We start from the raw sequence: 115,343 nt of genomic DNA on the forward strand, positions 1-115,343 counted from the left end.
GAAGCGGGCCAAAATGTATTAGTTTTCTATAAAAAGTGACTGTCTCCTTTTGGGAGGGACGATACGAGCCTTGAATGTCTGCTTTCTGTGATCTTGCTTTTTAACACCAATAAGTCACAACGACTGCAACTTGTCTGAAGGAGATCCTCGCCTGCGCGAGGATGACTGAAAAGAAGTTATCTTTCTGACCACTAGTTAAATTAAAAACCGCATTGTTCGACAGAAAAAAAAGGGCCTTTCGGCCCTTGTTATTCTACGGTGACAGACTTCGCCAGATTCCGTGGCTGGTCAACGTCAGTACCTTTGATTAGTGCCACATAATAGGACAATAATTGTAGAGGTACAGTGTAGATAATCGGTGCAATTGGTGCTTCACAGTGCGGTACATTGATTACGCGCATGGTGTCGTCACCTTGGAAGCGTGCATCTTTGTCAGCAAACACATACATGATGCCGCCACGAGCGCGCACTTCTTCAACATTCGACTTGAGTTTTTCTAGTAGCTCGTTGTTTGGCGCAACGACAATGACTGGCATTTCATCATCAATAAGCGCAAGTGGGCCGTGCTTGAGCTCACCTGATGCATAGGCTTCGGCATGGATGTAGGAGATTTCCTTCAACTTAAGCGCGCCTTCCATCGCAATTGGATATTGGTCACCACGGCCTAAGAATAAACTGTGATGTTTGTCGGCAAACTCTTCGGCCAGGTTTTCGATACCGCCCGTGAGCGCAAGGGTTTCCTCTAGTTTGCTTGGCAAACTATGCAAGCCTTTAAGGATGGACTGTCGCGCCGTTTCATCTAACCCGTTGTGCTCACCCAGGGCTAGGGTGAGTAACAAGAATGCTGTTAATTGGGTGGTAAATGCTTTGGTTGAGGCTACACCAATTTCTGCGCCAGCTTTGGTCATGTATGCAAGGTCAGATTCGCGCACCAATGAAGACCCCGGCACGTTACAAATAGTCAAAGTTGACATGTAACCGAGCTCTTTAGCTAAACGTAACGCTGCCAGAGTATCTGCCGTTTCACCGGATTGAGAAATAGTCACTAACAGGCTATTTGGGTGTACGACCGACTTGCGGTACCTAAATTCTGACGCTATCTCAACGTTACATGAGACATTCGCATATTGCTCTAACCAATAGCGCGCCGTCATACCCGCATGATAACTGGTACCGCATGCGATAATTTGAACATGCTTTACGTCTTTTAGGATCTCGTCAGCATTGTGACCAAACAAGTTGTCGGCAATGCCGGTTTCGGTTAAACGACCTTGCAGTGCATTACGCACCACGGTGGGTTGCTCATGGATCTCTTTCAACATGTAATGGCGATAGCCGCCTTTGTCGCCAGCGTCATGCTCAACGTTAGATTCAATGATCTCGCGCTCAACCGGCTCGCCATTCACATCATAAATTTTCACATCACGGCGCGTGACTTCCGCAACATCACCTTCTTCTAAGAAGATAAAACGACGCGTTACTGGGAGTAATGCTAGTTGGTCTGAAGCGATAAAGTTTTCGCCTAAACCTAAGCCAATCACTAACGGACTACCAGAGCGGGCGACCACAACTCGACTTGGATCTTGGGTGTCCATTATCACGGTGCCGTAAGCGCCGTGGAACTTCTTCACTGATTGCTGAACGGCTTCCAATAAGCTTGAAGATGATTTGAGAACTTCATTCACCGTATGCGCGATGGTCTCAGTGTCTGTATCACTGGAGAACGTGTAGCCTAGGTTGGTGAGCTCTTGGCGTAGATCGAGGTAATTCTCGATAATACCGTTATGCACAACTGCAATACGCTCAGTTGAGGTATGCGGGTGGGCGTTGTCTTCGGTTACACCACCGTGCGTTGCCCAGCGCGTGTGGGCGATACCGGTACTGCCGATACTATTGTCGGGTGTAACTGCATCAGCAAGCTCTTGCACTTTGCCAACGCGTCGAATACGGCTTAGGTCACCTGCTGAATTAAGCAATGCGACACCGGCAGAGTCATAACCTCGGTACTCCAGCCGTTTCAAACCCTCTAACAGGATCTCAACGACATTACGTTCCGCAACTGCTCCTACAATCCCACACATATTAATAGTCCTCGTTTGTTGCGCAGATGACTTCTACGCCATGTTCGTTAATTTGTGAAACCGATGCCTCATCAATGGTGTCATCGGTGATAAAAGTGGTAATACTCGACCAAGGCAATTCGACATTCGGGATCCGTCGATGCAACTTACTGGCTTCAGCCATAATCACTACCCGCGCTGAATTGGCCGCCATTACTTGACTTAAATTGGTTAATTCGTTGAATGTTGTCGTACCGCGTTCGCCGTCGACCCCAGCCGCACCGATAAATGCCACATCAAAATCATAGGCCGAGAGCATCTTTTCTGCCATTTGTCCTTGAAAAGATTGTGATTGAATGTCCCACGAGCCACCGCAACATAGTAATTTAGGTGGGGTCTCTGATTGGGAAAGGGTATTAGCAACGACCAGTGAATTTGTCATTACCACCAAATCGCTACGATCGATGAGATGGGGCAGCAAAGCCATAACAGTAGAGCCAGAGTCTAAAACGATACGGTCGCCTGATTGAATAAGTTTGGCGGCTTGCTCGGCGATACTTTTCTTTCGATTCGAAACATTATTGCTGATTTTAGTTTCGTTTTTGATTTTCACCGCACCACCAAATTGGCGCACGAGTTTATTAGCAGCTTCGAGTGTGCGTAGATCCTTTCGAATCGTAACCTCAGACGTGGCAAAGGTTTTAGAAAGGTCGTCAACCGAAACTCGGCCCACGCGATCAAGCTGATCGAGGATCGATTGTTGTCGTTGAAGGGTACTCACTCGGGCCAAAACAAACACCTTTAATTACGAAGTGAAAGCAATATACCTTTCAAAACGAAATAAACAAGTATTAAATCGAAACTAATGGTATTGTTTTTGATAACTTTGTTGAAGGCAAAGAAAAAGGCGCCTCAGCGCCTTTAATTAATCTCCAAAATGAATTTACTTTTTCGTTGGGCGTTGCCAGCCTTCGATATTGCGCTGTTTGGCGCGTGCGATGGTCAACTGGTTGTCTGTGACATCTTTAGTAACAACAGAGCCTGCGCCCACCGTTGCGGTAGCACCAATGTTCACAGGTGCGACTAACGATGAGTTCGATCCGATGAAGGCATTATCGCCAATGGTGGTTTTGGATTTATTTACGCCATCATAATTACAAGTAATGGTGCCAGCACCGATATTGGCGTTTTCTCCCACTATCGTATCGCCAAGGTAAGTTAAGTGATTGGCTTTCGAACCTTTGCCTAAGATGGTCTTTTTCATTTCAACAAAGTTACCGACTTTGGCTCCTTGATGCATCACTGCACCTGGACGCAAGCGGGCAAATGGCCCAATAGCGCAGGCTTCTCCCACTTTTGCATCTTCGATAATAGAGTTGGCTTCGATGACGGTGTTATCTCCAACTTCACAGTCGATTAATACACAGTTGGCGCCAATCTTTACATTATTGCCAAGCACTACGCGACCTTGTGCAACAAAATTGATGTCTATCTGTACATCATTACCAACGATTAGCTCGCCGCGCACGTCAAAGCGTGCAGGATCAGCCAATGACGCACCGGACAACATGGCTGTCTCCGCCTGCTCTAATTGATAGGCCCGCTCTAACGCGGCCAATTGAACGCGGTTGTTTACGCCTTCAACTTCAAACACTTTTTCCGGGTGAGCAGCGCGAATTTGTTTGCCTTCATTCGCGGCCATCGCAATAACATCAGTAAGATAATACTCGCCTTGTGCATTGTTATTACTGAGTTGTCCTAACCAGCGTTTTAGATCAGTGGCAGGAATAACCATCATGCCAGTATTGATTTCTTTAATTTGACGTTGCTCGTCTGTGGCGTCTTTATGTTCGACGATGGCGGTGACATTATCACCATCACGGATGATACGGCCCATACCTGTGGCGTCGTCTAATTCTACAGTGAGAAGTGCAAGGTCAGCTTCGGCTTTCGCGGCTAGTAAGCGCTGCAACGTGGTTGGCTTGATCAGTGGTGCATCACCCACCAAAATTAGCACGTCATCGCCGTCGACGAGCTGGTCGGCGGCTTGCTGCACGGCGTGACCGGTACCCAATTGCTTGGCTTGTAGGCACCAATTCATGTTCTTACCGGTAACCGTTTGTTTGAGCATGTCAGCACCATGCCCATAGACCAAGTTGACACTGTCGGCGCCGATCTGCTCTACGGTATTGATAATCCGTTGCACCATAGGGACTCCCGCAATTGGGTGGAGTACTTTGGGAAGTGCCGACTTCATCCGTGTGCCTTTACCTGCTGCAAGAATTACTACTGATAACGCCATAACAAAATTCCTTTAATTCATTGCCGCGAAGTTTAGCGAACATTGGCTAAATTGTCAGCGCTGAATTGCGCGAAACCTTAAGCATGCTATTATCGAAGAGAGTTCTAAGTGGTGGCTACGTTGTCAACGTCATTCTAAGGAGCAGTTGGTAAGTGAGTATTTTTAGAACACTTCATCGCAGTATTTTAGTGCTATTTGCGGTTGTTATTTTTGCAATAGTGACCTTGGTGCATTTTAGCATTAGCAAGATTGTCGCTGAGCAAAGCCGCGCTCAACAAGCATCCATGTCTCCCGCGATTGACTTGGTTGTTGATCAACTCATTAAACCCCTACACATTGCAGAAACCCTGAGTAAGTCCAGAGAGCTCATCGAGTTAATGGATATAGCAGAGGGAGAAAGTATCGATAAGACTAAAGCGTTGGCGATGTTAAAACGTTTAGAGTCTGAGTTTGATATGATTTTCTTTATTGCCAGTGAGCCGCAGCGTAAACAAATTAACTCCGATGGTTCTGAGTTGGCACTTATCGAAGGGGAAGTTAGCTGGTATTTCAAGTATAAAGATGGGCCACGCGATGCAGTTGCCGACATTGGTAAGTGGGAAGATACCCATTTTTATATTGACCTTAAAATTTTTAATGACGACGGCAAATTTCTCGGTTTTTTTGGCGTCGGTAAAGCATTGAATAGTTTCATTAGCGTGTTTGATAATTATAAGCGCGAACACGGTTATGATTTTATCTTCGTCGATACCAATGATGACATCATGTTGTCCTCAGATCCCTCTTTGCTGGCGGAGAACTCCCAGTTCAAAAACTTAACGCAATTACCTTGGTACGTGAGTTTGGACGATGAAGTTAAAGCCAATAAAAAACTCAATAATTTGTTAGTGACGGTAGCCGAAAAGGACCACTTGATTGCGGAGATCGAGTTAGGGCAGTTTGATTGGACGCTTTATCTGCTGAGCCCACTCAATGCAAGACAAACCGAAATATCGAGAGGTTTTGTTGCCAGTGTGGTTACTTTGTTGGTGGTTATTTTTGCGCTCTTCTTGGTTATTTATAATATTTTGTATTATTTCCGCAAAGATATGCACGGTAGTCGTTTACAAATTACGCCAGCACGATTACCTGATCGTTTGGCAATTGAAGAGAAATACAACGAACTGATTGATAAGAAGCATGCGGTTGCTGTGATCATTATCGATATCGATAATTTTACCAGTATTAATGATACGTTTGGTCGCAATGTCGGCGACGAAATTCTCGAAAGCTTTACCGGATTTATTGTCAGCCGTGTGCGCGAGAGAGACATCGTTGGCCGCTGGAGCAGTGAAGAATTTATTATTTTATTGCCAGATACAGGGCCGCATGAGGCATTTGATATCGCTCAATCGCTGCGCCAGGGCGTTGGGGATATACAACCGCCCAATAGCCATAAAGGTTTAGTCCTGTCTGCCTCTTTTGGGGTTTCTTATACGGCGGTTCCGCGGCCGATGAATGAGATTACAGCGAATGCCGATGATGCGCTATATCAAGCCAAACGTGATGGTAATAATGTGGTGCGTATGCAACTTGCTGAATAGCGAGTAAAACAGCATAACGTTATCAATACGTTGTTTTCGAGTGGTGCCGCAATCGGTCCCATAGCCCATTGGTTAGGGCAACCCCAATCAGAATGCAAAGCCCACCCACGTAGACTGAGAAAGATAACCGCTCGGTTAAAAAGATAGCGCCCCAGATAACCCCGAATAAGGGTACAAGATAGGCCACGGTAATTGCCTTGGAAGGGCCTATCGTCGCAATCAAATCGAAATATAGAATATACGCAACACCAGTACACAATAATGCCAAGGCTAATGCCTGCGACCAGGCGTTGACGCTAATTGATGTTTCAGGCCAAGTGAAAATAGCGATTGGCAGTAAGAATAATGACGCGAACAACTGGCTCCCTGCCGCCACAGCTAACGGTTTTACGCCTTGCATACGGCGTTTCATATAACTTGCTGACAAGCCGTAGCAAAAGGTCGCAGCCAGTGCTGTTGCGATGGGTAAAAGACCTACGTCACCAAAGGTTAACTTAGCCCAGCTGATCTGAATAACGCCAGAAAATCCTATGCACAGGCCTATAAAAGCTGAGCGTGATAGCCGTTCTGACAACCACGCAAATGCGATTAACGCCCCAAACATTGGTGCTGTGGCATTTAAAATTGAGTTGTACCCGGCCTCCAAATGCAGCGAGCTATAATTAAATAAGCAAAAAGGGATGGCAGTATTCACCAAGCCTACAAAGGCAATATCTCGCCAGTGTTGAATGGCATCTCGCCATTGTTTTGCCAAAACCACAAAAGGGAGAAGAAAAAGCGTAGCTAATACAGTTCTAACCTCAACCAATGCGTAAACGCCAAACTCAGGGGTTGCAGTGCGCATAAACAGAAACGATGAGCCCCAAATGGCGCCAAGGAGAAAAAGTTTAATGGTACTGAGTGTGTGCACTGAACTATGCCTTTATGGTTTAACTAGGTTATCAACTGATTCATTTGCTGCGCTTCTAACTGTAATAGCCAGGCTTTGCGCTCAAGTCCGCCAGCATAGCCAACCAAGCGTTTATTCTGTCCGATCACGCGATGGCAGGGAACGATTATACTAATCGGGTTTTTGCCGTTAGCCGCCCCTACCGCTCTGCACGCTTGAGGATTACCTATTGCAAGCGCGATATTACTATAACTGACTGATTCACCATAAGGGATTTGTTGCAATGCCCGCCATACTTTGTGCTGAAACTGCGTCCCGGTAGGCGCTAATGGTAACTGGAAATGTTGACGTTGGGCGGCAAAGTATTCCTTTAACTGATTGATTCCGAGCGCAGTAATTGAATTGGGATGTGCTGTACGCGTGCTTTCAACAAAGAGTACTGAAGTAATTGCTGCGGTATTCGCGCAGATCTCAAGAGTGCCGATAGGGGTGGTAAGGTAATCGTGAGCAAGCATTGGATTAATCCTGTTTTCCAGCATTGGCACGTTGCCAAAGTTGTAGGGTTAAGTAACTGCGCCAAGGGGCGCTTAGGTTCGGTTCGAGATCCAACTCTTTGAGCTGGCGCGCTATGATTAAATCGGTGTCCAGCAATACATCAGGCTCGGAATTACCACGCATGCGAATGTAATTATGCGTCCACTGCCCGACTCCTTTAACGGCTATAATTGCATCGGGCGAGGGAGGAGAAGAGTTATCAAACAGCGTAGCCAATTGTTTCAGTGTTTGTTTACGTGCATTCGGCATGCGCAAAATATTATCATCTAAGGCGCAAATCTGTGCAGGTGAAGGAAATGATGAATGAGCTTCCAGGGCATCAGAATTTTGTAGCGCATTCACGATGCTCTGAAGCTGCTTAATTGCCGCGCTTACGCTAATTTGTTGCCCTACAACAGCGCGACATGCTGCTTCAAAAGGACTCCACACGCCCGGTAACCGTATACCTTGCGTAATATCATCTTCACTGAGTCCACTGGCGCGCAAACTTGCGTGAATGACTAGTGGGTTTGCATCCAAATCTAACACCCGGCGCAAATTACTGATCACTCCGACTAGGTGATTTAAATTAGTCAAACGTAGCGTGACCGAAAAGCTATTTTTATGCCCTTGATGTGTCGCGGTGACACGCGATATGCCAGTTTCCCCAGGACTTTGAAAGTAACGTGAATAACTGTCTTCAGTGACTTGCTCAAGCGGAGCAATTGCGCGCAATGAGAGAAAATCGCGCATCCCTTTCCAGTCATAGGGTGGGCGATAACTCAGTTCAACCTGAATCTCCTCACTGGCCTGAATGGTGCGATTCCGGCGAATTTGCGAAGGGCTGATAGCGAGTTTATTCCGCATATGGGTTTGTAAGCTACGACTGCTATTGAAGCCGACGGCTTGAGCAATATCTTCGACGGACAATTGGGTTTGATGTAGCAATTGTTTGGCATTTAATAATTGCGAGTGCAATTTGAATTGTTTTGGACTGAGCTGCATGTGACGGCGCAAAAGCTGGTGAAAATAGCGTTCCGTGATCCCCAGCTTTTCAGCAATATCTGAAATGCTCAAATGGGGCTCGTGCTGGAGTAACCTAAGCCCTCGCTCTACAGTTGTATCCTTACCTTTCCATGCGTTCGAGCCGGGCGCACTATCTGGTCGGCAGCGTAAACACGGGCGGTATCCCGCTTGAATTGCCTGCTGGCGAATTGGGAAATACTCTACATTTTCTTCTAAAGGCAGATTGGCCGGGCAGATTGGACGACAAAATATACCCGTTGATTTAACCGCAACATAGAACAGCCCATCAAAGCGCGGGTCGCGTGACAGGCGGGCTGATTGATATTGCAGATGTTGTGTATGCGTTATCATGAGGCTTTTGATATCAACGTGAATGGCGAGAGTGTAGCGCAAAAATTACCGTTTAATGCGAAGAAATCGGAATTCAATGCTGACGCGTTTTGAAACAAATTTCCGTCGCGAAAATTTGCTTTCATTACCCAGCGACAACATAATCTACCTCCGCAGATTTTCGCGTAAGGTTGTAGTTAAAAACCATGTTGAAAAGGGTTTTGCCAGATTGGCCGCAATACAATGTGCTTACATCACTGACTCTACGTCGCTTGAGTGCGTTGGTGTGGGTAGGTACAAGCCTGTTATTGTGCCTGAACTCAGCGTATGGTCAGCCCGCGCCAAGCTGGCTTTCAGCGTATACCGCAGATGTGCAGTCGCGCGCAAGTACCCTCAATATTCCCGGTTACGCGCTGGTTTACTATCAACAAGGTGAACAACCTGTCATTGTAACTCAAGGTAAAACGCATCGACGTGGGCAAGCGATTGATAAAGACACGGTGTTCAGATTGGCATCGGTGTCTAAAACTTTCACTGGGGTGCTGATGGCTAAATTGGTCGAGCAAAAGCAGCTTAACTGGAATACGCAATTAACCCAATTAGTGAGTCAACAGAATTTCAATACCCCTAATACAGCGTCTATCCAGCTTGAACACTTGCTGGGTCAATCCAGCGGTTTTATGCCCAATGCCTATGATAATTTAATTGAGGCTGATTACCCACTCAAGCGGGTATTAGGACAATTGGCTGACTTGGAGCCATTGTGCGCGCCCGGTGATTGTTATACCTATCAAAATGCATTGTTTGGTACTTTAGAACATTACTTCTCGAGTCAAAATACCTCCTATCATCGACAACTACAGACACACCTTTTCACCCCGCTGGATATGCAAAATGCCAGTGCAGGAAAGGGGGCGTTAATGGGAGCGACGCGTTGGGCGCGCCCGCACATTGCGATTGCTAAGGATCGCTGGCGCGAGGGTGTCGTGGAAAATAATTATTATCGTTTTGCGCCTGCGGCAGGTGTTAACGCCAGTATTCAGGATTTGTTGATTTATCTACAAGCTATGTTGGCTGAATACCCAGATGTTGTGTCTGATAACATGATAACTGAAGTGGCAACACCGCGAGTCCGCACCACGCGTGAACTTTATCGACGTGGTTGGCGCGAACATCTCAAAGATGCACATTATGGCTTGGGTTGGCGGATCTATGATTTTGCCGGGCATCGCTTGGTCTATCATGGCGGGTGGGTGAAGGGGTATCGTGCCGATATCAGTTTTTCCCCCGATACCGGCGCTGCCTACGCAATGTTAATGAATGCTGAAAGCAATCTGATTAATTACACCACGGCCGAGTTTTGGGCGGCCTACTTTAAACACTATAAGCAGCCCACGGTTGCGGCAACAACCTCGCCCTAACTACTAGCTGGTTTTTAAATAGGTATAACCAGCTAAGCAACTTTCATAAAAGTCAGTCCAGCGTACACCTTCGCGTGGTTTCATCCCGCCATTAGCGACATGCTTATCGATCAGCCGCTTAACGTCAGTAGCCATGGCTTGCGGGTTATATTGCATCACACTGAGCACATCGTTGACGGATGAACCTTTGACCACTTCCTCAATGTAGAAATCTTGCGGATCATCGTCATAACTAAATATGTGAACTTCGTTTAGGCGTCCAAATAGATTATGCATATCACCCATCACATCCTGGTAGGCCCCAGTCAAAAATAATCCGACGTGATAGGGTTCGCCCTTCTTCAGTGGGTGCACGGGCAATACGTCAGCGATGCCACGCTCGATAGTGAACTGATCCAATTTACCGTCGCTGTCACAGGTAATGTCAACCAACGAGCAGTTCACGGTAGGCTCTTCGTCCATACGGGTCAGCGGAACAACCGGAAGCAGCTGGTCGATGGCCCAGGTATCTGCTGCGGACTGAAACACTGAGAAATTACACAGGTATTGTGAGGAGAGGTTGTAATCAAGCTCTTGTAACTCTTCTGGCACAAAATCAACGGAGCGGAAGCGGCGCTGCAACTCTTCCATGATCAGCCAATACAATGTCTCAATTTTACCCAATTCCTCTAATGAAACGACCCGCAACTTAAATGCATCGACGGCCTTTTCTTTATATTCAGAGGCATCGTTAAATACTTCTTGTAAATTGGGGTGGTTATCCAACGATTCATATAAGTCGCGGATGTTGCTGACCAATATATGCTCGCCTTCGACGCTGGTAGTATCGATTTGAGCACTGTTTGAGCGGATTTCGCCAACAATCTCGGTGATCACACAGCTGTGATGAGCCGTGATCGCGCGACCACTTTCACTAACCAATGTAGGGTGCGGAACGCCCTCAAGATCACAAACCTCTTTCATTCCGTAAACGACGTCAGCGACATATTCATGCATGGTATAGTTGCGTGAGGAGTCGTTGGTCGATTTACTGCCATCATAGTCAATACCAAGACCGCCGCCAACATCGACATATTCTAAGGCAAACCCCATTTTATGCAGTTCAGCATAGATCCGGGCGCCTTCGCTGATGGCTTCTTTAACCGAACGGATATCGGTTAATTGACTACCGATATGGAAGTGAAGAAGTTTAAGGCAATGCCCTAATCCCTGCTCTTCTAGGTAGCGTGCAGTTTTAATGATTTCTGTGATGGTAAGGCCGAATTTGGCTCTGTCACCACCTGAGCCCTCCCACTTGCCGCGGCCTTTTACCGTCATTTTTGAGCGGACACCAATATTGGGTTCAATATCGAGTTCTTTGGCAATTTTTACCAGCAGCAAAAGCTCACTGTATTTTTCTACTACAACCATGACCTTGCGGCCTAGCTTAGTACCGAGCAAAGCAAGGCGCATAAATTCTTCGTCTTTATAACCGTTTAATATCGTCAACGAATCTTGATTAGTGTTGTACGCTAAAACAGTAATAAGCTCTGCTTTTGAGCCAGCTTCGAGGCCATAGTTGAAAGGGGTGCCAGCATCAACAATCTCTTCAACGACTTCGCGCATTTGATTAACTTTGACCGGGTACACACCATTGTACTGGCCTTGATAATTAGCCTCTGCAATGGTGCTGTTAAAGGCTTTATTTAATGCTTCAACTTGAGTCCGTAACACGTCATGAAAACGCACAACCACTGGGAATTGCACACCTTCCTGTTTAATTTCTTCGATAACGGCTTGGAAGTCGATGCGCATCTCTGGGTTTTCAGGATCAGGTGTTACTTGCACATTGCCATTTTCACCAATATGAAAGTAGCCACCACCCCAGCGAGATACGCCGTAGATACGTTCGGCGTCTTCAATAGACCATTTGCGTTTCGCGTTTGACACTCGAGTTCCTTTATTAATCCGCGCAGTGGATTCTAGCTGCGCATAAAAACCGTAATTATAACGAGGAATCTGGCGTATACCAAAACACTTCGTCGATCTGCTTGGCAAATACCAAGGCAATCTTGAAAGCAACCTCTAACGATGGGGAATATCGCCCTTTTTCGATCGCCATGATCGTTTGACGCGTTACCCCTACAGCCTCAGCTAATTGCGACTGGGTCATCTCATCAGCAAAAAATCGACATTCACGTACCTTGTTGTGCAAGGGCATTGCTAAACCCCCAAACGATATTCTTTAAGCATAAACCCAAAGCGAAACACTTCCGCCAATAATGCGCTGAAAAGCAATATGTTTACTTCAATAAAGGGTATGTTAAAACTACTTGAATATGTGGCTCGACCGAAATGTTCAACCCACAATAGATGACCGATAGTCATAATGACTCCAGTAAATAAAATGGTGTACGCAACATTGGTTGCTTGCAAAGCAATTGCTCTATCGCGCTCATCGCCCTGCTGTTCAGTCTTTTTCGGATGAGCCATGGCCAACACTGCATGAAAAACTGATTCAACGATAATCACCGCAATTACTGCTGTCGTTATCATCTGTAATATCAATTCTTGTTTATCTACCAATGGTGCGCTGCTGGTGTGCAAACTATAAAGTCCAATGGCGTAGTCGCCCCAAATATAGACAACCACAGCTAAGGATATCCACGCGCTTTTTTCTGAAAATGACATGTTCATAACGATCCCTAAAAAGCTTAGTTGACGCAGATTGTTTGTTTTTTCTAACTACATGTCAATAATATTTAACATTGTGTTACACTTTGTATTCATTAAGTACGAAAATTCACTTACTACGCGATTAGCTGCGCGCATTTGCTATAAACATCATTGCACCGTGGTCATACTGCCGTTATGGTTGGATAACTTTCTTTAATTCAGTGAGTTAGTATGCAACGTATAATTGTTTGTTTAATCGCATTTTGGGTAGTGTTGATTGTTAGCGCACCCACAGCGAATGCTTCTCTATTAATGAAGCCTGCCCCCAACCCTGCTCTCAACTATGCGGGAAAAATTCTCGAAGGGGATTATCGACAGGACATCACTCACCCTGATGAGGTTTTAGGCTTTGCGGTGGGACAACGGGTAGCAACACCCGATCAGATCATGCAAGCAATCGATATATGGGCTAAGCAGTCTGATCGCTTGCGCGTCATTGAATACGCGCGCAGTCATGAGGGACGTCCATTGTATGCGGTCCTTATCTCCTCACCAAAGTTGCTAGCACAGGAAACAGACATCTTACAAAAAGTAGATGCGCTGGCAGATCCACGAAAGACCTCCGATACCGAGGCTGAAAAACTGATCCGTGAATTACCAGCAATAGCATGGATGGCATATTCCATTCACGGTAATGAAACTTCGGGAGCAGATGCTGCACTAGCCGCCATCTATCACCTTATTGCAGCCCAAGATCAAGCCACCGCAGATATGCTTGAGGACATGGTTGTAGTCATCGACCCTATTATGAACCCTGATGGTCGAGCCCGATTTGCTAAGTCGCTTGAGCAATATCGTGGGACTGCACCAAACATCGATGATCAGTCGTTGTTGCATCAGGGAGATTGGCCTTACGGTAGAACCAATCATTACTTTTTTGATTTGAACCGCGACTTCTTCTATTTAACTCAACCTGAAACGCAAGGTCGAGTAAAGCTAATCAATCGTTGGCGTCCACAATTAATGATCGACGGGCATGAAATGGGCGCACAGGATACCTATCTAATGGGCCCGCCAAGACAACCTTTAAATACTAATATTAGCGCTAGCTTGCAAGAATGGGCGAAGGTATTTGCCCGTGATCAAGGCGCAGCGTTTGATCAGCGGAGCTGGCGTTACTATACCGGTGAATGGTTTGAAAACTGGTATCCAGGCTATTCAAATTACGCAGAATACCGCGGTAGCATGCATATCTTATACGAACAGTCGCGAATGGCTGAGGATGGGGTAAAGCGACCAGAAGGTACGGTGCAAACCTACATGGAGTCAGTACACCATCAATTTGTGAGTACGATCGTGAATTTACAAACCCTCGCGCAGCATTCAGACGCTATGTATGCAGACTACTGGCAGGCACGCAAAGAGAATGTTGCCAAGAAGGGTCCATACGCTAACAAGACTTACATTATCCAAGCGACTGACAACCAGAGTCGGTTAAGCGCATTTGTTGACAAGTTACAGGCGCAAGATATCGAAGTATACGTGGCAACGAAATTGTTTACGGCAGAAGATGCTGTTGATCAGCTCGGTCAGGTCAATGACGTCGAGATCCAAAAGGGCAGCCTGATCATTCGCAATCGTCAGCCTGAAGCTCGCTTATTGGCTGCGATCATGGAGTTTGACGCGCAAGTAAGTGCGGAAGTATTGCGCGAGGAGCGGCAAAAATTGCTGCGCAGTGGTCAGTCGATCATGTATGACACCACTGCCTGGAATTTAAGCATGATGTATGGGCTTGAGGCATATGAGGTGCCTGAGCATATTGATGGCAATATTGTGCAATATACTGCGCCGGGCATTACCCATAGTCTCGCTGATAATGCTATCGCTTGGTCAGTCAATGGCGCCGATGATAACGCCCTGGGTTTTGCTGCGCAGTTGATGGAGCAGGGAATTCAGGTTCGCGTTGCTGATAAACAAACAACGTTTAATCAACGCAGTATTGCGCGTGGCTCGGTGTTTGTAACGCGTATGGATAATTTAACCCAAACCGATCTCGAAGCTACATTACTCTCTATGGCAGATAAGTTTTCCTTGGGGTTAAGCGCGCATACCAGCGGTTTTGGCGAGGGTGATTTGCCTGACTGGGGAGGTCGCCACTTTAAACTGTTGCAGCAGCCGAGAATTGGTTTACTAAGCCACGGTAATGTGAGCAGCTATGATGTAGGTGCTACTTGGTGGGGAATAGACAGCTACTTAGGCCTGAGTCATAGTCAGGTTAACATTAATATGCTCACGCGCATCGATTTGCGCCGTTATAACGTTTTGATCCTGCCGGTCACGTTTGGCAAATTGGAAGACAGTCATATTAGTGCTTTGAATGAGTGGATTAAACAAGGCGGTACACTGATTGCGCATGGCGCAAGTGCAGGAAAATTAGCTAAGAATGAGGGGGCTAGTCGGGTACGTCAGATCCACGAAACCTTTGATAAAGCCAGTGAGTACAATATTGCTTTGCAACGGGAGTGGTTAGCCAGTTACGGCGATATCGATCTATCAGCCACACAATCACATACGTTACCTGCGGATGTCAGCTATCCGTGGACGGGAGCAGAAAAATCCCCTAGCAAAGACTTACTCAAACAGCATGATGATTGGCAGAAGCTCTTTATGCCTCGCGGCGCAATGGTCGCCGGACGCACTGACCAAGAGCATTGGCTAACCTTTGGTGTCAACTCGGTATTGCCTTTGCTGTACGGCAGACAACCTGTTCTTATGGCCGCTGATGGCGTCGACAGCGTGGTGCGGGTCGGAGTTTACGTTGATGCTAAGACTAGCGAAGAGTCGCTTACCAGCTGGTATACCCAACCGAATGATACAACAACGGTTGTACGCATGAGCGGTTTGCTATGGCCCGAAGCAGCGCAGCGTATTGCACACTCGGCCTATGTTACGCGTGAGAAAGCGGGTAAAGGGCAGGTTATTTTGTTTTCAGGACAACCTAATTTCCGCGGTGCAACGCGCGGCGTGAATCGTATCTTATTGAATGCTATCGTTTTTGGTCCGGGATTTGGAACAAGCCCTTACGTTGAATTATAACGTTTAATTTTGGGAGACTTATCCTGATACAGAATTAAATAGCTATTTTTATATGTTTTGTTGTCGACAGAAGGGCCTGAAAAAGGCCCTTTTTTTATGCAAAAAGCATTATTTTCACGCTTTATTAAAAATAGTTTTGTCGTGATGATCGCCCGCATTACGACAGGTTGAGTCATTTCTATACTTAAAATATATTCATATAAAACAGTAACCTAAGTTTATTTTCAGGAGGGTTTTTAGCGCCAAATTTAGTTGGTTAAAATTTAACCGGTATTAAAAAGTATACCTATGTATAAGCCTGTTTATTTTGTGAACAGTAGGCTTAGTGTTTAATGCGCTCGTTTTCAAACATTACCAAACAATTTAGAGGAAAATATCATGTTGAAAAGTGTAATTTCTGTAGCAATAGTAGCAGCATCTTTAGGTTTCACTAACACTGCATCTGCAAGCGTTGAAAATGAGTTACAAAACATCTGCACAATTGTACAAGCGGATGACAAAGGCCAGCTACGCAAGAAAATGTCTAGCGTTGAAAAGAACTTCAGCTTGAAGCTGCAAGATTACTACAACGGTATCTCATGTGGTGGTAACAGCTTGATCCGCACTGCGTTTTTATCAGGTGCAGTAGAATCAGGTTCGCTACTTGTGAAAAAAATGCCGAAGAGCCAATTGAATGCACCAGAGGCTGATGGTTTAACCTTGCGCGCTTGGGTGTCAGAAAATGGTCTTATGGACTCTCCTATCGCTAGCGTACTAAACGAGCGTATCTAAGCTGATAGTCGCAACATAATCTGTAATAAGAGCCCGCTTTATGCGGGCTTTTTTATTACGGTTTCCGGAAGGTTAAATTTGGTAGTGCAGAGAATAAAAGTGTTGCCCTTCGCGGATATCAATTTCCATGTAACCGGAAATACCGGTTAACTCCCCAGTACCTGAATCAGCAATAATGGTTATCGACAAGTGTTGTTCACCGGCAGCCATCGAACCTGAGTGCTGCATTACAAAAGTACCTTTTTGCCCATTTAGCTCACCATCAATGGTTTCTATTGCAACATATCCGGCAGAACCTTCGACGTGTGTGCGGTGGCTTAACATTTGGCCAGTCCCGCTGGCAGAGAAGTCGCCGGTATAACTCTTATCGATAAGCAATCGACCTGCATTATTGGTTAGATCTTTTTGTGGTTGAAGCTGGACGTTGAATTGTCCTTTCGCTGTTTGCATAGGTGAGCCTTTTTCGTAAGTGGCGGCGTCGATATTTTGCGTTAATCCAAATAATCCAATAATTAACAGGGTCGCCAAACATTTCGCTAGAGAACGTCGCATTTATTGCACCGGTTTCAAATTGATAAAACAACTGTATAAATAAACAGCTTTATTTGCAATATTTTTGTTTGACCTTAGAGTATGCTCTAAGGTCTATAATCAACTAGCAAACTAGTAGCGTTATAATATTTATAGATAGGCCGCTGGTTTGGAATAAACAGTGATTGATATTGAGCAGATTATGAAGATCAGTGAATTGGCAGCAAAGAGTGGATTAACCGCTCACACATTGCGGTATTATGACAAGCGCGCCTTGTTACAGCCGCGAAAATCGAGCGAAAACAACTATCGCGATTACACCGAGGACGACCTTGCGACGGCATTATTTATTCGTCGTTGCAAAGAGAGTGGCTTTAGTTTGGAAGACACCGCAGATCTACTGACCATTAAAGATGCGAAAGACAGTCATGTGTGTGCAGAAGCAAAAGCCATTACATTAGCCAAATTGACTGAACTTGAAGAGAAGATTGCGCAATTACAGCGTATGGCAAATACCTTAAACACCCTGGCAAATAAGTGCTGTGGAGGTGCGGAAAGCGCAGAATTTTGTTCTATTATCCGTCAATTAGAGGCAACCCCTGGATCTGGAGACGCGCATGCTTGTCGTTGAGAATTTTATTGCACTATTTATCGAAACAGCGCCCTATTTACTCTTAGGAATGTTGCTGGCCGGGGTTATTCACCACTCTATACCACGTCAATGGATTGATAAAACCCTGGGTAAACGCAGTTCAGTGTTGACTGCTGCGGTTATCGGCGCTCCTTTACCTTTGTGCTCATGCTCAGTGATCCCCGTTGCGATGGGGATCCGCCGCAGCGGTGCCAGCAAGGCAAGTACGGCGAGCTTTTTAGTTGCAACCCCCGAGACAGGTGTTGATTCAATCGGTATAACATACGCACTAATGGGGCCTGTAATGGCAATTGCGCGGCCTATTGCTGCGATCAGTTCTGCGGTCGTTACCGGTATCGCTATCGCAATTTGGGGGCGAGAGTCCACGATTGAGGTAGAACAGCCAGCGACCAAGTCCTGCTGTCATAAGTCCGCGGCACCTAATCCGCAACAAACCTCATTGTGGAATAAAAGCAAAGCTATTTTGCATTACGGCTTTGATAAATTGCTAGCGGATTTCATGAAATGGTTGCTTATCGGTCTCTTTTTTGCCGCCCTCATCGTTACCTATGTGCCGGCTAACTGGATGGCAGAGTACGGGTCAGGCCCTATGGCAATGCTGTTGATGGTCATGGTTTCGATCCCAATGTACATCTGTGCGACTGCATCAACGCCTATTGCTGTAGGACTGATGATGGCGGGTGTATCGCCGGGAGCTGCTTTGGTGTTTATGCTCACCGGACCGGCGACAAACATTGCAACATTGATGGTAATTAAACAGGAATTGGGCAAGCGTGAGTTGCTGGTGTATTTAGTGGCGCTGATTAGCAGTGCTTTAATTGCTGGCTGGGCGCTGGATGGGGTTATTGCGCAGTTCGATTTGAGTATTAACCTGGCCCATGGCGTACACTCAGACATGCAGTCTTTAATTTATTCATTAAGCGCTATTGTGCTTGCAGTATTAATGATTTGGCAGATCATCAAGCGCTTTATACCGAGTCAAAAAGCGCACGAGGCGCATAATCACTAATTCAGCTGGCTTCTGCGTAGGCGGCAATGATTAACTGCAATAAATCATCATCGACCTGCGCAAGTTCAGTTATTTGCACTCGGTGAGAACACATAGTGCCAAAGGGGCCGGATGATTCAAGCCGACCCTCACAAGCTCTGTCGTTGAACTTCAAGCCCAGATCGATACGCGTTTTTGTACTGGGTTGAATGAGTGCGAACTGGCGTTTGCGTTTACACGAAACAGATTTGTTCTTGGGGACGATCTCCACATCACTGCCGATTGTTTGAATTTGCGTTATCAATGCAGTGTAAATCGGTTTGAGATTCTCTTTACCTTTATATTGCGAATTAACCAATTCTTCTGGGTCTTTGCTGGCCGCATCACTTTCGCGAAATTTATGGGCAATAAAATTGGCATAGCCATGGCTGATCCCACATTCGCCTTTTAGAAAGGCCATGATCTCTCCATGCTTGCTAAAGTTTTTAGGTGCTAGTGTTGTTTTCCATTGCGCTAGTGTTTTACCGGTTTTTTCGAGTAAATTCTCTTCCATCTGGTGTCTCAGGTTAACTCGCCTGTCATCAGTGTAGCTTACTCAGGGCAATAGTTTTATTCTACCCCAATAAAAAACCCACGCATTTTGAAATGCGTGGGTTTGTCTAAAGCTAGAGCGCGAGGCTGGCTTACATCATGCCGCCCATGCCGCCCATTCCGCCCATGCCACCCATATCTGGCATTGGCGCTTCTTCCTTCGGTACTTCAGTAACCATTGCTTCAGTTGTGATCATCAAGCTCGCGATTGATGCTGCAAACTGGAGCGCAGAACGAGTCACTTTAGTTGGGTCCAAGATGCCCATTTCGATCATATCACCGTAGGTATCGTTACCAGCATTGTAACCGTAGTTACCTTCACCGTTTTTAACGCTGTTGGTTACTACAGAAGCTTCAGCACCAGCGTTTGAAGCGATTTGACGCAATGGCGCTTCCATTGCACGTAGTGCTAATTTGATACCGTGAGTTTGATCTTCATTATCACCTTGAAGTTCAGTGATTGCTGATGCTGCGCGTACTAGAGCAACACCACCACCGGCAACAACGCCTTCTTCTACCGCGGCACGCGTTGCATGCAAGGCATCTTCAACACGCGCTTTCTTCTCTTTCATTTCGACTTCAGTTGCTGCGCCAACTTTGATTACCGCAACACCGCCAGCAAGTTTCGCTAAACGCTCTTGAAGCTTCTCTTTGTCGTAGTCAGATGTTGACTCTTCGATTTGAGCACGAATTTGTGCGCAACGACCTTGGATCGCATCTTCTTCACCAGCACCGTCAACGACAGTCGTGTTGTCTTTGCTGATCACGACACGCTTGGCAGTACCCAGATCTTCAAGTTGAACTTTTTCAAGCTCTAAACCAATCTCTTCAGAGATAACCGTTCCGCCAGTCAAGATAGCGATATCTTGTAGCATGGCTTTACGACGGTCACCAAATCCTGGTGCTTTCACAGCTGCAACTTTTACGATGCCGCGCATGTTGTTAACCACTAGCGTTGCTAGAGCTTCACCTTCTACATCTTCAGCAATGATCATTAACGGCTTAGATGATTTTGCTACCGCTTCAAGAGTCGGTAACAATTCACGGATGTTGGAGATTTTCTTGTCTACCAACAGGATGTATGGGCTGTCTAGTTCAACAACGCCGTTTTCTTGGTTGTTGATGAAATAAGGTGACAAATAACCGCGGTCAAATTGCATACCTTCAACAACGTCTAACTCGTTTTGCAGGGCTTGGCCTTCTTCAACGGTAATAACACCTTCTTTGCCCACTTTGTCCATCGCTTCAGCAATGATTTCACCGACTTCTGAGTCAGAGTTTGCTGAAATAGTACCAACCTGCGCAATGGCTTTGCTGTCGGCACAAGGAACAGAGTTTGCTTTCAATTGCTCAACCGCTGCAGTGACCGCTTTATCGATACCGCGCTTCAGATCCATTGGGTTCATGCCCGCTGCAACTGACTTCAGACCTTCAGTTACGATAGCTTGCGCTAGAACTGTTGCAGTGGTTGTTCCGTCACCCGCTTCGTCGTTGGCTTTCGATGCAACTTCTTTAACCATCTGTGCGCCCATATTCTCGAACTTATCTTCTAGTTCGATTTCCTTCGCCACAGATACACCGTCTTTAGTGATTGTTGGCGCACCGAATGATTTGTCTAGAACAACGTTACGGCCTTTTGGACCCAAAGTTACTTTTACTGCGTTGGCTAGAATGTTTACACCTGCCAACATCTTCGTGCGGGCGTCGTTACCAAAACGGACTTCTTTTGCTGCCATTTTTTTCTTCCTCTAAATTCTGTGTGGGTTAAAAGTCTTACTCAACGATAGCTAGGATGTCGCTTTCGCTCATGATGAGAACTTCCTCACCATCTAACTTCTCGGTTTTCACACCGTAACCGTCATTGAAAATAACGGTGTCGCCAACTTTAACGTCAAGCGCTTTAACATCGCCATTTTCAAGTACGCGACCATTTCCCACAGCGATGATTTTGCCACGAGTTGACTTTTCTGCCGCAGAACCGGTTAATACGATGCCGCCCGCAGACTTACTTTCTTGGTCTTCGCGCTGAACGATAACGCGGTCATGTAAAGGACGAATTGCCATTTTCAAATCTCCTGAAAATTCCAAATTTACTGGGTTTTTATCTAACGTCCGTTTTAACGGACTGACTAAAAGTTTTTTCTGCGGGGTTAAATGGGTATGCCCCTGATAAACTCAAGGGCTTTCGATGAAAAATTTTAAAAATTTTTACTCTTGGTAGTCGACAAGACTTGTTTAGGGTTTTTCAGAGTTGTCGATTTGCTGATTCGGGTCGGTCTTACGTTCTTGGTATTCACCTTCGATAATATCGCTTTGCTCGGCATTGGAGCGGCGGGTATAGCCATCCTGACCGGATGAATGAAATCCGGTTTGGGTGAATACATGGGTGTGTACCCGCTGACTGTTTGCCATTCTGTGTAATAAGGCTCGCGCAAATAATTTACGGGTCGGAGGTAAGGTAAAAAGCAGTCCGATTATGTCGGTGACAAAACCGGGGGTGACAAGCAACACACCAGCAATCACAAGTAACAAACCCTGTGCAAGTTCGTCGCCGGGCAAGGTCCCCTGTTGCATTTTAGTTTGTGCTTGTTGCAGCGTTGAAAGACCCTCACGCTTCACCAAATACGCGCCAACAAAAGCGGTGACAATAACAATGGCGACCGTATTCCAACCACCAATTACCTCACCGACTTGGATTAACAAGGCGATTTCGACAATTGGCATAATCGCAAACAATAAAAATAAGATGCCCAAAAATAATATCCTCTGCTGTGCTTACCCTATTGCAATTGGGCTGTTCGGATTGAAATCAAGCCTGCAATGGAGGTAGTTAGTGTAAGAAAATATGAGTCAAAACGCGATGCTAGCGTACAGCGAACGCAAAATATTTACGCGTGGTCGATCAACAATTCCGACACTTACGTATGTAACTTACCATAGTCGTTGACATAGGGACTTGTTACTATGCCGACAATTTTGAAATGCTTTGAGCAATTATCAGGTCAATGCTATGAACTCATCGAACAAGTTGGCGTTGGTACTGTGCACAGTGCCAAATAGGGCTACCGGAATTGACCTTGCTCGTGCGTTGGTCGCGGCAAAGCTAGCGGCGTGTGTCAATGTTATTGAGGGACTTACATCGGTTTATCAATGGCAAGCAGATGTAGTTGAAGAACAAGAATATCAATTACTGATAAAAACCTTGCCGGACCAACTTGAGGCTGCATATAAGCTGGTGGTAAGCATGCATCCCTATGATTTACCAGAATGGGTTGTACTGGATGCTCACGCGAGCAAAGATTATTTGAATTGGATGAAACAAGCGTTGTCATGAAGTATAGAAATATCATTTTATTGGTTATCACCTTGGCGTTGGCCTTTCCATGGGCATGTCAGGCACAGGGACTGAATGGTGGTGATCCACTGGCAGATATATTTGCTGAAGAACCACAGTTTCTTAAAGAAGAGCAAGCCTTTCAGTTTGACTTCAGCCAGCGCGGCAATGAATTGCTGGTTACTTTCGATATTGCCGACGGTTATTACCTCTATAAGAAGCAATTTAAAACGGTCACTAAAGATGTCACTTTAGGGCAACCCACGTTTCCAGTCGGGACTGAAATTGAAGACGAGTTTTTTGGTGTATCTGAGGTCTTTTTCAACCAGCTATCGTTAACGTTTCCTATCGAGGAAGCCAAGCAAGACGGCTCGGTAAAACTGCGGTATCAAGGTTGCGCTGAGGCTGGATTATGTTACCCACCGACTACACGGGTGATTTATTTAGATGCAGTAGGCAGTGACAATACAGATAGTGAATTAACCGCTAACGCTATCGAAGAAAGCGATGGAACCGGTGAATCTGGTGTTTCTCAACAGTTTGACTTAGCTGAACGCCTAGCGTCTGACGAAGGTTTGCTGATTACTCTGTTGCTATTTTTGGCGTTAGGCATCGGTTTAGCGTTTACGCCTTGTGTATTCCCGATGTACCCGATTTTATCCGGTATTGTCATTGGACAGGGTAAACAAATCAAAACCTCAAAAGCCTTCACCCTGTCATTTGTATATGTGCAGGGTATGGCGATCACATACTCTTTACTGGGGTTGATTGTCGCTTCTGCCGGCGTTAAGTTCCAGGCCGCACTGCAACATCCAGCAATATTGATTGTACTGATCGTCATCTTTGTATTGTTGGCGCTGGTGATGTTTGGTGCCTACGAATTACAACTGCCCAGTCGTTGGCAAGAAAAGCTCAATAATCTAAGTAACCAGCAGAAAGGTGGTAGTTGGATTGGGGTATTTTTTATGGGCATGATTTCGGGCTTGGTCGCATCACCCTGCACCACAGCACCATTAACCGGGATCTTGTTATTTATCGCTCAATCCGGTGATTTAACCTTAGGTTTTATTTCTTTGTATGCGCTGAGTATTGGTATGGGTATACCGCTTATTCTGTTTGGCATGACCGGGGGTAAGTTGTTGCCTAAAGCGGGCAATTGGATGAACGTGGTTAAGGTCACTTTTGGCTTTATGATGTTAGCGGTTGCGATATTGTTTATTGAGCGCTTATGGATCAGCATGTGGACAGATGTAATGTATGCCGTTCTGGGTTTTGCCACATTTAGCTATTTCTACGTGATGAATCAAGAAACGTCACTTAGCTTTGCCAAAGGCGTACGTTCCTTTGTCATTTTTGCAGGCCTTATTGCGTCAGCGTTCTATGGCTACAATACGCTGCAATTCAACCAAGGGGGGCAACACTCAACAGGTGAAACAGTAAAGGTTGAGTCAACGCATCCGGAGTTTGTGGTAGTTAGAGATTTAGCCGATTTTGAAGCTAAATTGGGCCGTGCAGTGGGTGACGGTAAAAGTGTAATGCTCGATTTGTATGCTGATTGGTGTGTTGCATGTAAAGAATTTGAAAAGTACACCTTTCCCGACCCGGCTGTGGTTGACGCACTGAGCGAAACCGTTTGGATGCAAATTGATTTGACGGATAACACACCGTCGAACCTTGAGTTCCAAGAAACCTTTGCTGTGCTCGGCTTACCCACCATCTTATTTTTTGATAAAACTGGGCGGGAGTTGAGCAAGGCGCGAGTCACCGGCTTTATGCGTGCGGAACCTTTTGTTGCACATGTTCGTCGCAACCTTCCTAAGTAGCGCTACTCGGCCTGTCGCTGCAACGCGATTGCAGCGACACTCATTGTTGCTCGCCCTGTTTTATTGGTTATTCTCAAGCGCTAGTCTGGCAGCTGACTGTTTTGATGGTTGGTTCTGTGTTGACCGAGAAAGTCGTTCGGGCCGGTTGCAACTGTATAATCAAACCCAGTATCCCGTGGTCGTTACCATCAATGCATCTTGGCGCACCAGCAACGGCGTACAAGAGCTAGAAAAAACCGTCAATTTGTTATCTACAAAGCCAGTTACCATAGTGCAATTTGAGTCAGGTGATGCAAAATCTCTGGCTCGATTGCGATACTCAGTGCAATGGGCTGGTGGTCGCCTAAACGCCAAGCATGACCCAAATACAGTTTATTATTACCCCTTTGCCGCGAAACAAGCATTTACTAAAGTGCAAGGCTTTGGTGGGGCATTTAGTCATACCGGAGCATCGCGTTATGCGGTTGACTTTGCTGTTCCGGTAGGCACACCCATCCATGCAGCAAGGGACGGTATTGTTATTGATACTGAAGCGTCGCACACCCGCGGTGGAAGCTCACGTCGCTATGCGCGTTATGCCAACTATATTGTTATTTTACATAATGATGGTACGACCGGTGAGTACCACCATCTGCAGCATCGTGGGGTAGAAGTAAACCGCGGCGATCGCGTTTCTGCAGGTCAGTTGATTGGTTATTCCGGTAACACAGGCTTTTCGTCATTGCCACATTTGCATTTTGCAGTCTATCGGCCGTTATCTCACGGCAATTATGAATCCCTTCCTTTTCGATTTATTGACGACCAACCTCGCTAAAATGTCGGCAAAAAAGCAAGATAAACCTCATTAGACCAGTATTTTGCTGAGATCTTGCAGGTTTTGTCTATAATTCCTGTCTGAGTGTAAATTGAGTCAAATAACAGGTTAAATATTCAGCAATCTGTTAAATGACGGAGTTAATGTGTTAGTTTAGCTGCACGTTCATTGCAAATGGCTGCGAAATTTTGAAGTTACTGTTACTTAATGGCCCCAACTTAAACATGTTGGGTACCCGTGAACCAGAAAAATACGGTTCAGAAAGTCTACAAAACATCGTTACGCGTCTGACTAAAGAAGCCGACGCGTTAGGTATTCAGATGGCACACGTGCAATCCAATGCTGAGCACGAACTGATTGATGCAATACATGCTGCTGCAGGCGAGTATCAAGGGATTTTAATTAATCCAGCGGCATTTACGCATACCAGTGTCGCACTGCGAGATGCACTGCTGAGCGTTGCTCTGCCTTTTGTTGAGGTGCATTTATCCAATGTACATGCGCGTGAGCCATTTCGTCAGCACTCATATTTATCTGATATTGCCATAGGTGTTATCTGTGGCTTCGGTGCAAACAGCTATAGCCTGGGACTGAATGCACTTGTAACTTACTTAAAACAACAATCTTAAAAGACAGAGACAAATTATGGACATTAGAAAGATCAAGAAACTCATAGAGTTAGTGGAAGAGTCGGGAATTGCAGAGCTTGAGATCACTGAAGGTGAAGAGTCGGTGCGTATCCATCGCGGCTCTAGCCAAGCGGTTATGCAGCAACCCATGCAATATGCTGCACCCGTAGCAGCACCTGCGGCTCCTGCTGCACCAGCCGCACCTGCAGCTGCTCCAGTGGCTGAAATTAGCGGTCACGTGGTTAAGTCACCTATGGTCGGTACTTTCTATCGTGCGTCATCACCAGAAGCGAAACCTTTTGTTGAGGTTGGCCAAACAGTCAATGTTGGTGACACATTGTGTATCGTTGAGGCGATGAAAATGATGAACCAAATCGAAGCCGACAAAGCCGGAGTTGTGCGTGAGATTTTGGTAGAAAACCAAGACGCTGTTGAATTCGACCAACCGATGTTCATTATTGAATAAGCGAGTATCCCACTATGCTTGATAAAGTATTGATAGCAAACCGTGGAGAGATCGCTTTACGGATCTTACGCGCTTGCAAAGAACTTGGGATTAAGACTGTCGCAGTGCATTCCACTGCTGACCAGAATCTCAAGCACGTGCTGTTGGCCGACGAGTCCATATGTATTGGTAAGCCATCAGCCACTGAAAGTTATTTGAACATTCCTCGGATCATTGCGGCCGCAGAAGTAACTAACTCCATTGCTATTCATCCGGGTTATGGATTTCTAGCCGAAAATGCCGATTTTGCAGAGGCGGTCGAACGTTCTGGCTTTATTTTTGTTGGGCCAACCGCGGATACCATCAATCTTATGGGCGATAAAGTCTCTGCCATCAGTGCGATGAAGAAAGCGGGGGTGCCTTGTGTGCCTGGCTCCGATGGACCATTGACCAACGATACTGAAAAGAACAAAAGTATTGCCAAGCGTATTGGCTATCCAATAATCGTTAAAGCCGCGGGTGGCGGTGGTGGTCGTGGTATGCGTGTGGTGCGCAGCGAGGCTGAATTGATCAATGCCATCAGCACCACACAGGCGGAAGCCGGTGCCGCGTTTGGCAACAGCATGGTTTACATGGAGAAGTTTCTTGAGAATCCACGCCATGTTGAGATCCAAGTATTGGCCGACGGTCAGGGCAATGCCATCCACTTAGCGGAACGTGATTGCTCTATGCAGCGACGCCATCAGAAGGTTGTAGAAGAAGCGCCTGCACCTGGAATTTCTGAGCAAATGCGTAACAAGATAGGTGAACGCTGCCGCCGTGCGTGTATAGAAATTGGCTATCGTGGTGCTGGAACATTTGAGTTCTTGTACGAAAATGGCGAATTCTATTTCATCGAAATGAATACGCGTATTCAGGTTGAACATCCAGTGTCTGAAATGATCACTGGGGTTGATTTGATCAAAGAGCAATTGCGCATTGCAGCAGGTCAACCCTTGTCTATCGATCAGTCGCAAATCAAAGTGCGTGGACATGCTATCGAGTGCCGCATCAACGCTGAAGATCCAGATACATTCATTCCTAGCCCCGGCAATATCAATATGTTTCATTCGCCGGGCGGATTGGGCGTGCGCTGGGATTCGCATATCTATGCTGGCTATAGCGTTCCCCCTTACTATGATTCAATGATTGGTAAATTGATCACATACGGTGAAAGCCGTGATGAAGCCATCGCGCGCATGCGTCATGCGCTAGATGAGCTGGTGATCGAAGGGATTAAGACAAATATTCCGTTGCAACGTAAGATCATGGCTGACGAGAACTTCTCCGCTGGTGGTACGAACATCCACTATTTAGAAAAGAAGCTTGGTATGGCATAAGCTATAGCTGTTGAGCACGGTCGCTAATGCGAATGCTGGATTTTTAAGAAGGCCCCTCTACTAGAGGGGTTTCTTATTCTTGCTTGCGCAAACGTGTGCAAAAATCATTTATAAGTGAGTTTTGGTTCAGTTAGGTCGCAAGGTTTTGTATCAACTGGGTGTAAATGAATGTGAGCAAACTTAATTCGAGTCAGCTAATATTGACTAGCAGTGCTCAATGATGCTGGTTCTATTTTAATCAAGGAGTCTATATTTGTTGACCCGATTTGGTGTTCTTGCGGTTGGATTTGCGCTTTTCTATGGTACTTGGGTTGCGCCCGTAAACGCTAGTTTCAGTCAAAAACTGGATTTACAGAGTCGAGTCGATAAGCGCTCTGATCGAGCGGTGCGGTATCAATATCGTGCGCGTTATTACCCCCAATTTACTTTTGATAATAGCTGGAGTGCCCATGCCTTTGCGGTAACCGGTGATGACTTTGCTTCCAGCCATAACACCGTCGACGATGGTGCAGCAGATTATTTTTATTTGCGTCGCTTGTATCTGCGTCATCAGGCCAGCTACGGCAAGACCGAATTGGGCATTATTCCAACCTATAAAGGAAGAGTGTCGTCCTCCGGTCTATCCAAGGACGGCTGGATTGCTGGGGTACGTCATGTGCGACAACTGGACAATAGCAGCCAATTTGAAGTGGTTGTTGGACAACTCAATGAGTTAGATCCGGCGCGTGCGTTCAATGCTCCCGACAAGCTAGATTATGTTGAACTGGAATATTCAGCGCGCATGGACAAACGCAGTAGTTACGAATTTAGCTTAGAGCGAATGACGGAAGCAAACTTTATCCGTAGTGAGTTTCGTTACAAGTTCGCTCAAGAACATACCGTCTTTGCTGAATGGGTCAAACGCGCTGAAAACAGTCAATCTAAACTAGTGCTGGGGCTAGAAGGAAATATTGTACTTGGGCAACAGCCGATCGAATACTTTGCGCACTACAGTTACGTTAGCCCAGAGTTTGGTTTACGGGCGGAATTAACTGAAGATTTTCTTGGTGATGGTCACGGGATGTCAGCTGAACTCAGTGCTGATATTGGCGCTACAGATTTTGCTTGGTTTGTAAGGGTGGACTTAGTCGAGGGCAGGTCACGTTTGCTCGCAGGCATGAGCTGGTCATTTCGTTCATAAAAAAGGCCCACACAAGGTGGGCCAAACAGCAAGAACGCGTACACACTTCAACAGTGCGTTTAATTTTACGCATGATGATTGGCATTGGATCTAAAATTTTTCGGATTTTTATACGCCGAAAAGCGAGTGAGATATTTATTTTTAAATAATTAAGTAGTTGAGCTGACGTCTTACTCATCGAACTATTAGCGGAGTATTTATGTGGTGGATTAGCCGTATTTTGATAGCGACTGCAGGGATTTTTCATGTAGGTTTTTTTGCTCTTGAAAGCGTTTTCTTTATGTCTGAGTCGATATACAAGCTATTTGGCGCAGAAAGCTTAGAGCAAGCAAAAACGATGCAAAATTTTGCCTTCAACCAGGGGTTTTATAATTTATTTCTTGCCGTTGGAGTTTTAGGGGGTCTGCTGTTTGAAAGTAAATGGAAGGAAAACGTCGGATTGTCAATCGCTGTCTTTTCGAGCTTATCCATGATTGCAGCAGGACTCGTTTTATACTTCAGCACGGGGAAGATAGTGGGAGCAAGTGTTCAAGCTGGAATACCAATGCTTGGATTACTTTTTCTATATTTTAGTAGAAGTAAGTAAGGAAACCTCGCGGTGTTAGGCACATTTTAGTGGGCTCAAGGTGTGGCTAGTTGGATTAAACCCTTTCTCACGCAGCCAATTTAGTGCGTCTGCAGAGTATTCAAAATGTTGATACACGTCCGGATTTTTGCTGGTCGCCATTGCTGCTGACAGAACAAAGTCTTTGATCCCACTGGCGCGATACACCAACGCATCACAGGCCAATCGATTGCTTTTACACCAATTCTCAAGTTGAGCAATCAATTGAATACAATCTGGCGTGGCAAGGTCCCATTCATCCAGATAGGTGATATGACCCCATGGAGCGTTTATAAGGGGTGCGGCGATTGTCTTAAAATTTCTGCAGTAGGCTTGGGTGGCAATGAAATCATACTGGCCTTTGACGACAGCCACGAGTACATCGTTTTCACGCCACAGGTGATAATGCTTTGTTTTAATCTCGTCCATCGCAATTGCGCCTCATTACTGGTTATCTATAAACTTAGTCAAACCGCAGGAACTTGCAAAATCATCGGCCTACTTTTGCGATAAATGGAAAAAGAACAGAGTTATCTGATCCGGGCACGTGGCATTTAACGTATCGTTTGAGGTTAGTCACAATCGGTAAACGTTTATGTTTGGTTTCTTAAGAACAAATCCCACCAAAAAACTACGCAAGCAGTACGATAGAAAGCTAGAGCAAGCCATGTTAGCCCAACGCAACGGTGATATCAGAACGTACTCAAGGCTCACTGAAGAAGCGGAAACGCTGTGGCAAAGTATTCAAGCCATTGAGGCCAGTGATGGTGGTCGCTGAAGCAGATAAATCCCGGATCATCGAGATGGCTTGGGAAGATCGCACACCGTTTGAGGCCATAGAGCAGCTTTACGGAATGTCTGAGCCGCAAGTGATTAAGTTAATGCGCAGTGAGCTAAACTCCAAATCCTTTAAAAACTGGCGTGCGCGTGTGAGCGGGCGCAACACTAAACATTTGAAACTCCGGCCTGCAGGTATAGAACGTGGATACTGCCCCACTCAATACAAGATGGGACGCGGACGCTAACTCAACTGCGCTTGGTCGCGTAACTCATGAATAATAGCGAGCAATTCTGCAGCGGCTTCAGCATCAGACATGGCGCGGTGATGGCGCTGCATTTTAATCTCAAAATGCGAGGTTAAACTTGCCAGTGAGTAGGACTTTAATCCCGGGTGTACTTTGCGCATTTCAGCACAGGTGCAAAATTTAGGACGTCGGTAAGTCGCTCCTAGTCGCTCGTACTCCTGTCGAATAAAGCCATAATCAAAGTTGACATTATGTGCGACAAAAATACAGCCGTCGGTAAATGCTGCAAAATCTTCAGCAATTTCCGCAAATGCAGGTGCTTCAGCAACCATATCATCATCAATCCCGGTTAATGCAGTGATGTTAGTAGGAATACGTCGTTGTGGATTGATTAAGGATTGCCATGTTGCGACCGTCTCACCATTAATTCGCTTTACCGCGCCAATCTCGGTGATCCGATGCAAGCGAGACTGTCCTCCGGTAGTCTCAATGTCAACAACGACGTAGGGTTGCATTGGGTCTCGACACCACTCAACTTTGGTAATGCGAACCTCAAATCCACATTCACTCAAACGATTAATGGATACCAGTTGATTCCGTCGTAAACTATCGCCAGGGGCTTTGACCTCTTCAAAACGCAGTTGTTCATCGGTTATGACCATAAGGTCAGGAAAACCATCTTTGAGGCTTGAATAATCTTTAGCCATGGACCGCAATAACGAGAGATATTGCGCCGGTTTAGCGTGCTCCAGCAAAAGTTTTAATGGCTCTAGCAAGCGTGCGTGCCATTGAAACAACGAATTGACTTTGCCGTAATTGCGCGCGCTGGTAGCTACTAGGTGCTGGTGAAATGTTGCAGGCTCTTGCCAGTCGTTTAGGAGTTTTTCGATTTTTTCTGCGTGGTCTTGGTACAACCGGTTTTCAACCAGTACTTTAGGGCGAATATCAAACTCGTTGCTTAGGGACTGTGGGTCATCGGCATATATTATGTCCCAAAAACTCAAACCAAAAAGGGTCAACCACAAGCGGTTTTCCGTGCGCAGCGCGAGTTCTCCATGACGTTGATAATAATCAACGACTCCACGCTCTACATGACCCATATAGATCTCATCTATGGGTAATACTGAGGTTGTTTGCTGTAACAGGTCGGTTAAACGACTGGTGCGCTTTTGCTTAAATTTAAGCGCCAGAAAGTCTTTAGCAAACACCAGTAATTCATCACTCGGTGGGTCATTAAGCATTTGCTCCAGCTGTTGTTGCACTTGAGCTTTGTCACCGTCTTTATAGGTTTCGCGGATCCATTTCTCTTGCGCGGTATCGAGTTGCGAGGCGCGTAACAAATTCATTGCATAAGGTCTGTCAGTTGCAAGGAACGCTTTGCCCAACAACCAAAGTACCTCGTCTCTATAGCGCTGGGCCAAGTGACCAAAGGCTTCAGGTAATGCCGCTAATTCGATGCGTAGTGCCATAGATGAAATACTATTTTTCACTTCGTCACGCAACTGTGCATAGTAAAAGGCCGATTGTGCTTCAGCATGATTAGCAAAATGTGATTGCGTGTTGCGGCTATCTTTGCGGGTGCGCATGATGCCAAGGTCACGCATTGAAAATTGCGTCATAGTCCCATGAGTGTGGCCAAAAAATAGAAACATGAAGTAAGCCAACGTGACATCAAAATTACGCAACCAATAGCGTTTTGTTATATTCGATTGGGTTGCACGTTGCGGCGATAGTTGCTGCTCTGCTAACTCAAGTAGTTGTTGTTTGGAGTAAGCAGAAGGGCATCGGATCCCTTGTTCACGAAGCATCCCGACCAAGTCTGCTTTGGTTAAAAGCGGTAAAATCGAGCTGATGTCACTCGCTTCGATGCTGCGCAGCCAGTTCAGCTCGGCTACATGGCTTATGGCTTCATCGTTGTTTGCTATTTCAGGATAGTACAAACTATCGCGCGTAATCAGCGGGTGTTTACGATTTGCTAAACGTGCGACCACACATTGGCTGTTATTGGGCAGGTCGTCAAAGTAAGCTAACCACTGCTCTTGTTCAGGGGCGAGCAGATGTTTGCATGGTCCTGCAATGTAGGCTAAACACTCCTTAAAGTTATCTAAGTAGTAAAAAGTCGGTAGCTGCTTCACATTATCCCATTCGCAATAATACCATTCACAATATAACTGTATTTATATACAGCTTTAGTGTGAATGTAAATGCTACTGTATCACCGAGGCGTTTTGACGCGTTGTTTACTGAGCCATGAAAAATGCGCAGCTAATTGGCTATCCGCTTTTATGTCAGCCAGCGTATTGAATCGCTTGGCCAACTCCATTTCTGAGTGAAAACGGTGCAACGCCTTATGGCAAGGCTCGCAAATCATAATGCCGTTATTCAATTCGTGCTTAGTATAGTTTTTCTTAAAAAAGCTACGACGATGCATCTTCCGCGGTATCAAGTGATGGAATGTTAAGTGCATGGCGCGTAAACACAATGGGCACTGGCCATGTTTTGGGGTTCGGCTGTTTTGCGTAGTAAGACAATCCATTTACGTTGTAAACCCGTAATGATTTATAAGTTTAATTTGAGCACCTCGCTAGAAATGGGTATTGGCGCTAATAGCTTATACTTTTTGCTATAAAAACAGGATCGTCATTGCTTATGAGTTTAACTGACGCGGCACAGTTTGAGTGCCCTTATTGTATGGCTTACAACGATTTAGAAATAGATCAACAGAACGATATTGGTCAGCAACAAGTGGTTGATTGTCAGATTTGTTGCCAGCCGATTGAACTAATGCTCAACCCGACTGAATTTGGGATTGAAATCATAGCGAAACGTGACGATGAGTGAATATCGAGTCAATGCCAGTGACATTGCACAGATGGAACAGCGGTATCGCGCAGAGTTTATCAACAGCTTGTCTGGCTTCAAAAGTGCTAATTTAGTTGCCACGCGAAGTAAACAGGGAATAGATAATTTAGCGATTGTAAGCAGTGTTGTACATATTGGTGCAAACCCGCCTTTGTTAGGCATGATAATGCGGCCTCATACTGTGCAACGCGATACCTTACAGAATATTAAAGAGACCGGCGTTTACACGCTTAATTCCGTGACCGAGAATATGCTAAAGCGGGCGCATCAAACATCCGCACGCTACGCTTATCAAACCAGTGAATTTGATGCAGTGGGATTTATGCGTCAGTCAACAACCGCGGTGGCTGCGAGTTATGTCGCTGAATCGCCACTAAAAATTAGCCTTGAAGTGCAAGACATTCAATACTTAGCGATTAATCAAACGGAGTTGGTGATTGGTCAAATTGTTGAGGTGGTTTTAGCTGATGATTGTATCGATAAAACTGGTTATTTAGATATTGAGCAATTAGGTAGTATCACCATTAGTGGGTTGGTTAGTTATCATAAAACTAAACGTCTGGGGGCGTTTGCGTACGCTAAACCTGACACGCCAATCCAGCCTTTAGAACTTATGCAGAGAGACTTAGAATGATCCCAAATCTTGATCAGTTATTGGTTGTGTGTGGCGTGGTTACTGTGGTGGTATTCGGTGTTGTGTATGTGATGGTTAATATCCTCGGCAGTAGTCAACAATCAGAATTGGATGAAGAGTAAGTGTTTGCGTTAGGGGGTGACATAGATCAATTCCCACTTAAGTTTTGATTGGCATTGAACCTGATTGAACATATCCTCGTATCACTTGTACAAAGGCTCACCGAATGGTGGGCCTTTGCCGTATTAGCAATGTGTAATTAAGAATGATTCGTGTTTTCAATCATTTGTAATAGTGAATTTTTTAATTGAAACGCTTAAGGAGCGCTCAATGAGTAAAGTAAATCGTCGCGATTTTTTAAAACTCTCTGGCTCGGGTTTGATTGGATTGACCTTAGGGGGTGTGTCTCTTCGCACACAGGCGCAGGAGCAATTGAGTCTTGATGACCCTACTGCCAAGGCTTTGCAATACACGCATGAATCGACCGTTGACGGTGCTAACTGTGAAAATTGTATGTATGTGCAGGGTGATGCAGGTGCAGAGTGGCGCCCATGTGCGATATTCCCTGGTAAGCAAGTGAATGCCAAGGGTTGGTGTTCTGCTTGGGTTAAGAAACCCGGTTAGTTTTTTATTGAAGGTGCACTTACATTCATAGCGTGCACCTTTTTTCTTGGTTTAATCAGTTTTTATCGCGGTTTCGTTTCTATCGGAAGCCAAACTGATTGTTCCTTCTGCCATCCATCACTGGATATTGCAGCAGGCATTAATTCAACTCTTATTTGTTGTTGCAGAGCTGCAGCTGCGTTTAACACAGCGACATCCTCCCATTGACCGCTTATTATGCTGATGCCCAGCGGCAAATGCTTGTACACACCCATCGGAATACTAACATGAGGATAGCCCGCTATTGCTGCTGCCCAGCCAAAACCTAACCAGCCCCATGGGCCATGATCACCATAAATGCCATCAATCATAAAGGCTGGGTTATTGCTGGGCGCAACTAGCAGAGAAACATTGTAGTCGGCGAGTAACTGGTCAATACCCTCGGCGCGAGTGGCTTGTTGAACCAAGTTGACGGCGTTTCTATAGTCTTGGCTCTCAAGCGAGGGGGCTTTGCTGGCTTTCTCAAAAATAGATTGATCAAACAGCATCAGTTCACGTTCAGAGGACGCATTAAACTCGATTAAGTCTGCTAACGAGCGTGGCTGTTCTTGATTGGGAGTGGACGATAGATATGCATTGAGACTGGGTTCAAATTCGCTGAGAAGAACTTGATATGAGGCATCCCAAAAATCTTCTGGGGGATTATATTCGGTAATATCTACTAACTCCGCACCCGCGGCTGACAGTGCCGTGAGCGCTGAATTAAACACGTCAATAATTACTGCATTACGCCCTTGTTCGGTGCGCATGACTCCAATCCGCACCCCTTTTAGCGAAGGACTCAGTGCTTGCTGGAGTTCTTCTACCAAGGTTTCAGTACCTTTGCTCAATTCATCTTGGCTATCTGGCCCCGCCATTATGGCTGCCAACAGCGCAGCATCATGCACTGATTTTGTCATAGGACCTGCGGTATCCTGACTCGGAGATATGGGCACTATGTGGGTCCGTGGTAATAGGCCAACCGTGGGCTTATAGCCAACAATCCCATTCATGCTCGCTGGGCAAATAATAGAACCATTAGTTTCAGTGCCAATTGCGACTGGTGCAAAGCCGGCGGCAACCGCCGCACCGGACCCTGAGGACGATCCGCAGGGAGAGCGCGAGAGATCGTGCGGGTTTCTGGTTTGTCCGCCAACACCGCTCCAGCCGCTAATGGAATCTTCCGAGCGGAAGTTAGCCCATTCCGATAAGTTGGTTTTGCCGAGAATTATTAAGCCCGCGGATTTGAGCCGCTGAATGATCGGTGCGTCGCGTTGAGTATCGTTGTTAATGAGTGCTAACGAACCTGCAGTAGTTGGTAAGTTCTTGGTGTCGATATTATCTTTCACTAAAATGGGAATACCATGCAACGGACTCAGTACTTGCCCTTGACTACGCAGTTCATCCAGTCGTTGTGCTTCCTTAAGTGCGTTAGGGTTAAGCGTTAAGACACTTTGAATGCGCGGACCATCCCAATCGAATCGCTCGATACGTTGGTTGTAATGTTGTACAAGCTCAACGCTGGTGACATTGCCCTGCTCCAGCTGCGTGACTAACTCAACGGCGTTGAGTTGCCACCACTGCGTATAACTACCCTTTGTTTGTGGCGTGTTCACACAACTACTCAAGGATAGCGCAAAACTCAATACTAGTAGGTATTTCATTGACTTACCTCGTTAATCAGGACGGTTGAGCAGGTCGATTAAGTTGAACTGCTGCAACAACTGAGAATAAGTACCGTCGGCCAACGCTAATGCTAGCTCTCGATTAAATGCGAAGCGGAGATCATCGTCAACGATTCCGGCAGCATAGAGGCTTTTGGGAAATAGGCGGTGAATTCGAACGGCTTTTTCGCGTAAGTCTGGTGTGACTGTTTGGCGGAAATGACGAAATATATTTTCATCCATGATGGCCACATCAACGCTACCGCGCAGTAATAATGAGACCTGATTTTGTTGGTCTGGTAATTCAAGATAGTCGGGGCGGTTTGATACAGCATTTGCATAGCGTTCGCCCAACACGGTTTTCGCGGTTTGAAAGGCAACGACAGAATGATAGCGCAAGGCATCAACCGTGGTTAAGACAATATCATTTGAGACCAGTGAAATAGCTACATTTTGATATGCTACGTAGGGTTTTGATAACCAGTCGGGGTTAATATCGTGATGAGTATTCATGGTTAACCCGATGTCGACTTGGCCATTCTTTAATAGGCTAGGCGTGCGACCGAATGGGATGTAGATCACCGTCATTTTGTGGTTAAGTTGGGAGAGTATATAGCGGGTCAATTCAAGCTCAAAACCACTGTCTGTATCGTGCACGACATAGGGCGGCTTATTCCACCCAATCGCAACGGTAACCTCCTTGGCTGACACTTGAGTGGCAAGAAAGCTTGTGGGCAGTATGACTAAACCAACCAATAATAACCATACATGACGGGTCATAGGATAAATGAGGCCTTGTCGCTGATGAGTAAAAGTCGCTATTAATTTGTTACTATACGCCAAACAACGAAAAAGAGAATCTTTATGGCTTGGTTGCAATTGATCATTGATACCCATCCAACCCGCGCGGATGCGATCAGTGAGTGGCTTAACTTTCACGATGCTCAAGCAGTTACCATGGTGGATGGCAAAGACACCCCAATGTATGAGCCCAAACCGGGTGAAGTGTTATTGTGGCCAGACACTCGAGTAATTGGATTATTTGCAAGTGATGCGGATATTCAGGCGCTGGCGGCAAAATTACAGCAATCGGGACTTTTAAATAGCGACGATAAGCTTAAAACAGAGCAACTTGAAGATAAGGATTGGGTGCGGGAATGGATGGACAGCTTTCATCCCATGCAGTTTGGTCAGCGTTTATGGATTTGCCCTAGTTGGCGTGAAATCCCTGAGCCAAGCGCCGTCAATGTGTTGCTCGATCCGGGGCTGGCATTTGGCACGGGTACGCATCCCACCACAGCACTGTGTTTAGAATGGCTAGATGGTATTGATGTGACGAATTGTCAGGTGGTGGATTTTGGTTGTGGCTCAGGCATATTAGGCGTCGCGGCGTTAAAGTTAGGGGCTGCTCATTGTATTGGCATAGATATCGACCCACAGGCATTGCTGGCCACTAAAGAAAATGCCAAACGCAATCAGGTTGACCGCCAATTTGATGTCTTTATGCCAGAGCAGCAACCGCAACTTGAAGCCGATGTTGTGGTTGCCAATATCCTGTCTGGTCCTCTATTAGAGTTACGTTCGATCATCACTGCTTATTGTCGCATCGGTGGGCAACTCGTATTATCGGGGATCCTCGCTGAACAAGTGGCTGAAATTGAAAAGCATTATGCAGAGAACTTCGATTTGGCGCCGTCGAAAGTCAGTGGCGAATGGGCAAGAGTTAGTGGTACACGACGTGTTTGAACTCAACAAACTTGGTCAGACCACCATTTGAATGTCAATACCCAAAGATAAAAAATTGTGCAAAAAATAGCCTTTTCATTTGCGTAAAAATCCGTAAAATGCGTCCCTCTTTGTAAGGCAGGTCATTTTTTGAACAATCCATTGCTGAAACAGCTTACTATTGGTCACTATCAACTCGACAATAATGTCTTGTTGGCGCCTATGGCGGGAGTTACAGATAGACCGTTTCGGCAAATGTGCAAAAAAATGGGTGCGGGTTTGGTTGTCTCCGAAATGCTATCGAGCAATCCAGATGTTTGGCGCACCACCAAATCTTTGAAGCGCATGGATCATACGGGTGAAGTGGGTATTCGCTCAGTTCAGATCGCCGGTTCGGAGCCAGCCTTAATGGCACAAGCTGCACAATTCAATGTTGAAAACGGTGCTCAAATCATCGATATAAACATGGGTTGCCCAGCTAAAAAGGTGAACAAAAAATTGGCTGGTTCTGCTTTATTACAAGACCCAGAGCTAGTTGAACGTATTGTTGATGCAGTGGTACAAGCCGTCGATGTTCCCGTTACATTAAAAATACGCACCGGTTGGAATCGCGACAATCGCAATGGCGTTGAAATTGCGCGCATTGCAGAAGATAAAGGGATTTGCTCTTTGGCCGTGCATGGGCGCACGCGCGAATGCATGTATAAAGGTCAGGCTGAATATGACACGATTGCAGCTATCAAGGCTGCGGTGACTATTCCTGTGATTGCTAATGGGGATATTACCAGTCCGGAAAAAGCGGCAGAAGTGATGCGTAAAACAGACGCCGACGGCGTTATGATTGGGCGCGGCGCGCAAGGAAATCCTTGGATTTTCAAGCAAATTATTGAGCATTTTCAAACCGGAAGAAAGGCTCAGTTGCCATCACTTGATGAGCAACACCAAGTACTGCGAGAGCACGTAATCAACGTGCAGCGATTTTATTCAGGGATCAGTGGCGTGCGCATCGCACGCAAGCATGTGGGATGGTATCTCGCAGAGCGTGACACTGATCGCAAGTTTCGCAGTTTTTTCAATGCGGTCGAAACGGACGTCGAACAATTGGAAGCAATCGATAATTTTTTCCAGCAGCTACGCGAATTAGACGTTTCAAGTGCTGCATAATTTAAAATTTTTACAACTGATTAGGTAGTATATGTTCGATCAAAATATAACTTCACCATTTACCACAACAGTAACGACACCTTCACAAACGTTAGCTGAGAAGCCTTTGCGTGATTCTGTGAAGCAGGCCGTTGCTAAGTATTTGAAGGAGTTAAACAACAACGATATTGATAACTTGTATGAGTTAGTGCTGGCAGAATTAGAAGCACCGTTGTTAGAGGAAGTTATGAAGTATACTCGTGGCAACCAAACTCGAGCTTCTGTATTAATGGGTATCAACCGCGGTACCCTGCGCAAGAAGCTAAAGCAGTACGGCATGAACTAAGTCGTATGCAACGAAAAAGCACCCTCGGGTGCTTTTTTTGTTTTGAATCTTTCCTCGTTCAAATTTTAGTGTAGAAGATATTCATCATGGCAAACCCAATTCAACGCGCTTTACTCAGTGTTTCCGACAAAACCGGCATTCTCGAATTTGCTCAGCAACTCCATAAGGCTGGCGTTCAGCTTTTATCCACCGGCGGTACCGCTAAATTACTCGCAGACAATAATCTACCCGTTATCGAGGTGTCGGAACACACCGGTCACCCAGAAATCATGGATGGTCGCGTTAAAACGCTACATCCTAAAATCCATGGCGGAATTTTAGCGCGTCGCGGTCAGGACGAAGCAGTTATGGCTGAAAATGGGATATTGCCCATTGATTTAGTTGTGGTGAATTTATACCCGTTTGCGCAGACAGTGGCAGATCCGAATTGTGCTTTAGAAGATGCGATTGAAAACATTGATATTGGTGGGCCAACCATGGTGCGTGCGGCGGCTAAAAACCACCGCGATGTTACCATTGTCGTTAATGCTGCTGACTATTCAGCCGTGCTTGCTGATATGCAACAAAACGCAGGAGCGGTGAGTGCTGCATTGCGCTTTGATTTAGCCGTTAAAGCCTTTGAACATACGGCAGAATACGACGGCATGATTGCCAATTATTTCGGTGCTCGCCTCGATCAGGACGAGCAACACGAGCATACTGAAGATTGTCACCACAGCGAATTCCCACGAACATTCAATATTCAGCTAAGCAAAAAGCAAGATTTACGCTACGGTGAAAACTCGCATCAGCAAGCTGCGTTTTATGTTGAGAATGCGGTGCAAGAAAATTCGGTGGCAACCGCACGTCAGTTGCAAGGTAAAGCACTCTCATTCAATAACATCGCAGATACCGATGCTGCTTTAGAGTGCGTTAAAGAGTTTGATGAGCCAGCGTGTGTCATCGTTAAACACGCCAACCCATGCGGTGTTGCTTTAGGTGAGTCAATATTAGCTGCCTATGAACGTGCTTACCAAACTGATCCAACATCGGCGTTTGGGGGCATTATTGCGTTTAATCGCACGCTCGATGCAGCTACCGCTGAAGCCATTATCTCGCGACAGTTTGTTGAGGTTATCATTGCACCAGAAATCGATGACGAAGCCTTAACCATCTGCAATGCGAAGCAGAATGTGCGCGTTTTAGCTTGTGGTGATTGGCACGGCCAGTTGACCGAAGGTTACGATTTTAAAAGGGTCAATGGTGGTTTACTCGTGCAGGAGCGTGATTTTGGCATGGTCGAGCAGGAAGACCTTGAGGTTGTCACTAAAGTACAGCCAACAGCTGAGCAGCTAAAGGACCTGATGTTTACCTGGAAAGTGGCTAAATACGTTAAATCGAACGCTATTGTTTACTGCAAAGACGGTATGACGATTGGTGTCGGCGCAGGCCAAATGAGCCGCGTTTATTCTGCCAAAATTGCCGGTATCAAAGCCGCGGATGAGAATTTACAAGTCGAAGGCTGTGTAATGGCGTCAGATGCATTTTTTCCATTCAGAGATGGTATTGATGCAGCCGCGGCAGCAGGTGTGAAAGCGGTTATTCAACCCGGTGGTTCAATGCGCGATGAAGAAGTTATTGCAGCCGCTGATGAGCACGGCATTGCGATGGTCTTTACCGGCATGCGTCATTTCCGTCATTAATTGCAGTGATAGGTAGGAACAAACAATGAAAGTATTAATCATCGGTAGTGGTGGGCGCGAGCACGCGTTAGCGTGGAAAGCGGCACAATCTAAAGGTGTTACTCAGGTATATGTTGCGCCCGGAAACGCTGGAACAGCACTCGAAGCGAATATTGAGAATATTGATATAGGCGTGGAAGATATTGACGGACTATTATCGTTTGCGCAAAACAATGCCATTGATTTAACCATTGTAGGACCAGAAGCCCCGCTTGTGATCGGTGTAGTTGACGCGTTTCGCGCCGCAGGTCTGAAAATCTTCGGCCCTACACAGGCCGCTGCCCAATTAGAGGGGTCGAAAGCCTTTACTAAGGACTTTTTGGCCCGTCACAATATTCCCACTGCTTTTTATGCCGTATTTACCGAGGTAGAGCCTGCCTTAGCGTATGTAAAAGAAAACGGTGCACCGATAGTTGTAAAGGCCGATGGCCTCGCCGCTGGTAAAGGCGTTATCGTTGCAATGACAGAAGCTGAAGCTGAAACAGCTATTCGCGATATGCTATCTGGGAATGCGTTTGGAGACGCGGGTAGTCGAGTCGTTATTGAAGAATTCTTAGACGGTGAAGAAGCTTCATTTATCGTTATGGTTGATGGTGAAAACGTATTACCTTTCGCAACCAGTCAGGACCACAAGCGCGCGTACGATGGTGACACTGGGCCAAACACCGGCGGCATGGGTGCATACTCGCCTGCACCGGTGGTAACTCCCGATATTCATCAGCGTATTATGGCCGAGGTTATCGAACCTACGGTAAAAGGCATGCGTGAGGAAGGCAACGAATACACGGGCTTTTTGTATGCTGGTTTGATGATCATGGCGGATGGAACACCAAAAGTGATTGAATATAATTGTCGCTTTGGTGATCCTGAGACGCAGCCAATTATGATGCGTTTGCAATCTGATTTGGTTGAGCTATGTGCTGCAGCGTGTGATAAGCAATTGGCCACACAATCGATTTCTTTTACCTCACAAGCCGCTGTTGGTGTTGTGCTTGCTGCTGGCGGCTATCCAGGGAGTTACGCCAAAGGCGCAGTGATCCAAGGGCTAGATAAAGCGAGTGACGTGGCAGGCAAAGTGTTTCATGCCGGCACCGCTATACAAGGGCAGCAGGTGGTTACTAATGGTGGTCGCGTGTTATGTGCCACTGCTCTTGGTGATACAGTCACGCAAGCGCAACAAAATGCTTATGCACTATTAGCCAATATTAGTTGGCAAAATATGGAATATCGCAATGATATTGCCTATCGAGCAATCAAGCGCGAACAAGGCTAGTTTGAAATAAATGTGCGCCCGCCACTGTGGGCGCTTCTTGCTTCGCTGATTTCTAGACATTCTCACGATCCTTGATTAGTGTTGTGTAATGCACCACACGCACAAGCATACTTTTGAAAAATTGTTTTGAATTTACCCTGCTTATTCTCATTTGCGTATTGAGTCCTTTCGCATGGGCTGACGAAGATGTGTCAGTTATTAATTGGCAAACCTTTCATGCGCCACCGTTGTACATGAAATTAGGGGATGACCAGGGTGAGGGTTTTATTGATTTGATCTTGGCCAATCTGTTCGCCAAGCTGCCACACTATGAACATAGACAACCATTAACCACCCAAGCCAGAGCGATATATGACATTCAGTTGGGTAAGCAGGTCTGTCATCCGGCCCTGTTCAAAACCTCAGAGCGAGAAAAATACGCGTACTTCTCTACTCCGTCTCTTTTTACACCTTCAAATCGGCTATTAGTCAGCGCTGAAGCAGTCAAGCGCCACGCATTGACCTCGCCTGTTGATATAAAGCGATTGTTAGAGGATGAGTCGGTCACGTTGGGCTTAATATCGGCCCGTTCTTACGGGCCCGATTTGGATAAGGTGCTGAAGCAGGTTGAGTCACAACGGATCCTTAGAATGCCGGTCGAAAAGAATGAAGTGATGTTTACTTTGATTGCACGCAACCGCATCGATGCCACTATTGCTTATCCGTTTGAACTTGCGTATTTCAATCGCACTGGACAAAAGCGCAGCGATATAACCGCGCTGGATATCAAGGGAATACCAGCGTATGCCATCGGGTATGTGGCCTGCCCTAGGAATTCTTGGGGGCGACAAGTGATTGAGCATGTGAATACGGCGCTTGCTGAACTGGTTCACACACCTGAGTATGTGGCAGCAATGACTCGCTGGTGGGAAGAAGAGGTAGAACGCGCCGAATTTAAAAGCTTTTACGCTAATGAGTTCCTTAACGCTCATGTGAAAGGGAAAACAGCGGAGCCAATGCCATGAGCCTACAGCAATTTCGTCAGTCATTATTTTATACTCTGCAACCCTATAATAGTAACAATCGACAAGGCCGATGGTTTGACTGGCTGCTGATCGTACTGATCATTGCTAATGTCGTTGCGGTGATGTTAGAAACGCTGCCAGAGTGGGATGCGTACACTGCCTATTTCACCACGTTTGAGGCGTTCTCGGTGGCCATTTTTACGCTGGAGTATTTGGCGCGGATATGGACTTGTACATTAGAGGACGACTATACCCACAAGGCCGCAGCAACCTCATCCATTGTTTATCGGCTTAAATATGCCTTGCGGCCGATGTCGCTCATCGATTTGCTGGCTATTTTACCGTTTTACCTCAGTATGTTGATGCCTATCGATCTGCGCGTTTTACGCTTGTTCCGTTTGATCCGCATGATAAAGTTGGGGCGCTATTCAATTGCTATGCAAACACTCCAATTGGTGCTTGCACGCGAATACCGTGTAATCGTTGCAGCATTAGGAATGCTCATGATTGTGATGGTCATTGCAGCAACGAGCATGTATCACCTCGAGCGCTTCGCCCAGCCGGAGCACTTTGGTAGTATCCCGGAAGCCCTGTGGTGGTCAGTTGTAACGCTGAGCACGGTGGGATATGGCGATGTAGCACCAGTAACCGCAATGGGTAAATTTGTCGCCGGACTTTTTATTTTGCTAGGTGTAGCCTTATTTGCCTTGCCAGCTGGTATCCTTGCATCGAGTTTCACAGAGCAGATGTCATTACGCCGCGACAAATTTCGTTCGCAGGTCATCAATATGCTGCACAACGGTCACCTACAATTAACCGATGTGGATCGTCTTGAGCATTTGCGTCGCTCACTGCAATTGGATAAAGAAGAGGCACAGGCATTGTTTGCTTCGATTAGAGCACAAGCTAAGATTGCGAATGCTCGTGCGTTAACTCATTGTCCTCATTGTAAAAAGCTTCTAATGAGTGGTGAAAAACATGATCACTCTAATGAATAAAGCAGGTAAACCGCTTGATTATTGTTGTGGCCTTGCTTATAACTAATCCCCCCAAAGCAGGCACTAGAGTACTATGTCAGTAAAGCATCCGATCATCGCAATCACCGGTTCGTCAGGCGCAGGCACGACAACCACTACGAATGCAATACGGCATATTTTCCGCAATTTATCGGTTAATTCAGCATCCGTTGCCGGCGATAGTTTTCACCGCTTTACCCGACCAGAAATGGAAGTAGAAATCCGCAAGGCGCAAGAGCAGGGCCGGCACATCAGCTATTTCGGGCCTAAGGCAAATGACTTTGTTATGCTCGAAAACCTGTTTAAAGAATACGCGGAAACGGGCCGAGGTAAATTTCGTCAGTATTTGCATACCTTTGATGAGGCCGTGCCTTTTAATCAGATGCCGGGAACGTTTACGCCTTGGCAGGATTTACCCGAAAATACGGACTTACTTTTTTATGAAGGGTTACATGGTGGTGTAGCGACCGATGAAGCAGATGTCGCGCAACACGTAGACCTGCTGGTTGGTATGGTGCCGATAGTCAATCTAGAATGGATCCAAAAGATTGTGCGCGATACTACCGACAGAGGTCATTCACGCGAAGCTGTCATGAGCAGTATTGTGCGCAGTTTGGATGACTACTTTCACTATATAACGCCACAGTTTTCGCGTACCCATGTAAATTTCCAACGCGTGCCCACCGTTGATACTTCAAATCCGTTCAGTGCGCGTGAAATTCCAAGTCAGGACGAGAGCTTTGTTGTTGTGCGTTTTCGTAGAGAAATGCGGAATGTCGATTTTCCTTACTTACTACAGATGATCGATGGCGCGTTTATGTCACGCATCAATACGCTGGTCGTTCCGGGTGGAAAAATGGGCTTAGCCATGGAGCTTATTCTTACGCCGCTAATCGAAGAATTGTTAGAGAAAAAACGCAGGGCTGGCTTTCAGGTTGACTGGTTACAAGACCGCTAGCCGCGTTAAATTGCCACCATTAGCAACGCATTACTCCTAGTCAGAAATTGTACCTGACGACGGTAATGTCCATCTTTACTCTATCGTTTTTAAATGCAGAACTTTGAGCAGCTGGGTTGCCAGTTGTTGACTCCAGGTTTGATATCCTTGAGTACTCGGATGAAAGCCGTCATGCGCCATCATGTCAGGTGTTTGGTTAACCTTGATTGCACAGTAATGATGCTTCGAATGCGCGCCGGTAAGGCGTTTAAGGGCAGTATCAAATGCGATTGCGCGGGCGCCTAAACACCATCTAAGCGGTTGTGGTAAAGCCGGGAAACAATGCATTGGTGGTAACCCACACGAGAATACTTCAGGTTCATCAAACAAACGCTGAAGTTCGGTAAATAATGCGCTTTGTTCCCGTAGCCAGCGCTGTTGAGTATGGTTAGCGACGACATGATTAACCCCAAATACCGTGATAACAGCGGCAAAGTATTTGGTTGATACATCTTGCAACCAGTGCAAAGCATCGGCACTAGTCGCGCCTGTTCGTGCAACAAGCGTGATCGACACATCATAGGGTTTTAATCGACGGGCTAATTGACCTAATAATGCATCAGCTTGGGTAGAGGCGCCTACGCCAGCTGCCGACGAGTCGCCTATTAATAGGATTGGAAATTTCGCTTCGCGACTACCCCACTTGCGTGCACCATGTGGTTCGGGCAATACCGGTGTAATTTTGCGCACCTGTTTGCCCTGATAGAACAAAAGTGGTGCCAGTAAGCCTATTCGCAGGTAATGCAGCATGCGCTTTAAACCTTATGTTTGACACAGGTTGTAACACTCCAGCGAAAGATTGTCGATAGCACTGACTTTTTTGTTGCTCCGTGATGCTTTATAGTCTGATTAAGCATCTACATGGATACCACTATGGGGCAAGAAACTTCCAAGATTTTAGTCGTTGACGATGATATGCGTTTACGCGCATTGCTTGAGCGTTATTTGGTAGAGCAGGGCTATCAAGTTAGGTCGGCTGCCAATGCTGAACAAATGGATCGTTTGCTAGAGCGCGAGAACTTTCATCTCATCGTGTTAGATCTGATGTTACCTGGCGAAGACGGGCTCTCAATTTGTCGTCGTTTGCGCCAGAAAGAAAACGATATACCTATTATCATGTTGACCGCTAAAGGCGATGAAGTTGACCGTATTATTGGGTTGGAAATGGGGGCCGATGATTATCTTCCTAAGCCCTTTAATCCCAGAGAATTGCTAGCTCGCGCCAAAGCGGTACTGCGGCGCAAGGCCTCAGAAGCGCCAGGAGCGCCAAGTCAGTCAGAGCAGATTGTTGAATTTGGGAGTTATAAACTCAACTTGGCTACTCGAGAGATGAGCGATGATGGTAAGCCATTGAGTTTAACGAGTGGCGAGTTTGCGGTGCTTAAGTCTTTGGTTACTCATCCGCGTGAACCTTTGTCACGCGATAAATTGATGAACCTTGCCCGTGGGCGTGATTATAGTGCACTAGAACGCAGTATTGATGTTCAGGTGTCGCGGTTGCGTCGTATGCTAGAAGTAGACCCAGCGAATCCTCGTTACATTCAAACCGTATGGGGTTTGGGGTATGTCTTTGTACCTGACGGTTCGGTACCTGGAGAATAACTAGCTTTATTCATGCGAATATTCCCTAAAAGTGCGTTCGGGCAAACCGTCTTTTTGATCGGCGCACTATTATTGATCAACCAGGTCGTATCCTATCTGGGCGTGGCGTATTATTTCGTGCGGCCTAGTTATCAGCAAATCAGTGGCTTGATCGCTGACCAAGTAAACGTGATTTTGAATGAAGAGATCCATTTGCGCAGCCCCGCAGAGAAGCAAGCTTTCTCAGATCTGACGGATATTCATTTCTTTTCCGAGTCCGAAGCCAATCTTCAGGGTTTAGCTGATGCGACTTATTATTCATTTATTTCTAATGCGGTATCACGACGTCTGGAAACCAACGCGACGGTTATGATTGGCGTGCTTGAGGCCAATGCGAGAGCGGAAAATTGGGTTGTTTGGGTGAATACACCGCGTGCTCCAGATACCTGGTTTGTATTACCGATGCAAGGTGTATCCAGTGGTGATTTGCCTCCCATAACCATTGTCTTAATGGTCATAGGTGTGCTTAGCGTATTAGGCGGGTGGCTCTTTGTCAGACGCTTAAATCGACCTTTGCAGGCGTTAGAGGCCGCGGCCATGGACGTAGGGCGAGGACACTTTCCCAAGCCCCTAGCGGAAGAGGGAACCAGTGAATTAATGGCCGTGACTAAAGCCTTTAATCGGATGTCAAAAGGGATCAAGCAATTAGAGGATGATCGTACGCTGATGACGGCGGGCATTTCGCATGATTTGCGTACACCATTGACGCGCATTCGTCTTGCCACCGAAATGCTGCCCGAAGAACAGGATTGGGTCAAAGATGGTATCGTGCATGATATAGAGGACATGAACGACATTATCGACCAATTTATCGATTACGCGCGTCTGGATCACAGTGAACAACGTGAGCTCGAGGACCTAAACGCAATTATTAATGAACTCGTGAACGTTCGTCATTTGGATGACGATCATCATATTGAATTGCACTTAACCGATGTACCCCAAACTTTCATGCGTAAAATTGCGCTCAAACGCGTGTTGGATAACCTGATCGAAAATGCATTTAAATATGGCAGTGCAGACATCACTATTAGCACCACATTAGATACCCGAGGCGCTATGATCATCTGTTGTGTACGCGACTTTGGGGCAGGGATTGAAGACGCTGACATCGAATCCTTGTTTTCACCTTTTGTGCGTGGCGATAAAGCGCGCGGTGCAGCTCATGGAAGCACTGGCTCTGGATTAGGGCTGGCAATCACCAAGCGTATTATTGATATGCATGGCGGTGAAATCAACATTGAAAATCACAGTGGTGGTGGACTCAATGTGTGTTTTACATTGCCAGTTGTTACTCATCATCAACAGTAGCTGAGACAGACACTAGTAATTCTGGCTTGTTTGGTCATACTGGTATTTGGAATTTATCTCCAATACAAGGAAACCTTATGCAAATTGCCAAATTTCTCGGCGCCTCACTGATTTTTAGTTTTGCGCTTGCGGGTTGCGGTCAAGCTCCCCAAACGGAATCTCCAGCGATAACAGACACCTCACTACCCGAGCAACCAGCTTTTAAACAGTATTCGGCAGAGGAATTTTTTGCTACGACTACTCTGTATGGTAGTTCTATCAGTCACGATGGCAGTGCGGTTTTGGTCAACAGTGATGCCAGTGGCGTGTTTAATGCTTATCGTTATCCCCTGGATGGTGCAGAACCAACTCAGTTAACCTTTTCAACCGGCGATGCAGTAAGTGGCTACAGTTGGTTTCCAAATGATGATCGTATTTTGTACTCATCGGATCAAGGGGGTAATGAACTGAGTCACATCTATGTGCTAAATGCGGATGGTAGCACGCAAGATCTTACACCCGGCGAGTCTCATCGCGCGACATTTTATGGTTGGCATGACAATGATGAACAATTCTTTGTTGCCACCAATGAGCGTGATAACAAAGCCATGGATCTGTACGTTTATAATATCGCGGATTTTTCGCGTGAACTGATCTTCGAAAATACCGCAGCGGAGGGGCTGCAGTCTATCAGCGGTGATGGCCGCTGGGTAATCATCTCAACCGTTCATAGCAACGCTAATGATGATTTATACGCAATTGACTTGGCCTCTGAAGGCATGGTTAGAACTCACATTACTCCGCATGAGGGCAATGCAACTCATAGCGCATTTACCTTTACCCCAGACAATCAATTTTTGGTATTCGGCAGCGACCAAAATAGTGAGTTTACTAAGGCTTACCGTTACAACTTGGCGTCGGGAGAGGTAATGCCTGAATACTCAGCTGATTGGGACGTGGTGTTCTACTATTTCTCAGAGAATGGAAAATATCGAGTAGCAGGTGTCAATGCTGATGCTCAAACACAATTAGATATCATTGAAGTAGAAACGGGTGTGCCGTTGACCTTACCAACGCTACCGCAGGGAGATTTGCGCGGTGTTAACTTTTCCAAGGACGAAAAGCAGCTAGTTTTCTATATTAATTCGGACGTTTCTCCCTCGAATTTATATACCCATGAAATTGGTTCGACTGAAGTTGTGCGGCTAACCAATAGTCTTTCACCTGCGATGGATGAAGCGCATCTGGTAAGTAGTCAGATTGTACGTTATCCGAGTTTCGATGAACTCGATATTCCAGCCTTACTGTTTAAACCCAAACAAGCTAGTGCAGATAATAAAGTACCAGCGATTATCTTTATTCATGGTGGCCCAGGCGGCCAAACTCGCAAAGGATATTCAGCCTTATTGCAGCACTTGGTAAATCACGGTTACGCAATGCTAGGAGTGAATAACCGAGGATCTAGTGGCTACGGAAAGACCTTTTTCCATTTAGACGACAAGCGTCATGGTGAAGATGATTTGCAAGATATCGTTTACGGTAAGAAATACCTACAGTCATTAGATTGGGTTGACGGTAGCAAAATTGTTGTTATGGGGGGGAGCTATGGTGGTTACTTGACCATGGCAGCAATGACATTTACCGACGAATTCCAGTTAGGGATTAATATTTTTGGTGTAACTAACTGGGTGCGTACATTAGAAAGTATCCCACCATGGTGGGAGTCGTTTAGACAGTATTTGTATGATGAGCTGGGTGATCCTGCTACTGATAAAGATCGGTTATATCGAATTTCACCTTTGTTTCACGCACAAAATGTGAAAAAACCAGTATTGATTGTGCAAGGAGCAAATGATCCGCGCGTATTGCAGGTTGAAAGTGATGAAATGGTTGCGGCCATTCGAGCCAATAACATCCCAGTGGAATATATATTGTTTGAAGATGAAGGGCATGGATTCCGGAAAAAAGCGAATCGAATTACTGCACAAGAGGCCTACTTGTCATTTCTTCAAAACAATCTTTAATTTGTTAATATGTTAGCGTGCATAGTTGTTATGAGCACGCTAGCAAAATCACTGTAGTAAGAGTTGAAAGCTTAAGTTATTAGACCGTTTTAATAACCTTTTACCAGCCCGTGATCCCGGCGAAGGCCGGGATCTCCTATAGACAAGGAGCTGTTACAACAAATTTCCGTCATTGTGACGATAGTCACAATCATCTTGGTCATAATAGGATTGACTTAAATCCCTCCTGTTGATCAGGATAAGTAGTAACTCAATTGAATTATCATCGAAAGAAATCGTAGCAACAGAATTCGATGATGAAACAACCTTGCGTATACATTATCACTAATACATACAATACAACCGTTTACATTGGCGTAACGGGCAATCTGATACAGCGTATATATCAGCATAAAACCAAACAAATTAATGGATTTAGCAAAAATTATAACCTTCAAAAATTAGTTTACTTTGAACAATTCACGTCAATGGAAAATGCAATTCAAAGAGAGAAACGATTAAAAAATTGGCGCAGAGCTTGGAAAGATGAATTAATTGCTTCTATAAATCCGGGTTGGGAAGACTTGTACGAAATTTTGCTTGGGTAAAACTGTCTAAAGTTAGTTTATAAGAGGTCGTGACTTTCGTCACGATGACGGTTCTTTGATGCTCCATACGTCCGAAAAACGTACACTGCAGATAATTGAATTAGCATTCATGGCCCAACAACTTCAACGGTCAGGCCGAGGGTTAAAAAATAAATGATTAATGTGGTTACACAAACGTTATCGAATTGACGCGGCGCAACGGCTACCTTAATCACAACTCATTAATTTTGCGATTCAGCTCATAGCTGGGTTCAGTAACAATTCTTTCTAGTACTTCAATCCTTTCGCGCAGTGCAGCAAGCTCATCTTTAGAGTGCGAGGAAGCTGTAGATTGAACCGTATTGTTGGTAGCAATAAAAGGATTGTTAACACGCCCGTTGAGCCAGTCGACTATGCGCCAATGATTGACTTTATCAAGCCAGCACAACCAAAGGCTAAAACTACAAACCGCTACAAATAGTGTGATAACAAGTAACGTTGACATGATATTCTCCTTGCGTCAGTGTGGAACAGTCGGTTTATCGATATAGTCCGTTGTGCGCGCAAATTATTACAAGTATTCAGAAAAAATATTTATATGCGGATGAATTTTCCTGCAACATACTGTTTTTATTGTTTTATTTTCTCTGAAGTGGGAAGGTTTTTGAGATTGATCAGGTTTCATCAGCAGGTTCACTGCAAGACTCTAACTTTCGCAGTAGTGACCGCGGGACTAGTCGATGCCGTTTGAAGAATTGCTGGCTGAGTATGGCCCAATGTTATCCAGGGTTGCGGCTACCTATGAGTCGGATCCGGAATTACAACGTGAGCTTACCCAAGAGATATGTCTTGCCGTATGGCAAGCAATGGGGGCTTTTTCGCATAAAAGCAGCTTGAAAACCTACCTTCTGCGCATCGCCCACAATCGTGCAGTTACTCATGTGAATAAGCAAGTTCGAGAGCCCAGCAATAATGCCATGGAATTCACCGAACTAGAGTTACCTGACAACGCGCATCAAAGTGCCGAAGCGGTTCTGGCGGAACAACAAGCAATTAATCAATTAGTCACTTTGGTGCGCAGTTTACCCATTAATGCCAGACAAGTAATGACCTTAGCCATGGAAGGTGTTAATTATAATGATATTGCAGAGATCCTAGGGCTTTCTCCTTCCAACGTTGGTGTGTTGTTAAATCGCGCAAAACAGCAGTTAAAGAGTAAATTCCATGCACAATGACCCTTTTGAAAAACAGCTCTCTGATTTGTGGCTTAAACAATCGGTGCCAGAAGTTGATGCGCAAGCCGTCAAACAGTCGCTCAGAAAAATGCGGCGCAAACAGCGCCTTTATGCTGCGTTGGATGTTGCGTCTGTCGTGGTCAGCCTGATCTTGCTCCTAGTATTTCGTGAGCGCTTTTCCTTGTTGGTTTTCTTAGCGTTACTTGCAGTTGTGCTTTTTAGCGGGATTTTCGCTGGGTACTTGTTGTATCTTCGACGCTTTGTAGTATTTGATTCGAATGAAACTAGTGATGTTAAAACTCATTTGTCTTCATTGCTGCGACAAACTCAAAGCAATATTAAAATTGCCCGCGTGACCCAGCACAGTTGTTGGGTTAGTTGGCTTGTGGTTTTAGCGATTTGGGGAATGATAGGTTTATCCGGAGAGCTGGCAAATGACGTGTGGGCGAGAAAGGCAGGAATAAGCAGTAGCGTGACATTTTTGCTGTTACTACCTATGTGGTTTTGGGCGCGTCAACGGGCACAAAAATTTACTCAACTGTATGCACAACTAAAAGCCCAACAACAAGGATTGGAAGATGCCAGAGATTAAACGTTTACTTGAAAACAATGAAGCTTGGGCGACCCGCACGCAGGCTGCTGATCCGACATTTTTTGACTTACTTTCGCGTCAGCAGAAGCCGGTTTATCTGTGGATCGGTTGTTCCGATAGTCGGGTGCCGGCCAACCAGATTGTTGATCTATTGCCGGGCGAAATTTTTGTGCATCGGAATGTAGCGAACATGGTTGTTCATACTGACTTTAATTGTTTATCGGTTCTGCAGTACGCGGTGGACGTACTTAAAGTTAAGCATATTATTGTTTGTGGACATTACGGATGTGGTGGTGTTGAAGCGGCCTTAACTCAACAAAACTTAGGATTGATTGATAATTGGCTTGCGCACATCAAGGACATTTACCGCCAACATGAAAGCGAGCTAACCGCTTTAGACACTCACGAGAGAGCCAATCGCTTGTGCGAGTTGAATGTGATTGCTCAGGCTGAAAATGTTCGACAAACTACGATCGTGCAAGATGCAATTGCGCGTCAACAATCGTTAAAAATTCATAGCTGGATCTACAGCTTACGCAACGGGCGAATAAAAGATTTGGGTTAGGAGCCGGGATCACTATTGGCTTCCTCGGCGGCCTTAGTGGTTCTCCTTACCACCTCTCCACGGCTGAACCGATAATACACAAATATCGACTCATACAGGCTACTGACAGCCTCTAAATAGAGCCTCGGCAACAACTGATAGCGCAACGTAACCTCGCTGACTGAATCCAGATTTACGCCATATTCAACGGTTAGATCTTCGTTGAGTTTGCCACTCACAGAGAATTGGGTATTTTTATCACTGCCCTTACTTTGCAGCCGAAGATCATCGATGCCGAGCGCATTTCCCAAACGGTTGGTTAACGATTCACTGTTTGATACACCCAGACCAAATAGCAGGCTGGCGTAATTAGCATTATTTGAGTCGCCACTGCCTATATTTCCACGCCCAGACAATAGATAAGCGAGTGTTTGACTTTGGTCGAGTGTAGGTTCTGAAAATAGTTGGATATTCGGTTGGTTAGCCAACCCATCAATCCGGATCCCTGCGATCACGCCATCCTCAGTTAGGTCTGGGTCGCGTATTGCTTCGATGTAAAGTAGCGGCTGACTAAATGCACCATTAAACTGCAAGTCACCGGTGCGGATCAGCAGTTCCTGCCCGTATGCGCGGTACTCACCGTCAACAATTTGCAGGTCTCCAAAGGCACTCAATGAGGGCTGGTTGGTCACGCGCAAGTCGCCTGTGAGAAAAGCCTCTAAACCGAACGCATCAAGCTCTACCTGCTTATTGTTATCAGGGTCAATATTGATTTGCAGGTCGACAAAAGCTGTTTCTACTGTCGATGTTGGTGCTGGTTCACCCCGTAAATGCACGTCTGCAGATTCACTAATTGTGCCTTGTGGTAAGGTATCCACTTTAATTTTCGCTTTGGGAATATTCAGTTCACCAACCAAACGCAAGCCTGCTGGTGAATAATTCACAGACAAATCCGGTGACAACGTTAAGGCAATATCTTGATGGGAAAAATTAAGCTTATTGCCTTGAATTGTCGCTTGCAAAGCAACGCCGTCTTGCCAATTGAGTTCGCCTAAGAGAGCACCATTTCCATTACCTAGAATAAACGTGCTATCCACTGCGGCTGACTGGCCATTAAACTCAATGCTAGCTTCCCAAGCTTTAAGTATCGCAGGTGCCTTGCTAATATCGATGAGTCCATCTGTAAGTACTAGCTGACCATTTATAGAAGGCTGGGTTATCTCGCCCGTAACCGAAACATCAGCATCGAACATCCCGTTCAACTCATTAATTTCCTGACTCAAAAAGGCGAACGGCGATACGTCGAATCGCGTGGCGACAAGATTCATATCAACTTGTGGCTGTTCAGCACTGACATCAAGCCAACTTTGGAGTGCTAATTTACCGATTACAGGACCTACTACAGAGGCCTCAAGCTGAAGTTTTTGCTCTGCAAATTTTGCGCTCAGCGGGATCGTCTCTGCTGCAATAGTGATTGAATTACCACTGTCGCCAAGTGTCCATTGACCGGCACTAACTTCGGCCAAGGCTGTTGCTTGTAATCCGTTTTCTGGTGAGTATCCGCCATTAATTTGTGCGGAAATGATACTCGCGGGGTTTTCAATTGGCACGGTAGTTCGCGACCAAGTCAGAGCCTCCATTGCGGCGAGATTATCAAGGCCAAGAGAGAATTTGAGTATTTCGTCGGTAAAACCAAACTCATTGATACAAAGCTCGGCCTTCTGCTGACTGTGCAAACACATGGAAGCACTTAAAGCGACGCTTTGTTGCGTTAAATCTAAGGTAAAATCTGCTGGTTGTTGCAAAGAAAATAGACTGCTGGCAAAGGCAATCTCGAGCTCACTCGGCGTTGCCTTAATTGCAGTATCAGTGACGTTCAAATCGATCTTACTGGTAATAGAACCTTCTGGGTGTTCTGCAAGTAAGGCGACTGTTGGTGCGTCGCTGCGCCCTTGAACTTGCAATACGATGCGCTGTAAGAGGGTTGCCCACTGCCCGTCAGTGAGTGTGGCAATGTTGTTAGCGACTAAGTTGGCCGAGACTTCCGGGCGCATGATTTCACCTGCAACCATCACGTTGCCGCGAATATCCCCTGACAGTGAACTTACACTATCGGTTAACTTAGGGATTGAGACAATTACATCCGCGTCTATTCGGCGGTCGAGTAGCAGTCTTGCAAAGCCCTGCACATGATTATCGAGATGAGAAAGGGTAAAGCTACTAACCGCAACCCCTGCATTACCTGCATATGCGCCACTGGCTTTTACTGCCAGCGGATAATTTAATTGTGTTCCGGTTAGGTCGAGCTGGGTAACATTAATATTGGGTAAACCGTCTGTGAACTGTCCGCTGCCAGCGACAGTGCCTGTAATTTCGCTGGGGAAGTCTTCATTCAAGTGCTGTAAATCGAGTTTTTGAATATCGGCGGATAGTAACCATGACAGTTGTTCCGATAATTGTATATCGCCAGCTAAATCAATGCTGCCATCGAGTAACTCGGCATTGACACTGTTCAATTGCAAACGAGTTTCATTTAATCCTGCGTCAATGTTCAGATGTAGCGGAGTCGGCAACTCTGCTAGTGATACAGCAGTCGCAGCAAGTAGGTGATAGTTCGTACGATCGCCTTGCAACGAGAGCTCTCCACTTGCGACTTCAAACCCATTGGCGAGCGCCAAGTCCTTATGTGTAAATGGCTGCCAGGTTATGCTGATATCGGCTGCATTGCTTTCAGTTAACAGTTGGATTGTGCCTTGTGTTGCACTTACCAGTGGCTTTTGCGTTTGTAGCTTTAGCTTAAGGTTGGCCAGAGAGTTGGCTAACTCTAATTGTCCTGCAAACGGCAAGTTCTGGTATTTTCCATTCGAGTTAATTTCGAGAGATATCGGGTAATCGCTACGTGTTTGCAATTTACCTTTTGCGCTCATATTCAACAATGAGCTCCTTAGCTGCATGGCTTGTATATCGATGTCGTAGCCAGCAAGCCTAGTAGTAAGGTCAAGCTGTTCAAGGCTAAATAGTTTTTCACCTTGTTTGATCTCTGCATCGGTTAATTTAAGCTGGTGAATGTTTGCATCTAACGGTAACCAGACGTCGGGCAGAGTAATTAGTGTTGCGGACTCATCGGGTGCCGCTTGTGCTGAGTTTGTGGGTAACGCGATCTTAAGCCCTGCTAGGACAGGTGATAAGGCCCTGAACCGTCGATATAAACGCAGTTCAGTGTCTAACTGAGACAGAGAGATTTGAGTACCGTCGGCTAAATTAATCGTGGTGTCGGCGGCTACCAGCTTGTCGAGAGCGACCAAAAATGGCAAGCGGATGATGCTGGGGTCGGTGGTCGATTGATCTTCACTCGCTTCTTCTGAGTCAGCGAGGGTAAGCTGCACACCGCTGGTTGATACCTGTTCGGCACAGACCGAAAATTGCAAAAAGCAGCGCCAAGTTAAAGTGACGCTTACCTTGTCGGCACGGAGGTTTAAGTTATCGCTTACATAAACTACATCAGAAAATTCTATGGTCGAACTGAGTCCACCATTAATCGCTCCAACACTTAATCCATCGACATAATCTATGGCATAGTCTAATAACATCGCCGATCCCAATCGACTAACTGCAAGCCAGGCGGTTAGCAATAAAGCCGCTACGAAAAGCACTAATCCGAGTAAAATACGCTTCAGCCAGATCATAATTCAGGCCCCAAAGCGAAGTGCAGTTGGTATTTGGTTTCATCATTGAATTTACCGCGCGCCAAATACAGTCTGATGGGGCCAATCACAGATAAATAGTGCACGCCAAATCCAGTCCCCCATGCAAGATCGTCTTCGAAATCATTGGTAGCTGTGCCTGCATCAACAAAGGTCGCTAGGCGCCATTGCTCTGCGATGGGGTAGGCATATTCAATGCTTCCCACCGCTAAATATCGAGCGCCTAAAAATTTTCCGGCGTCATCTTTGGGTGAGACCGTGCGGTAGTTGAAACCGCGAATACTTTGGTCACCGCCAGCGAAAAAGCGCATGCTGGCCGGAACTTGAGTAAAATCTGAGGTTGCAATCGCACCAACTTCTGCACGAGCTACCCAGCGGTGTCGCTCGAACGTCCGGATCCATTTAGTGCGAGCGCTGACTCGCGCCACATCAATATCAGATAGCAATGTATCATCACCTGCTTCCACTGTTAGTACAGTGCGATTGCCCCACTCAATATCCAAGCCGCCGCGTGAGCGAAAAAGGCTTATCGAATACCCAGGCAAGACAAGCTGAGTGGTTTGTTTATCTTCTGAAGCTTGGGCAAATCGTTCATTCTGATAGCGAATGAAAACGCTTTGTTGCCAATCCGTTCCCTTGGGCTTCCAGAAACGCTGCGCGGCAAAGGTTATACTCTCACTGCGTGTATCATTTTCATCGGTACTTTCAAATCCCGCTTGTAATGACAGATAATCATTGTTGACGTCGCCCATGGGAATGCGATAACTACTGGTTAATGACTGTTCAGGTTCTGATAAGAAAACATCAGCTTGTACGCTATGACCCCTTGAGTTTACCCAAGGACGCTGCCACTTAGCGCTAAACTGAGCACCAATATCACTGGAAAAACCAACACCCAAGTCGAACAGGTCCCTGGGTTTGTGAGCCAGCGTCACTTCGATTGGGACAAGACCGTCGATTGCTTCGCTCACCAGCGGGCGAGCTACTGCACGATTAAAGTAACCTGTGTTATTGATGACGCGATTAAGCTCACTGATTTCTTCGGCTAGGTAAGGAGCGCCTTGTTCGAGTGGATTAATTCGAGCGATAATAGTTTGCGCAATATCATCGCCTTTAATGCGTAATTCACCATACTTGTAGCGGGGTCCAGATTGCGCAACAAGGAGAATATTTGCCTCGCGCGTTTCACGTACTAAATCCAGTCGTGCCGCCTGCCATTTAAAATCAAAATAGCCACGGGAAATCGCTGTCGCGAGCATATCGGCTTTAAATTGATCGTATAAGTGTTGCTGCAATGGTTGGCCAAGTTGCAAAGGGAACTGTTTGAAACGTTGTGAAAACCATGAATCTGAGCGCCCTGCACCGATCACTTCTAAAGTAATATTGGCAATCGTTAAAGGATCACCGAGTGAAATATTAACGCTGACCTTGCCATCTTCTTGAAAAATACGCATATCGGCAGCGTAGTAGCCAAACGGTTTTACCGCTTTGTTGATGGCTTGCTCAATTGGCTCTTGCCACAAACGCTCGGGGCTTAAAGATGTATCGATCTCTACATTCGCTAGATGCAGGTGAATATTATCCAAGATAGCGTTTTGCTGGACGCCATTGATTGTTACCTGAGCGTGCGCAGCGTGCTGAAAAATCAGTACTAAGCTGAGGCAAAGAAGGCCCAAAAAACGCATTGTCATAAACGAGCAGCGATAAATGCGAAACAAAAAAAATCCTTAGGTTAATTCGCTTAGAGCGAACTCACGATTATACATGGTGGCATGCCAATAATGTATGCGTTCACGGGATAAATCGTGTCGGTGGTGGCAAACATAGGGATATGTTTGTGTGACTTGAATGCTAAACGTTGGTTCCATTTCTGATCTGTATCAATTCAATGGCGATCAATTTTCCCAAGTCCAGCCGTTCAATTTACACTTAGGGTGAGGAGTCAATATGCAAAAAATCAACAATCACTCACCAACATCAACTAACGGTGCCGCGTCATTGAGTTTAAGCGAGCGTCGCCGAAATGAGGACTTTATCCAAGAGTCTTTTCGCTCTGGCACATACCCATACAGCCATAAAATCACGCGCGCATTTTATGAGTCGCATAAACGTGGACTGCAAGTCGAATTGCTTAAGTTGCAAAAGTGGGTCAAAGAAACGGGGCAGCGCGTGGTTATGTTGTTTGAAGGCAGAGATGCTGCAGGAAAAGGGGGCACAATCAAGCGTTTCATGGAGCACATGAATCCGCGGGGTGCGCGTGTTGTAGCCTTGGAGAAACCCAGCGAGGATGAAGCAGGGCAGTGGTATTTCCAACGCTATATAAAACACTTGCCAACAGCCGGTGAGATTGTGCTGTTCGATCGCAGTTGGTACAACCGCGCTGGTGTTGAGCGTGTTATGGGATTTTGTGAACCCAATGAATACTTAGAGTTTATGCGTCAAGCGCCAGAATTGGAGCGCATGCTTACGCGCAGTGGTATCCGTCTGTTCAAGTTTTGGTTTTCCGTGTCACAAGAGGAACAGACGCGTCGTTTTCTTAAGCGCGAGACCGACCCGTTAAAGCAGTGGAAATTGAGTCCAATTGATAAACTTGCGCAGGCAAAATGGGATGATTACACCGAGGCTAAAGAGGCCATGTTTTTTTATACTGACACCGCTGATGCTCCGTGGATAGTTATTAAGTCAGATGATAAGAAGCGGGCGCGACTCAACTGCATGCAACATTTTTTGCATCATATGCCTTATCCAAACAAAGATCCTCGAGTCGCGAAGAAGCCTGACCCACTGATTGTTGGCAGAGCTTCCAAAGTAATTGCAACCGATGAGCATATTTTGGGTAAAAGTTTGCACCCAGAGCACAAACGCGAAGTAAAAATTAATTCTGAAAGCTAAACATCTGTCTCGCGGTCATCTAAACTGATAGATAGCAGTAGCTGAGGCAGTATTTATGATTGGTAGTGTAAATGGTAAATTTAACAACACGCTCGAAGGGCATATTGTTATTAGCGAATATACAGGCTCATTTGACCAAACCGGTATAAAAGCAATTGTCGCTGATGTACTTGCCCACGCCAGTCATTTAGAACTTTGGTGTTGGCACCAAAAGCCGCACTCTGAAGCTGGCATTTCACCTGCAGGTATGGCCGAACTTACTGCACGTTATCAGTCATTGCATTTGCATGGTTGTTGCGCCATTGGCGTAAGTTATACGAATGTTTTGATTAATGCAGTTGACTTACCGCACGATGGCTCGATCCAAGTACCAATCAAAGTTGCAAAAGATGAACACATACTCATGCAATTTTTTAATGAGGCGATGAATGTAGCCGGACGAGCAGATAAAACCAACGCGATGGGTGCCATGGCCTCGCAGGCTAAGCATTTCGATATAATTAACGATTTTCTGGCTGCTGCACAATTGGTTTCCATGTCAGATGCTGAAATCCGGCGTATCACCGGCTCACACCCCTCTTCTTTGCATGCTCATGCGCAAATGTATAATACTGAGAAATGCACGCATATACAGGGTGTTACAGCACTAATTAATGCAATGTCATTCAAGCTGAATGCAGAGAAAGGTCCTCTTGAGCAGTGGTTTAGAACTGAGTTGTCAGATCTTTCACAATCACCTGTAAGCCTGTGTACAAGTAAAGTTGGCTTAGAACAATTACTCCAACGCTTGCCATAAATGGCGTTAAAAACTGCGCTATATCCAACATTAATTAGCTGATATCCTCTTCGCCTATTTCATAACGGCATCAACAATGCAGCATACCGCCCCAAAAGATAACATCACAAGTGTTAAACCTCCTCAGCTCGGATTGTTCGAATTTATTTGTTTGATGGCATTGATGACATCTTTGGTGGCTTTGAGTATCGACGCGATGCTGCCTGCAATGAATCAAATTGGTGCTGATCTTGGCAGCTCTTCTCAACAGCAAGTTCATCTAATTGTTTCGCTGTTTTTTATTGGTATGGCGGTGGGACAATTGTTCTTCGGCCCTTTTGCCGATGCAAAGGGAAGACGCTTGTGTATTTTAGTTGGATTAGTCATTTTTGCCATTGGCAGTTGTATTTGCATGTACGCAAGCAACATGAATGAAATGTTACTAGGGCGTCTCATTCAGGCAATTGGTGTTTCAGGGCCTCGTATTGCCGCTATGGCGGTGATCCGTGACCAATTTAGCGGTGATGCGATGGCACGAGTTATGTCGTTTATCATGGTCGTATTTATCTTTGTGCCCATGATTGCCCCTTTGATCGGACAAACCGTTCTCTATTGGTACTCGTGGCAACATATCTTTGGCTTATTCTTAATTGTGGCGTTGATTTCTGGGATCTGGTTTTTTAGTCGTCAAGCTGAAACACTGCCAGCATCTATGCGCAAACCCTTTTCATGGGGGGCTTTCTGGCAATCGTTAAAATTTATTTTCACGCATCGTGAGGTGATGGGATTCAGCTTAGCGTTGGGGTTTATCTTCGGGGCCTTTTTAGCCTACTTGAGCGCGTCACAAACCATTTTTCAGACCTTCTACCTGACCGGTGAATTGTTTCCATTAATCTTCGCGCTTTTAGCCGGCTCTATTGGGCTTGCATCGTTTTTTAACGGGACATTAGTCATGCGGCTAGGAATGCATCGACTATGTCGGATAGCTCTTATCGGTACCGTAGCTTGTAGCGCTGTATTATTGATAACAGTGATGGGTTACAAAGGAATGCCACCGTTGGCGGTGTTCATTGCGTTATTGTTCGTCAATTTCTTTTTTATTGGTATTTTGTTCGGTAATTTGAATGCAATGGCCATGCAGCCGCTGGGTGAAATGGCAGGTCTGGGCGCCGCGATTATCGGCTCATTAACTAGCCTGCTATCCGTACCCATCGCTATGCTAATAGACCTTTTTATTACCGCTAACGTGCTGCCGATAGCGCTTGGCTTTGTGGTGTTTTGCACTCTGGCTTTCGTCAGTGTTTACTGGGCTGAAAAGGCGTCTCATCCATGAGCCAGAAAATAATGACTATACCATTAGAAACTAACGCTCATTTTACCAGCCGAACTATCGGCTGAGGCTGTTGATTCTCTACGATATCTAACGTTCTGGAGATCCGCTCGCCGTTTTTGATTTTGTCATAGCTTATTGTTTTCATCTCTAGCGCCTGACAAAACTTGTAGAAGGTTTTGAAGTCTTTACGGCTGAAGTCTTCACCGATGCGCGACATATGGGTGTCGATATACATATCGTCGCCATTGCTGGTAAGATTAGCGACCGCATTATACGGCTCACCATAATTATCGACTTTCAGTGCGCGAACCATTTTAATCTCAAATATCCAATCATCGACTTGCATAAATCGAGATACTGTTTGTTTCATTTCACGTTCCTTTAAACGACGGCGCTTTCAACACGGCTATTGTTAGGGGGACTCGCAAGATCTTTTGCAAAACGTTCTTTTTGCAATTGTTTTGCCACTTATTTTTATTATACAAAACATATAGTTAGAAAAATCTCGGGCGTTACGTGTTGCAAAAAAGCAACGCGCATTCGAATCAGTTTGAATACATTTCCACTCATTCGACGCTGGAAGAATAAAAAACTATATTAATCAGTCGTTTAAAATTTATTGGCAGTTGACACTGTGGTGTAGTCATCAACAGACATACTTAAGTCTGCTGCATGTTTACCCGACGCATTTTCAACTCGTTTTATTATACACAGCTCTGTCGGTCTCGAAAGCCTAAATTAAACAAAAAAGCCCGGCAAAAATGCCGGGCAAAAGGGCTTTTTAAGCACCTAACGACAGAACTGTTTAACCAGTAACTATGGCTTTCATATCTTGCATGTATGCGCGCAGTTGCTGACCGATAATCTCAACACCGTGATTGCGGATCGCATGATTAACTTCAACTAAGCGCATGTTATCAACTTTGTTATCACTACTTTCTCTACCTTTACCCAAATCTGCAGATGTTAGCGTTGGCATTAGTTCGGAGTGCAATAAAGGGATAGCTGCATTGGCAAATAAGTAATTGCCGTATTCAGCAGTATCAGAAATAACCACGTTCATTTCATACAACCGTTTACGTGCGATTGTATTTGAGATCAATGGTGTTTCATGGAGAGACTCATAGTAAGCAGATTCGGGCAAAATCCCCGCTTCTACCATCACATCAAAAGCGAGCTCTACGCCAGCCTTGATCATCGCAACGATTACAATGCCTTTATCGAAGAAGGTTTGATCATCAATTTTTTGGGCATAGCTCGGGGCGTTTTCAAATTTAGACTGCCCGGTTTCTTCTCGCCATTTCAATAGGTTCGCGTCACCGTTTGCCCAATCCTGCATCATAGTCGCTGAAAACTCGCCAGATATGATGTCGTCTTGATGCTTTTCAAACAGCGGACGTAGAATAGTTTTAAGTCGCTCAGAAAGATCATGCGCGCGGATTTTATCTGGATTACTCAAGCGGTCCATCATGTTAGTGACGCCACCAATCTTTAATGCTTCGGTAATTGCTTCAAGACCATATTGCACCAATGCACCTGCATAGGCGGGTTCAATGCCATCTTGTAACATAAACTCGTAGCCTAAAATCGCCGCAGTTTGCTGCATACCGCACAAGATGGTCTGCTCACCCATTAGATCTGACTTCACTTCAGCGACAAAAGAAGAGGCAAGTACGCCTGCACGATCGCCGCCAGTCGCACTCGCAAGCGCTTTTGCAATATCCCAACCTTTTCCTTCAGGGTCATTTTCAGGGTGCACTGCAATAAGAGTGGGTACCCCAAAACCGCGCTTATACTCCTCACGGACTTCAGTACCCGGACACTTCGGGGCACACATTACAACGGTAATGTCAGAGCGGATCTGCTGACCTTCTTCGACAATATTAAAGCCATGTGAATAGCCTAGCGTCGCACCTTGTTGCATCAGTGGCATAACGGCCTCAACCACTGCAGCATGCTGCTTGTCTGGTGTGAGGTTGTAAACCAAATCCGCTGTCGGGATAAGTTCTTGATACGTACCTACAGTAAAGCCGTTACTATTGGCACGAACAAAAGAATCACGTTTCTCATCAATAGCCGCCTGGCGCAGCGCATAGCTAACGTCAAGTCCAGAATCACGCATGTTCAAGCCTTGGTTAAGGCCTTGTGCGCCACAGCCAACGATGACGATTTTTTTACCTTTTAAGTAATCGCATCCTTGCGAGAATTCTTCTCGCTGCATAAAGCGACACTGACCTAACTGCTTAAGCTGTTCACGCAAAGAGAGAGAATTGAAGTAATTTGCCATGTTTACCTTGTCCAATATGTTCAGGCTCTTAATGCCTGAGCGTAGAATAGGCTAATCGCTTAATTGTTAAAAGTGATATATTATCAATACAGTATTGCAATAAATGAAATTACGCTATGGAACTCCGCGATCTTCAGCTATTTTGTCACCTCGCTGGAAGTTTAAACTTCAGCCAAACCGCAGCTGCGATGTTTGTCTCTCCCTCAACGTTAACTAGGGTAATTCAACGGGTTGAGCACGCGTGTGGCGCTCAGTTATTTGTGCGTAATAATCGCCATGTCGCTTTGACTCACGCAGGTCAACAAGTGTTAGAGTTTGCAGAACCCATGTTGGCAGATTGGCGCAAGTTAAGGCAAAGCTTGAATGAAGACATCAATCAATTAACTGGGCAATTACGCTTTTATTGCTCAGTTACCGCGAGCCAGAGTCATTTACCACGAATGCTCGAGCGCTTTAGACAATTGCACCCAATGGTAGACTTTAAACTGGAAACGGGTGATCCAGGTTTATCAGTGCAGCGGGTTATTGACGACAAATGTGATGTGGCGATAGCCATAAATTCGCCTGACCTCCCGACTGAATTATTTTTTCAGCCAATTGCCAAAGTGCCATTGGTGCTAGTGGTGCCAAAACGATTTGGCGTGACTGATATTAATCAAATAGATTGGCGTAAAACCCCGGTCATCATGCCCGACAGTGGACCGACGCGGCGCACTGTTCATCATTGGTTCGCAGAAGCAGGTATTCGACCCCATGTATATGCTTCTGTAGGGGGCAATGAGGCGATTGTGAGCATGGTCGCTCTTGATTGCGGTGTTGGTTTTGTGCCGCGTGTTGTGTTGGCCCATTCTGCACTACAAAGCCAAGTCGACATACTCGAGGTCAACAATATCGAACCCTACGAGTTAGGCTTGTGCTGCTTGCAACAACGCAAAGACGAGCGATTACTGCACGCGATGTTTGCTCAATTATAGAAACTGCGTAGCAACGCATCCATGGCACGATAACTAAGCGCTTCAGCTATATGCTTGCGCTCAATCATTTTAGTTGCGCTTAGGTCGGCAATAGTCCTCGCGACTTTGAGGTGCCTATGCATGGCTCGATGTGACGCACCAAGTTTATACAGAGCATCAAGCATAAATTGTTCTACAGAGTTAGTAAGTGCACACTCACTTTGTATTTGCGTAACGCTTAGGGCGCTATTTAGACAACCTTGGCGATCGAGTTGAAGCTGCTGCGCAGTATGCACTTGTTGCCGTAACTGTGCACTTGTCGTGCTGGAACCAGCTCCTTTTGTAGAAGATTGGCTTGTACTGAGATCCTGCTTGTCTATGTGCAGTTGAATATCAATCCGATCAAGCAGGGGGCCAGAAAGACGGTTTAAATAACGCAAGGTCTGCTCAGGTGAAGAGCGGTTATTGTGTATATCTCCCGTAGGACTCGGATTCATCGCCGCGACTAGTTGAAATTGTGCAGGAAACGTGGTTTTCGCTGCCGCCCGAGAGAGGTTGATATCGCCAGTTTCTAGCGGTTCGCGCAATGCATCCAATGTGCACCTACCAAACTCTGGTAATTCATCCAAGAAGAGAATGCCATGATGAGCAAGCGACACTTCACCCGGTTTTGGGTTGGCTCCCCCGCCGAGCAAAGCTGCTCGTGAACTGGAATGATGGGGGGCCCTAAATGGTCTATCAAAGTTCGGTTTGTGGCTATCAAATTCGCCAGCGATGGAGCGCACACATGCGCTCTCTAACGCCTGCTGTCGCGCTAAAGGTGGCAGTAGTGTCAATAATCGTCGAGCTAACATACTTTTCCCAGTGCCCGGTGGCCCAACTAAAAGAAGGTTGTGTAGACCGGCAGCAGCGATAAGCAGTCCACGCTTGGCTTGCGGATGGCCGACGACATCTGCGATATCAATTGTACTTTCAGTACTTTGGTTATCTATTGGAACGCTAATCAGTGGAAGGTTTTGTTTACCAGCAAGATGGTTTATGACACTGATCAAATCTTTAGCCGCCAGGTGTGTATTTGCCGTTACCCAGCCTACTTCGTGCTGATTTTGTTGCGCGACGATTAGGGTGCGATTGGAACGTCCTACTGCGATAGCAGCAGGTAAAGTCGCGGTGATCGGGCGCAAATGGCCTGATAGTGACAATTCCCCGAGAAATTCAAAATCAGCAAGCGCAGGGCATTCGACCTGTCCACTGGCTGCCAATATGGCGACTGCAATGGCAAGGTCGAAGCGACCGCCATATTTGGGTAAATCGGCAGGCGCTAGATTAACCACCCTTGATTTGACTATTTACAGGAAATATTATTCAAATATGTAAAGCATGATTTTTCGGAATATCTTATGCAAAAATTGTTGTATCCATACGCCAGATTTTCCAGCGAACAGCAGGGAAAAGGTGCAAGTCTCAAACGTCAGGTTTATCGTGCCAGAAAATACGCCATTGAAAACGGCTACGAGGTCGTTGACCTTGATTTGAATGATAAAGGTCTATCTGCATTCACGGGCAAGAACGTCTCACAGGGAGCGTTAGGCGCGTTTTTAGAAGCTATTGATAAAAACATAGTGCCAAGAGATGGATCGGCTTATCTTTGCATTGAACAAATAGATCGACTAAGCCGTCAAGATATTGATTCAGCTTCAACCCTTTTTAAATCCATTCTTCGTAAAAACGTAAATATTATTACTTTAATGGATAATAAAATATATACAAAACAGAGTCTTAATAGCTTTATTGATATCATGTACTCTCTTTTCCTTATGGAACAAGCCAACCTCGAAAGTCAAAAAAAATCAGAAAGAATATTAGACTCTTTTGATCAGAGGTTTTTAAAAGTTGTAAATTCTGAAAAAGTGCAATTTTCTGGCATGCTTCCTGGCTGGATTGACAATGAAGGAACAAAACAAGAAACAAAGTTCGTTTTTAATGACAAAGTAGAGATTGTCAAAAAAGTCTTTGAAATGTATGGAAATGAAGGTAAATCATTAAGAGATATAACCAATTGGTTAGATACTAACAACATTGAGCAAATAGCGCGAAAACGGCATAAAAACTATACGAATAGGTGGAGTTCTGCCAAAGTTTCACACTTATTAAAAAATAGGTGTGTTTTAGGTGAGTTACATATCAAGAGAGAAGGGGAAACAATAGAGAATTATTATCCCGCAGCAATAGAGAAAGAGCTATTTGATCGTGTTCAAGCAATAGCTAAAAGAAAAGTAAAAATAAAAGCAGCTGGTAGAAAATCGATTAATATTTTTACAGGGAAGACTTTTTGCGGAAAGTGTGGACAGAAAGTATATTTTGAAACTGATGATAAAGTTGTTAAAGGCAAAAAATACCTTTATTACTCGTTGAAATGCTCCGCAAGACGTTATGGTGGTTGTGATAGTAAAACAGTCACGTATGATCATTTTTTGAGTTCGCACCCCAACGAATTTAATATTTTCGGAGTTTCTTTTGCATATCCAAAACATTTATTGGAGCAAAAAAGAAAAGCTATTCTTGAAAAAGAACAGCAACTTAAAAAGCAAAACAATAAATTATCCGAGCTTGAAAAGTATTTTTTTGACAATGAAGAGATCGACACTGAATTCTATTTAAAATCTGGCACAAAAATAAAAACTAATATTAGGAATTTAAAAAGAGAAATTGACGATTTAAAGTATGAATATAATACGTACTCAAATGAATATAACTATGAAGAAGTAGAAACAAGATCAAAAAATTTTTATTTAGAAAAAGATCCAAATGAAATTGAGAAAGCACGAAAAATCATAGACCGAAACTACTCAGCAATAATAATCTTTTCAGATCAAAAACAAGCTGTATGTCTCAGATATAACGGTCTATATGAGTTTATAAATTGGGGAGAAAATACAGATACTTCATTGTTGATTGATAATTTTTCAAGATATACCGAGAGTCTTTTCGAAGAGTATCTAAAAGGGAAAATAGACGGAAAATTCACAGAGATATTAAACTCTATGTTTAATTGGGGTGAGGAAAAACTTTATAAAAAAGAACTAACAGCATCTCAACTTTACGAAATTGAACAAGACCCCACAAACTTTGCAAAATATGACTTTGGCTTTTTCATTCTGCAAAATTGGAAGAAAGAAACATTACAAAAATATCTTCAAAAACATAATCTTGTATCAAGTGATTTTGACTATAAGAATTATGGAAAATTTCTATTTGAAAATGTTTTCAGAATGAAGAGTAAAAGATTTGAGATCACTACAAAAAATCAGCATTTTGATTAATCGACCTAAATAATATATGTGAATTTCTATCGTTTTGGTCGATTGACATTAAGACCTTTTGGCATTTCGATATCTGGTTCAACATCAATATTCATTTGTTTCATTTCAAGTTCTTTTTCCTTAGCTTCAAGATCTGATTTTTTTTCAATGATATTTTTTTGAATATAATTTGATATCTCTTCAATACATTCAAGTTGGAAATATTGTTTGATCAAAGAAATACAATTTTCATACTCTTCAAGCTTTTTTCTGAACCGTGCATCACGTTTTTTTAAGTCAAAAAGTCGTTTAGTTAGATCAACATTTCTTGATTTAACAAGGTTGTATTTTGCTTCTGTTTGTTTGTTTTTTAAATCGAGGTTGTACCTTTCCAATTCCATTTGGCTAATCACAAATTTGAGCTGCTTTATCTTTTTAAGTGCTTTGTTTCTTATTTCATAAATTTCTTCTTCATTGTTCATAACGTCCTTTTTTGTTCATATTTACACCGTACCACATATTTTAAAAAATCAAATTTTATTGAATTTTAGTTTAATCTCGCTTTTTGATTTTTTTACGTCATTTATAAGATCTTTATCATTATTAAACAGCTCCTTGTTAATTTCTTCTTGTGCTCTTTCTGCTTCAATCTTGTCAAATTGTTCATAATCAACAACAACTTGCGAATAATTATCAATGTCTCGTTTATATTCTTGTTTGTTGTGTGTATAAAAATTTGAAAGGTATTTTTTTGCAATTATCAAAGCCTTTTTAAAAATCGAATTAGTTAGAAGCTTAATCTTTTTAAGTCTATTTTCTGCCTCTTTTACTTCTTCTTTTAGGCTCTCGCTGTATTCCTCTAAAAGTTCTTTTTCTACTTCTAAATCACGTATTTTTTGCTGCTTTTCCCTACCCCTCTTGTTAATGGACTTTATTTTTATCTCTAAATCTTGGATCTTTTCTTCTTTTTCTTGCAATTTTTTTTCTACAAACTCAATTTTTTCTAAATGTTTCTTTTTTGATTTTTGTTTTTCAACTCCTCTTGTAAAACCAATACTTCTAAAACAATCACCAGCAAGATCCTGCATTTTCATAAAATGCTCATTTGGATATTTCCTTTTAGAATTAAACTTTTGTTGAATTTCTCTAAATCTTGCTTTGTTAGTTTTAAAGTCAAAATTGATAAAACTTAGGTGAGCATGAACATTTAATTTTTTTTCACCAGTTTTTTCACAAGTCGATCCTTCGTCAAAATGCAAAGAATAACCGAGCGGTTCAAAATGATATTTTTGAGCAATTTCATTCATATATTTTTCTATAAGTTTTGGTGCTTTATTTCTAAAATTTTCAGGATCTTCAATGTATTTTTCAAACGAAAAAGCAAGAACACCTTCAAGATAATGATTTGCATTTTTTTGGATTTTTTTGCCTTTTATACTTTCAATTTTTTTAGTAACTTCTTGATACTTTTTAAGTATTCCTTGGCTCGAAACATTCAAATGTGAATTTTCAGGAAATAAAATGTTATCCGATTTTTTACGAGCATTTTGATTTTCTAAATGCAAAATCATTGGATCAGCATCGCTTTTTTTCTTCGCTTTAATATTGAAACTTACAAAATTTTTCATAGTTAATTTAGGTTGTTAATACCTTCAATTAATCATAAAAAGAAATAAATACAATATAGGTGTGTATAAGCCCACTTATACACTACAAGTAGTGTGTGGGCTTTTAACAAGTTAAAAGAGATTAAACCTAACGGTTTAATTGAAAGCTCTTTCAGAGCTTTTAGCGCTCGCGCATAGCGAGTAAGAAGAGGGGCATAGCCCCTTTATATACCAGATACGAGCCGATAGGCGAGCAACAAGGCAACTCGTTGCCGTTCAAAGAGTTACTGACCGAAGGGAAGGCAACTTAATGAAATTTAATAAATGATCGTCATAAAATAAAAGAAGACAAATAAAAAAAATAATCCAAAGAACTCCCCAAAATATCAGATATTTTAATTATTTTTTTTGAAAAACTTTATCACTGTTAGAGTGACAAAATATCATTGATAGAGTGACAAATTATCACTTAACGAGTGATAAAAGAACATAAGCAAAAATTAATGCATCTTAAAATATATCTAAAACTCACTCTCACAGTGACAATTAAAATCAAACAAAAAAATATAAAACATCTTTTTTAATTACCTATTGACATAAAAAAAACTGAATATACAACATAATTATACGAACAATAAAAAAGGTGATTATATGGAAAATTTTCAGGAATATCATGGCGATAACCTAAAGAGTAGAAAGTTTTTAAAACTTAAAACTGAAACATTAGAAACTAAAAAAGACACGTATGGAAATATAGAAGAAGCAAAGAAAACACAAATTTATACAGGCAAAAGACAAGAACCAAATTATGTAAAAGTCTATTTTGACGACATAGAGCTACTTTATAAATTGCCTAAAAATACAAGTGGTTTCTTATACGAGCTTTTACCCTACATGAATTATCAAGGTGAGATTTTTATAAATTCAGTAATGAAAAAAAGAATAACCTTGAAGTTAGGGTTAAAAAATGAAAAGCAGTTAAACAACTATATAACGGTATTGATTAAAAATGACATTGTTAAACGAGTAGGTAGGGGTGTGTATATTATCAACCCTTACCTTCTGGCAAAAGGTAAATGGGAAGATATAGAAGGTTTAAGAGTTATTTATAAAGAAAATGGCGAGAAAGAAATAAAACCAATAGTTAAAGGTGAAAACGAAAATGATTAAAGAATTATCAGAGAAGAAACAAAAAGAATTTAAAGAAATTCAAAAACACATTCAGAAAAACTTTAAAAAACAAGGTAGGCATAAATGAAAAAACTAATATTAATTTTAACTTTATTGACGGGAGAAGTGACAGCTCAAGAAAATCTAAGTTTTACGTGTATCCAGGACAACAACAACTTTATTGTTCTTTATCCATTCATGAATAAGTGGGCAATTATCACCGATAAGCCCATACAAGCCGCAAGACGTGCCGAAGGCGCGGAAGCAATGAACACCAAAAGAGTTACACCTACGGCAGTAACACAAGCGCCAGCAGGAACAAAAAAACGCATTTGGGCACAGGGCGCAGTTGAAAACAACCTTGTAGCTTATATTGAACCACTATGTTTTGCGTTGTGAGGTGGTTCTATGGAAATTATGTATTCGGCAGTTAACCAAAGTACAACATTTAAATATAATTACGACAATTTACATGAAACGATACTTTCCTTTTATAGCGAGCTTACTGCTTTACAGAAAGAATTAATAGGATATTTGGAATGTGAATTAAATGATAATGAAAAAAAGGAAATGGAAGATCTAAAACAATTCATTCAAGAATATGAATGTGCAATTTTTGAATTAGAAGATATAAATTTCATAAATAATTTGCATGATCAAAAAACAGATTGGTTCTTTCTTGTTGATATTGAAAATCAAAATGAAGAAATAGAAAAAATAAGAATACTGTTAAAGCTAAAAGATTTTTAACGGCATGACTGAAAAAGTCGTTCCAATATGTAGAAAGTCAGATAAAATTAACAAAAACCAACTGGTCGGATGTGTTTAATCTTTTATTTGTGAGACTATCACGAATGTGTGCATAAAAAATGCCTTGCATTTCCTCTTTTACCTCAATAGAATAGAATCTATCCAATCAATTGGCGATTGGCTTCATGGGGTAATCTTATCAGAAGAGTATAATTGCCGTGTGGAGACTTGCCAGCGTAGCATTTGCTACGCTGATAAGGTGATACATATTTCTGCGGCAAATATGTTTGTCTAGAACTACATATCAATGGGGATTGAAATTATAGTTCTATTCTAGCCTTTTGCAAGTCTTGTAGATTTAAAAACCCTAATTTTAAATTTTCTTATGAGGACAATTGCAATGGCAATTCTCAAATCAGGTACAAAAGCAAAAGTTTCAGGTCAATATGAGTTAGTGGGTAAGCGTGGTGGTAAAACAGGTAAAGAAAGGACTGTTACACGCGGAGAACCACTACCCCCAACCCCTCAAAAAGGTCAGGGTTACGTCCTCGTTGATCGAACCAAGCACTAATTTATTAGCCCCCAAATGGGGGCTTTTTTATTTCTGATTTATTAGGGGCTTTGCCCCTTTCTTGGTCGAACCTTCGGCTTTTTTCGCGACAGCTTTGCTACGTAAGTTAGAGAGTTGCACAGTCTTCTGGTGTAACTGAATAAGCGACAATGTATTTTTTATCTTTGTCGAAATAACTATAATTTACGCTGTATCCTTCATTGAAAAATACTTTTAATTTTTCGTTTGTGCAGGATTGCGGCTTGGTTAGGTTGAAAAAGTTGTCATTCATTGCAGATATATCTATATCACTTGCATATAGATCCACAATAGAAATGAAATATGTATATTTTTTTCCTTTCTGGTCAATAGCTACTCTATCCAATCGTGTCGAGTCGTCAATCATGATCGGTAGACCTGCATTACTTTCTTGAACTGCGGTATCTATGGCTCTAATCTCAGCATTTTTATAACCAACAGCAACACCCAAAAGGAAGTTGACAGAAAAGCCAATAATTGCACCTGTCAAAAATCCGACAATTCTCTTCTTGCCTTTCCAAGACATAATGACCATGAAAAATAAGCCGTACCAAAGAATAAAACCAAACATTCTTGTTGAAACTGGGCTTGAAGGTTCTTGTCCTGCAATAATGGGGAGTAAAGTGGCACTTGTATGACCGAGGGCAGCAAGGAACAGTAATGCCGCGAATACTTTGCTCATAGTACTAATTTTCTTTTTATCTTCCATAACTACCTTCTCAGTAAGCAATATTTTATTAAAATTTATCCCACTTTTTAGCTTGAATCAGTCTATCAATAACTTTTTGATCATGTTCATTTTCAACAAAATCCTCATAATCTTCAACGACTGAATATTGAATATTCACTGTTCCACCGTCTCTTATTATATGTTTTTTAAGTATTAATATATTTTTATACACCCAATAAAAATAGCAATTTCCATTCTCTTGATAAATATCTTCTTCTTCATCTATTAGATCTGCTTCAATATCCTCGTAGTCTTTAACAAGTTTTGCACCTTGAACCCCAAAGGTAGTAGTTGATTTATCTTTTTCTATAAACTCTTCTAAAATCTTGTAACTCATTGATTTGTCTGATCTATCGGTACGTTGTGCCTTTCAGTCTTGGTCGGGTTCTTCGCCCTTATTTTGCGACCGCTGGAACTAAAAAATATTATCACAAAACAATAGGTTATTTTCAAAAGCATAATTTCCTGTAATTATCCAATGTATTACAATTCGTTTGGCCGGAAACTCAAAACCACTTTGCAAGATAGCGCTGCGAACTCTTTCTTTCGCTTCACGCACGGTGGTCTCTGCGAGCCCGACTAATGAGAAACTGGGAATACCATTAGCTAAATGAACTTCTATCGTGACGGTAGCAGCTTCAATACCGATACTCGAGCGAGAAAAAACTGTCGCAAAACCCACGGCCAATCCCAGAAATGAAAATTAGCACTCTATCGTAAGTAATGAAGAAAACGACTGGCCGTATGACTAGTTCATTGCGGAGGAATATAGCTCTTGCCATTGTTTTACCACAATGGACTTAGCCATATCAGCGGTCACGGGTTTAGAGAAGTAGTAACCTTGCAGGCGGAAACAGCCGTGTTCTGCGAGGAAACTAACTTGCTCCTCGGTTTCTATTCCTTCTGCTATGCAGTCCATATGCAGGTTCTTGGCCATGCCTATGGTGGTTATTATCAAGCTGTCTCCGCTGCTACCCGTGCCGATATCATCAGTGAAACTCTTATCTATCTTAATTACATCGAGTGGGAATATTTTCAAATAACTGAGTGATGAATAACCTGTACCAAAGTCATCCAATGCCAGCAAATAGCCTTCTGCATTAAGTGCCTTGAATTGCTCTAACGCCATTTCCTTGTCACCCATCAGAACCCCTTCAGTTACTTCAAACCTCAAAGCACTGCGGGGTAGCTGATAGCGATCCAGCAATTCGGCTAAGATCTCTAAATCAAAGGTTGCAGTGAAGTGCAAAGCTGACAAATTAACTGACAGATAACCGCGATAGCCTTCTTCATACCAAGTTGCTAGCTCTTTAATTCCGGCAATAATTGATAGTCGAGTGACTTCAACAATCAATCGCATTTCCTCAAGGATAGGTACAAACTCGGCAGGTGAGATCGGTTGCTCACTGATGGCGCAGCGCATGAGCAGTTCCATACCCTCGGTTTGATGCGTATTGATATTTACGATGGGTTGATAAACGTTAAAGAATAGTTCCTGTTGGTAAGCACGCTTGACTAAGTTCTCTAAGGACAGTCTATATTTGGCGCGCACGTTCATCGATTCAGTAAAGAAACGGAAACTATTCACCGCATCACCTTTAGCACTGTACATGGCTACGTCAGCGTAACGCAAAAGGTCTGAAGGTTCGGTACCATCATTTGGATAAACTGACACACCGATACTGCATGAGACGCGCAAGGTTTCTTTGCGTACTTGGATGGGCTCTTCTATCAGTTCGATAAGGTTTGAGATAAACGAGCTGACGTCTTCGAAATCTTTGACATCTTCTAAAACAATAACAAATTCATCGCCACCAATACGTCCTACGGTATCATTTTGGTTAGTGATGTTTTGCATACGCTTGGCCACAACGCGAAGTATGTTGTCGCCATATTCGTGGCCAAGACTGTCATTGATCCCTTTGAAACGGTCAAGATCGACAAACAATACTGCAACCAGTGAATTATGGCGCTTAGCATTGTCGATAGCGTGCTCTAAGCGGTCCAATAACAAGTTGCGATTAACCAACCCAGTAAGACCATCGTATGTGGCCATTTTGAGTAATTTGCGTTCGGCTTGTTTTTGTTCCGAGATATCAGAAAAAACCATCAAATAGTGATCAATTTGACTAGCGTCATCGCCGTTTTTGACGGCATTTAGGTTAATTAAAACATCATGTTGGCGCCCGTCGGCCAGTTGTAACTTTTGCTCGCTGCGCCAAAACCCATCAATATTTAATTGTTGTAACGCCGACTGGGTATAACTCATCAATTCGGGGTACTTAGCTTGCAGTGTTTTAAACTGTTGCGCCACATCTTCGTCGGGGTCCAGAGCAAAAGCATTTTCAAAGGCTGGATTGACCGCTATCGGCTGGTAGTCCTGACTAAAAATAACGACCCAGTCGCGAGTTTGCTTGAACGCATCACCAAACAGACGGACTTGATTGCGCGCTTGTTCTAAATGAAACTTCTGGCCTTTTCGGATCCACCAAACAAGCAACAAGACTAGCCCAATGGCCAGTGCATAGAGTACTTTTGCGGCAAGTGTATTCCAGGGGGCTGGAGCAACACTGATTTGCAAACTAGCAGGCTGCATATTACTTAGCGTGCTATTGTCACTGGGGGCTACCGTAAAGGTATAGTCGCCTTCTTCGAGCAAAGGTAGTGACACAAACGGCTCATTAGTTGAAGCTGTACTAATGGATTTGCCGTTTTTAATCAAGGTGTAAGTGTATCTGCCAAGCCCGCTTTGACTGAATTGCAGACTACTAAAACGTATTGTCAGGCCATTATCGTCATAGTTCAGTTTGATTGTTTCTCCGGCGATATTATTCAGCGGCATGTCGAGTTCGCGCGTTGCCAAGGACACTTCGCTGATCACCATTTTATCTTGCTGGGCAGCCGCGGCATAGGCTGTCTCGGAATAACTGGCTTCAATTAGACTCGCAGGGTCAAAACTAACCACGCCACTAGGCGAACCGAACGCAAGGCTGCCGTCGCGCAATTTAGTATGGGCATGGTCATTAAACTCAGCCACATTAAGTTCTTGTCCATAGCGAAAATCTTCCAAACCTTGACGATCAGCGGATAAGCGATGCAATCCGGAGTGGCTGCTAAACCACAAATTATCTTCTGCGTCGGTCATTAAGGAATAAACCAAGTTGGTTGGTAGAAGATTGTCTTCGTTGAAAAAATACCGCTGCTCGAACGTGTTTTTGTCTACACCATAGAGACCATGACCCGGGTAACCAATCCAAATAATACCGCTTTGGTCGACCGTAACACTGCTGGGGTAAATGCGCGCGTTATTTGCTGCGGGAGGTATTTTGTGCACCGTGGTGCGAGCGTAAGTCTGGGGATGAATTAACGACAATTCCCCGGTGGTGGCTAACCACATCTGATTATCAAATTCTTCTGCGTAGTCGAGGAATGCGTAAAATCGATTGACCGGAATGTTATCACCCAATGGAAGTTCGGTCAGGCTCTTATCAAAAGGATCGTAAATGAAATATCCCGTTCGGTTGCCGGTATCAAGCACGAACCAAATGCGCTTTTCTGCATCCTGACCACTTCCCCAAACATAGGAAGATACAACACTCTTATCATCGTCTGATAAGGTCTCAACAATCTTGCGTTCGCCAGTAGTTTTATCCACTTCCCACAAGCCAAACCCGGTTTGTACAATAGCTCGGTCTTTCTCAACAGTAAAGATACGATCAACATAGGCATCGCTATAGGGAATGTATTCTGATTTTTGAAACAACAGTTTTGACTCGCCTGTCGCAGGCGAATAAACCGTTAGACCGTTATCCGTACCAATCCAAAGATCATTGTCAGGGTCTTCATGGATTGCCCAGATAGTATTGTCGGTCAAAGGAGCGTTGTTTTTATTCTCTAGGGTGATACTCAAAGTATCGAAGGTGAGGCTCAGCGGTGACCAATAGAGCGCTCCGCCATAGTTGGTTGCTAACCAAAGATTTCCGTCGCGATCGATTTCAATATCTTTGATGTCTTTGCGCGATAAGACATCAACGCCTTTAAGCGGTTCAAACAAGTACTCGTAAACCGGCGATTCATCGCGCATATCCAAAGAATACAAGCCAATATCAGAGCCAATCCAGAACTGCTCGGGTGCCTTTTCAATAACGCGCCAGATATTGCGTTCTGGTATTACAAGCTGTGCAGGTTGCATACTGCCTGTTTCTTCCAGAGAGCGCAGTAAATCTGTGGTAGAGCTACGATACAAACCTCTAACGGTAGATATCCACAGATAGTCTTGAGAGTCGATGAAGAGGTGTTTAACATTCAATTTATCAAAATTGGTGTTGGCATCGTTGGGACCTCCTAGGAAATTTAGCTTTATGGCTGGCTGATTTTCTTTTTTGGCGTAAAGACCATTGCTGGTGGCGATAAGTAACCAGTTATCGAGATTAATTGCCCAGCGGATAAAGTTTTCACTTTCAATCAATTGGTCATTGATTTCGTAAATAACTTCAGTGCTTTCGGTGGCGTAGTCATAGCGCAAGATAGTCTGCTCAAGCACAATAATAATGCGACTTTGAGCATCTTCAAACATATTAGCCCCAATTTGAATGTAGTCTTCATAATCAACATAGGGAAGTGCGACCACGCGAACCAATTCGCCGGTTGAAGGAGTAAGTCGGTATATGCCATCACCGACAGTCGCGAGCCAAATGTTTTTGCGGCTATCTTCAACAATCCGATAAACCGGCATATCGAGTAGTTCGTCGTTCGGACCGTTGATACGTTTGAGGTTGTAACCGTCCCATCGGTCTAATCCGCCTTCGGTGCCCAAATACAAGAAGCCATCGCTGTCTAGCAACATATCGACCACTGAATCCTGACTCAGACCGGTTTGCGTGCTAAGCGCAAAAAAACGCGGCGTTTTTAATTTTGCATCAGGGGTATCGGACAGGGGACCCTGGAAGGCTTGAACTGTAGACAGCCACGAAAATGCAGCAAGCAGCAAAATTGTCGCAACACTAAAACGTGAGGTAAAAGCGTTTGCATACTTCATTGAAATAGTTGTTGCGGCTAAATGTATCAACTGCATTAGCTTCGTTAACAAGTGACTACCCCACAATATAGCAAAAATACTCTAGGTTAAAAACAATTCAACGGCGAGTGGATTGGATCTTGCTATAAACTTTACATTCGTGATACTAATATACAGCGCTTGCCATGGCGCCCTTTTCCACAAACGAGAAACCCTGTTTCTCGCTTCTGATTTACTTTGGTGGTGTAAGTTTACATTTCCACGTTTTTGTTCAGGTCTGATTTCTGCTGTTCTCGTTGGGCAGTTGCGCAGATGCATGTATCATCACGTCTGTAAAACTAACTACCCTACGAAATACTGTTTGTTAAGGAACTACTATGGCGAAGCAACCTGCAGAATATATTTGGTTTAATGGCAATATTATCCCGTGGCAAGAGGCCACTGTGCATGTCATGACCCACGCAATCCATTATGGCTCATCGGTTTTTGAAGGCATTCGTGCTTACAACACACCAGATAGAGGGACCTGTGTTTTTCGACTGAATGAACATAATCGACGTTTATTTGATTCTGCGAAAATCTATCGCATGACCATTCCGTACACGCTGGATCAAGTGAATCAAGCTACTCTCGACATTATTCAGAAGAACAATCTCAAATCGGCCTACATTCGTCCGATCGCCTATTATGGCGATATTGGCATGGGATTGCAGGTACCTTTTGGTCAGGAAACTGAGCTTACGATTGCGGCATTTGAATGGGGTGCTTACCTAGGTGAAGAGGCGCTAAAAAATGGCGTCGATGCAGGCATTTCTAGCTGGAATCGTTTAGCAGCTAATACTATGCCAACAGGAGCTAAAGCGGGCGGTAATTATCTGTCATCCCAGTTGATCTCTATGGAAGCGCGCCGTCACGGTTATGGTGAGGGTATTGCGTTGGATGTGAACGGCTTTATTAGTGAAGGTGCTGGTGAAAACATTTTTGTTATCCGTAATGGTGTCGTCTCGACAACACCAAAAACGGCTGCGATTTTACCGGGAATTACCAGGGATACGGTTATGACTCTGTTAAAAGAGATGGGGTACACCGTGCGCGAAGAAAATATTGCCCGTGAAGCCATGTATCTGGCTGATGAAATTTTGATGTGCGGTACAGCGGCAGAAGTTACACCTGTACGTAGTGTTGATGGAATAAAAGTGGGTAATGGCGGCCGTGGGCCGATTACCGAAAAAGTTCAAGATGCATTCTTTGGGCTTTTCAATGGCAAAACTGAGGATAAATGGGGTTGGTTGACACCCGTATACGAGTAATTTAGGAGGGCAACATGCCTAAGCTTCGATCAGCTACAACCACACAAGGGCGCAATATGGCCGGTGCTCGCGCATTATGGCGAGCGACCGGGATGAAGGATACCGATTTTGGCAAACCCATTATTGCCATCGCAAACTCCTTTACCCAATTCGTGCCTGGCCATGTACATTTAAAGGATATGGGACAGTTGGTTGCGCGCAGCGTAGAAGCGGCCGGAGGTGTTGCCAAAGAGTTTAATACCATTGCTGTTGATGATGGCATTGCAATGGGGCACAGCGGAATGCTGTATAGCCTGCCGTCACGTGAAATTATTGCAGATGCTGTCGAATATATGGTCAATGCACACTGTGCAGATGCATTAGTGTGTATCTCCAACTGTGACAAGATTACGCCGGGAATGCTAATGGCCGCTATGCGCTTGAACATTCCAGTCGTTTTTGTCTCAGGCGGACCAATGGAAGCGGGGAAAACCAAATTATCTGATCAGTTGATCAAGCTTGATTTAGTCGATGCTATGGTTGCGGCTGCTGATGACAAAGTCAGTGATGCAGACAGTGATGCTATCGAGCGCTCAGCCTGTCCTACTTGTGGCTCTTGTTCGGGTATGTTCACAGCCAATTCAATGAATTGTTTAACTGAAGCTTTAGGGTTGTCGCTGCCTGGCAATGGCTCTACGTTAGCCACTCATGCGGATCGTGAACAGTTATTTAAACGCGCAGGCAGTTTAATCGTAGAATTATGCCAGCGTTGGTATCAAAACGAAGATTCGATGGCACTACCGCGCAATATTGCTAATTTTTCCGCCTTTGAAAACGCTATGAGCTTGGATATAGCGATGGGCGGTTCAACCAACACAATTTTGCATTTATTGGCTGCAGCGATTGAAGGGGAAATCCCTTTCGGCATGAATGATATTGACCGTTTGTCACGCAAAGTACCGCACTTATGCAAGGTTGCACCAGCTACACCGCAGTATCACATGGAAGACGTGCACCGAGCTGGTGGTGTTATGGGGATCCTTGAACAGCTTAAACTAGCAGGGTTGTTACATACCGACGTCAGTCATGTATTGGGTAAGGCAATGGGCGAGGTTATCGATGAGTATTCCATCATCAATCAACCCAAGGCAGACGTAGTCGAGTTCTACAAGGCAGGCCCAGCAGGGATCCGCACGACCCAAGCGTTTAGCCAAGATTGTCGTTACCCCACGGCAGATACCGACCGACAAGCGGGTTGTATTCGTTCAATTGAGCATGCTTATAGCCAAGAAGGCGGTCTCGCCGTGTTGTTCGGTAATCTAGCAACCGATGGATGTATTGTAAAAACCGCCGGCGTTGATGAATCGATTTGGCAATTTACCGGGAAAGCGAAGATTTTTGAAAGCCAAGATGACGCGGTGGCGGGTATTTTAGCGGATCAAGTGCAGGCCGGTGATGTGGTGATTATTCGCTATGAAGGTCCTAAGGGTGGGCCGGGTATGCAAGAAATGCTTTACCCCACGTCTTATCTAAAATCTAAAGGATTGGGAAAGCAATGTGCGTTAATCACTGACGGGCGCTTTTCTGGTGGTACTTCAGGACTCTCTATCGGACATTGTTCGCCTGAAGCAGCAAGTGGCGGTGGGATTGGATTAGTCGAAGACGGAGATACCATCATAATCGACATTCCCAAACGCAGTATCAACATTGATATCAGCGATGCTGAACTAGAGCGTCGCCGCGAAGCCATGCAAACAAGTGCTAAACCTTGGCAACCGGTTGAGCGAGAGCGGCCAGTATCGGTATCACTGAAGAATTTTGCCTTGTTAGCGACCAGTGCAGATAAAGGTGCAGTGCGTGATAAGGCAAAACTAGACCAGTTGTTGTCGCAGTCATGACCGTGCCAGTCAGTTTGCAAGAGTACTTGCGGAAAATTTTGCTAGCCCCGGTTTACGACGTTGCGGTGCACTCTGAGCTGACGTTTATGAATCGCCTATCGGCTGAATTGGGCAATGAAGTATGGCTGAAGCGTGAAGATCAACAACCGGTCAAGTCCTTTAAATTGCGCGGGGCTTACAATTGCATCGCTCAGCTTAGTGCAGATAAAGTCGATGCTGGGGTCATCACTGCATCTGCAGGTAATCACGCTCAGGGCGTTGCCTTCTCTGCCAATAAGCGTGGGATAAAGGCTACTATCGTGATGCCGGAAACTACGCCTGATATTAAGATTGATGCAGTAAAGCGCTTTGGTGGCGATACTGTAGAAGTGGTTTTGCACGGTGTTAGCTTTGATCAGGCTAACCGTCATGCTAAGTGGTTGGCCGACGATCAGGGCTTGACCTTTATTCCTCCTTTCGACCATCCAGATGTAATTGCAGGTCAGGGAACGATCGCACGTGAACTACTTGAGCAGAATCCTAATTTGCAGCGCTTGTTCATCGCCGTCGGTGGCGGCGGCCTTGCCGCAGGTATAGCCGTTTATTTAAAGCAGTTACGGCCAGACATTCAACTGATCGGCGTTGAAGCTGAAGAAAGTGCCTGTTTGCTTGCTGCTAAACAAGCAGGCAAACCGGTGGAGCTTCCATCAGTGGGCATATTTGCTGATGGTGTAGCGGTTAAGATTGCCGGCGAAGAAACCTTTCGCCTATGCGATCAATTGCTTGATGACATTGTTACCGTTACCAATGATGAGGTTTGCGCAGCGATTAAGGATATATTCGATGACACTCGTGTCATCGCGGAACCCGCTGGCGCGCTCTCGATTGCTGCTATTCGCAAGTATGTAGCGAAGAATAACCTAAAAGGTGAGCGACTTGGCGCCATTCTGTGCGGGGCTAATACTAATTTTCACACCTTGCGATACGTATCGGAACGTTGTGAACTTGGCGAACAAAAAGAGGCGGTGTTTGCCGTTAAGTTGCCGGAGCACGCGGGTGCGTTTAAGCAATTCTGCGAAACGCTGGGGAATCGTGCAATAACTGAGTTTAATTATCGTTACTCGACAGATGCAGAAGCTCATGTGTTTGTGGGCATTAAATTAAAGCAAGGACGTCAAGAATTTGAGGTGCTACTGAACATTTTGGCGGAAAAAGGCTACCAATGTTTTGACCTGTCAGATAATGAGCTAGCCAAGCTGCATGTGCGTCATATGGTAGGTGGTCGATTGGCAGCTCCACTAAATGAACATGTGTTTTCTTTCGCTTTCCCCGAATATCCAGGTGCACTTTTGACGTTTTTGCATACGCTTGGTGAGAAGTGGAATATCACTTTATTTCACTATCGAAATCACGGCGCTGCTGACGGCTTGGTGTTATGCGGGTTCGACCTTCCAGAACAAAGTCGGGCTGAGTTTGATCAACATTTGGCGGCACTGGGTTATGCTTTTGAGGAGCAAAGTGATAATCCGGCGTATAAGTTTTTCTTGGCGCATTAAAATTAAAATATTAGCGTTCGAGTTAGCGAAAGCAATGCGAGCGCCATGTCATAATGTATCTATGGTTCACCAATCGAACTGATGTGTGCATGAGTGCGGCGCGTGCTGAGATTTAATTTAATATCGGTTGTTGTTTATGCAGGTAAAGCCTCTTGATTACAAGAGGCCCCGTTGATTTACGCTTGCTATTTATTGAGCTGAAGTAGGTGCTGGCTAATTTCCGGCCATACCAATTGATTGATCTCAGTCTGCAAAATCTTACTGTTGTCTGAATGCTGCAGCGAACCATCATCGGCTGAGCGCAACATGTCTTGCTCACGCAATGCAGTTACCAAACAACTGAACACGTTTTTATCGTAAAATTCAGGTGAATTCATGCCGTAAAGTGCAGACAAACGCTCAGCTATCTCACGAGACTGACGTTCCAGTTCGCCACGGCTAATGGTTTGATTAATTTCCAATACTCTTAATACGACGGCGTAGCGCTGCACCGTTTCCTGCATGGCGCGGCTTAATAACCAGGCAGAATGGAAGTGTTCGGATTCCCGCGGGGGGGGCAATATCTTGCGCCCGCGTTGCTGCAATAAACCTTGTTCCAGAAGCTGCATCAGTAAACGTTCACAATAGTCTTGTGCCGACTCATGTTCCATGTACAAGAATAATTCCTTCTGCAGCAAAGGATAAATATCGTGCATGAGCTGCAACAGTTTCGCTTTATCAATACCATTGTTAGCAAATACAATGGTGCTGATCATGCCTGGTAGGGCGAATAAATGTAGAATATTGTTGCGGTAGTAGGTCAGGGTAACGGCATTATTCTGCTGCGCTGCGATAATGCTTTCGTGGCTGTCGTCATGTACAGACAAGCGCTTTAACTTTAAGGTCTCATTTAATAACGCTGCGCCGCTTAATTCTACTAATGTAGCATCTTCACTAAAAGGTACCTCGCGGAGTAAATGCAGGTAGTCATCCATAGCTCTGGTGAGCTCAGACTTTGTCATAGCATTAGTTTTTGACGACAGTAAGCACATACTTACCAATGCCATGCCATTGATCGCCACAGCTTTATTGATGCGCAGCATAATGCGATTGGCGAGTTCATTTACGGTCGGTGTAAGCCAGCTTGGTTTTTTATCCTGGAGATCAGTTTGGCTGGCACGCCATTCTGGCGCACACTCATCCAGAAACTGATTTAACTGCAGCGGTTCACCAAAATTCACATAACCATGCCCATAGTTTTTGAGTTTTCGGATCGCTGACAGGATCTGCAGTGGAGATTCTTTTTTCTTATTTGAGCCGGTGAGTTCTTTTTGGTAGCTCTTCACTTCCATTACGTGCTCATAACCAATATACACCGGTACGATGCTCACCGGGCGCTTAACCCCTTTCAGCATGGCCTGCAAAGTCATTGCCAGCATACCCGTTTTTGGTGGAATTAGACGCCCTGTGCGACTGCGCCCTCCTTCTGGGTAGTACTTTACCGAATACCCTTTGTTAAATAGCAACTCAAGGTATTCACGAAACACGGCGGTGTATAATTTGTTCCCTGCAAAACTGCGGCGTAGGAAAAAGGCGCCAGCTCGACGAAAAATTTTACCTACCGGCCAGAAATTAAGGTTAATGCCGGCGGCGATATGCGGGGTAACCATACCTTCGTGATAGATCACATAGGTCAGTAAAAGGTAGTCCATGTGACTTCGGTGACAGGGGACATATATAATTTCATGTCCGTTTTGCGCCAACTCGCGGATCCGTTTAGCGTGCCCGACACTGATACCATTGTAGATCTTATTCCATATACGCGTGAGCACTCGGTCGCCAATGCGGATCAACCCCTCACGGTAATCACCAGCGATTTCATCAATGTAACCTTGAGCAACCTGGCGTGCTTGAGTAAGGTCAATATTCTTGTTTTGGGCTTCCTCCTGAATCGCGAACTTAACTGCTGAGGCCCCCAAAACTGCGTTATTCAATTCACTCCGTTCAAGCAACGTCGGGCCGGTAAATGACTGGCGCTTGCGATGAAAATGGGTGTTGGCTACACGCACTAACTTCTGCGCAATATCATGATCGGAACCATGCTGCTTGACCATAGTGCGGGTTGAAACAGCCCGTGAAAAGCTAACGAAGTTGTCGCGACCAAGAAACAAAACAATAAATAGTTTACGCAGCCAGCTAGGCGATGCACGGTCAGCGATTAAGTCGGTCCAGCCAGGGTTGCCTTTGCCTGGTGCCCGGCCCCAAGTGATAAAAACGGGTAATACTTGGAAGTCGAGTTCAGGGTGAACGCGGTGGAGATGGAAAATATTAGTAAAAATCTCCACGGTTTCGGTTTGTTTTACCGAGCGCTTGATGACCGGCTGCGGGCGGCGTAAAAATAAACTGCGTGGCAGGCGCACGTTGTCGGTTTCAAAATGTCCATTGGGGTCAGGCAAGCCAAGCTTTTTAGCCACAAATCGCAAAGCCAATTGGTCGGTGAGAGAATCAGTTTGTAACAAGTAAACGATGGGCTTGCGTTTATCGATACCTAATTCGCTCTCTACATCAGCTGGAATGCTTTTCGAGCGCACCAATAGTTTTACTGGCCAATAAAAACAAGAAGAAAGGCTATTACGAAGCCAGGACATTTGTATTCCATCCAACAATTAAAACCCGCGGATAATATCATGTACGTAAAAAATTTGCTTTATACAACTATCCCTCGCATGCTGCTGTCTGTCTTAAAAAAGAGTAAAGGAATGCGTCTGGCGTGGATAACACTATGATGTACCGTACAATCGCTTTATTCGGATTGATGTTTAGTAGCCTAATCGGCGCTGTAGAAGAGCCTGTTAGTGGTAATTGGTATCGTGACACCGCTGCAATTATGGGGACTAACATTGAGGTTCAGCTATGGGCCGCAACACCTGAACAGGGAGCCGCTGCAGTTCAACAAGTATTTATTGAGATGGAACGCATTAATCAATTGATGAGTCCATATATCGAAACCAGTGAGCTCAGTAGACTTAACCAAAACGCATCTAAGCATCCAATCCAAGTATCCAGTGAAATGTTCGAGCTGCTTAAAACGGCAGAAGCCTATTCACAGCTTACAAATGGGGCATTTGATATTACCTTTGCCAGCGTCGGTTTTTTATTTAATTATCGCGAGCGAGTCAAGCCCACCACGGACCAAGTCCAGGCGCTCGCCAAGGTGATCAATTACACTTTAGTGAAATTAGATAGCCAAACACGAACAGTCAGGTTTACCCACCCCGATGTGAAAATAGATTTGGGCGGCATCGCAAAAGGCCATGCGGTTGATAACGCCATTGAACTAATAAGATCCATGGGGATCAAACATGCGATGGTCACTGCGGGTGGTGACACCCGTTTGCTTGGTGACCGCTTGGGTCGCGACTGGGTTGTTGGGATTCGTGATCCGCGTCAGCCAGACAAGCAAGCTGTACTGCTACCACTGAGTAATACGGCAATGTCGACCTCTGGTGATTATGAGCGATTCTTTGAAGAGGATGGGGTTCGTTATCATCACATTTTGTCGCCCAAGACCGGGCAGTCGCCTGCTGAAGTTCAAAGCGTTTCTATCATCAGCGATTCTGCAACGGCCAATGACGCTCTTTCTACTGCTGTATTTGTATTAGGTGTCACTGCTGGCCTGAACTTAGTCAATCAGTTGGGGGATACTGAAGCAATTATTATGGATAGTCAGCGTAAATTACATTATTCAGATGGACTGGCACAACAACAGTAGTGCACATGAAATATAAGGAGCAACTATGGAATTTTCACTATCTCAACTACAAGCAGCAGCCCAGCAGGTGTACCAGTCACAGCCACCAACCCCGCAGTATTCGTGGCCACTCCTCAATGCAATGTTGGGTACAGAACTTTGGGTTAAGCATGAAAACCATACGTCTACAGGCGCTTTCAAAGTTCGTGGTGGGATTACCTATTTACAATGGCTAAAGCAACAGTATCCGGAATGCCGAGGAATTATTACAGCGACCCGCGGAAATCACGGGCAAAGTCAGGCAAGAGCTGCCGCAGCGCTGGGATTATCAGCAACCATTGTGGTTCCCGAAGGCAATTCAGTAGAAAAGAATACTGCCATGCGAGCTTTTGGTGCTGAAGTCATTACTTACGGCGCTGACTTTGATAGCGCTAGAGAGCATGCATTAGCGTTGGCGACACAGCTCGATCTGATTATGGTGCCTGCATTTCATCGTGAGATTGTCGCTGGTGTGGCGAGCTATGCGCTGGAGTTATTTACGCAGGTCAAAGATATTGATCGAGTATACGTACCGATTGGCTGTGGTTCGGGGATCTGCGCGGTGATAGCTGCGCGTGATGCGCTAAAGTTGAAAACCGAAGTGGTTGGGGTGGTTGCAGAAAACGCCATGGCCGCAAAGATATCCTTTGATACAGGCCGCATTACTTCAACGGATTCTGCGCTAACCTTCGCAGACGGTGTTGCCGTGCGCACACCAGTGCCCGAAGCGTTCGACATATACTCTCGCGGAGCCAGCCATATTGTGGCCGTGAGCGATACTGAAATAGCCAATGCCATTCGTGCATACTATACCTGTACGCACAATATTGCCGAGGGTGCAGGGGCTGCGCCTCTCGCTGCAGCACTGCAAGAAAAGTCGGGGTTGGAGGGTAAAAAAGTGGCTGTAATCCTATGCGGCGGCAATATTGACAGTCCTGTGATGGCGCAAGTACTCAATGGGCTAACACCAGATATGGGCTAGGCCTTGGCTTTCTTCTCACTGACCCAAACGGTAATTGTACCTGTGACCACAACATTGCCATCGGTGTCATAGGCGTTTACGGCAATCGCTAGGTCACCTGGTTGCCATGCGTCGTCAGGCACATTAGCAACACAGCGAATGTCTGTTGGGGCCTTAGCAGGGTATTCTACAGCCATACTTTTTGGGATCCAGCGCAGATGTTTTGGGATCGAAGCTTCACACATGAACCCCATGGCCATTTCTAAACCATTACAGATAGCAATAACATGAGTTGTGCCGATATGGTTTTGCACAATTCGGCGTTTTTTGAAAGTAACCTCACAATGATTGGGGCGCAGCTCAGTGATCAATGGCGAAATAGTTGAAAAATAGGGCGCTTTGCGGGCAGTAAACCAACTAAATAATTGCCGGCCAAACGGAAACTTTAAGAACTTAGCGTAGGTGTTCAATACGTAATTTTTGCTCATAGCTTATTGGCCTTGGTGTTGATGTATTTTTGAGTGATTAGTTGTCTAGAGTTGAGTCACTGGGTAATTTTGCCGAGTTAAAGCGGTAACCGGTTACCTCAAATATCCAGTCAGTGATAACGTCGCGCCCTGCCAAGCCATAACAAATAAAAGCTATTCCAACACCAAAGCCAATGAGTTTGCCTAAGGCTGAGAAGTGTTCGGTAACGAGTTGAAAACCAAAGACACTGACAAACATAATTCCCAATAGCAGTCCTAGCAATCGAAGTAGTTTCATTTTCTTTCTCCTGACTCTAAATCATAGTCTGATTTAGTAGTGCGGAGGTGGGGTTTCTTCATCTGCATTGGCAATATTGGATTGTTGCATTGATTTTAACTTATCTACCACAAAGCTAAATTTTTTATGCAATTCACTCAATTGCTTTTGCTGCTGCGCTAAGGCCTCATTCAAACTATCAATCGTGTACTCTTGGAATGCGAGCTTGCTTTGCAACTCATCAATTTGTGTTTGCAATTCAGCATTATTTTGCATCGTCGATGCTCCATCTTTCAGCGAGACCGCTGCTACTTTCGGTGACTATTTGCTGCGGATTAATAAATCCGACTGCGTGCACGACTGCGGTGCGCAATGCGGCTTTTTCATTCGGAGCTACCTTCCACTCTTGAATTTCTTGGCCGTCAGCAACGTTCCATAAATTGACTCTGCGCGTTGGGCTTCCGGTAAGTAACCACTTACCATCGTCAGAAAATACTGCATCTGTGAATATCTGTTGGCGCACAAAAATATCTAATGAACTTAATCTTGTACCTGATTGAGCGTCCCAGATATGGGCGTTATTTGTGCTGTCTGCGGTAAATACGTAGCGCCCTTGATCATCAAGAGCAACCTTCGTGACTCGTTGAGGGTGAGTAAATGTATGGATAATTTGGCCAGTATCTGTACTCCACAAGTAAGCGACGTAATCATTGCTGCCGGACAACGCAAACTTACCATTAGGAGACAAATCAACGCTATTCACTTTTTCTTGATGACCCATAAACTCCAGCCGGCGCCCGCTGTTGGGTTCAAAATACATGATTTTACCGTTGCTACGCGCCACAAGAATGCCATTGCCTTGATTGCTAACTGCAACATCGCGAATCGCGCTTTCATCAATTCGCCAAAAGCCAATCGGCTCGCCAGATTCGACACTCCACAATGCAAACGCAGTTCGATCAGAGGTAACAATGTGCGAATTATCAGCGCTGATATGCAAGTTAGTGACGATATTGACGCCATCGCCTTGGTGGTGCCACTCAAATAGAGCTTCTTCGGTTTTTAGGTTCCATACAGTGATCCCGTTGTCCACGCTCGACACGACCGCCAGAGAGCCGTCGGGTGAAACGTCGGCAGCCATAGAGCCAGCTTCTGCATGCAGAATTTCACTCTGTGCACTGGATGACACACCGCCACAGCCTTGCAGCCAGCAAAACATCAATAGTAGCACGCTTAGGCGCATTGTTCGGTTCTGGTGATTCGGGTTTATCATGCTTTGGGGTTTCGCTTTAGGTGCTTAAAGATTACCATACCCTGCGTTTTTGATTTCAAAATTTTATAATGCATTGCGCTATATTCATAAAAATACAGGAGACTCACTACATGAGATTATCACTTGTTGCTGCTACATCGTTGATGGCATTAGGTTTATCAGCATGCCAACCGCAGTCGAGCGAACAAGCAACAGACAGTGCACCAGCAGAAACTGCAAGCACTACAGACATGAGCCCAGCACAAAATCAGGCGTATGCCATTGGTGCAAGCATGGGAACCTACGTTGTTAATCGCGCGACAGAAACTGAAAAATACGGAATGACATTTGACCGTGAAGCGGTAATGCAAGGCTTTAAAGATGCACTTGCTGGCAACTCTAAGTTCACCGTTGAAGAGATGCAGACTTTGGCCCGCGCGGCAGACGCTAGCTTGCAGGAGAAGCAACAGGCTGCCGCTCAAGACGTGGCGCAGCAAAACATTGAAGCAGGTAAAGCCTTTCTAGCAGAAAACGCTAAGAAAGAAGGGGTGATGACGACTGAATCAGGATTACAATACGAAGTCCTGTCTGCTGGAGAGGGAGCCTCACCAACAGCTGAAGACACTGTTACCGTGCATTACCGTGGGACGTTATTAGATGGTACTGAGTTTGATTCATCTTACAAACGTAACGAACCAGCTTCATTTCCTTTATCTCGCGTTATTGCCGGCTGGACCGAAGGCGTTCAGTTGATGAAGGAAGGTGGTAAGTTCCGTTTTTATATCCCGTCAGAGCTTGCATATGGTGAGCGCGCTACGGGTGCAATAACGCCAAACTCAACATTGATTTTTGATGTGGAGTTACTTGAAGTGAAAAAAGCAGACGCTGAATAAACAACACACAAAACAAAGCCGGAGAGTAAATTGTACTTTCCGGCTTATTTTTTAAAGGCTGCTCCTTGCCTACCTTAAATCCCTCTCGCCACTAGCAGCGCTCATACACTCTAGGGCTACACGCTGAATACGCATTCAGGTTATCAAGTATCGTAACAAACTTGCTACGTACTTAAAGTATAGCGTCTAGCCGAAACTCCATTGGAATGCTTTGCTATAAAAAAAGCACTCAAAATGCCCTAGAGGAATTTGTAGTAAATTCAGTGATTTTCATTCACTACTTCGTCGCATAATGATGCGGCCCATTTTCCCAAACAGCACCCCACCTAAGAAAAACCACAAGTTATGCAGCGTAAAACTATTGACGAATCCATCAATAATGGCGGCAACGACAACTAACCCTCCAGTGAGATAGAGTAAAAATCCTAACAATGAAAAAATCACTGTCCAAGTGCTCTGGGGTTTCTTCCTTGAAATCAACAATGAGTGATTTGAATTCTGGTGTGTCGATTTCACGCGGGTTACCTTGTTAATAAGTCCTTACCTTATAGTTCTATTAAGCCTGAAATGGTTCAAAAAACAATCGTTTTTTTACGCAAGCAGACAAAACTTGACTTACCTAATGTGCCTGAAAGATATTATCGGCAACTTAACGCTGACCTTAAACTCAATGAGAACACCGCTAATTACACGACAAGGCTACAATCAATTGCGTGATGAGCTAGACAACCTGTGGCGTGTTGAACGGCCAGAAATTACGCGGAAAGTCACCTGGGCTGCCAGCCTTGGAGATCGCAGTGAGAATGCTGATTACCAATATAATAAGAGGAAGTTACGCGAGATCGACCGCCGCGTACGCTATTTGCGCAAAGCACTTGAAAACCTGAAAGTTGTTGATTATGACCCAGTGCAGGAAGGCAAGGTGTTTTTTGGTGCGTGGTGTAAATTGGAGCGTGAGGACGGTAAGGAGTTAACCATTCATATTGTTGGCTACGATGAAATATTTGGCCAATCACAGTGCATTTCCATAGACAGTCCAATGGCTCGAGCACTGTTGGGCAAGTCGGTAGATGATGACGTTGTTGTGAAAACTGAAGCGCAAAGTGCTGAATGGACCATTCTCGACATTTGGTACGAGTCTTAAACGGTCACGCGATGCTGCACATTTAATCTAAATCAAGCCTAGGCAAGTGGGGTGAAAGTGCTATAATTTAGCTCGGTTTTACGCCTACATTTTCAACGTTTCTAACTATCCATTTCCTTACACGTTTTTCGAGACAATTATGCTTATCAACAAAATAGCAACCGAGCTCGGCGTCAAAGCTGAGCAAGTTCAATCTGCTGTATCCTTACTCGATGGTGGTGCTACCGTGCCCTTTATTGCACGCTATCGGAAAGAAGCCACTCAAGGATTAGACGATACTCAGTTGCGCTTCCTCGAGCAACGTTTAGGTTACCTCCGAGAGTTGGAAGATCGTCGCGGCGTTATCTTGCGCACTATCGATGAGCAAGAGAAGCTTTCTCCTGAGTTAAAGCAGAAACTACTCGCAGCAGAAAGCAAAACGGAACTTGAAGATCTTTACTTACCCTTTAAGCCAAAACGACGCACCAAGGGGCAAATTGCCATTGAGGCCGGGTTGCTGCCATTGGCCGAGAGCTTGTTCGAGAACTTAGCTCTAGACCCAGTCACTGAGGCTGAGAAGTTTATCAATGCTGATGCTGGCATTGTCGACAGTAAAGCAGCCCTAGACGGTGCTAAATTTATTTTGATTGAACGCTTTGCTGAAGATGCAGAGTTGTTAGCTAAATTACGCCAGTATCTTAATCGCGAAGCGCACATAACCAGCGAAGTGATTAAAGGCAAAGAGAACGACGGTGCTAAGTTTAAAGACTATTTTGCGCACTCCGAGAAAATCGATAACGCGCCGTCACATCGGGCGCTAGCAATGTTTCGCGGGCGTAATGAAGGGTTTTTGCAGCTTAAACTCAATGCAGATCCGCAACAAGAAGAGGTGCGACAGTCGTATTGTGAAGAATTGATAGCAAAGCATTTGAATTTTCAACCCAAAGGGTTGCCCGCTGATAACTGGATGGCACAGGTCATCCAATGGACTTGGCGAATTAAGCTGCAGCTGCACCTGGAGACTGAGTTATTCGCTGCTCTGCGAGAGCGAGCTGAGACAGATGCGATTGATGTTTTTGCCAAAAATTTAAAAGATTTATTAATGGCAGCTCCAGCGGGACAAAAAGTGACAATGGGCTTAGATCCAGGTTTGCGCACAGGCGTGAAATTGGCGATTGTCGATGCGACGGGGAAAGTCGTACACACCACGACCATTTTCCCTCACGCTCCGCAAAATCAATGGGACAAATCCAGCCGTACACTGGAAACCTTATGCAAGCAGTTTAAAGTTGAACTCATCAGCATAGGGAATGGCACGGGTTCGCGAGAAACTGATCAACTCGTCAGCGAGATGCTCGGTAAGGCGCAACTGAACGTGCAAAAAATTATGGTTAGTGAGGCTGGTGCTTCCGTTTACTCGGCGTCAGCTCTGGCGTCTAATGAATTGCCGGAGCTAGACGTTTCATTGCGTGGTGCAGTGTCGATCGCGCGACGGTTACAGGATCCGTTAGCGGAGTTGGTAAAAATAGAACCTAAAGCGATCGGTGTCGGACAATACCAGCATGATGTTAGTCAAAGCCACTTGGCCAAAGCTCTAGACAATACGATTGAGGATTGTGTAAATGCCGTTGGAGTTGATCTCAATACGGCTTCTCCTGCTTTGCTTAGCTATGTGTCAGGATTGAACAAGACTCTCGCGAGTAACATTGTTAATCATCGCGACCAACTGGGCGGCTTTACTGAACGTAGCGAGTTATTGAAGGTTGAGCGCTTAGGACCCAAAGCCTATGAACAAGCCGCAGGATTTTTACGCATCGTGAATGGGAGTAATCCGCTGGATGCATCTGCAGTGCACCCCGAATCATACCCAGTGGTCGATAAAATCATCGATATGACGCGACTGGCGGTAAATGAAGTTATCGCCAATGATGATATTTTGCGCCAAGTAGATATCAATGCATTAGTGGACGAGCGCTTTGGGTTACCTACCGTAAAAGATATTATTGCTGAACTTAAAAAACCTGGTCGGGACCCGCGTCCAGAATTTAAAACTGCACGCTTCAAAGCAGGGGTTAATACCATCAATGATTTAACTGAAGGGATGATCCTCGAAGGGGTAGTGACTAATGTTGCCAACTTTGGTGCATTTGTCGATGTCGGTGTGCATCAAGATGGATTAGTTCATATTTCTGCGTTGACCAACAAATTCATCAAAGACCCAAGGGAAGTGGTGAAAGCTGGGGATATCGTTAAAGTCAAAGTGCTGGAGGTTGACGTACAGCGCAAACGCATTGCATTCACAATGCGCCTTGACGACCAACCGGTAGTGAAAGAACAGGCTAGCAAGCGTGACAAAACTAGCCGCAGTCAGCGTCCAAAACCAGGGCCTAAGGCGGCTAATGCGGCGATGGGAAATGCTTTTGCAGATGCATTTGCAAAGGCTAAGAAGTCGTAGCTTTAAGTTCTTGCTTATGCTGGTACATATTGAGGTCGGCGCTTTGCAGCATGGACGCTAAGTTTGCTTGCTCGACCTCAACCACATGGTTACCGACGGCTGCAGACAATGGCAAGGCTTGCCCATCAATCCATACGTCACGTTGCTGTAGCTTTTGTGCATAGCGTTGCCGGATGCGCTTGGCATGAGCATGAGTGATGGCATGTGCAAAAACCACAAATTCATCGCCACCAAAACGACCCACTATATCGCCTTCGCGCGTTTGATGACGCAAGATCTTTGCAAAGGTTTGTAGTACCTTGTCGCCAAATGTATGGCCTCTATCGTCATTGATAGACTTAAAGTCATTGAGGTCAATGAATAACAGTAGAAATACCCCATCCCTGTCTCTATAGCGGTCAATCTTGCGTTGTACAGCCATTTCCCAGCCGCGTCGATTCAGCAATCGACACAAGGGGTCTTCAGATGCTGTGAGGAATGCATGGGCTTTCTCGACCTCAAGGTGTTTGACTTTTTCACTGGCGGCATAAGCAAACAAGAATGACTCAATGGCGGTTGAAACAATAAGTCCGTAGCGGGTTAAGAAAATACTTAAATCGTTAAGCCAAACTCGAAATAGCATAGCGATGAAAACAATAGCTAGTGCGCAAAAAACAATGTTGGCAGTATGGATGCGCTGCACAGCGGCATAACCTGAAATAACAAATAGACTGAAAATTACAGCTAATGTCGTCCATGCCATCATCAATCCCAGACCTTTTGTGCTCAGCGCAGGTGCAAAGAAAATGAGTATCCCGAGACTCATAACGGCGGCCGCTGCACCGATAATAGCGAGATAAAGATGTCGATTAATTAGCAGCTTTAAATCTAGTAGACGGGCTAGAAATAAGGTTGCAAAGAAAACCACGCAACCGGCTAAAAGCGATTGGTTTGCGATGTCATTTTGCCAACTGCCAAGTGGCAGAAAATAGTTAAGTAGTCCTTCTTGCAAGCTGAAAAAGGCAGCAACGAAAAATAAGTATGCACTGTACGCGTAAAAACCAGATTGTTTGATGCCTCGACCCAATAGCCCGACATACATCGCAAGTCCAATAGCGAAACCGACAAACAGAAATAACGCTATAGTGTGGCTGGTAATGCGCTGATTAAACTCGGTGATAGATTCCAAATACAGGAGGTAGGGACGACTGCGTTGGCTGTCTATATTGACCGTTAAGGTTAAATCATCGCTGGCAGGCAATAGGACACTATAAAAATGGCTGTTTTGACGCTCTAATGGCACTGGTGAGGGGCTCTGAATGATTACTGAGCTTAAGCCGACTAGGGGCAGACTAAGTACGCTGGGTTGTGATAAGCGACATTGCAACTGCAAGACATTGCTACCTTCGACCAACTTTACATTATCGGATTGCACATTAGAAATTAAACCGCCACTTTGGGTCCGGCAAAAACCGACGTCGGCTTGCGACCAAGCGAGCTCCGCATGCAGAAAGCATAAGAATAACGCTAAATTAACGAGAGCTCGTTGCATGTGTGCACCTTAATCGCCACCAAGGATCTGCACTTGGGCGATATCGGTATCACCTTTGAGCACTTTATAAATCGCATCTTGAACAAGCGTTCGCATGCCATCAGCCATGGCCTGCTTTTTCATTTCAGAAACTGACGCTTCTTTATACACTAACGAACGCAATTCAGGCGTCATACCCAATAATTCATGTACCCCTGTGCGTCCTTTGTAGCCTGTATCGCCACATGCTTCGCAACCCGTAGAGCGATATAAAGTAGGGGGGCCATCTAATTCAAGTTCGTCAATAAAGGCTTCGCCGTATTGCCGCTTAATAAAATTGAATTCTTCTTCGTCGGCGGTATAAGACTCTTTACATTCACCACATAGGGTTCTGATCAAACGTTGCGCTAGAATGCCAACACACGCATCCGAAAAGTTAACCGGATCCAAGCCTAAATCAAGTAAGCGGGTGATTGTTTCTGGCGCCGAATTCGTGTGCAGAGTAGACAATACCAAGTGACCAGTTAGAGAAGCCTCGATACCGGCATGGGCAGTTTCTTTATCCCGCATCTCACCGATCAATATAATATCTGGGTCGGCCCGCAGGAAAGCCCGCAGCGCATTGGCAAAGGTAAAGCCTATTTTCGGGCTCACTTGTACTTGTTGCAGTCCAGCCTGCGTGATCTCCACCGGATCCTCGGCAGTCCAGATTTTTTTCTCTGGCGTATTCAGATATCCCAGAATTGCGTGCAAGGTGGTCGTTTTACCAGACCCTGTTGGCCCAACAACCAAAATGATACCGTGTGGCTTTTTAATCATTTCTTCCAAGCGAGAACGGTTGCCAGGAGCTACGTTCATTTTATCGATTGGCATCGCACCGCCGGATGCTAGGATCCGCATGACCACACCTTCACCCGCAACGGTCGGGATAGTTGCTACCCGTACTTCCACCAGTTGACCGCTCATGCGAAAAGCGAGTTTGCCGTCTTGAGGCACACGTTTCTCAGCAATATTCAGATTAGACATAATCTTTATCCGCGCGATAACGGCGCTATGGTGCGAGGCCGGTACTTGGTTGATATCTCGACACACACCATCGACACGCATCCGAACCCGAGTTGGACCATTCTTTTCAGGGTCGATGTGAATATCAGACGCGTTAAGGCGCTTTGCATCATGCAAAATTCGACTAACCAAACGTACTACTGCAGGCGCATCATCAGTTAATTCATCAGAGTGCTCTTCGCTGTCTTCTTGGTTGGTGCCTATCTCATCCAAGATTTCATTCATTTCACCAGGTGCACCGCTGCCACCGCTGTCGCCAAGATACTGCAATATCTGATTCGGTAGACCAACGGCTATTTCGTAACTATCGATGCCGAGGGCGCGCTCAATTTCCATTAATAACGCAGCATTATTAGGCTCAGCCATCAAGACGATAATGTTGTCGTTAACATCTGCAATAACAGCAACGCAATTGCGTTTTAGATAGCTCTTGTTAAGTTTGCTATCGCTTTGAAATAAGTGGTATTTGTCAGGCAAAAAGCCGATGAATGGCACTTGATAGTGGACCGACAGCGCAGTACCAATGTGGTTGTCGGCGACGCGTAATTCACTTTGTAAGCGTTGAATTAATTGGCGATGATCGTTACTGGTCTCGGTCACTTCTTTTAGTGCTTTTGCATTAACTAAGTCGGAGTGGACCAAGTAATCAAATGGTGCTTTTGTGCCGCCTAATTCATAGCGAAATTTTGCCCCAATTTTGTCAGCTAACTGCTGTGCAATCTTAAGATCACCATCATCAAAAGAACCGGATTTTTTGTTGATGATCTGCAGAACACCCATCATCACACCAGCGTTTAAGATGGGGACACACAAGATATTTTGGGTTTTAAACGTACTATTCTTATCGAATTTATCGGCAAAGCGTAAACGCGGGTGGATCTGGCTTAATTCAAAGCTGTCGTACGGGTCATTAATAATCAGCGGCAGTTGCGAAAGTGCAACATAACCAGCTATTGATAATGGGCTGATAGGTACTTGTATTTGTTTGGTTTCTTTACCCGTTTTGAAACGAGCGACCAAATCTTGATGCTGCAAACGCCGCTGAAAAATACTCATGCGCTCAGCACCCAACAATGACAGCACTTGCGATTCAAGCTCCTGATAGGCATCCATTAGCGGCGCTTGGCGTGCTAAAAGTTCATCAATCGCGGAAAAATCGGTTTCGGTACTGTCGCTTGTTAACATAGTAAAGCCATGACTACTCTATTGAGCGATACATTATAAACTTTTTGTTGAATTGTCACTGTACAGAGCGGTTTTTATTCGTTGATTGCCTTTTTTCTCGTCGATTGTGGCATTGAATTGTCGCAACTTATTGTTCATTAGTGCGGTATTTAGCCGCTTGGGTTGATTGATTGGGCGCGGGCCTTCAGAGTTCTGCGAAGAAATCCTATCAAGTGTTTAACTCTGGGGAGATTGATTCGAGTTTGGTGTGCAAGTACCCAAAGATCAGCGAAATTAAAAGACTGGTCGCCGCAGCGCTTCAAGCTATTAAATTGCTCTGCAATATAAGCTGCACCGATGATTAAGCCGTGTCCTTGTGCTGCAAGTTTATGCCGGCTCACTAAGTCATCAATAGTGAAAAGAACCGGTGCAGTAGGAAAATCAGACTGACGAATATAATTATTGGCTGCGTTTATGTCGGTGTTAGTTATCCAACCCACTCGCTCACTGGCAGTATGCGTGAGGTAATCTGTATGCGCGTAAAAGCCGAGCTCGATAGGACAAATGCGATGACCAACATAATCATCCCCCGGTGAATTTGCTCCGCGGATCACAATATCAGCCTCATTTTCATTCAGATTAGCAAATTGATAACCGGTGCTAATTTCAAGCTTCACCAGAGGGTTTTGGGCACAGTAGTCGAGCAATGGTTGCATGAGTAAAAATTCATAAATGGGTGGTGGCAGTGACAGCACGATACGCTCATACTGAGGACCAACCGCACTAATGTCACGTTCACCCTTAATAATGCTTGCTTCAATACTGTGTGCAGTTTCGAGCATCATTTGGCCAAGCGTGGTTAATTTTAATCCCTTGGCATGGCGTTCAATAAGTGCAGTTGGGTGCTGATTGTTGACCCGATTGATATGGCGAAGCGTTGTGACATGATTTTGTGTCAACTGTTGGGCAGCACCGCGCACCGTGCGTCCGCGATGCACTGCTAACAAAAGTCGGTAATCATCCCATTTTTGCATCACTACTCATTACTCTGTTACATAATTAGCCGGATGCACCGAAAATGCTGCTATCCGCCAGCCTTGCTCACTTTGCTGGATCATATAGGTTGCGCCAACCCGATTGAAAACACTGCCGTCCGGTTTAAAACGAATGGCTACATTGCGCACCAAAGCAAGATTTTCTGCCAAAGGTTGAATATCCACAGAATCCCATGCGACGCGCGCCACCCCATCCTTCTTGAGATTTAATAGAAAACGTTCAACTCGTTCATCCATGGTCGCAGCTGACACAGTAGATGGTGGATTATTCGCGTCAACAAAGGTCACATTCTCGTGATATAAGGGTAAGTCCTGACGTAACGTTCCATTGGTAATGAAGTCATTGTATTTAAGCATGTAGTTGGTAAACAGCGCGTCAATGCCCTGATGATATTGGCTTGTTGCATTGCTTGCCAGACTGAATATGGCTAAACAAAAAACGATTAATGGGGTAAGTACCTTCATAGTTATGTAGACCTGTTCAAGTTAATGAAGCTACAGCGTAATGTTCAACCCTATCAATGTCGTGGTACATTTTTATTTTAAAATGGTACAAAAGTATACAGGAGAAGCTAAATATTTCTCTGTTATTCTTTTGCTTGTTCTAAGCAGATCTTGCCGTCAATGTGAACATCCCGCTGCGGGAATGCAATGACGATATCATTAGCACGGAAGATGTCATCGATGGCATGGCGAATGTTGCTGCGAATGATCCGAAGGTCTCTTTCTGCCGAAGCGCTAACCCAAAAATACACTTCGAATACTAGTGCACTGTCACCAAAATCGTCGAATATGACCAGAGGCTCAGGGGTGTGCAACGCATCGGTATTTTCTTTCATCACTTGACTGATTAGCTCGGATACCTTGCGGGTGGGTGAGCCGTACGCGACACCAACCTTCACAGAAGTCCTGACATTGCGGTCAATTAAAGTCCAATTGATCACGGTATTTTCAAGTAGCTTGCTGTTTGGAATTAGCATATGCACGCCATCGACGCGGCGAATACGGGTCGAGCGAGTATTGATTGACTCAACCGTGCCTCGAGAGGTGTTTTCGATTTCTAAAAAGTCACCGATTCGGATTGGCCGCTCCCACATTAATATCCAGCCACTGATAAAATTGTTAATGATGTTTTGCGCACCAAAACCGACACCAATAGCAACAGCACCAGATACAAATGCAAACGCGGTGATGGGCACATTAAAAAAGTCTAGGGTAGTGATTACCAAGATAATCAGCGTAATGACGAAAAATAGCCGCATGGCCAAGTGCGCAACATCAGGGCGCACATGATTTGCCAATAGTCGCTTTTTGAGAAATTTAGACGACCAACTGAGGATATAAAGCCCTGCGATGACCAACAGGGGAACAAGCAAAACTTGGCCTAACGTAAAGGTTTGCTCATTGGCCGTGAATAATTCTTTATCGAGTAACGCACGTATCTGATCGAGCATAGTCTTCCTTTGCACTGAATCTGCTTGATAGAAGCTTATCTTAATATTGAGTTAAATGGGACTGAGGCATTGTTTTTAGCGTGCAAATTGCGCGCTTCTTTGAATTCTGGAAGAGACAAGCGATGCTCGTCTTTTTGCTTGTGTCGGGAGGAAGCCCTGCCAAAGCCGGCTTTAGCTGCTTATAGGTCAAATGCTCGATGTAAAAAACGGACGCTAAAATTAATGTAACCGGTATAGACCTTCTTTGAGATAGTACTCATGCAAAAAGTACGTATTTATGATTTACCCACCAGACTCTTTCACGGACTATTTGCTTTAGCATTTATTACTGCCTTCGGCATTGCGAACTTCGTCGATGATGAATCGAACGTGTTTTCTTTCCACATGCTGGCAGGGCTAATAATGGGCTTCTGCATTATCTGGCGGATAATTTGGGGAGTAGTGGGTACCCGACATGCACGCTGGAGCGACTTTACCTTTGCTCCGGCAAAACTCAAACATTATTTAGCCGAAGCTTATACCGGGCGTAAGCATTCCTTTGCTGGGCATAACCCTGCCTCTAGTTGGGCGGCGGTATTGATGATTTTACTGGGTATACTTATGGTTACCACAGGCTGTCTTATGATCCTTGGGCTCGGTGGCGAAATTATGGAAGAAGCTCACGAGCTGATAGCCAATACCTTCTTATTAGTGGTTGTGCTGCATATTGCGGGGATTGTCATCCACCAACTGCAATACAAGGACAATATGCATCACAGCATGTTGCATGGTTACAAAAGGATTACAATGCCAGCTGGTTCAGATGTAGTTCAACACAAATTGGCAGGAAGCTTGTTTTTGACGATAACGCTAGTATTTGCAGCATACTTAATCTCTAATTATACGGTTGAGACTCGCACATTAACCGTGTTTAGTCAGCCTTTTGTATTGGCCGAGCCGGACCACGAAGATTATGAGTATGATAACCAGCACGAAGATTAACCATGGCGAATGAACCAGAAAGGCGGGTACTGCTCGCTACGCTAACGATCATCGCCCTTATTATTGCTTTTGATCTATATACCGATGCGACTGAAGGCGTAGTGTGGTGGCATTTGACCCTAGAGGGATTGGCAGGACTATTAGCGTTACTCGGCGTTTTCTTCCTATTACGGCAGAGTTTTGGTTTGCGCCATGATTTGACCCAAGCACACGCCAGAGCGACGGAGTTGGCAGTACAAGCAGAAGAGTGGCGGGCACGCTCTAAAGCTCATGTTGATGGGCTAGCTTTAATGATCCATCAACAACTAAACCAATGGAAACTAACACCAGCCGAGCAGGAAGTTGCGTTTCTGTTACTCAAAGGTTTGAGCTTGAAAGAAGTTGCCAGCGTGCGCGGAACGTCAGAAAAAACCGCTCGCGCGCAATCCTTAGCGATATATAGTAAGGCTGGAGTCACTGGTCGCTCGGAGCTATCGGCGTTCTTTTTAGAAGACTTGCTACCCCAGCAAGTGATAGATGGCTAATTAATCGTCAAATACACTTGCAATCCTCACTAACCTCTATATAATTCGCGCCCACTTGTCCTTGTGGGCATAGACGATTATCCGCTACAACACTGCTTTTAGGGTTGTGGCCGAAACCTTAAAAGAACTGATTAAGGCGGGCGTGATAAAAGTTGAAACAGGGTTCCGATTGGGAACTATCGGTTTACGCACATCTTTTTTGCAGGATTAAAGCTGCAAGGAAGGTGAATTTTTTTGTTCTTTCGATTGGAGCTTAATCGATGCCAAATCAAAGAATTCGTATTCGTTTAAAAGCGTTTGATCACAAGTTGATCGATCAATCTACGGCTGAAATCGTAGAAACAGCGAAACGTACTGGTGCTCAGGTAAGCGGTCCTATTCCTTTACCTACTCGCAAAGAACGCTACACAGTATTGATTTCACCACACGTCAACAAAGACGCACGTGACCAATATGAAATCCGTACTCATAAGCGTTTGGTAGATATCATTGAGCCAACAGATAAGACTGTTGATGCTCTAATGAGATTGGACTTAGCAGCCGGCGTTGATGTTCAAATCAGCCTGGGCTAATAGAAGAGGGTTATAACAATGGCGATTGGTCTTATCGGTCGTAAAGTGGGTATGACGCGCATCTTCACTGAAGATGGTGTTTCTATCCCTGTGACTGTTATTGAAGCAACCCCTAACCGTGTTACTCAACTTCGTACTGAAGAAACTGACGGCTACCGCGCTTTGCAAGTAACCGCAGGTGAGAAGAAAGCAAATCGCGTTAACAAAGCGGCCGCTGGTCACTTTGCTAAAGCTGGCGTTGAAGCTGGTCGTGGTTTGTGGGAATTCCGTCTAGACGCGAATGAAGGCACTGATATTGAAGTTGGCAGTGAAATCACTGTTGAGCTATTCAACGAAACTAAGAAAGTTGACGTTGTTGGTACTTCAAAAGGTAAAGGGTTTGCTGGCGCAATTAAGCGTTGGAATTTCGCACACCAACGTAATACACATGGTAACTCATTGTCACACCGTGCTCCTGGTTCAATTGGTCAAAACCAATCTCCAGGTAAAGTATTCAAAGGCAAGAAAATGGCTGGTCAGCTTGGTAACGCACGCGTGACTATGCAGTCTTTGGAAGTAGTACGTGTAGACGCTGAAAACAACCTGTTGTTGGTTAAAGGCACAGTACCTGGCGCGACTGGCGGTGACGTCATCGTCAAGCCTGCGGTCAAAGCCTAACGTCTGGGGAGTTAAGTGATGGAATTAGCATTGAAAGACGCCAAAGGCGCTCTTGAAGTATCCGAAGCGACCTTTGGACGTGAATTCAACGAAGCCCTGGTTCACCAGGTAGTTGTTGCATACGGCGCAGGCGCTCGTCAGGGTACTAAAGCTCAGAAGACACGTTCTGAAGTACGTGGTGGTGGTAAGAAGCCATGGCGTCAAAAAGGTACTGGTCGTGCACGTGCTGGTACAATCCGCAGCCCAATTTGGGTTGGTGGTGGCCGCGCATTTGCTGCCAAGCCTCGTGATCATGAGCAAAAGGTCAACAAAAAGATGTACCGTGGTGCGATCAAAAGCATCCTTTCTGAATTGGTACGTCAAGACCGTTTAGTAGTGGTTGAAAGCTTTGGTGTTGATTCGCCAAAGACTAAAGCACTATTAACTAAATTAAACGCGCTTGAATTGAAAGACGTGTTAATCGTGACACCTGAAGTTGATGAGAACTTGTTCTTGTCTGCACGTAACCTCTACAAAGTAGACGTACGTGACGTTGCAGGTATCGACCCGGTCAGCTTAATTGCGTTTGAAAAAGTGCTAATGACTGCTGACGCAGTTAAGCAACTTGAGGAGGCGTTAGCATGAACCAGGAACGTCTATTAAAAGTATTGGTTGCGCCGCACGTGTCTGAGAAATCAACACTTGCTGCTGAAGCAAACAACACTGTTGTATTTAAAGTTGTTAAAGACGCCAACAAAGCTGAAATTAAAGCTGCTGTTGAGTCATTGTTCGACGTAGAAGTGAATTCTGTACGCACGGTTAACGTAAAAGGTAAAACCAAGCGTCACGGCATGCATTTCGGTAAGCGTAGCGATTGGAAAAAAGCATACGTTGTACTGAAAGAAGGCCAGGATATCGACTTCGTCGGTGGCGCTGAGTAAGAAGGGGATTAGACATGCCATTATTGAAAGCTAAGCCAACTTCTGCCGGACGTCGTCATGTTGTTCAGGTAGTTAATCCTGATCTACATAAAGGTGCTCCTTATGCGCCTCTATTAGAAAAGAACAGCAAATCTGGTGGTCGTAACAACAATGGTCGCATTACTGTGCGCCATATCGGTGGTGGTCATAAGCAACACTACCGTGTAATTGATTTTAAACGTAATAAAGACGGTATCCCTGCGAAGATTGAGCGTTTGGAATATGATCCAAACCGTTCAGCAAACATCGCATTGGTATTGTACGCAGACGGTGAACGTCGTTACATCCTTGCGCCTAAAGGTGCAAAAGCTGGTGATGCAGTGCAATCAGGTTCTGATGCACCGATCAAAGCGGGTAACGCAATGCCTATGCGCAACATGCCAGTGGGTACTACCGTTCACGCCATTGAAATGAAGCCTGGTAAAGGTGCTCAAATCGCTCGTTCAGCTGGTGCTTATGCACAGATTCTTGCGCGTGATGGAGCCTACGTTACCTTGCGTCTTCGCTCTGGCGAAATGCGTAAAGTATTAGCGGATTGTCGCGCCACTATTGGTGAAGTCGGCAACGCTGAACACATGCTGCGTTCACTTGGTAAAGCCGGTGCTACACGCTGGCGTGGTGTTCGTCCGACAGTTCGTGGTGTTGCCATGAACCCGGTTGATCACCCGCACGGTGGTGGTGAAGGTCGTACTTCTGGAGGCCGTCATCCGGTTACTCCATGGGGTGTGCCTACTAAGGGTAAGAAAACCCGCAGCAACAAGCGTACAGATAAGCTTATCGTACGTCGTCGTAACAAGTAATAGCGAGGATTCACCATGCCACGTTCTCTCAAGAAAGGTCCTTTTATTGACCTTCACTTGCTGAAGAAGGTAGAGGCTGCAGTGGAAAAGAACGAGCGTCGTCCAATCAAAACTTGGTCACGCCGTTCCATGATTATTCCAGATATGATTGGTTTAACCATTGCAGTCCATAACGGTCGCCAGCACGTTCCTGTATTAATCAGTGACGAAATGGTTGGCCACAAGTTGGGCGAATTTGCGCCAACGCGCACTTACCGCGGCCATGTCGCGGATAAGAAAGCGAAACGTTAAGGGGAAAGAGATGGAAGCATTAGCTAAACACCGTTTTGCCCGTACGTCAGCTCAAAAAGCACGTTTGGTAGCAGATCAGATTCGCGGTTTGCACGTTGAAAAGGCACTTGAGTTATTAACTTATAGTCCTAAGAAAAGTGCAGCATTGGTCAAGAAAGTACTAGAGTCTGCGATTGCAAATGCAGAGCACAACGAAGGTGCTGATATTGACGAATTGACCGTTGCCAAAATCTTTGTTGACGAAGGCCCAACGATGAAGCGGATCAAGACACGTGCTAAAGGCCGTGCTGATCGTATTTTTAAGCGTAGCAGTCACATTACTGTGGTTGTAGCGGATAACTAGGAGTAGAGAATGGGACAGAAGGTACATCCTACGGGTATACGCCTGGGTATCAGCAAGCCATGGACATCTACCTGGTACGCAAATACTGCAGAATATGCGGATAACCTGTTTAATGATCATCAGGTACGTCAGTATCTGACTAAGCAGTTGAAAAACGCTTCGCTTTCTAAAATCGTAATCGAGCGTCCTGCTAAGAGCATCCGTGTGACTATTCACACTGCTCGTCCAGGCGTCGTAATCGGTAAGAAAGGTGAAGATGTCGAGAAGCTTCGCAATCACGTATCTAAGCTAGCCGGTGTGCCAGCTCAGATCAACATTGCTGAAGTTCGTAAGCCAGAGCTTGATGCACAGCTAGTCGCTGACAGCATTTCAAGCCAGCTTGAACGCCGTGTTATGTTCCGTCGCGCCATGAAGCGTGCCGTGCAAAACGCTATGCGTTTGGGTGCTAAAGGTATCAAAGTTGAAGTTAGCGGTCGTCTAGGCGGCGCTGAAATCGCACGTAGCGAATGGTATCGTGAAGGTCGTGTACCTTTGCACACATTCCGTGCTGATATCGACTATGCAACCTCAGAAGCGTTGACAACTTACGGTATCATTGGCGTTAAAGTGTGGATCTTCAAAGGTGAAGTTTTGGGTGGTTTACCTGCAGCTAATGCAGTTGAACAGGCTCCAGCAGCACCTAAGAAGAAAGGCCGTAGCGCTAAGCGAGAGGGCTAATCATGTTACAACCAAAGCGTACGAAATTTCGTAAACAGCATAAAGGGCGTAACCGTGGTCTAGCGATTGCCGGCGGTAAAGTAAGCTTCGGTACATACGGTCTTAAAGCCGTTGCGCGTGGTCGCATGACTGCACGTCAAATTGAAGCAGCTCGTCGAGCAATGACGCGTCACGTTAAGCGTCAAGGTAAAATCTGGATCCGCGTTTTTCCTGATAAGCCAATTACTGAGAAGCCTCTAGAGGTTCGTCAAGGTAAAGGTAAAGGTAACGTTGAGTACTGGGTATGCCAAATTCAACCGGGTCGTGTGTTATATGAAATGGAAGGTGTTCCAGAAGAACTAGCACGTGAAGCGTTTGCACTGGCTGCGGCAAAACTGCCATTTAAAACAACCTTTGTAACTCGGACGGTGATGTAATGAATGCGACTGAACTCAAAGCGAAAAGCGTAGAAGAGTTGAATGAAGAGCTTTTAAGCCTTCTTAAAGAGCAATTCAATCTACGCATGCAGTATTCAACTGGACAGCTTGAAAAAACTGACCAATTGAAAAAAGTGCGTCGTAACATCGCGCGTGTAAAAACCATTCTGACTGAAAAGGCTAAAAGCTAATGACTGAACAAAAAATTCGTACAGTACAAGGTCGTGTGGTAAGTAACAAAATGGATAAAACCATCACTGTTATGGTTGAGCGTTTCGTTAAGCACCCAATCTACGGGAAGTTTATCAAGCGTTCTACTAAGCTACACGCTCACGATGAGTCAAACCAATGTAATGAAGGTGACGTAGTGACTATCACTGAATGTCGCCCTATCTCTAAGTCTAAGACTTGGAAGTTGGTTGACGTTGTCACTAAAGCTGCAGAATAAGTAATTATTCAAACAGTTTAGAAAAGGCCGCTAATGCGGCCTTTTTTGTTTGCTAGATTTGGACATCCTAGCTTCGCTGTACTCATTAAATATTAGATATAAGAAACTTTACCACCGAATTGAATGAATTCGCTAGATACTGCTTTTCGTGTGGTTAAGCATATATTGATAGTGCGGTAGATTAAGCTCAATCGACCTGATAACTTTTTCTGGTAACAACTTGGGATCGATGGTTTCATACTTGCGCACAAATGATTGGCTATTGATCGCATCAATATGCCATGACTCCCGACCTTGCCATTCTTCTCTACTGCCTTTTGGCCACTGTAACAATCGGTTTGTATCCGGTAAAGGTACACCAATGTAGTCGAAATACCTTCGCATCGATTCCTCTGGCTGAGCGATTAGACTGTCGGCATCGATGACCAAGGGCTGAACTTGTTGGATCGCGGCTATACGATCATACAGGGTGACCATACCTGAAAATCCGGGTTGGTCTTCAGAGTAGTCGGGGCGCATGCGAAACAAGGAGGGTATCGAATAGCGCGGATCTCGCACTAAGAATGTATGAATAGCCGAGCGAATGTGGTCGTCGCTTATAAACGGGGCCGCATGGTAGGCCATATCTTTAACAAAAAGGTATTGGCGCTGCGCAGCACTGAGCAATTTTGCGTAGCCTAGGTCGAAAGCTCGCGAGGCACTTTGAAACTCCTTGTCAGAGCGTAATCCTTGCTTGTAAATATCGATGAATGGTTCACCGTGCACGGCAAAAAGTCCAGAGTGCGCCATCATTTTCTCAAACGCGGTAGAGATTGAGCGCGGCACACACCATAGAAATATTGGTTTATTTTGCTGTTTTTCAGACACTTCGGCCGCTCAATTATTGTTTTTCAGCACGCAGAGTTTAGTCAGTTCAATAGATTTGCGCGAATGAAAAAGTGCGAAGATGTTGAGTATTATTTTTGCGAATCGAGATGACTGAATTGGCGCACAACTATCGAGATGGAGTCAATAAACTATATTTTCTCAGCCCACTATCTATTTACAAAAAACGGCGTAGAATCCGCGCACTTTTTAATCAACTGTAGATATTTATGGCCATTGGCTTTCATGAACAACGTGAAAAACATCTTTTACGAATTTCGTTTTTAGTTGCTTGTTTATTTGTTGGTTTAGCCTTTATTTTCGCAATTTTGACCTCCTCAGCAGCAATATTATTTGATGGCGTGTATTCGTTATTGGCTTGCGTAATGGCATTGCTGACACTGAAAGTGGCGAATCTAGTACAACGACCCGATGATGAACGTTTCCACTTTGGCTATACCGCAATTGAGCCAACGCTTAATCTTTTTAAGGCTATCTTTATTTTAGCTATCTGTGCTTATGCGATATTTGGCGCCATTGCCTCTTTATTAGAAGGCGGAAACACGACTAATTATGGCATTGCTATGGGATACGGTGGGCTTGCAACGCTTGGGTGTTTTGCTGTTGCACTGTACATGAAGCGAAAAGGTCGTCATCTACGTTCTGATCTGGTGGTGGTTGATGCGCAGACCTGGTTTATTGATGGTGTGTTAAGTGCCTCTATTTTACTGGGATTTGTACTGGCATTTGTTTTGGAACAGTTGAGTTTGTCTAAATATTCACCTTATGTGGACCCACTACTACTTATGGTTTTAGCTGTATTCATGTTACCAATACCGCTGCGGATCCTTAAAGAAAGTCTTAACGAGGTCATCAATAAAGCGCCGCCAGAAGCGGTATCCGCACTTATCGAGAAGAAGCTTAAAAAGACCTTGAGCGATGTGCCTTATGAACACGTTGAGGTGCGTATCAGTAAATGTGGCAGGGACGTATATTTACTGGTGCACATTATTGTCAGCGATGCTTTTTCTATTGCAACTATTGCTGAACTCGACGCAATCCGGCTGCGCTGCGAAAAGGAAATGTGCGAGTGGGATCCGGCTATTCTGATGGATATTCTATTTATCAAAAACCCTGTTTTGGCTGACTAGCGACAAGTTCCAGACCGCTGTATGCTGCCCATTATCGTGCATCTAGTTGGACTTAATTCAACTTTCCGGGTTATCCATTTCCGCTGCTGAATTAGCAGGGGAGGACAATCTCTCTATTTGAGGTTGTACGTCTGAGCCGTAATCAAACACTACAGCAAGAACTAATACCACCGATGCGGCAAGCATAAGTTTTATCAGTAGTGGGAAGCAGAATTTAAACCACAAGTGATAAGGTACGCCTGCCATTCCAATGATCCCCATTAGTACCGCATTGGTTGGGATAATCATATTTGAGAAACCGTCACCAAACTGATACGCGAGTACTGCGATTTGGCGATTGACCCCAATTAAGTCGCCAACCGGTGCCATCAGCGGCATAGTGACATAAGCTTGACCGCTGCCAGAAGGAATAAAGAGATTCAACAGAGTTTGCATAATGAACATACCAACTGCTGCGATTTCGGCGCCCAAATAAGACAGTGGGTACGACATTGCATACACCAGGCTATGCAAGATTTGTCCATCCTCCATGATTAACGCAATACCCCGAGCAACACCTATGAGAACTGCTGTTGTCGCAAGATCTTGCACACCTTCAATGAAGCGTTTGGCAGCCTCGTCGGCGTTCAAGCGCCCAACGATAGCTGAGAATATGCCCCAGCACACAAATAGCGCGCCAAGTTCATATAAGTACCAGCCCCGCTGAGAAATCCCCCAAACAGCAACACATATAGTGGCAACTAGCCCGGCCAAAATAAGTTTGTGTCCGAGTAGTAAATGAGGATAATCGGCAGTGTCGGAATCACCAAGTGGACAATCCAATCCTTTGGTTAATGATGCGTTCGGGTCAGCATGCACTCGCTTGGCATATCGCCAAACATGGTGGAATCCAATTAAAACGAACGGAACAAATATGGCTAGTCGCAATTCGATGCCAGAGTATAAAGGAACGCCAGCCACTTGCTGAGCGATCATCACGGTAAACGGGCTAAATGCCGATACGCCATACCCGATACCGTAGCCAACTACTACCATCCCGACGGCAGTCATGGCATCAAGCCGCATGGCTTTGCAGAGACCAACTAGAATAAGCACAAAAGGAATATATTCACCCGCTGTTCCGATGGCGCCGGAAGCCAATGCAAAGGTGAATATCACCATGAAAATTAGCCATTGAGGTTTGCTACCAAAGCGTTCTAGTAGATGCCCAATTAAAGCGTCAATCGTACCTGTTGCACGTGCAATCGCTAATACCCCACCAACGATAAAGACGAAAAAAATGACATCTTGCGCTGCGGCAAGCGCACGAGGGATCGCAACAAAAAAGTCGAACGGCGTTAAACGCACTTGTACATCGGTAACCGCATACGTGCCTGCGATCACGGCTTCTCGCCCGTTATCGAGCGTTTGGGTAGCGAAGAAACCTTGAGGAACCAACCAAGTCGCTAGGTAAGCCAGTAACATCATTCCCAGCAACAAGACAAGGGTGTGGGGGACTTTAAATGTTTCTTTCATAGGTTTCAGCTGCCACTAAGTTAAACGCGTTCATCATGCAATCTGTTTGATTGGGTCAAGATAGCAGAAACGACGCGAAAATATGCATGAGTGTATACAAAATCCGGTCGCGTCGCGATCTGGTAACGGTCAATTGGATTTCAGCTCACTTTGATTTGTTCATCGGCTTTCAAGACTAGGCTTACGATCTTCCAGCCTGCTTTGGGGCTAACCTTTTCACGTGAGGTAAACACACCCACTTGGTTATCGTGGATGTAAATCAAAGGGATGGCATCGTTTTTATACTGACCGCGATATTCTTCGTAATCGAATTCTTCGGTCAAACGTGTTGTTTTAAGTATGGCGCCGTTTTTCATTGCACTGGCTAAAAATGCATAAGTGACACCTTCATCGAATAAACACATTTTCTGTGCGAAGTTCTCAGACACTTGATGACTTTGGGGTTTGTCAGAGTCGTTGGTACCAAGACCTAATACCGTGGCATCGCGTCCAAGCTCGTGCTCGAAGTGCACAGTGACTAATGGGTTTAGTTGGCGATAGGGGGATAAAATCAATACGCTGCCGATAAGTGTGAGGTCTAGGTAACGCTCCGCATGCTCGCTCATCGGATTGCCGTAGTAAGTCTTAATGTTTTGCATGCGTGCCAGTCTAATGGCATCCCAGTTAGTGTCGGCGACAGTCACGACGATATCATTTTTCGCCAGCTCAAGCGCTAAATCCCGGGAGAAATGATTGGCTCCGAATAGTAGAAAACCATTTTGTTCTGGAGAGCGCAGGCCTAGCCACTTAGCAACTGTCGAAGCGGTAAGGCTTTGCAAAACAACCGTAGCGATGATCACTAAAAACACCATAGGAACGATTAAACTTGCCTCTTCGTAGCCCGCAGCTTCTAGTTTTATACTAAATAAAGCAGAAACCGCAGCGGCAACAATCCCGCGCGGCGCAATCCAAGCGAGCAATGCCTGCTCTTTGATAGACAGCCCAGTACCTAAGGCGGAAACCGCGACCGAAAGAGGGCGCGCGATGAACATGATGGCCGCAATAACGATTACTGCACCCATCCCTACGGCTTGAATAGCTGCAAAGTCAATTCGCGTTGCCAGCAAAATGAACAAAGCAGATATTAGTAAAACACTTAACGTTTCTTTGAATTCAAGAATACTTTCTACATCGACATTACGCATATTGGCTAAAATCATGCCTGCGATTGTGACTGTTAACAGACCTGACTCGTGGGCAAACACATTGGAAAATGCGAAGGCCGCTAACATTAGGGTAAGGACAGCGGTATTTTGCAAATAATACGGGATCCATTGTTTACGGATCGCTACACCTAACAAATAACCGCTGGCACTGCCAAGTACACCACCGACCAAGATAGTAATGCCAAAAGCAGCCAGCGTATGGGTAAAAGCATCTTGCTTAGCGAGGATAAATTCAAAGACCAAGACTGCAAACAGTGCCCCAATGGGATCGATGACAATACCTTCCCACCGTAAGATATTGGAAATTTTGGCTGAGGGGCGCACGGTACGTAGCATGGGCACGATAACGGTTGGCCCGGTCACTGTGACAATAGCGCCGAACAAGGCAGCCAATTCCCAGCTAAGTCCCAACACATAGTGTGCTGCTGGAGTGGCGACTAGCCAAGTGATAAAAACGCCGACACTACAGAGGTTTCTGACCATCGCGCCATGACCACTGATGTCGGCAAATTTAAGCGTCAGTGCTCCTTCAAACAGGATAATGGCGACTGATAGCGAAACAATAGGGAATAATAGCTCACCGAACAAGGCATCTGCATTAATCAAGCCGGTTCCCGGGCCTACGACGATACCAGCCAGTAATAAAAACAAAATTGCGGGAAGTTTTACTCGGTAGGCTAAATATTGGCAGCCAATCGACAATAATCCGACGAGTACCAGAACGACCGATAAATTTTCCAAGCGTTTCCCCTTATCCTGCGGATTTACGCGCTAACCTTAGACTAATAGTTACTCTTTCAGCAAATAATTAGATTACAACCGGTTGCCTACAGGTCGGTTCCGCTCCATCGGGAAAGTGAGGTTTTGCTTATAAAATCGTCGGTTTTTTTTACACTTTTTTAACGCTGAAAAATAAAACCTTTAAAAAACAATAAAATAAAAGTTGGCACAGGTTAAGCATATCTGGTTTATCTATATGCCGAGAGGGCTTTGGTTTTGCCCTTGCTAAACGTAAATTGATTAAGGAATAGATTGATGACTTTAAAAGTAAATAAACAGGCAGGAATACTAGTTGCCGCTGCTGTGGCTTCTGCTTTTGCTGCTTCTACTGCGAATGCGACTCACTTTCGTGGCGCTGCGATTGTGCCAAGCGTAGATGCAACTGGTTTGGTGACTTTAACGGCAAAATCTTTTTGGCGACGTTCGACTACTGCTGGTCCAGCAGTTTTCCCGCATGGCAGCGTCGATGAAGTTGGTAATTTATCCGTTGGCGGTGATACCAATGTTACTCTTACGTCTCAAACCTTGGACATCTCGGATGTGCGCCGTGGCGAGATGAATGAAACGTTTACTTATCAGTTACCTGGGGCTGGGCTTTATACTATCACATGGAACAGTGGTTCGTGGGTGGGCGGTGTGCCGAATGCTGGTGGAAATTATGGTACCACATCGACTATCTTTTGGGATGGTGAATCGGCCAATACTCCAATTCAGTTCGATTTAGAAAACATCCAGCAACAAGTGATCGGTGGGCTTGCCTATTCAGATAATTTAGATGCTGTTGGTGTTGGCTTGACTTACGACGACACCTTTTTATCTACCGGAGTTGACTCTCAAGCCCGAGGCTTTGATATCGATGCTAGTGGGCAAATCAATATTTCTGCTGCTAACACGGCACTGTATACGGATAATGGATCCAATCTTGGTGCAGATGAAGCATTCAGCGGAAAAATCAATGCTGGCGATGGCAGCTCTGTCGAGTTTGTTTGGTTGTTTGACACAGTGAATTCACAAAATGCGAACTTAGCTCCATCGATTACTGATGTTGTTATTAACGCGCTTGTCGGAGATACGATTTCTGAAACTTTAGTGGTTACAGACCCGAATGCGGGCGATGTGCTTACAACATCATTTATTTCATTTTTAGGGGCTGGTGGTGCCGTCGGTGGTTCAACGTTTGATCCAAATACCCTTGAATTTGATTGGGACTCAAGTGGCTTCGCTGCAGGAACCTATGTTGCAACATTTGGGGTTTCTGACGGCTCTCTAAGCGACCAGGGTACGGTGACTATTAACTTGCGTAATCGCTCAACAAACCCAAGTGTTTCTGAGCCTAGCACACTAGCTATCGCTGGCCTTGGTATGCTTGGCTTGGCGGCTATGCGCCGTCGCCGCAAAGCAAAATAAGGCTGAATTTTTAAGTTAAAAAGGGGTAGCATCAAGCTACCCTTTTGTTTTTTATAAGTTTATTTCATGAAGTGCGAACATTGCGGCAGTCCTTCACGTCTCGCACAGTGTTGTGGACTAAAGGTGTCGAGTAAGCCCTGGACCGGCGTAGCTAAAAAAGTCTTGGTCAAAGATGCATTGGCCACTTTGCAACAGATGATTCAAATGGGCAATGCTCAAGCCGTCGCGGCCATCGGGCAAGCTTTAGCAGCGAAAGTACCTCACAATAATCGCCTAGTTTACTTACAAGCACTTTGGGCTTGGCAAAATGGCCATATACGACAAGCCTATCAAGTGATGCAGGGACTGCCAAAGCAAGGGTATATGACCGCTGAATCGGCGGCGAACCTTGCCACTTTGGCTCGGCAATTAAACTTACTCCCAGATGCTCTTGGCTGGATCAAACAGGCCGTCAGCCGGAACAATCGAGCCATCAATTTTTTACAATTGGGTTATGACATAAGCCAGCAAACCAATGATTGCAATTTTGCCAGTGTATGCGCAGAACAGTTAGTCAAACAGCAACCTGACAAACAATTGCATTGGCACAACTGGTTTCAGGCGCTAGAAAGTGCAGGAAACTGGCAGCCAGCTCTGGTTGCCGCAATGCAAGCCAGCGAAAAATTCCCAACCAACTCCGTATGGTTATGTCGCCAAGCGTCAATCCAAGAGCGATTGCATTTATTATCAGAGGCCAAACAAACGTTAGAGCAAGCGTTACGAGTAGCGCCAGAAGACCCATTCGGTCGCATTATTGCAGCGCGAATTCAACGCCGCGAAGGGGCGGCAAAGAAGACGCTCAGAACGTTATCTCAGG

At 45.0% G+C, this 115,343-nt stretch carries 113 protein-coding genes and 1 pseudogene (1 of these 114 running past the window's edge); 68 read left to right on the forward strand and 46 right to left on the reverse strand.

Annotated elements, in window-relative coordinates; translation table 11 throughout:
• Positions 1 to 248 precede the first annotated feature (248 nt).
• The 3 genes from glmS to glmU all read right to left on the reverse strand — a co-directional run bounded on the left by glmS (position 249) and on the right by glmU (position 4,362).
• The gene (gene glmS, locus CSH92_RS11960) at positions 249 to 2,081 is read right to left on the reverse strand and encodes a glutamine--fructose-6-phosphate transaminase (isomerizing) (protein WP_100657884.1); all 1,833 of its coding nucleotides are present in this window, start codon (positions 2,079 to 2,081) and stop codon (positions 249 to 251) included.
• A gap of 1 nt (position 2,082) precedes the next feature.
• Positions 2,083 to 2,841, reverse strand: coding sequence for a DeoR/GlpR family DNA-binding transcription regulator (locus tag CSH92_RS11965; protein WP_338063740.1), 759 nt, complete (start codon positions 2,839 to 2,841; stop codon positions 2,083 to 2,085).
• Positions 2,842 to 3,003: 162 nt separating this feature from the next.
• Entirely contained in the window at positions 3,004 to 4,362 is a 1,359-nt protein-coding gene (gene glmU / locus CSH92_RS11970) for a bifunctional UDP-N-acetylglucosamine diphosphorylase/glucosamine-1-phosphate N-acetyltransferase GlmU (protein ID WP_100657885.1), read from the reverse strand.
• 152 nt (positions 4,363 to 4,514) lie between these two features.
• Between glmU and CSH92_RS11975 the strand changes: the two genes are divergently transcribed.
• On the forward strand, positions 4,515 to 5,945 hold the full coding sequence (locus CSH92_RS11975) for a diguanylate cyclase (protein ID WP_100657886.1): 1,431 nt from the start codon (positions 4,515 to 4,517) through the stop codon (positions 5,943 to 5,945).
• Positions 5,946 to 5,967: 22 nt separating this feature from the next.
• On the opposite strand, the gene CSH92_RS11980 is transcribed toward CSH92_RS11975, so the two are convergent.
• Genes CSH92_RS11980 through CSH92_RS11990 form a run of 3 tightly spaced genes read right to left on the reverse strand, consistent with a single transcriptional unit; the run spans position 5,968 to position 8,787 of the window.
• Positions 5,968 to 6,855, reverse strand: a complete 888-nt coding sequence (locus CSH92_RS11980) for a DMT family transporter (protein ID WP_276307871.1) — start codon at positions 6,853 to 6,855, stop codon at positions 5,968 to 5,970.
• Between the two features lie 23 nt (positions 6,856 to 6,878).
• Positions 6,879 to 7,349, reverse strand: a complete 471-nt coding sequence (locus CSH92_RS11985) for a methylated-DNA--[protein]-cysteine S-methyltransferase (protein WP_276307872.1) — start codon at positions 7,347 to 7,349, stop codon at positions 6,879 to 6,881.
• A 4-nt stretch (positions 7,350 to 7,353) separates the two neighbouring features.
• Positions 7,354 to 8,787, reverse strand: a complete 1,434-nt coding sequence (locus tag CSH92_RS11990) for an Ada metal-binding domain-containing protein (protein WP_240612802.1) — start codon at positions 8,785 to 8,787, stop codon at positions 7,354 to 7,356.
• Between the two features lie 182 nt (positions 8,788 to 8,969).
• Here CSH92_RS11990 and CSH92_RS11995 point away from each other — a divergent pair, with 182 nt between their 5' ends.
• Entirely contained in the window at positions 8,970 to 10,145 is a 1,176-nt protein-coding gene (locus CSH92_RS11995) for a serine hydrolase domain-containing protein (protein ID WP_420807513.1), read from the forward strand.
• Positions 10,146 to 10,148: 3 nt separating this feature from the next.
• Here CSH92_RS11995 and speA read toward each other — a convergent pair whose 3' ends face one another.
• From speA to CSH92_RS12010, 3 genes are read right to left on the reverse strand one after another with little or no spacing between them, the layout of a single operon-like run.
• On the reverse strand, positions 10,149 to 12,074 hold the full coding sequence (speA, locus tag CSH92_RS12000; RefSeq protein WP_100657890.1) for a biosynthetic arginine decarboxylase: 1,926 nt from the start codon (positions 12,072 to 12,074) through the stop codon (positions 10,149 to 10,151).
• A gap of 55 nt (positions 12,075 to 12,129) precedes the next feature.
• Complete coding sequence (locus CSH92_RS12005; protein ID WP_100657891.1) at positions 12,130 to 12,345, reverse strand: helix-turn-helix transcriptional regulator; 216 nt, start codon at positions 12,343 to 12,345, stop codon at positions 12,130 to 12,132.
• A 2-nt stretch (positions 12,346 to 12,347) separates the two neighbouring features.
• Complete coding sequence (locus tag CSH92_RS12010; protein WP_100657892.1) at positions 12,348 to 12,821, reverse strand: hypothetical protein; 474 nt, start codon at positions 12,819 to 12,821, stop codon at positions 12,348 to 12,350.
• Positions 12,822 to 13,031: 210 nt separating this feature from the next.
• On the opposite strand from CSH92_RS12010, the gene CSH92_RS12015 reads away from it, so the two are divergent.
• Both CSH92_RS12015 and CSH92_RS12020 read left to right on the forward strand, forming a co-directional pair.
• On the forward strand, positions 13,032 to 15,896 hold the full coding sequence (locus CSH92_RS12015) for a M14 family zinc carboxypeptidase (RefSeq protein ID WP_100657893.1): 2,865 nt from the start codon (positions 13,032 to 13,034) through the stop codon (positions 15,894 to 15,896).
• A gap of 378 nt (positions 15,897 to 16,274) precedes the next feature.
• A complete protein-coding gene (locus CSH92_RS12020; protein WP_100657894.1) occupies positions 16,275 to 16,667 on the forward strand; it encodes a DUF3718 domain-containing protein in 393 nt (130 codons plus the stop codon).
• A gap of 72 nt (positions 16,668 to 16,739) precedes the next feature.
• Here the strand turns inward: CSH92_RS12020 and CSH92_RS12025 are convergent, their stop codons facing one another.
• The gene (locus tag CSH92_RS12025) at positions 16,740 to 17,219 is read right to left on the reverse strand and encodes a DUF3224 domain-containing protein (RefSeq protein ID WP_205662176.1); all 480 of its coding nucleotides are present in this window, start codon (positions 17,217 to 17,219) and stop codon (positions 16,740 to 16,742) included.
• Between the two features lie 181 nt (positions 17,220 to 17,400).
• Between CSH92_RS12025 and CSH92_RS12030 the strand changes: the two genes are divergently transcribed.
• Together CSH92_RS12030 and CSH92_RS12035 are read left to right on the forward strand one after the other, a co-directional pair.
• A complete protein-coding gene (locus CSH92_RS12030; protein WP_100658217.1) occupies positions 17,401 to 17,829 on the forward strand; it encodes a MerR family transcriptional regulator in 429 nt (142 codons plus the stop codon).
• Positions 17,816 to 18,859, forward strand: coding sequence for an SO_0444 family Cu/Zn efflux transporter (locus CSH92_RS12035; protein WP_100657895.1), 1,044 nt, complete (start codon positions 17,816 to 17,818; stop codon positions 18,857 to 18,859). The genes CSH92_RS12030 and CSH92_RS12035 overlap by 14 nt, the downstream gene beginning before the upstream one ends.
• Before the next feature lies 1 nt (position 18,860).
• Here the strand turns inward: CSH92_RS12035 and CSH92_RS12040 are convergent, their stop codons facing one another.
• From CSH92_RS12040 to CSH92_RS12055, 4 genes are all read right to left on the reverse strand, one after another.
• Positions 18,861 to 19,391, reverse strand: a complete 531-nt coding sequence (locus CSH92_RS12040) for a DUF5655 domain-containing protein (RefSeq protein ID WP_100657896.1) — start codon at positions 19,389 to 19,391, stop codon at positions 18,861 to 18,863.
• A 130-nt stretch (positions 19,392 to 19,521) separates the two neighbouring features.
• The gene (groL, locus tag CSH92_RS12045; RefSeq protein WP_100657897.1) at positions 19,522 to 21,165 is read right to left on the reverse strand and encodes a chaperonin GroEL; all 1,644 of its coding nucleotides are present in this window, start codon (positions 21,163 to 21,165) and stop codon (positions 19,522 to 19,524) included.
• Positions 21,166 to 21,202: 37 nt separating this feature from the next.
• Positions 21,203 to 21,493 carry a co-chaperone GroES gene (locus CSH92_RS12050; RefSeq protein ID WP_100657898.1) on the reverse strand — a complete coding sequence of 97 codons (291 nt, stop codon included), beginning with the start codon at positions 21,491 to 21,493 and terminating at the stop codon, positions 21,203 to 21,205.
• A gap of 171 nt (positions 21,494 to 21,664) precedes the next feature.
• The gene (locus CSH92_RS12055; protein ID WP_100657899.1) at positions 21,665 to 22,183 is read right to left on the reverse strand and encodes an FxsA family protein; all 519 of its coding nucleotides are present in this window, start codon (positions 22,181 to 22,183) and stop codon (positions 21,665 to 21,667) included.
• A gap of 256 nt (positions 22,184 to 22,439) precedes the next feature.
• Between CSH92_RS12055 and cutA the strand changes: the two genes are divergently transcribed.
• The 8 genes from cutA to CSH92_RS12095 all read left to right on the forward strand — a co-directional run bounded on the left by cutA (position 22,440) and on the right by CSH92_RS12095 (position 29,619).
• Entirely contained in the window at positions 22,440 to 22,763 is a 324-nt protein-coding gene (cutA, locus tag CSH92_RS12060) for a divalent-cation tolerance protein CutA (protein ID WP_100657900.1), read from the forward strand.
• Complete coding sequence (locus tag CSH92_RS12065; RefSeq protein WP_100657901.1) at positions 22,760 to 24,586, forward strand: protein-disulfide reductase DsbD; 1,827 nt, start codon at positions 22,760 to 22,762, stop codon at positions 24,584 to 24,586. Before cutA ends, CSH92_RS12065 begins: the two co-directional genes overlap by 4 nt.
• Positions 24,561 to 25,400 (forward strand): M23 family metallopeptidase, encoded by an 840-nt coding sequence (locus CSH92_RS12070; protein WP_100657902.1) that lies wholly within the window; start codon positions 24,561 to 24,563, stop codon positions 25,398 to 25,400. The genes CSH92_RS12065 and CSH92_RS12070 overlap by 26 nt, the downstream gene beginning before the upstream one ends.
• Before the next feature lie 188 nt (positions 25,401 to 25,588).
• A complete protein-coding gene (aroQ, locus tag CSH92_RS12075) occupies positions 25,589 to 26,029 on the forward strand; it encodes a type II 3-dehydroquinate dehydratase (RefSeq protein WP_205662177.1) in 441 nt (146 codons plus the stop codon).
• 16 nt (positions 26,030 to 26,045) lie between these two features.
• Positions 26,046 to 26,495 carry an acetyl-CoA carboxylase biotin carboxyl carrier protein gene (accB, locus tag CSH92_RS12080; protein ID WP_100657903.1) on the forward strand — a complete coding sequence of 150 codons (450 nt, stop codon included), beginning with the start codon at positions 26,046 to 26,048 and terminating at the stop codon, positions 26,493 to 26,495.
• A gap of 14 nt (positions 26,496 to 26,509) precedes the next feature.
• Positions 26,510 to 27,853, forward strand: a complete 1,344-nt coding sequence (gene accC, locus CSH92_RS12085) for an acetyl-CoA carboxylase biotin carboxylase subunit (RefSeq protein WP_100657904.1) — start codon at positions 26,510 to 26,512, stop codon at positions 27,851 to 27,853.
• A 253-nt stretch (positions 27,854 to 28,106) separates the two neighbouring features.
• On the forward strand, positions 28,107 to 29,033 hold the full coding sequence (locus CSH92_RS12090; protein WP_240612803.1) for a hypothetical protein: 927 nt from the start codon (positions 28,107 to 28,109) through the stop codon (positions 29,031 to 29,033).
• A gap of 199 nt (positions 29,034 to 29,232) precedes the next feature.
• The gene (locus CSH92_RS12095; protein ID WP_100657905.1) at positions 29,233 to 29,619 is read left to right on the forward strand and encodes a DUF1304 domain-containing protein; all 387 of its coding nucleotides are present in this window, start codon (positions 29,233 to 29,235) and stop codon (positions 29,617 to 29,619) included.
• Between the two features lie 15 nt (positions 29,620 to 29,634).
• On the opposite strand, the gene CSH92_RS12100 is transcribed toward CSH92_RS12095, so the two are convergent.
• Complete coding sequence (locus tag CSH92_RS12100; protein WP_100657906.1) at positions 29,635 to 30,066, reverse strand: hypothetical protein; 432 nt, start codon at positions 30,064 to 30,066, stop codon at positions 29,635 to 29,637.
• 166 nt (positions 30,067 to 30,232) lie between these two features.
• On the opposite strand from CSH92_RS12100, the gene CSH92_RS12105 reads away from it, so the two are divergent.
• Together CSH92_RS12105 and CSH92_RS12110 are read left to right on the forward strand one after the other, a co-directional pair.
• Entirely contained in the window at positions 30,233 to 30,415 is a 183-nt protein-coding gene (locus tag CSH92_RS12105) for a DUF6435 family protein (protein ID WP_100657907.1), read from the forward strand.
• Positions 30,402 to 30,662, forward strand: coding sequence for a TIGR03643 family protein (locus CSH92_RS12110; RefSeq protein WP_100657908.1), 261 nt, complete (start codon positions 30,402 to 30,404; stop codon positions 30,660 to 30,662). Before CSH92_RS12105 ends, CSH92_RS12110 begins: the two co-directional genes overlap by 14 nt.
• On the opposite strand, the gene CSH92_RS12115 is transcribed toward CSH92_RS12110, so the two are convergent.
• Together CSH92_RS12115 and CSH92_RS12120 are read right to left on the reverse strand one after the other, a co-directional pair.
• A complete protein-coding gene (locus tag CSH92_RS12115; RefSeq protein WP_100657909.1) occupies positions 30,659 to 32,797 on the reverse strand; it encodes an exonuclease domain-containing protein in 2,139 nt (712 codons plus the stop codon). The two genes, CSH92_RS12110 and CSH92_RS12115, sit on opposite strands and share 4 nt — an antisense overlap.
• 80 nt (positions 32,798 to 32,877) lie before the next feature.
• Positions 32,878 to 33,198 carry an HNH endonuclease gene (locus CSH92_RS12120; RefSeq protein WP_100657910.1) on the reverse strand — a complete coding sequence of 107 codons (321 nt, stop codon included), beginning with the start codon at positions 33,196 to 33,198 and terminating at the stop codon, positions 32,878 to 32,880.
• 113 nt (positions 33,199 to 33,311) lie between these two features.
• Between CSH92_RS12120 and CSH92_RS12125 the strand changes: the two genes are divergently transcribed.
• The 4 genes from CSH92_RS12125 to CSH92_RS12135 all read left to right on the forward strand — a co-directional run bounded on the left by CSH92_RS12125 (position 33,312) and on the right by CSH92_RS12135 (position 34,782).
• Positions 33,312 to 33,503, forward strand: coding sequence for a zinc ribbon domain-containing protein (locus CSH92_RS12125; RefSeq protein WP_100657911.1), 192 nt, complete (start codon positions 33,312 to 33,314; stop codon positions 33,501 to 33,503).
• Positions 33,496 to 34,158, forward strand: coding sequence for a flavin reductase family protein (locus CSH92_RS12130; RefSeq protein WP_100657912.1), 663 nt, complete (start codon positions 33,496 to 33,498; stop codon positions 34,156 to 34,158). Before CSH92_RS12125 ends, CSH92_RS12130 begins: the two co-directional genes overlap by 8 nt.
• Entirely contained in the window at positions 34,155 to 34,280 is a 126-nt protein-coding gene (locus tag CSH92_RS17335) for a hypothetical protein (RefSeq protein ID WP_276307873.1), read from the forward strand. Before CSH92_RS12130 ends, CSH92_RS17335 begins: the two co-directional genes overlap by 4 nt.
• 208 nt (positions 34,281 to 34,488) lie before the next feature.
• Positions 34,489 to 34,782 (forward strand): high-potential iron-sulfur protein, encoded by a 294-nt coding sequence (locus CSH92_RS12135; protein WP_100657913.1) that lies wholly within the window; start codon positions 34,489 to 34,491, stop codon positions 34,780 to 34,782.
• A 62-nt stretch (positions 34,783 to 34,844) separates the two neighbouring features.
• Here the strand turns inward: CSH92_RS12135 and CSH92_RS12140 are convergent, their stop codons facing one another.
• Both CSH92_RS12140 and CSH92_RS12145 read right to left on the reverse strand, forming a co-directional pair.
• Positions 34,845 to 36,464: an amidase gene (locus tag CSH92_RS12140; protein ID WP_100657914.1), complete on the reverse strand. Its 1,620-nt coding sequence runs from the start codon at positions 36,462 to 36,464 to the stop codon at positions 34,845 to 34,847.
• Positions 36,465 to 36,476: 12 nt separating this feature from the next.
• A complete protein-coding gene (locus tag CSH92_RS12145; protein WP_100657915.1) occupies positions 36,477 to 37,244 on the reverse strand; it encodes a substrate-binding periplasmic protein in 768 nt (255 codons plus the stop codon).
• An 84-nt stretch (positions 37,245 to 37,328) separates the two neighbouring features.
• Between CSH92_RS12145 and prmA the strand changes: the two genes are divergently transcribed.
• From prmA to CSH92_RS12185, 8 genes are all read left to right on the forward strand, one after another.
• On the forward strand, positions 37,329 to 38,210 hold the full coding sequence (prmA, locus tag CSH92_RS12150) for a 50S ribosomal protein L11 methyltransferase (RefSeq protein ID WP_100657916.1): 882 nt from the start codon (positions 37,329 to 37,331) through the stop codon (positions 38,208 to 38,210).
• A 129-nt stretch (positions 38,211 to 38,339) separates the two neighbouring features.
• Positions 38,340 to 39,353, forward strand: coding sequence for a tRNA dihydrouridine synthase DusB (gene dusB, locus CSH92_RS12155; RefSeq protein ID WP_100657917.1), 1,014 nt, complete (start codon positions 38,340 to 38,342; stop codon positions 39,351 to 39,353).
• A 31-nt stretch (positions 39,354 to 39,384) separates the two neighbouring features.
• Positions 39,385 to 39,678, forward strand: coding sequence for a DNA-binding transcriptional regulator Fis (fis, locus tag CSH92_RS12160; protein ID WP_100642583.1), 294 nt, complete (start codon positions 39,385 to 39,387; stop codon positions 39,676 to 39,678).
• 86 nt (positions 39,679 to 39,764) lie between these two features.
• On the forward strand, positions 39,765 to 41,360 hold the full coding sequence (gene purH, locus CSH92_RS12165; RefSeq protein WP_100657918.1) for a bifunctional phosphoribosylaminoimidazolecarboxamide formyltransferase/IMP cyclohydrolase: 1,596 nt from the start codon (positions 39,765 to 39,767) through the stop codon (positions 41,358 to 41,360).
• A 25-nt stretch (positions 41,361 to 41,385) separates the two neighbouring features.
• Positions 41,386 to 42,672: a phosphoribosylamine--glycine ligase gene (purD, locus tag CSH92_RS12170; protein ID WP_100657919.1), complete on the forward strand. Its 1,287-nt coding sequence runs from the start codon at positions 41,386 to 41,388 to the stop codon at positions 42,670 to 42,672.
• Between the two features lie 113 nt (positions 42,673 to 42,785).
• Complete coding sequence (locus CSH92_RS12175) at positions 42,786 to 43,676, forward strand: TIGR02285 family protein (protein WP_164084727.1); 891 nt, start codon at positions 42,786 to 42,788, stop codon at positions 43,674 to 43,676.
• Positions 43,673 to 44,674 carry an ion transporter gene (locus CSH92_RS12180; protein ID WP_100657921.1) on the forward strand — a complete coding sequence of 334 codons (1,002 nt, stop codon included), beginning with the start codon at positions 43,673 to 43,675 and terminating at the stop codon, positions 44,672 to 44,674. Before CSH92_RS12175 ends, CSH92_RS12180 begins: the two co-directional genes overlap by 4 nt.
• 73 nt (positions 44,675 to 44,747) lie before the next feature.
• Entirely contained in the window at positions 44,748 to 45,650 is a 903-nt protein-coding gene (locus CSH92_RS12185; RefSeq protein WP_100657922.1) for a phosphoribulokinase, read from the forward strand.
• A 75-nt stretch (positions 45,651 to 45,725) separates the two neighbouring features.
• On the opposite strand, the gene CSH92_RS12190 is transcribed toward CSH92_RS12185, so the two are convergent.
• Complete coding sequence (locus tag CSH92_RS12190) at positions 45,726 to 46,439, reverse strand: SGNH/GDSL hydrolase family protein (RefSeq protein ID WP_100657923.1); 714 nt, start codon at positions 46,437 to 46,439, stop codon at positions 45,726 to 45,728.
• A gap of 123 nt (positions 46,440 to 46,562) precedes the next feature.
• Between CSH92_RS12190 and ompR the strand changes: the two genes are divergently transcribed.
• The 4 genes from ompR (at position 46,563) to CSH92_RS12210 (ending at position 51,231) form a co-directional block, all read left to right on the forward strand.
• Positions 46,563 to 47,291, forward strand: a complete 729-nt coding sequence (gene ompR, locus CSH92_RS12195; RefSeq protein WP_100658220.1) for an osmolarity response regulator transcription factor OmpR — start codon at positions 46,563 to 46,565, stop codon at positions 47,289 to 47,291.
• A gap of 12 nt (positions 47,292 to 47,303) precedes the next feature.
• Positions 47,304 to 48,641, forward strand: coding sequence for a two-component system sensor histidine kinase EnvZ (gene envZ, locus CSH92_RS12200; protein ID WP_100657924.1), 1,338 nt, complete (start codon positions 47,304 to 47,306; stop codon positions 48,639 to 48,641).
• Between the two features lie 77 nt (positions 48,642 to 48,718).
• Entirely contained in the window at positions 48,719 to 50,644 is a 1,926-nt protein-coding gene (locus CSH92_RS12205; RefSeq protein ID WP_100657925.1) for a S9 family peptidase, read from the forward strand.
• Positions 50,645 to 50,937: 293 nt separating this feature from the next.
• Positions 50,938 to 51,231 (forward strand): GIY-YIG nuclease family protein, encoded by a 294-nt coding sequence (locus CSH92_RS12210; protein ID WP_164084729.1) that lies wholly within the window; start codon positions 50,938 to 50,940, stop codon positions 51,229 to 51,231.
• Positions 51,232 to 51,442: 211 nt separating this feature from the next.
• Here CSH92_RS12210 and CSH92_RS12215 read toward each other — a convergent pair whose 3' ends face one another.
• Positions 51,443 to 51,715 carry a hypothetical protein gene (locus CSH92_RS12215; protein ID WP_100657926.1) on the reverse strand — a complete coding sequence of 91 codons (273 nt, stop codon included), beginning with the start codon at positions 51,713 to 51,715 and terminating at the stop codon, positions 51,443 to 51,445.
• 235 nt (positions 51,716 to 51,950) lie between these two features.
• Between CSH92_RS12215 and CSH92_RS12220 the strand changes: the two genes are divergently transcribed.
• The 3 genes from CSH92_RS12220 to can are packed head-to-tail and all read left to right on the forward strand — an operon-like array spanning position 51,951 to position 53,602.
• A complete protein-coding gene (locus CSH92_RS12220) occupies positions 51,951 to 52,445 on the forward strand; it encodes an RNA polymerase sigma factor (RefSeq protein ID WP_100657927.1) in 495 nt (164 codons plus the stop codon).
• A complete protein-coding gene (locus CSH92_RS12225; protein ID WP_100657928.1) occupies positions 52,435 to 53,037 on the forward strand; it encodes a hypothetical protein in 603 nt (200 codons plus the stop codon). The genes CSH92_RS12220 and CSH92_RS12225 overlap by 11 nt, the downstream gene beginning before the upstream one ends.
• Positions 53,024 to 53,602, forward strand: a complete 579-nt coding sequence (gene can / locus CSH92_RS12230; RefSeq protein ID WP_100657929.1) for a carbonate dehydratase — start codon at positions 53,024 to 53,026, stop codon at positions 53,600 to 53,602. The genes CSH92_RS12225 and can overlap by 14 nt, the downstream gene beginning before the upstream one ends.
• On the opposite strand, the gene CSH92_RS12235 is transcribed toward can, so the two are convergent.
• Positions 53,599 to 57,267, reverse strand: a complete 3,669-nt coding sequence (locus CSH92_RS12235) for a translocation/assembly module TamB domain-containing protein (protein WP_100657930.1) — start codon at positions 57,265 to 57,267, stop codon at positions 53,599 to 53,601. The genes can and CSH92_RS12235 overlap by 4 nt on opposite strands.
• Entirely contained in the window at positions 57,264 to 58,976 is a 1,713-nt protein-coding gene (locus CSH92_RS12240) for an autotransporter assembly complex protein TamA (protein ID WP_100657931.1), read from the reverse strand. The genes CSH92_RS12235 and CSH92_RS12240 overlap by 4 nt, the downstream gene beginning before the upstream one ends.
• Before the next feature lie 256 nt (positions 58,977 to 59,232).
• Here CSH92_RS12240 and ppk2 point away from each other — a divergent pair, with 256 nt between their 5' ends.
• The 3 genes from ppk2 (at position 59,233) to CSH92_RS12255 (ending at position 62,285) form a co-directional block, all read left to right on the forward strand.
• Positions 59,233 to 60,177, forward strand: coding sequence for a polyphosphate kinase 2 (gene ppk2 / locus CSH92_RS12245; protein ID WP_100657932.1), 945 nt, complete (start codon positions 59,233 to 59,235; stop codon positions 60,175 to 60,177).
• Between the two features lie 55 nt (positions 60,178 to 60,232).
• Complete coding sequence (locus CSH92_RS12250; RefSeq protein WP_100657933.1) at positions 60,233 to 60,973, forward strand: hypothetical protein; 741 nt, start codon at positions 60,233 to 60,235, stop codon at positions 60,971 to 60,973.
• Between the two features lie 76 nt (positions 60,974 to 61,049).
• Complete coding sequence (locus CSH92_RS12255; RefSeq protein ID WP_100657934.1) at positions 61,050 to 62,285, forward strand: multidrug effflux MFS transporter; 1,236 nt, start codon at positions 61,050 to 61,052, stop codon at positions 62,283 to 62,285.
• A gap of 37 nt (positions 62,286 to 62,322) precedes the next feature.
• Here CSH92_RS12255 and CSH92_RS12260 read toward each other — a convergent pair whose 3' ends face one another.
• A complete protein-coding gene (locus CSH92_RS12260) occupies positions 62,323 to 62,655 on the reverse strand; it encodes a hypothetical protein (RefSeq protein WP_100657935.1) in 333 nt (110 codons plus the stop codon).
• A 435-nt stretch (positions 62,656 to 63,090) separates the two neighbouring features.
• Positions 63,091 to 64,572: a ketol-acid reductoisomerase gene (ilvC, locus tag CSH92_RS12265; RefSeq protein ID WP_100657936.1), complete on the reverse strand. Its 1,482-nt coding sequence runs from the start codon at positions 64,570 to 64,572 to the stop codon at positions 63,091 to 63,093.
• 116 nt (positions 64,573 to 64,688) lie between these two features.
• On the opposite strand from ilvC, the gene ilvY reads away from it, so the two are divergent.
• A complete protein-coding gene (gene ilvY, locus CSH92_RS12270) occupies positions 64,689 to 65,546 on the forward strand; it encodes an HTH-type transcriptional activator IlvY (protein WP_100657937.1) in 858 nt (285 codons plus the stop codon).
• Here ilvY and CSH92_RS12275 read toward each other — a convergent pair.
• Entirely contained in the window at positions 65,537 to 66,859 is a 1,323-nt protein-coding gene (locus CSH92_RS12275) for a YifB family Mg chelatase-like AAA ATPase (RefSeq protein WP_164084730.1), read from the reverse strand. The genes ilvY and CSH92_RS12275 overlap by 10 nt on opposite strands.
• Positions 66,860 to 66,925: 66 nt before the next feature.
• Here CSH92_RS12275 and CSH92_RS12280 point away from each other — a divergent pair, with 66 nt between their 5' ends.
• Positions 66,926 to 68,848 (forward strand): recombinase family protein, encoded by a 1,923-nt coding sequence (locus CSH92_RS12280; RefSeq protein WP_100657939.1) that lies wholly within the window; start codon positions 66,926 to 66,928, stop codon positions 68,846 to 68,848.
• A 26-nt stretch (positions 68,849 to 68,874) separates the two neighbouring features.
• Here the strand turns inward: CSH92_RS12280 and CSH92_RS12285 are convergent, their stop codons facing one another.
• Both CSH92_RS12285 and CSH92_RS12290 read right to left on the reverse strand, forming a co-directional pair.
• Positions 68,875 to 69,309: a hypothetical protein gene (locus CSH92_RS12285; protein WP_100657940.1), complete on the reverse strand. Its 435-nt coding sequence runs from the start codon at positions 69,307 to 69,309 to the stop codon at positions 68,875 to 68,877.
• A gap of 48 nt (positions 69,310 to 69,357) precedes the next feature.
• Positions 69,358 to 70,455 carry a plasmid recombination protein gene (locus CSH92_RS12290; RefSeq protein WP_100657941.1) on the reverse strand — a complete coding sequence of 366 codons (1,098 nt, stop codon included), beginning with the start codon at positions 70,453 to 70,455 and terminating at the stop codon, positions 69,358 to 69,360.
• A 630-nt stretch (positions 70,456 to 71,085) separates the two neighbouring features.
• Here CSH92_RS12290 and CSH92_RS12295 point away from each other — a divergent pair.
• From CSH92_RS12295 to CSH92_RS17130, 4 genes are all read left to right on the forward strand, one after another.
• Positions 71,086 to 71,604, forward strand: coding sequence for a replication/maintenance protein RepL (locus tag CSH92_RS12295; RefSeq protein ID WP_100657942.1), 519 nt, complete (start codon positions 71,086 to 71,088; stop codon positions 71,602 to 71,604).
• 84 nt (positions 71,605 to 71,688) lie between these two features.
• Positions 71,689 to 72,003: a hypothetical protein gene (locus CSH92_RS12300; RefSeq protein ID WP_100657943.1), complete on the forward strand. Its 315-nt coding sequence runs from the start codon at positions 71,689 to 71,691 to the stop codon at positions 72,001 to 72,003.
• A 9-nt stretch (positions 72,004 to 72,012) separates the two neighbouring features.
• Positions 72,013 to 72,354 carry a hypothetical protein gene (locus CSH92_RS12305; protein ID WP_100657944.1) on the forward strand — a complete coding sequence of 114 codons (342 nt, stop codon included), beginning with the start codon at positions 72,013 to 72,015 and terminating at the stop codon, positions 72,352 to 72,354.
• Between the two features lie 400 nt (positions 72,355 to 72,754).
• Positions 72,755 to 72,925: a hypothetical protein gene (locus CSH92_RS17130; protein ID WP_164084731.1), complete on the forward strand. Its 171-nt coding sequence runs from the start codon at positions 72,755 to 72,757 to the stop codon at positions 72,923 to 72,925.
• A gap of 106 nt (positions 72,926 to 73,031) precedes the next feature.
• On the opposite strand, the gene CSH92_RS12310 is transcribed toward CSH92_RS17130, so the two are convergent.
• The 4 genes and pseudogenes from CSH92_RS12310 to CSH92_RS12325 all read right to left on the reverse strand — a co-directional run bounded on the left by CSH92_RS12310 (position 73,032) and on the right by CSH92_RS12325 (position 78,747).
• Positions 73,032 to 73,652 carry a hypothetical protein gene (locus tag CSH92_RS12310; RefSeq protein WP_100657945.1) on the reverse strand — a complete coding sequence of 207 codons (621 nt, stop codon included), beginning with the start codon at positions 73,650 to 73,652 and terminating at the stop codon, positions 73,032 to 73,034.
• 28 nt (positions 73,653 to 73,680) lie between these two features.
• A complete protein-coding gene (locus CSH92_RS12315) occupies positions 73,681 to 74,010 on the reverse strand; it encodes a hypothetical protein (RefSeq protein WP_100657946.1) in 330 nt (109 codons plus the stop codon).
• Positions 74,011 to 74,151: 141 nt separating this feature from the next.
• Positions 74,152 to 74,355 (reverse strand): annotated as a pseudogene (locus CSH92_RS12320) (magnesium chelatase domain-containing protein); the annotation flags it as partial.
• A gap of 66 nt (positions 74,356 to 74,421) precedes the next feature.
• Positions 74,422 to 78,747, reverse strand: coding sequence for an EAL domain-containing protein (locus CSH92_RS12325; protein ID WP_100657948.1), 4,326 nt, complete (start codon positions 78,745 to 78,747; stop codon positions 74,422 to 74,424).
• A gap of 320 nt (positions 78,748 to 79,067) precedes the next feature.
• Here CSH92_RS12325 and CSH92_RS12330 point away from each other — a divergent pair, with 320 nt between their 5' ends.
• The 3 genes from CSH92_RS12330 to ilvA are packed head-to-tail and all read left to right on the forward strand — an operon-like array spanning position 79,068 to position 83,412.
• Complete coding sequence (locus CSH92_RS12330; protein WP_100657949.1) at positions 79,068 to 80,000, forward strand: branched-chain amino acid transaminase; 933 nt, start codon at positions 79,068 to 79,070, stop codon at positions 79,998 to 80,000.
• A gap of 14 nt (positions 80,001 to 80,014) precedes the next feature.
• Complete coding sequence (ilvD, locus tag CSH92_RS12335; protein ID WP_100657950.1) at positions 80,015 to 81,877, forward strand: dihydroxy-acid dehydratase; 1,863 nt, start codon at positions 80,015 to 80,017, stop codon at positions 81,875 to 81,877.
• Entirely contained in the window at positions 81,874 to 83,412 is a 1,539-nt protein-coding gene (ilvA, locus tag CSH92_RS12340; RefSeq protein ID WP_205662178.1) for a threonine ammonia-lyase, biosynthetic, read from the forward strand. Before ilvD ends, ilvA begins: the two co-directional genes overlap by 4 nt.
• Positions 83,413 to 83,597: 185 nt before the next feature.
• On the opposite strand, the gene plsB is transcribed toward ilvA, so the two are convergent.
• A complete protein-coding gene (gene plsB, locus CSH92_RS12345) occupies positions 83,598 to 86,039 on the reverse strand; it encodes a glycerol-3-phosphate 1-O-acyltransferase PlsB (protein WP_100657951.1) in 2,442 nt (813 codons plus the stop codon).
• Positions 86,040 to 86,173: 134 nt separating this feature from the next.
• Between plsB and CSH92_RS12350 the strand changes: the two genes are divergently transcribed.
• Both CSH92_RS12350 and CSH92_RS12355 read left to right on the forward strand, forming a co-directional pair.
• Complete coding sequence (locus CSH92_RS12350) at positions 86,174 to 87,163, forward strand: FAD:protein FMN transferase (protein ID WP_240612805.1); 990 nt, start codon at positions 86,174 to 86,176, stop codon at positions 87,161 to 87,163.
• 25 nt (positions 87,164 to 87,188) lie between these two features.
• Positions 87,189 to 88,163 carry a threonine dehydratase gene (locus CSH92_RS12355; RefSeq protein WP_100657952.1) on the forward strand — a complete coding sequence of 325 codons (975 nt, stop codon included), beginning with the start codon at positions 87,189 to 87,191 and terminating at the stop codon, positions 88,161 to 88,163.
• Here the strand turns inward: CSH92_RS12355 and CSH92_RS12360 are convergent.
• The 4 genes from CSH92_RS12360 to CSH92_RS12375 are packed head-to-tail and all read right to left on the reverse strand — an operon-like array spanning position 88,160 to position 90,129.
• Entirely contained in the window at positions 88,160 to 88,630 is a 471-nt protein-coding gene (locus CSH92_RS12360) for a hotdog fold domain-containing protein (RefSeq protein WP_100657953.1), read from the reverse strand. The two genes, CSH92_RS12355 and CSH92_RS12360, sit on opposite strands and share 4 nt — an antisense overlap.
• Positions 88,631 to 88,667: 37 nt before the next feature.
• The gene (locus tag CSH92_RS12365) at positions 88,668 to 88,907 is read right to left on the reverse strand and encodes a hypothetical protein (protein WP_100657954.1); all 240 of its coding nucleotides are present in this window, start codon (positions 88,905 to 88,907) and stop codon (positions 88,668 to 88,670) included.
• A 33-nt stretch (positions 88,908 to 88,940) separates the two neighbouring features.
• Positions 88,941 to 89,162, reverse strand: a complete 222-nt coding sequence (locus CSH92_RS12370; RefSeq protein ID WP_100657955.1) for a SlyX family protein — start codon at positions 89,160 to 89,162, stop codon at positions 88,941 to 88,943.
• Positions 89,152 to 90,129, reverse strand: coding sequence for a WD40 repeat domain-containing protein (locus CSH92_RS12375; RefSeq protein ID WP_100657956.1), 978 nt, complete (start codon positions 90,127 to 90,129; stop codon positions 89,152 to 89,154). Before CSH92_RS12375 ends, CSH92_RS12370 begins: the two co-directional genes overlap by 11 nt.
• 140 nt (positions 90,130 to 90,269) lie before the next feature.
• Between CSH92_RS12375 and fkpA the strand changes: the two genes are divergently transcribed.
• Positions 90,270 to 91,031: an FKBP-type peptidyl-prolyl cis-trans isomerase gene (fkpA, locus tag CSH92_RS12380; RefSeq protein WP_100657957.1), complete on the forward strand. Its 762-nt coding sequence runs from the start codon at positions 90,270 to 90,272 to the stop codon at positions 91,029 to 91,031.
• Positions 91,032 to 91,301: 270 nt separating this feature from the next.
• On the opposite strand, the gene CSH92_RS17060 is transcribed toward fkpA, so the two are convergent.
• The gene (locus tag CSH92_RS17060; RefSeq protein ID WP_124916955.1) at positions 91,302 to 91,547 is read right to left on the reverse strand and encodes a hypothetical protein; all 246 of its coding nucleotides are present in this window, start codon (positions 91,545 to 91,547) and stop codon (positions 91,302 to 91,304) included.
• A 154-nt stretch (positions 91,548 to 91,701) separates the two neighbouring features.
• Between CSH92_RS17060 and greB the strand changes: the two genes are divergently transcribed.
• Together greB and CSH92_RS12390 are read left to right on the forward strand one after the other, a co-directional pair.
• Positions 91,702 to 92,175 (forward strand): transcription elongation factor GreB, encoded by a 474-nt coding sequence (gene greB, locus CSH92_RS12385; protein ID WP_100658224.1) that lies wholly within the window; start codon positions 91,702 to 91,704, stop codon positions 92,173 to 92,175.
• A 139-nt stretch (positions 92,176 to 92,314) separates the two neighbouring features.
• Positions 92,315 to 94,609 carry a Tex family protein gene (locus CSH92_RS12390; RefSeq protein WP_100657958.1) on the forward strand — a complete coding sequence of 765 codons (2,295 nt, stop codon included), beginning with the start codon at positions 92,315 to 92,317 and terminating at the stop codon, positions 94,607 to 94,609.
• On the opposite strand, the gene CSH92_RS12395 is transcribed toward CSH92_RS12390, so the two are convergent.
• The 5 genes from CSH92_RS12395 to CSH92_RS12415 form a co-directional block, all read right to left on the reverse strand.
• Positions 94,596 to 96,140 (reverse strand): GGDEF domain-containing protein, encoded by a 1,545-nt coding sequence (locus CSH92_RS12395; RefSeq protein ID WP_100657959.1) that lies wholly within the window; start codon positions 96,138 to 96,140, stop codon positions 94,596 to 94,598. The two genes, CSH92_RS12390 and CSH92_RS12395, sit on opposite strands and share 14 nt — an antisense overlap.
• A 9-nt stretch (positions 96,141 to 96,149) precedes the next feature.
• Complete coding sequence (locus tag CSH92_RS12400; protein WP_240612822.1) at positions 96,150 to 98,297, reverse strand: GspE/PulE family protein; 2,148 nt, start codon at positions 98,295 to 98,297, stop codon at positions 96,150 to 96,152.
• Between the two features lie 221 nt (positions 98,298 to 98,518).
• Positions 98,519 to 99,382, reverse strand: coding sequence for a LysR family transcriptional regulator (locus CSH92_RS12405; RefSeq protein ID WP_100657961.1), 864 nt, complete (start codon positions 99,380 to 99,382; stop codon positions 98,519 to 98,521).
• 9 nt (positions 99,383 to 99,391) lie between these two features.
• The gene (locus tag CSH92_RS12410) at positions 99,392 to 99,868 is read right to left on the reverse strand and encodes a hypothetical protein (RefSeq protein ID WP_100657962.1); all 477 of its coding nucleotides are present in this window, start codon (positions 99,866 to 99,868) and stop codon (positions 99,392 to 99,394) included.
• A 122-nt stretch (positions 99,869 to 99,990) separates the two neighbouring features.
• Positions 99,991 to 100,857: a mechanosensitive ion channel family protein gene (locus CSH92_RS12415; RefSeq protein WP_100657963.1), complete on the reverse strand. Its 867-nt coding sequence runs from the start codon at positions 100,855 to 100,857 to the stop codon at positions 99,991 to 99,993.
• A 258-nt stretch (positions 100,858 to 101,115) separates the two neighbouring features.
• Here CSH92_RS12415 and CSH92_RS12420 point away from each other — a divergent pair, with 258 nt between their 5' ends.
• The 13 genes from CSH92_RS12420 to rpsQ all read left to right on the forward strand — a co-directional run bounded on the left by CSH92_RS12420 (position 101,116) and on the right by rpsQ (position 107,565).
• A complete protein-coding gene (locus CSH92_RS12420) occupies positions 101,116 to 101,838 on the forward strand; it encodes a cytochrome b/b6 domain-containing protein (protein WP_100657964.1) in 723 nt (240 codons plus the stop codon).
• Between the two features lie 2 nt (positions 101,839 to 101,840).
• A complete protein-coding gene (locus tag CSH92_RS12425; protein WP_100657965.1) occupies positions 101,841 to 102,362 on the forward strand; it encodes a helix-turn-helix transcriptional regulator in 522 nt (173 codons plus the stop codon).
• 260 nt (positions 102,363 to 102,622) lie between these two features.
• Positions 102,623 to 102,934: a 30S ribosomal protein S10 gene (gene rpsJ, locus CSH92_RS12430; RefSeq protein WP_010179497.1), complete on the forward strand. Its 312-nt coding sequence runs from the start codon at positions 102,623 to 102,625 to the stop codon at positions 102,932 to 102,934.
• Positions 102,935 to 102,952: 18 nt separating this feature from the next.
• Entirely contained in the window at positions 102,953 to 103,591 is a 639-nt protein-coding gene (rplC, locus tag CSH92_RS12435) for a 50S ribosomal protein L3 (protein ID WP_100657966.1), read from the forward strand.
• A gap of 18 nt (positions 103,592 to 103,609) precedes the next feature.
• Entirely contained in the window at positions 103,610 to 104,215 is a 606-nt protein-coding gene (gene rplD, locus CSH92_RS12440) for a 50S ribosomal protein L4 (protein WP_100657967.1), read from the forward strand.
• The gene (gene rplW, locus CSH92_RS12445; protein WP_100657968.1) at positions 104,212 to 104,511 is read left to right on the forward strand and encodes a 50S ribosomal protein L23; all 300 of its coding nucleotides are present in this window, start codon (positions 104,212 to 104,214) and stop codon (positions 104,509 to 104,511) included. Before rplD ends, rplW begins: the two co-directional genes overlap by 4 nt.
• Before the next feature lie 14 nt (positions 104,512 to 104,525).
• A complete protein-coding gene (gene rplB, locus CSH92_RS12450) occupies positions 104,526 to 105,350 on the forward strand; it encodes a 50S ribosomal protein L2 (protein WP_100657969.1) in 825 nt (274 codons plus the stop codon).
• 15 nt (positions 105,351 to 105,365) lie between these two features.
• Positions 105,366 to 105,641: a 30S ribosomal protein S19 gene (rpsS, locus tag CSH92_RS12455; protein WP_100642637.1), complete on the forward strand. Its 276-nt coding sequence runs from the start codon at positions 105,366 to 105,368 to the stop codon at positions 105,639 to 105,641.
• Positions 105,642 to 105,651: 10 nt separating this feature from the next.
• Positions 105,652 to 105,984 carry a 50S ribosomal protein L22 gene (gene rplV, locus CSH92_RS12460; protein ID WP_100642638.1) on the forward strand — a complete coding sequence of 111 codons (333 nt, stop codon included), beginning with the start codon at positions 105,652 to 105,654 and terminating at the stop codon, positions 105,982 to 105,984.
• Between the two features lie 9 nt (positions 105,985 to 105,993).
• Complete coding sequence (gene rpsC / locus CSH92_RS12465; protein ID WP_100642639.1) at positions 105,994 to 106,701, forward strand: 30S ribosomal protein S3; 708 nt, start codon at positions 105,994 to 105,996, stop codon at positions 106,699 to 106,701.
• Between the two features lie 2 nt (positions 106,702 to 106,703).
• Positions 106,704 to 107,117, forward strand: coding sequence for a 50S ribosomal protein L16 (rplP, locus tag CSH92_RS12470; RefSeq protein ID WP_100642640.1), 414 nt, complete (start codon positions 106,704 to 106,706; stop codon positions 107,115 to 107,117).
• Positions 107,117 to 107,308 carry a 50S ribosomal protein L29 gene (rpmC, locus tag CSH92_RS12475; protein WP_100657970.1) on the forward strand — a complete coding sequence of 64 codons (192 nt, stop codon included), beginning with the start codon at positions 107,117 to 107,119 and terminating at the stop codon, positions 107,306 to 107,308. Before rplP ends, rpmC begins: the two co-directional genes overlap by 1 nt.
• Positions 107,308 to 107,565, forward strand: coding sequence for a 30S ribosomal protein S17 (gene rpsQ, locus CSH92_RS12480; protein ID WP_100657971.1), 258 nt, complete (start codon positions 107,308 to 107,310; stop codon positions 107,563 to 107,565). The genes rpmC and rpsQ overlap by 1 nt, the downstream gene beginning before the upstream one ends.
• A gap of 132 nt (positions 107,566 to 107,697) precedes the next feature.
• Here the strand turns inward: rpsQ and CSH92_RS12485 are convergent, their stop codons facing one another.
• Positions 107,698 to 108,432, reverse strand: a complete 735-nt coding sequence (locus CSH92_RS12485; RefSeq protein ID WP_100657972.1) for a sulfotransferase-like domain-containing protein — start codon at positions 108,430 to 108,432, stop codon at positions 107,698 to 107,700.
• A gap of 227 nt (positions 108,433 to 108,659) precedes the next feature.
• Between CSH92_RS12485 and CSH92_RS12490 the strand changes: the two genes are divergently transcribed.
• On the forward strand, positions 108,660 to 109,580 hold the full coding sequence (locus CSH92_RS12490; RefSeq protein ID WP_100657973.1) for a cation diffusion facilitator family transporter: 921 nt from the start codon (positions 108,660 to 108,662) through the stop codon (positions 109,578 to 109,580).
• A 57-nt stretch (positions 109,581 to 109,637) separates the two neighbouring features.
• Here CSH92_RS12490 and CSH92_RS12495 read toward each other — a convergent pair whose 3' ends face one another.
• Together CSH92_RS12495 and CSH92_RS12500 are read right to left on the reverse strand one after the other, a co-directional pair.
• Positions 109,638 to 111,095 carry a YfcC family protein gene (locus CSH92_RS12495; RefSeq protein WP_100657974.1) on the reverse strand — a complete coding sequence of 486 codons (1,458 nt, stop codon included), beginning with the start codon at positions 111,093 to 111,095 and terminating at the stop codon, positions 109,638 to 109,640.
• Between the two features lie 140 nt (positions 111,096 to 111,235).
• Entirely contained in the window at positions 111,236 to 113,041 is a 1,806-nt protein-coding gene (locus CSH92_RS12500) for a cation:proton antiporter (protein WP_100657975.1), read from the reverse strand.
• 294 nt (positions 113,042 to 113,335) lie between these two features.
• Here CSH92_RS12500 and CSH92_RS12505 point away from each other — a divergent pair, with 294 nt between their 5' ends.
• Complete coding sequence (locus CSH92_RS12505) at positions 113,336 to 114,487, forward strand: PEP-CTERM sorting domain-containing protein (RefSeq protein ID WP_100657976.1); 1,152 nt, start codon at positions 113,336 to 113,338, stop codon at positions 114,485 to 114,487.
• A gap of 66 nt (positions 114,488 to 114,553) precedes the next feature.
• Positions 114,554 to 115,343, forward strand: partial view of a tetratricopeptide repeat-containing sulfotransferase family protein gene (locus CSH92_RS12510; RefSeq protein ID WP_100657977.1) — the beginning only. The gene runs 1,034 nt beyond the window's last position; 790 of the gene's 1,824 nt are visible here — the first part of the coding sequence; its start codon is at positions 114,554 to 114,556; the stop codon falls past the right edge of the window.

The sequence above is a fragment of the Neoalteromonas flava genome (genome assembly GCF_002807685.1).
GTDB lineage: Bacteria > Pseudomonadota > Gammaproteobacteria > Enterobacterales > Alteromonadaceae > Alteromonas_E > Alteromonas_E flava.

Coding starts and splice junctions, on each gene's coding strand:
- glmS (WP_100657884.1), bottom strand. CDS start 2,081: ATGTGTGGGATTGTAGGAGCAGTTGCGGAACGTAATGTCGTTGAGATC.
- glmU (WP_100657885.1), bottom strand. CDS start 4,362: ATGGCGTTATCAGTAGTAATTCTTGCAGCAGGTAAAGGCACACGGATG.
- CSH92_RS11985 (WP_276307872.1), bottom strand. CDS start 7,349: ATGCTTGCTCACGATTACCTTACCACCCCTATCGGCACTCTTGAGATC.
- CSH92_RS12005 (WP_100657891.1), bottom strand. CDS start 12,345: ATGCCCTTGCACAACAAGGTACGTGAATGTCGATTTTTTGCTGATGAG.
- CSH92_RS12010 (WP_100657892.1), bottom strand. CDS start 12,821: ATGAACATGTCATTTTCAGAAAAAAGCGCGTGGATATCCTTAGCTGTG.
- CSH92_RS12015 (WP_100657893.1), top strand. CDS start 13,032: ATGCAACGTATAATTGTTTGTTTAATCGCATTTTGGGTAGTGTTGATT.
- CSH92_RS12020 (WP_100657894.1), top strand. CDS start 16,275: ATGTTGAAAAGTGTAATTTCTGTAGCAATAGTAGCAGCATCTTTAGGT.
- CSH92_RS12025 (WP_205662176.1), bottom strand. CDS start 17,219: ATGCGACGTTCTCTAGCGAAATGTTTGGCGACCCTGTTAATTATTGGA.
- CSH92_RS12030 (WP_100658217.1), top strand. CDS start 17,401: ATGAAGATCAGTGAATTGGCAGCAAAGAGTGGATTAACCGCTCACACA.
- CSH92_RS12035 (WP_100657895.1), top strand. CDS start 17,816: ATGCTTGTCGTTGAGAATTTTATTGCACTATTTATCGAAACAGCGCCC.
- CSH92_RS12040 (WP_100657896.1), bottom strand. CDS start 19,391: ATGGAAGAGAATTTACTCGAAAAAACCGGTAAAACACTAGCGCAATGG.
- groL (WP_100657897.1), bottom strand. CDS start 21,165: ATGGCAGCAAAAGAAGTCCGTTTTGGTAACGACGCCCGCACGAAGATG.
- CSH92_RS12050 (WP_100657898.1), bottom strand. CDS start 21,493: ATGGCAATTCGTCCTTTACATGACCGCGTTATCGTTCAGCGCGAAGAC.
- cutA (WP_100657900.1), top strand. CDS start 22,440: ATGAACTCATCGAACAAGTTGGCGTTGGTACTGTGCACAGTGCCAAAT.
- CSH92_RS12065 (WP_100657901.1), top strand. CDS start 22,760: ATGAAGTATAGAAATATCATTTTATTGGTTATCACCTTGGCGTTGGCC.
- CSH92_RS12070 (WP_100657902.1), top strand. CDS start 24,561: ATGTTCGTCGCAACCTTCCTAAGTAGCGCTACTCGGCCTGTCGCTGCA.
- accB (WP_100657903.1), top strand. CDS start 26,046: ATGGACATTAGAAAGATCAAGAAACTCATAGAGTTAGTGGAAGAGTCG.
- accC (WP_100657904.1), top strand. CDS start 26,510: ATGCTTGATAAAGTATTGATAGCAAACCGTGGAGAGATCGCTTTACGG.
- CSH92_RS12095 (WP_100657905.1), top strand. CDS start 29,233: ATGTGGTGGATTAGCCGTATTTTGATAGCGACTGCAGGGATTTTTCAT.
- CSH92_RS12100 (WP_100657906.1), bottom strand. CDS start 30,066: ATGGACGAGATTAAAACAAAGCATTATCACCTGTGGCGTGAAAACGAT.
- CSH92_RS12105 (WP_100657907.1), top strand. CDS start 30,233: ATGTTTGGTTTCTTAAGAACAAATCCCACCAAAAAACTACGCAAGCAG.
- CSH92_RS12110 (WP_100657908.1), top strand. CDS start 30,402: ATGGTGGTCGCTGAAGCAGATAAATCCCGGATCATCGAGATGGCTTGG.
- CSH92_RS12120 (WP_100657910.1), bottom strand. CDS start 33,198: ATGGATTGTCTTACTACGCAAAACAGCCGAACCCCAAAACATGGCCAG.
- CSH92_RS12125 (WP_100657911.1), top strand. CDS start 33,312: ATGAGTTTAACTGACGCGGCACAGTTTGAGTGCCCTTATTGTATGGCT.
- CSH92_RS12130 (WP_100657912.1), top strand. CDS start 33,496: ATGAGTGAATATCGAGTCAATGCCAGTGACATTGCACAGATGGAACAG.
- CSH92_RS17335 (WP_276307873.1), top strand. CDS start 34,155: ATGATCCCAAATCTTGATCAGTTATTGGTTGTGTGTGGCGTGGTTACT.
- CSH92_RS12135 (WP_100657913.1), top strand. CDS start 34,489: ATGAGTAAAGTAAATCGTCGCGATTTTTTAAAACTCTCTGGCTCGGGT.
- CSH92_RS12140 (WP_100657914.1), bottom strand. CDS start 36,464: ATGAAATACCTACTAGTATTGAGTTTTGCGCTATCCTTGAGTAGTTGT.
- CSH92_RS12145 (WP_100657915.1), bottom strand. CDS start 37,244: ATGACCCGTCATGTATGGTTATTATTGGTTGGTTTAGTCATACTGCCC.
- prmA (WP_100657916.1), top strand. CDS start 37,329: ATGGCTTGGTTGCAATTGATCATTGATACCCATCCAACCCGCGCGGAT.
- fis (WP_100642583.1), top strand. CDS start 39,385: ATGTTCGATCAAAATATAACTTCACCATTTACCACAACAGTAACGACA.
- purH (WP_100657918.1), top strand. CDS start 39,765: ATGGCAAACCCAATTCAACGCGCTTTACTCAGTGTTTCCGACAAAACC.
- purD (WP_100657919.1), top strand. CDS start 41,386: ATGAAAGTATTAATCATCGGTAGTGGTGGGCGCGAGCACGCGTTAGCG.
- CSH92_RS12180 (WP_100657921.1), top strand. CDS start 43,673: ATGAGCCTACAGCAATTTCGTCAGTCATTATTTTATACTCTGCAACCC.
- CSH92_RS12185 (WP_100657922.1), top strand. CDS start 44,748: ATGTCAGTAAAGCATCCGATCATCGCAATCACCGGTTCGTCAGGCGCA.
- CSH92_RS12190 (WP_100657923.1), bottom strand. CDS start 46,439: ATGCTGCATTACCTGCGAATAGGCTTACTGGCACCACTTTTGTTCTAT.
- ompR (WP_100658220.1), top strand. CDS start 46,563: ATGGGGCAAGAAACTTCCAAGATTTTAGTCGTTGACGATGATATGCGT.
- envZ (WP_100657924.1), top strand. CDS start 47,304: ATGCGAATATTCCCTAAAAGTGCGTTCGGGCAAACCGTCTTTTTGATC.
- CSH92_RS12205 (WP_100657925.1), top strand. CDS start 48,719: ATGCAAATTGCCAAATTTCTCGGCGCCTCACTGATTTTTAGTTTTGCG.
- CSH92_RS12210 (WP_164084729.1), top strand. CDS start 50,938: ATGATGAAACAACCTTGCGTATACATTATCACTAATACATACAATACA.
- CSH92_RS12215 (WP_100657926.1), bottom strand. CDS start 51,715: ATGTCAACGTTACTTGTTATCACACTATTTGTAGCGGTTTGTAGTTTT.
- CSH92_RS12220 (WP_100657927.1), top strand. CDS start 51,951: ATGCCGTTTGAAGAATTGCTGGCTGAGTATGGCCCAATGTTATCCAGG.
- CSH92_RS12225 (WP_100657928.1), top strand. CDS start 52,435: ATGCACAATGACCCTTTTGAAAAACAGCTCTCTGATTTGTGGCTTAAA.
- can (WP_100657929.1), top strand. CDS start 53,024: ATGCCAGAGATTAAACGTTTACTTGAAAACAATGAAGCTTGGGCGACC.
- CSH92_RS12235 (WP_100657930.1), bottom strand. CDS start 57,267: ATGATCTGGCTGAAGCGTATTTTACTCGGATTAGTGCTTTTCGTAGCG.
- CSH92_RS12240 (WP_100657931.1), bottom strand. CDS start 58,976: ATGACAATGCGTTTTTTGGGCCTTCTTTGCCTCAGCTTAGTACTGATT.
- ppk2 (WP_100657932.1), top strand. CDS start 59,233: ATGCAAAAAATCAACAATCACTCACCAACATCAACTAACGGTGCCGCG.
- CSH92_RS12250 (WP_100657933.1), top strand. CDS start 60,233: ATGATTGGTAGTGTAAATGGTAAATTTAACAACACGCTCGAAGGGCAT.
- CSH92_RS12255 (WP_100657934.1), top strand. CDS start 61,050: ATGCAGCATACCGCCCCAAAAGATAACATCACAAGTGTTAAACCTCCT.
- CSH92_RS12260 (WP_100657935.1), bottom strand. CDS start 62,655: ATGAAACAAACAGTATCTCGATTTATGCAAGTCGATGATTGGATATTT.
- ilvC (WP_100657936.1), bottom strand. CDS start 64,572: ATGGCAAATTACTTCAATTCTCTCTCTTTGCGTGAACAGCTTAAGCAG.
- ilvY (WP_100657937.1), top strand. CDS start 64,689: ATGGAACTCCGCGATCTTCAGCTATTTTGTCACCTCGCTGGAAGTTTA.
- CSH92_RS12280 (WP_100657939.1), top strand. CDS start 66,926: ATGCAAAAATTGTTGTATCCATACGCCAGATTTTCCAGCGAACAGCAG.
- CSH92_RS12285 (WP_100657940.1), bottom strand. CDS start 69,309: ATGAACAATGAAGAAGAAATTTATGAAATAAGAAACAAAGCACTTAAA.
- CSH92_RS12290 (WP_100657941.1), bottom strand. CDS start 70,455: ATGAAAAATTTTGTAAGTTTCAATATTAAAGCGAAGAAAAAAAGCGAT.
- CSH92_RS12295 (WP_100657942.1), top strand. CDS start 71,086: ATGGAAAATTTTCAGGAATATCATGGCGATAACCTAAAGAGTAGAAAG.
- CSH92_RS12300 (WP_100657943.1), top strand. CDS start 71,689: ATGAAAAAACTAATATTAATTTTAACTTTATTGACGGGAGAAGTGACA.
- CSH92_RS12305 (WP_100657944.1), top strand. CDS start 72,013: ATGGAAATTATGTATTCGGCAGTTAACCAAAGTACAACATTTAAATAT.
- CSH92_RS17130 (WP_164084731.1), top strand. CDS start 72,755: ATGGCAATTCTCAAATCAGGTACAAAAGCAAAAGTTTCAGGTCAATAT.
- CSH92_RS12310 (WP_100657945.1), bottom strand. CDS start 73,652: ATGGAAGATAAAAAGAAAATTAGTACTATGAGCAAAGTATTCGCGGCA.
- CSH92_RS12315 (WP_100657946.1), bottom strand. CDS start 74,010: ATGAGTTACAAGATTTTAGAAGAGTTTATAGAAAAAGATAAATCAACT.
- CSH92_RS12325 (WP_100657948.1), bottom strand. CDS start 78,747: ATGCAGTTGATACATTTAGCCGCAACAACTATTTCAATGAAGTATGCA.
- CSH92_RS12330 (WP_100657949.1), top strand. CDS start 79,068: ATGGCGAAGCAACCTGCAGAATATATTTGGTTTAATGGCAATATTATC.
- ilvD (WP_100657950.1), top strand. CDS start 80,015: ATGCCTAAGCTTCGATCAGCTACAACCACACAAGGGCGCAATATGGCC.
- ilvA (WP_205662178.1), top strand. CDS start 81,874: ATGACCGTGCCAGTCAGTTTGCAAGAGTACTTGCGGAAAATTTTGCTA.
- plsB (WP_100657951.1), bottom strand. CDS start 86,039: ATGTCCTGGCTTCGTAATAGCCTTTCTTCTTGTTTTTATTGGCCAGTA.
- CSH92_RS12350 (WP_240612805.1), top strand. CDS start 86,174: ATGATGTACCGTACAATCGCTTTATTCGGATTGATGTTTAGTAGCCTA.
- CSH92_RS12355 (WP_100657952.1), top strand. CDS start 87,189: ATGGAATTTTCACTATCTCAACTACAAGCAGCAGCCCAGCAGGTGTAC.
- CSH92_RS12360 (WP_100657953.1), bottom strand. CDS start 88,630: ATGAGCAAAAATTACGTATTGAACACCTACGCTAAGTTCTTAAAGTTT.
- CSH92_RS12365 (WP_100657954.1), bottom strand. CDS start 88,907: ATGAAACTACTTCGATTGCTAGGACTGCTATTGGGAATTATGTTTGTC.
- CSH92_RS12370 (WP_100657955.1), bottom strand. CDS start 89,162: ATGCAAAATAATGCTGAATTGCAAACACAAATTGATGAGTTGCAAAGC.
- CSH92_RS12375 (WP_100657956.1), bottom strand. CDS start 90,129: ATGCGCCTAAGCGTGCTACTATTGATGTTTTGCTGGCTGCAAGGCTGT.
- fkpA (WP_100657957.1), top strand. CDS start 90,270: ATGAGATTATCACTTGTTGCTGCTACATCGTTGATGGCATTAGGTTTA.
- greB (WP_100658224.1), top strand. CDS start 91,702: ATGAGAACACCGCTAATTACACGACAAGGCTACAATCAATTGCGTGAT.
- CSH92_RS12390 (WP_100657958.1), top strand. CDS start 92,315: ATGCTTATCAACAAAATAGCAACCGAGCTCGGCGTCAAAGCTGAGCAA.
- CSH92_RS12395 (WP_100657959.1), bottom strand. CDS start 96,140: ATGCAACGAGCTCTCGTTAATTTAGCGTTATTCTTATGCTTTCTGCAT.
- CSH92_RS12400 (WP_240612822.1), bottom strand. CDS start 98,297: ATGGATGCCTATCAGGAGCTTGAATCGCAAGTGCTGTCATTGTTGGGT.
- CSH92_RS12405 (WP_100657961.1), bottom strand. CDS start 99,382: ATGCAAAAATGGGATGATTACCGACTTTTGTTAGCAGTGCATCGCGGA.
- CSH92_RS12410 (WP_100657962.1), bottom strand. CDS start 99,868: ATGAAGGTACTTACCCCATTAATCGTTTTTTGTTTAGCCATATTCAGT.
- CSH92_RS12415 (WP_100657963.1), bottom strand. CDS start 100,857: ATGCTCGATCAGATACGTGCGTTACTCGATAAAGAATTATTCACGGCC.
- CSH92_RS12420 (WP_100657964.1), top strand. CDS start 101,116: ATGCAAAAAGTACGTATTTATGATTTACCCACCAGACTCTTTCACGGA.
- CSH92_RS12425 (WP_100657965.1), top strand. CDS start 101,841: ATGGCGAATGAACCAGAAAGGCGGGTACTGCTCGCTACGCTAACGATC.
- rpsJ (WP_010179497.1), top strand. CDS start 102,623: ATGCCAAATCAAAGAATTCGTATTCGTTTAAAAGCGTTTGATCACAAG.
- rplC (WP_100657966.1), top strand. CDS start 102,953: ATGGCGATTGGTCTTATCGGTCGTAAAGTGGGTATGACGCGCATCTTC.
- rplD (WP_100657967.1), top strand. CDS start 103,610: ATGGAATTAGCATTGAAAGACGCCAAAGGCGCTCTTGAAGTATCCGAA.
- rplW (WP_100657968.1), top strand. CDS start 104,212: ATGAACCAGGAACGTCTATTAAAAGTATTGGTTGCGCCGCACGTGTCT.
- rplB (WP_100657969.1), top strand. CDS start 104,526: ATGCCATTATTGAAAGCTAAGCCAACTTCTGCCGGACGTCGTCATGTT.
- rpsS (WP_100642637.1), top strand. CDS start 105,366: ATGCCACGTTCTCTCAAGAAAGGTCCTTTTATTGACCTTCACTTGCTG.
- rplV (WP_100642638.1), top strand. CDS start 105,652: ATGGAAGCATTAGCTAAACACCGTTTTGCCCGTACGTCAGCTCAAAAA.
- rpsC (WP_100642639.1), top strand. CDS start 105,994: ATGGGACAGAAGGTACATCCTACGGGTATACGCCTGGGTATCAGCAAG.
- rplP (WP_100642640.1), top strand. CDS start 106,704: ATGTTACAACCAAAGCGTACGAAATTTCGTAAACAGCATAAAGGGCGT.
- rpmC (WP_100657970.1), top strand. CDS start 107,117: ATGAATGCGACTGAACTCAAAGCGAAAAGCGTAGAAGAGTTGAATGAA.
- rpsQ (WP_100657971.1), top strand. CDS start 107,308: ATGACTGAACAAAAAATTCGTACAGTACAAGGTCGTGTGGTAAGTAAC.
- CSH92_RS12490 (WP_100657973.1), top strand. CDS start 108,660: ATGGCCATTGGCTTTCATGAACAACGTGAAAAACATCTTTTACGAATT.
- CSH92_RS12495 (WP_100657974.1), bottom strand. CDS start 111,095: ATGAAAGAAACATTTAAAGTCCCCCACACCCTTGTCTTGTTGCTGGGA.
- CSH92_RS12505 (WP_100657976.1), top strand. CDS start 113,336: ATGACTTTAAAAGTAAATAAACAGGCAGGAATACTAGTTGCCGCTGCT.